108 protein-coding genes and 3 pseudogenes (1 of these 111 cut by a window edge) are annotated in these 113,179 nt (G+C 61.4%); 60 read left to right on the top strand and 51 right to left on the bottom strand.

What is annotated here, in order from left to right; genetic code table 11:
- The 8 genes from JI59_RS25000 to JI59_RS25875 form a co-directional block, all read right to left on the bottom strand.
- Positions 1-734 carry the 5' portion of an IS1380 family transposase gene (locus JI59_RS25000; RefSeq protein WP_007015846.1) on the bottom strand. Its footprint begins 637 nt before the window's first position, so 734 of the gene's 1,371 nt are visible here — the first part of the coding sequence; the start codon lies at positions 732-734; the stop codon falls past the left edge of the window.
- A 443-nt stretch (positions 735-1,177) separates the two neighbouring features.
- Complete coding sequence (gene rfbA / locus JI59_RS24995) at positions 1,178-2,047, bottom strand: glucose-1-phosphate thymidylyltransferase RfbA (RefSeq protein ID WP_007015725.1); 870 nt, start codon at positions 2,045-2,047, stop codon at positions 1,178-1,180.
- 43 nt (positions 2,048-2,090) lie between these two features.
- Positions 2,091-2,981 carry a dTDP-4-dehydrorhamnose reductase gene (gene rfbD / locus JI59_RS24990; protein ID WP_007015726.1) on the bottom strand — a complete coding sequence of 297 codons (891 nt, stop codon included), beginning with the start codon at positions 2,979-2,981 and terminating at the stop codon, positions 2,091-2,093.
- Positions 2,978-4,039: a dTDP-glucose 4,6-dehydratase gene (gene rfbB, locus JI59_RS24985; protein ID WP_007015727.1), complete on the bottom strand. Its 1,062-nt coding sequence runs from the start codon at positions 4,037-4,039 to the stop codon at positions 2,978-2,980. The genes rfbD and rfbB overlap by 4 nt, the downstream gene beginning before the upstream one ends.
- A gap of 2 nt (positions 4,040-4,041) precedes the next feature.
- On the bottom strand, positions 4,042-4,605 hold the full coding sequence (gene rfbC, locus JI59_RS24980; RefSeq protein WP_039858825.1) for a dTDP-4-dehydrorhamnose 3,5-epimerase: 564 nt from the start codon (positions 4,603-4,605) through the stop codon (positions 4,042-4,044).
- A 53-nt stretch (positions 4,606-4,658) separates the two neighbouring features.
- Positions 4,659-5,639 carry a polysaccharide biosynthesis/export family protein gene (locus JI59_RS24975; protein WP_337999263.1) on the bottom strand — a complete coding sequence of 327 codons (981 nt, stop codon included), beginning with the start codon at positions 5,637-5,639 and terminating at the stop codon, positions 4,659-4,661.
- 277 nt (positions 5,640-5,916) lie between these two features.
- A complete protein-coding gene (locus JI59_RS24970) occupies positions 5,917-7,170 on the bottom strand; it encodes a rhamnan synthesis F family protein (RefSeq protein ID WP_007015730.1) in 1,254 nt (417 codons plus the stop codon).
- An 11-nt stretch (positions 7,171-7,181) separates the two neighbouring features.
- The gene (locus tag JI59_RS25875) at positions 7,182-8,861 is read right to left on the bottom strand and encodes a methyltransferase domain-containing protein (RefSeq protein WP_007015731.1); all 1,680 of its coding nucleotides are present in this window, start codon (positions 8,859-8,861) and stop codon (positions 7,182-7,184) included.
- A gap of 444 nt (positions 8,862-9,305) precedes the next feature.
- Between JI59_RS25875 and JI59_RS24960 the strand changes: the two genes are divergently transcribed.
- Together JI59_RS24960 and JI59_RS25870 are read left to right on the top strand one after the other, a co-directional pair.
- A complete protein-coding gene (locus JI59_RS24960; protein ID WP_007015732.1) occupies positions 9,306-10,949 on the top strand; it encodes a glycosyltransferase in 1,644 nt (547 codons plus the stop codon).
- Positions 10,946-11,608, top strand: a complete 663-nt coding sequence (locus JI59_RS25870; RefSeq protein ID WP_052118060.1) for an NAD-dependent epimerase/dehydratase family protein — start codon at positions 10,946-10,948, stop codon at positions 11,606-11,608. Before JI59_RS24960 ends, JI59_RS25870 begins: the two co-directional genes overlap by 4 nt.
- Positions 11,609-11,639: 31 nt before the next feature.
- Here JI59_RS25870 and JI59_RS24950 read toward each other — a convergent pair whose 3' ends face one another.
- Complete coding sequence (locus JI59_RS24950; protein WP_007015734.1) at positions 11,640-14,609, bottom strand: Tn3 family transposase; 2,970 nt, start codon at positions 14,607-14,609, stop codon at positions 11,640-11,642.
- A 140-nt stretch (positions 14,610-14,749) separates the two neighbouring features.
- Here JI59_RS24950 and JI59_RS24945 point away from each other — a divergent pair, with 140 nt between their 5' ends.
- The 27 genes from JI59_RS24945 to JI59_RS24815 all read left to right on the top strand — a co-directional run bounded on the left by JI59_RS24945 (position 14,750) and on the right by JI59_RS24815 (position 38,688).
- Entirely contained in the window at positions 14,750-15,319 is a 570-nt protein-coding gene (locus JI59_RS24945; RefSeq protein ID WP_007015735.1) for a recombinase family protein, read from the top strand.
- Positions 15,320-16,693 (top strand): DUF7986 domain-containing protein, encoded by a 1,374-nt coding sequence (locus JI59_RS24940; protein WP_007015736.1) that lies wholly within the window; start codon positions 15,320-15,322, stop codon positions 16,691-16,693. It abuts the gene before it with no gap.
- A 43-nt stretch (positions 16,694-16,736) separates the two neighbouring features.
- Complete coding sequence (locus JI59_RS24935; RefSeq protein WP_007015737.1) at positions 16,737-17,405, top strand: hypothetical protein; 669 nt, start codon at positions 16,737-16,739, stop codon at positions 17,403-17,405.
- A 60-nt stretch (positions 17,406-17,465) separates the two neighbouring features.
- Positions 17,466-18,095 carry a hypothetical protein gene (locus tag JI59_RS24930; protein ID WP_007015738.1) on the top strand — a complete coding sequence of 210 codons (630 nt, stop codon included), beginning with the start codon at positions 17,466-17,468 and terminating at the stop codon, positions 18,093-18,095.
- A 154-nt stretch (positions 18,096-18,249) separates the two neighbouring features.
- A complete protein-coding gene (locus JI59_RS24925) occupies positions 18,250-18,747 on the top strand; it encodes a hypothetical protein (protein ID WP_039330979.1) in 498 nt (165 codons plus the stop codon).
- Between the two features lie 177 nt (positions 18,748-18,924).
- Positions 18,925-20,190, top strand: coding sequence for a DUF3422 family protein (locus JI59_RS24920; RefSeq protein WP_007015740.1), 1,266 nt, complete (start codon positions 18,925-18,927; stop codon positions 20,188-20,190).
- A gap of 149 nt (positions 20,191-20,339) precedes the next feature.
- On the top strand, positions 20,340-21,788 hold the full coding sequence (locus JI59_RS24915) for a sigma-54 dependent transcriptional regulator (protein ID WP_039330884.1): 1,449 nt from the start codon (positions 20,340-20,342) through the stop codon (positions 21,786-21,788).
- Positions 21,789-22,279: 491 nt separating this feature from the next.
- Entirely contained in the window at positions 22,280-23,242 is a 963-nt protein-coding gene (locus JI59_RS24910; protein WP_011536524.1) for an NADH-quinone oxidoreductase subunit B family protein, read from the top strand.
- Between the two features lie 61 nt (positions 23,243-23,303).
- Positions 23,304-24,899, top strand: a complete 1,596-nt coding sequence (locus JI59_RS24905; protein ID WP_039330883.1) for a nickel-dependent hydrogenase large subunit — start codon at positions 23,304-23,306, stop codon at positions 24,897-24,899.
- A gap of 89 nt (positions 24,900-24,988) precedes the next feature.
- On the top strand, positions 24,989-25,369 hold the full coding sequence (locus tag JI59_RS24900; protein ID WP_007015745.1) for a hypothetical protein: 381 nt from the start codon (positions 24,989-24,991) through the stop codon (positions 25,367-25,369).
- Between the two features lie 11 nt (positions 25,370-25,380).
- A complete protein-coding gene (locus tag JI59_RS24895; protein ID WP_039330882.1) occupies positions 25,381-25,698 on the top strand; it encodes a hypothetical protein in 318 nt (105 codons plus the stop codon).
- Positions 25,686-26,171: a hydrogenase maturation protease gene (locus JI59_RS24890; protein WP_007015747.1), complete on the top strand. Its 486-nt coding sequence runs from the start codon at positions 25,686-25,688 to the stop codon at positions 26,169-26,171. Before JI59_RS24895 ends, JI59_RS24890 begins: the two co-directional genes overlap by 13 nt.
- A 3-nt stretch (positions 26,172-26,174) precedes the next feature.
- The gene (locus tag JI59_RS24885) at positions 26,175-26,486 is read left to right on the top strand and encodes a hypothetical protein (RefSeq protein WP_007015748.1); all 312 of its coding nucleotides are present in this window, start codon (positions 26,175-26,177) and stop codon (positions 26,484-26,486) included.
- Positions 26,487-26,582: 96 nt separating this feature from the next.
- Entirely contained in the window at positions 26,583-27,581 is a 999-nt protein-coding gene (locus JI59_RS24880) for a tetratricopeptide repeat protein (RefSeq protein WP_007015749.1), read from the top strand.
- 12 nt (positions 27,582-27,593) lie between these two features.
- Positions 27,594-27,800: a hypothetical protein gene (locus tag JI59_RS24875; RefSeq protein WP_196490157.1), complete on the top strand. Its 207-nt coding sequence runs from the start codon at positions 27,594-27,596 to the stop codon at positions 27,798-27,800.
- A gap of 11 nt (positions 27,801-27,811) precedes the next feature.
- On the top strand, positions 27,812-28,033 hold the full coding sequence (locus JI59_RS27220) for a hypothetical protein (protein WP_007015751.1): 222 nt from the start codon (positions 27,812-27,814) through the stop codon (positions 28,031-28,033).
- Between the two features lie 4 nt (positions 28,034-28,037).
- A complete protein-coding gene (locus tag JI59_RS24865) occupies positions 28,038-28,904 on the top strand; it encodes a NifU family protein (RefSeq protein ID WP_007015752.1) in 867 nt (288 codons plus the stop codon).
- Positions 28,901-30,079 carry an NHL repeat-containing protein gene (locus JI59_RS24860; RefSeq protein WP_007015753.1) on the top strand — a complete coding sequence of 393 codons (1,179 nt, stop codon included), beginning with the start codon at positions 28,901-28,903 and terminating at the stop codon, positions 30,077-30,079. Before JI59_RS24865 ends, JI59_RS24860 begins: the two co-directional genes overlap by 4 nt.
- Entirely contained in the window at positions 30,061-32,442 is a 2,382-nt protein-coding gene (hypF, locus tag JI59_RS24855) for a carbamoyltransferase HypF (RefSeq protein WP_007015754.1), read from the top strand. Before JI59_RS24860 ends, hypF begins: the two co-directional genes overlap by 19 nt.
- Positions 32,433-32,729, top strand: coding sequence for a HypC/HybG/HupF family hydrogenase formation chaperone (locus JI59_RS24850; RefSeq protein WP_011536535.1), 297 nt, complete (start codon positions 32,433-32,435; stop codon positions 32,727-32,729). Before hypF ends, JI59_RS24850 begins: the two co-directional genes overlap by 10 nt.
- Positions 32,726-33,409: a D-sedoheptulose-7-phosphate isomerase gene (locus tag JI59_RS24845; RefSeq protein WP_039330976.1), complete on the top strand. Its 684-nt coding sequence runs from the start codon at positions 32,726-32,728 to the stop codon at positions 33,407-33,409. Before JI59_RS24850 ends, JI59_RS24845 begins: the two co-directional genes overlap by 4 nt.
- Entirely contained in the window at positions 33,406-34,539 is a 1,134-nt protein-coding gene (gene hypD / locus JI59_RS24840) for a hydrogenase formation protein HypD (RefSeq protein WP_007015757.1), read from the top strand. Before JI59_RS24845 ends, hypD begins: the two co-directional genes overlap by 4 nt.
- Positions 34,536-35,585 (top strand): hydrogenase expression/formation protein HypE, encoded by a 1,050-nt coding sequence (hypE, locus tag JI59_RS24835; RefSeq protein ID WP_007015758.1) that lies wholly within the window; start codon positions 34,536-34,538, stop codon positions 35,583-35,585. The genes hypD and hypE overlap by 4 nt, the downstream gene beginning before the upstream one ends.
- 27 nt (positions 35,586-35,612) lie before the next feature.
- Positions 35,613-36,320: a HoxN/HupN/NixA family nickel/cobalt transporter gene (locus JI59_RS24830; RefSeq protein ID WP_238532663.1), complete on the top strand. Its 708-nt coding sequence runs from the start codon at positions 35,613-35,615 to the stop codon at positions 36,318-36,320.
- Positions 36,320-36,562 (top strand): hydrogenase maturation nickel metallochaperone HypA/HybF, encoded by a 243-nt coding sequence (locus tag JI59_RS24825; RefSeq protein WP_011536540.1) that lies wholly within the window; start codon positions 36,320-36,322, stop codon positions 36,560-36,562. The genes JI59_RS24830 and JI59_RS24825 overlap by 1 nt, the downstream gene beginning before the upstream one ends.
- A complete protein-coding gene (gene hypB, locus JI59_RS24820) occupies positions 36,562-37,455 on the top strand; it encodes a hydrogenase nickel incorporation protein HypB (protein WP_007015761.1) in 894 nt (297 codons plus the stop codon). The genes JI59_RS24825 and hypB overlap by 1 nt, the downstream gene beginning before the upstream one ends.
- Before the next feature lie 396 nt (positions 37,456-37,851).
- Positions 37,852-38,688 (top strand): alpha/beta hydrolase, encoded by an 837-nt coding sequence (locus tag JI59_RS24815; RefSeq protein ID WP_062780548.1) that lies wholly within the window; start codon positions 37,852-37,854, stop codon positions 38,686-38,688.
- 303 nt (positions 38,689-38,991) lie between these two features.
- Here the strand turns inward: JI59_RS24815 and JI59_RS24810 are convergent, their stop codons facing one another.
- From JI59_RS24810 to JI59_RS24790, 5 genes are all read right to left on the bottom strand, one after another.
- Positions 38,992-39,294 carry a HigA family addiction module antitoxin gene (locus tag JI59_RS24810; RefSeq protein ID WP_039330864.1) on the bottom strand — a complete coding sequence of 101 codons (303 nt, stop codon included), beginning with the start codon at positions 39,292-39,294 and terminating at the stop codon, positions 38,992-38,994.
- Positions 39,284-39,574, bottom strand: a complete 291-nt coding sequence (locus tag JI59_RS24805) for a type II toxin-antitoxin system RelE/ParE family toxin (protein ID WP_039858854.1) — start codon at positions 39,572-39,574, stop codon at positions 39,284-39,286. The genes JI59_RS24810 and JI59_RS24805 overlap by 11 nt, the downstream gene beginning before the upstream one ends.
- 250 nt (positions 39,575-39,824) lie before the next feature.
- Complete coding sequence (locus tag JI59_RS24800; protein ID WP_007015765.1) at positions 39,825-41,483, bottom strand: ATP-dependent DNA helicase; 1,659 nt, start codon at positions 41,481-41,483, stop codon at positions 39,825-39,827.
- 69 nt (positions 41,484-41,552) lie between these two features.
- A complete protein-coding gene (locus tag JI59_RS24795) occupies positions 41,553-42,911 on the bottom strand; it encodes a DUF7986 domain-containing protein (protein ID WP_007015766.1) in 1,359 nt (452 codons plus the stop codon).
- Entirely contained in the window at positions 42,908-43,513 is a 606-nt protein-coding gene (locus JI59_RS24790; RefSeq protein ID WP_026109404.1) for a recombinase family protein, read from the bottom strand. Before JI59_RS24790 ends, JI59_RS24795 begins: the two co-directional genes overlap by 4 nt.
- Positions 43,514-43,642: 129 nt before the next feature.
- Between JI59_RS24790 and JI59_RS24785 the strand changes: the two genes are divergently transcribed.
- Together JI59_RS24785 and JI59_RS24780 are read left to right on the top strand one after the other, a co-directional pair.
- Positions 43,643-46,594 carry a Tn3 family transposase gene (locus tag JI59_RS24785; protein ID WP_228168062.1) on the top strand — a complete coding sequence of 984 codons (2,952 nt, stop codon included), beginning with the start codon at positions 43,643-43,645 and terminating at the stop codon, positions 46,592-46,594.
- A 122-nt stretch (positions 46,595-46,716) separates the two neighbouring features.
- Positions 46,717-46,989 carry a Rossmann-fold NAD(P)-binding domain-containing protein gene (locus JI59_RS24780; protein WP_007015822.1) on the top strand — a complete coding sequence of 91 codons (273 nt, stop codon included), beginning with the start codon at positions 46,717-46,719 and terminating at the stop codon, positions 46,987-46,989.
- Here the strand turns inward: JI59_RS24780 and JI59_RS24775 are convergent.
- The 3 genes from JI59_RS24775 to JI59_RS24765 are packed head-to-tail and all read right to left on the bottom strand — an operon-like array spanning position 46,986 to position 49,568.
- Positions 46,986-47,621, bottom strand: coding sequence for an ABC transporter ATP-binding protein (locus JI59_RS24775; protein ID WP_007015821.1), 636 nt, complete (start codon positions 47,619-47,621; stop codon positions 46,986-46,988). The two genes, JI59_RS24780 and JI59_RS24775, sit on opposite strands and share 4 nt — an antisense overlap.
- A complete protein-coding gene (locus JI59_RS24770; protein WP_007015820.1) occupies positions 47,618-48,400 on the bottom strand; it encodes an ABC transporter permease in 783 nt (260 codons plus the stop codon). Before JI59_RS24770 ends, JI59_RS24775 begins: the two co-directional genes overlap by 4 nt.
- Before the next feature lie 7 nt (positions 48,401-48,407).
- Positions 48,408-49,568 carry a KpsE/RkpR family capsule polysaccharide export protein gene (locus tag JI59_RS24765; protein WP_007015819.1) on the bottom strand — a complete coding sequence of 387 codons (1,161 nt, stop codon included), beginning with the start codon at positions 49,566-49,568 and terminating at the stop codon, positions 48,408-48,410.
- 142 nt (positions 49,569-49,710) lie between these two features.
- Between JI59_RS24765 and JI59_RS24760 the strand changes: the two genes are divergently transcribed.
- A complete protein-coding gene (locus JI59_RS24760; protein ID WP_007015818.1) occupies positions 49,711-50,709 on the top strand; it encodes a hypothetical protein in 999 nt (332 codons plus the stop codon).
- Positions 50,710-50,718: 9 nt separating this feature from the next.
- On the opposite strand, the gene JI59_RS24755 is transcribed toward JI59_RS24760, so the two are convergent.
- The 4 genes and pseudogenes from JI59_RS24755 to JI59_RS24740 form a co-directional block, all read right to left on the bottom strand.
- Positions 50,719-51,663, bottom strand: a complete 945-nt coding sequence (locus JI59_RS24755; protein ID WP_007015817.1) for a phytanoyl-CoA dioxygenase family protein — start codon at positions 51,661-51,663, stop codon at positions 50,719-50,721.
- Between the two features lie 89 nt (positions 51,664-51,752).
- Positions 51,753-52,538 carry a DUF5672 family protein gene (locus JI59_RS24750; protein ID WP_052118059.1) on the bottom strand — a complete coding sequence of 262 codons (786 nt, stop codon included), beginning with the start codon at positions 52,536-52,538 and terminating at the stop codon, positions 51,753-51,755.
- 4 nt (positions 52,539-52,542) lie between these two features.
- Positions 52,543-54,132 carry a glycosyltransferase family 2 protein gene (locus JI59_RS24745; RefSeq protein WP_007015815.1) on the bottom strand — a complete coding sequence of 530 codons (1,590 nt, stop codon included), beginning with the start codon at positions 54,130-54,132 and terminating at the stop codon, positions 52,543-52,545.
- Between the two features lie 221 nt (positions 54,133-54,353).
- Positions 54,354-54,596 (bottom strand): annotated as a pseudogene (locus tag JI59_RS24740) (IS481 family transposase); the annotation flags it as partial.
- 332 nt (positions 54,597-54,928) lie between these two features.
- On the opposite strand from JI59_RS24740, the pseudogene JI59_RS24735 reads away from it, so the two are divergent.
- Positions 54,929-55,228, top strand: a pseudogene (locus tag JI59_RS24735) (integrase core domain-containing protein); the annotation flags it as partial.
- 39 nt (positions 55,229-55,267) lie between these two features.
- Positions 55,268-56,251: pseudogene (locus JI59_RS26530) on the top strand (recombinase family protein); the annotation flags it as partial.
- On the opposite strand, the gene JI59_RS24725 reads toward JI59_RS26530, so the two are convergent.
- Complete coding sequence (locus JI59_RS24725) at positions 56,211-57,197, bottom strand: KpsF/GutQ family sugar-phosphate isomerase (protein ID WP_041565080.1); 987 nt, start codon at positions 57,195-57,197, stop codon at positions 56,211-56,213. The pseudogene JI59_RS26530 and the gene JI59_RS24725 sit on opposite strands and share 41 nt — an antisense overlap.
- A gap of 554 nt (positions 57,198-57,751) precedes the next feature.
- On the opposite strand from JI59_RS24725, the gene JI59_RS24715 reads away from it, so the two are divergent.
- Complete coding sequence (locus JI59_RS24715) at positions 57,752-58,369, top strand: sterol desaturase family protein (protein ID WP_007015811.1); 618 nt, start codon at positions 57,752-57,754, stop codon at positions 58,367-58,369.
- Between the two features lie 362 nt (positions 58,370-58,731).
- On the opposite strand, the gene JI59_RS25865 is transcribed toward JI59_RS24715, so the two are convergent.
- Entirely contained in the window at positions 58,732-59,139 is a 408-nt protein-coding gene (locus JI59_RS25865; RefSeq protein ID WP_052118057.1) for a DUF2442 domain-containing protein, read from the bottom strand.
- A gap of 301 nt (positions 59,140-59,440) precedes the next feature.
- Here JI59_RS25865 and JI59_RS24705 point away from each other — a divergent pair, with 301 nt between their 5' ends.
- From JI59_RS24705 to JI59_RS24675, 7 genes are all read left to right on the top strand, one after another.
- The gene (locus JI59_RS24705) at positions 59,441-61,483 is read left to right on the top strand and encodes a coiled-coil domain-containing protein (RefSeq protein ID WP_007015810.1); all 2,043 of its coding nucleotides are present in this window, start codon (positions 59,441-59,443) and stop codon (positions 61,481-61,483) included.
- A gap of 132 nt (positions 61,484-61,615) precedes the next feature.
- Positions 61,616-63,784 (top strand): TonB-dependent receptor, encoded by a 2,169-nt coding sequence (locus JI59_RS24700; protein WP_007015809.1) that lies wholly within the window; start codon positions 61,616-61,618, stop codon positions 63,782-63,784.
- A gap of 13 nt (positions 63,785-63,797) precedes the next feature.
- Positions 63,798-64,886, top strand: coding sequence for a PepSY-associated TM helix domain-containing protein (locus JI59_RS24695; protein ID WP_007015808.1), 1,089 nt, complete (start codon positions 63,798-63,800; stop codon positions 64,884-64,886).
- 626 nt (positions 64,887-65,512) lie between these two features.
- Positions 65,513-66,067 carry a hypothetical protein gene (locus JI59_RS24690; RefSeq protein WP_007015807.1) on the top strand — a complete coding sequence of 185 codons (555 nt, stop codon included), beginning with the start codon at positions 65,513-65,515 and terminating at the stop codon, positions 66,065-66,067.
- 156 nt (positions 66,068-66,223) lie between these two features.
- Positions 66,224-67,009: a fimbrial biogenesis chaperone gene (locus JI59_RS24685; RefSeq protein WP_007015806.1), complete on the top strand. Its 786-nt coding sequence runs from the start codon at positions 66,224-66,226 to the stop codon at positions 67,007-67,009.
- Between the two features lie 7 nt (positions 67,010-67,016).
- Entirely contained in the window at positions 67,017-69,530 is a 2,514-nt protein-coding gene (locus JI59_RS24680; protein WP_007015805.1) for a fimbria/pilus outer membrane usher protein, read from the top strand.
- Positions 69,531-69,539: 9 nt separating this feature from the next.
- The gene (locus JI59_RS24675; protein ID WP_007015804.1) at positions 69,540-70,454 is read left to right on the top strand and encodes a hypothetical protein; all 915 of its coding nucleotides are present in this window, start codon (positions 69,540-69,542) and stop codon (positions 70,452-70,454) included.
- A 10-nt stretch (positions 70,455-70,464) separates the two neighbouring features.
- Here the strand turns inward: JI59_RS24675 and JI59_RS24670 are convergent, their stop codons facing one another.
- The gene (locus JI59_RS24670) at positions 70,465-70,896 is read right to left on the bottom strand and encodes a hypothetical protein (RefSeq protein ID WP_007015803.1); all 432 of its coding nucleotides are present in this window, start codon (positions 70,894-70,896) and stop codon (positions 70,465-70,467) included.
- A gap of 135 nt (positions 70,897-71,031) precedes the next feature.
- Positions 71,032-71,160, bottom strand: a complete 129-nt coding sequence (locus tag JI59_RS28085) for a hypothetical protein (RefSeq protein WP_007015802.1) — start codon at positions 71,158-71,160, stop codon at positions 71,032-71,034.
- A gap of 489 nt (positions 71,161-71,649) precedes the next feature.
- On the opposite strand from JI59_RS28085, the gene JI59_RS26970 reads away from it, so the two are divergent.
- Entirely contained in the window at positions 71,650-72,285 is a 636-nt protein-coding gene (locus tag JI59_RS26970; RefSeq protein ID WP_138921572.1) for a hypothetical protein, read from the top strand.
- Positions 72,286-72,636: 351 nt separating this feature from the next.
- Here JI59_RS26970 and JI59_RS24665 read toward each other — a convergent pair whose 3' ends face one another.
- Positions 72,637-73,851, bottom strand: coding sequence for a type II toxin-antitoxin system HipA family toxin (locus tag JI59_RS24665; protein WP_007015801.1), 1,215 nt, complete (start codon positions 73,849-73,851; stop codon positions 72,637-72,639).
- A complete protein-coding gene (locus JI59_RS24660) occupies positions 73,848-74,450 on the bottom strand; it encodes a helix-turn-helix domain-containing protein (protein ID WP_007015800.1) in 603 nt (200 codons plus the stop codon). The genes JI59_RS24665 and JI59_RS24660 overlap by 4 nt, the downstream gene beginning before the upstream one ends.
- Positions 74,451-74,721: 271 nt before the next feature.
- Here JI59_RS24660 and JI59_RS24655 point away from each other — a divergent pair, with 271 nt between their 5' ends.
- Positions 74,722-75,105 (top strand): hypothetical protein, encoded by a 384-nt coding sequence (locus JI59_RS24655; RefSeq protein ID WP_007015799.1) that lies wholly within the window; start codon positions 74,722-74,724, stop codon positions 75,103-75,105.
- A gap of 6 nt (positions 75,106-75,111) precedes the next feature.
- On the opposite strand, the gene JI59_RS24650 is transcribed toward JI59_RS24655, so the two are convergent.
- From JI59_RS24650 to JI59_RS24630, 5 genes are read right to left on the bottom strand one after another with little or no spacing between them, the layout of a single operon-like run.
- Positions 75,112-76,329 carry a glycosyltransferase family 4 protein gene (locus JI59_RS24650; RefSeq protein ID WP_007015798.1) on the bottom strand — a complete coding sequence of 406 codons (1,218 nt, stop codon included), beginning with the start codon at positions 76,327-76,329 and terminating at the stop codon, positions 75,112-75,114.
- A 12-nt stretch (positions 76,330-76,341) separates the two neighbouring features.
- Positions 76,342-78,015: a capsular polysaccharide export protein, LipB/KpsS family gene (locus tag JI59_RS24645; protein WP_041565078.1), complete on the bottom strand. Its 1,674-nt coding sequence runs from the start codon at positions 78,013-78,015 to the stop codon at positions 76,342-76,344.
- Positions 78,012-78,620: a histidine phosphatase family protein gene (locus JI59_RS24640; protein WP_007015796.1), complete on the bottom strand. Its 609-nt coding sequence runs from the start codon at positions 78,618-78,620 to the stop codon at positions 78,012-78,014. The genes JI59_RS24645 and JI59_RS24640 overlap by 4 nt, the downstream gene beginning before the upstream one ends.
- 44 nt (positions 78,621-78,664) lie before the next feature.
- Positions 78,665-79,516, bottom strand: coding sequence for a 3-deoxy-manno-octulosonate cytidylyltransferase (locus JI59_RS24635; RefSeq protein WP_007015795.1), 852 nt, complete (start codon positions 79,514-79,516; stop codon positions 78,665-78,667).
- A gap of 31 nt (positions 79,517-79,547) precedes the next feature.
- Positions 79,548-80,534: a KpsF/GutQ family sugar-phosphate isomerase gene (locus tag JI59_RS24630; RefSeq protein WP_041565077.1), complete on the bottom strand. Its 987-nt coding sequence runs from the start codon at positions 80,532-80,534 to the stop codon at positions 79,548-79,550.
- A gap of 229 nt (positions 80,535-80,763) precedes the next feature.
- Between JI59_RS24630 and kdsA the strand changes: the two genes are divergently transcribed.
- Positions 80,764-81,594, top strand: a complete 831-nt coding sequence (kdsA, locus tag JI59_RS24625; RefSeq protein WP_039858886.1) for a 3-deoxy-8-phosphooctulonate synthase — start codon at positions 80,764-80,766, stop codon at positions 81,592-81,594.
- A 75-nt stretch (positions 81,595-81,669) separates the two neighbouring features.
- Here the strand turns inward: kdsA and JI59_RS24620 are convergent, their stop codons facing one another.
- Positions 81,670-82,440: an aspartyl/asparaginyl beta-hydroxylase domain-containing protein gene (locus JI59_RS24620; protein ID WP_007015793.1), complete on the bottom strand. Its 771-nt coding sequence runs from the start codon at positions 82,438-82,440 to the stop codon at positions 81,670-81,672.
- 183 nt (positions 82,441-82,623) lie between these two features.
- Here JI59_RS24620 and JI59_RS24615 point away from each other — a divergent pair, with 183 nt between their 5' ends.
- Positions 82,624-83,661 carry a phytanoyl-CoA dioxygenase family protein gene (locus JI59_RS24615; protein ID WP_007015792.1) on the top strand — a complete coding sequence of 346 codons (1,038 nt, stop codon included), beginning with the start codon at positions 82,624-82,626 and terminating at the stop codon, positions 83,659-83,661.
- 85 nt (positions 83,662-83,746) lie between these two features.
- Here JI59_RS24615 and JI59_RS24610 read toward each other — a convergent pair whose 3' ends face one another.
- The 5 genes from JI59_RS24610 to JI59_RS24590 form a co-directional block, all read right to left on the bottom strand.
- Positions 83,747-84,499 carry a DUF799 domain-containing protein gene (locus JI59_RS24610; protein WP_007015791.1) on the bottom strand — a complete coding sequence of 251 codons (753 nt, stop codon included), beginning with the start codon at positions 84,497-84,499 and terminating at the stop codon, positions 83,747-83,749.
- Complete coding sequence (locus JI59_RS24605; RefSeq protein ID WP_239000662.1) at positions 84,496-84,873, bottom strand: DUF4810 domain-containing protein; 378 nt, start codon at positions 84,871-84,873, stop codon at positions 84,496-84,498. Before JI59_RS24605 ends, JI59_RS24610 begins: the two co-directional genes overlap by 4 nt.
- Positions 84,874-85,119 (bottom strand): hypothetical protein, encoded by a 246-nt coding sequence (locus tag JI59_RS26965; protein WP_203226107.1) that lies wholly within the window; start codon positions 85,117-85,119, stop codon positions 84,874-84,876. It lies immediately after the preceding gene.
- 83 nt (positions 85,120-85,202) lie between these two features.
- Positions 85,203-86,156 carry a CsgG/HfaB family protein gene (locus JI59_RS24595; protein ID WP_007015788.1) on the bottom strand — a complete coding sequence of 318 codons (954 nt, stop codon included), beginning with the start codon at positions 86,154-86,156 and terminating at the stop codon, positions 85,203-85,205.
- Between the two features lie 95 nt (positions 86,157-86,251).
- Positions 86,252-86,554 (bottom strand): hypothetical protein, encoded by a 303-nt coding sequence (locus JI59_RS24590; RefSeq protein WP_007015787.1) that lies wholly within the window; start codon positions 86,552-86,554, stop codon positions 86,252-86,254.
- Between the two features lie 160 nt (positions 86,555-86,714).
- Between JI59_RS24590 and JI59_RS24585 the strand changes: the two genes are divergently transcribed.
- Positions 86,715-87,344: an outer membrane protein gene (locus JI59_RS24585; RefSeq protein WP_007015786.1), complete on the top strand. Its 630-nt coding sequence runs from the start codon at positions 86,715-86,717 to the stop codon at positions 87,342-87,344.
- Positions 87,345-87,707: 363 nt separating this feature from the next.
- On the opposite strand, the gene JI59_RS27505 is transcribed toward JI59_RS24585, so the two are convergent.
- Positions 87,708-87,890, bottom strand: coding sequence for a hypothetical protein (locus JI59_RS27505; RefSeq protein ID WP_203226106.1), 183 nt, complete (start codon positions 87,888-87,890; stop codon positions 87,708-87,710).
- A gap of 48 nt (positions 87,891-87,938) precedes the next feature.
- Between JI59_RS27505 and JI59_RS24580 the strand changes: the two genes are divergently transcribed.
- The 8 genes from JI59_RS24580 (at position 87,939) to JI59_RS24545 (ending at position 95,506) form a co-directional block, all read left to right on the top strand.
- A complete protein-coding gene (locus JI59_RS24580) occupies positions 87,939-88,883 on the top strand; it encodes a glycosyltransferase family 2 protein (protein WP_007015785.1) in 945 nt (314 codons plus the stop codon).
- Positions 88,884-88,909: 26 nt separating this feature from the next.
- On the top strand, positions 88,910-90,244 hold the full coding sequence (locus JI59_RS24575; RefSeq protein WP_007015784.1) for a glycosyltransferase: 1,335 nt from the start codon (positions 88,910-88,912) through the stop codon (positions 90,242-90,244).
- 67 nt (positions 90,245-90,311) lie between these two features.
- Positions 90,312-91,811 (top strand): lipopolysaccharide biosynthesis protein, encoded by a 1,500-nt coding sequence (locus tag JI59_RS24570; RefSeq protein WP_007015783.1) that lies wholly within the window; start codon positions 90,312-90,314, stop codon positions 91,809-91,811.
- Positions 91,812-91,823: 12 nt separating this feature from the next.
- Positions 91,824-93,512 carry an ArnT family glycosyltransferase gene (locus JI59_RS24565; protein WP_041565076.1) on the top strand — a complete coding sequence of 563 codons (1,689 nt, stop codon included), beginning with the start codon at positions 91,824-91,826 and terminating at the stop codon, positions 93,510-93,512.
- A 133-nt stretch (positions 93,513-93,645) separates the two neighbouring features.
- Positions 93,646-94,101, top strand: a complete 456-nt coding sequence (locus tag JI59_RS24560) for a hypothetical protein (RefSeq protein WP_203226105.1) — start codon at positions 93,646-93,648, stop codon at positions 94,099-94,101.
- Entirely contained in the window at positions 94,098-94,322 is a 225-nt protein-coding gene (locus JI59_RS24555; protein ID WP_041565075.1) for a hypothetical protein, read from the top strand. Before JI59_RS24560 ends, JI59_RS24555 begins: the two co-directional genes overlap by 4 nt.
- A gap of 123 nt (positions 94,323-94,445) precedes the next feature.
- Positions 94,446-95,069, top strand: a complete 624-nt coding sequence (locus JI59_RS24550; RefSeq protein WP_007015779.1) for a hypothetical protein — start codon at positions 94,446-94,448, stop codon at positions 95,067-95,069.
- Entirely contained in the window at positions 95,066-95,506 is a 441-nt protein-coding gene (locus JI59_RS24545; protein ID WP_007015778.1) for a DCC1-like thiol-disulfide oxidoreductase family protein, read from the top strand. Before JI59_RS24550 ends, JI59_RS24545 begins: the two co-directional genes overlap by 4 nt.
- A gap of 30 nt (positions 95,507-95,536) precedes the next feature.
- Here JI59_RS24545 and JI59_RS24540 read toward each other — a convergent pair whose 3' ends face one another.
- The gene (locus tag JI59_RS24540; protein ID WP_052118064.1) at positions 95,537-96,718 is read right to left on the bottom strand and encodes a capsule biosynthesis protein; all 1,182 of its coding nucleotides are present in this window, start codon (positions 96,716-96,718) and stop codon (positions 95,537-95,539) included.
- Between the two features lie 358 nt (positions 96,719-97,076).
- Here JI59_RS24540 and JI59_RS24535 point away from each other — a divergent pair, with 358 nt between their 5' ends.
- Positions 97,077-98,570, top strand: a complete 1,494-nt coding sequence (locus tag JI59_RS24535) for an LTA synthase family protein (RefSeq protein ID WP_007015775.1) — start codon at positions 97,077-97,079, stop codon at positions 98,568-98,570.
- Here the strand turns inward: JI59_RS24535 and JI59_RS24530 are convergent.
- Positions 98,551-99,312 (bottom strand): SDR family NAD(P)-dependent oxidoreductase, encoded by a 762-nt coding sequence (locus JI59_RS24530; RefSeq protein ID WP_007015773.1) that lies wholly within the window; start codon positions 99,310-99,312, stop codon positions 98,551-98,553. The genes JI59_RS24535 and JI59_RS24530 overlap by 20 nt on opposite strands.
- A gap of 201 nt (positions 99,313-99,513) precedes the next feature.
- Here JI59_RS24530 and JI59_RS24525 point away from each other — a divergent pair, with 201 nt between their 5' ends.
- Both JI59_RS24525 and JI59_RS24520 read left to right on the top strand, forming a co-directional pair.
- Positions 99,514-100,131, top strand: a complete 618-nt coding sequence (locus JI59_RS24525) for a sterol desaturase family protein (protein WP_007015774.1) — start codon at positions 99,514-99,516, stop codon at positions 100,129-100,131.
- A gap of 139 nt (positions 100,132-100,270) precedes the next feature.
- A complete protein-coding gene (locus JI59_RS24520; protein ID WP_007015772.1) occupies positions 100,271-100,684 on the top strand; it encodes a recombinase family protein in 414 nt (137 codons plus the stop codon).
- A 138-nt stretch (positions 100,685-100,822) separates the two neighbouring features.
- On the opposite strand, the gene JI59_RS24515 is transcribed toward JI59_RS24520, so the two are convergent.
- The 7 genes from JI59_RS24515 to JI59_RS24485 form a co-directional block, all read right to left on the bottom strand.
- Positions 100,823-101,947, bottom strand: coding sequence for a Fic family protein (locus JI59_RS24515; RefSeq protein ID WP_039858870.1), 1,125 nt, complete (start codon positions 101,945-101,947; stop codon positions 100,823-100,825).
- Between the two features lie 680 nt (positions 101,948-102,627).
- Positions 102,628-103,116: a hypothetical protein gene (locus JI59_RS24510; protein ID WP_007015770.1), complete on the bottom strand. Its 489-nt coding sequence runs from the start codon at positions 103,114-103,116 to the stop codon at positions 102,628-102,630.
- Between the two features lie 236 nt (positions 103,117-103,352).
- A complete protein-coding gene (locus JI59_RS24505; protein WP_239000661.1) occupies positions 103,353-104,585 on the bottom strand; it encodes a tyrosine-type recombinase/integrase in 1,233 nt (410 codons plus the stop codon).
- A 112-nt stretch (positions 104,586-104,697) separates the two neighbouring features.
- Positions 104,698-105,216, bottom strand: coding sequence for an antitoxin Xre/MbcA/ParS toxin-binding domain-containing protein (locus JI59_RS24500; RefSeq protein ID WP_007015700.1), 519 nt, complete (start codon positions 105,214-105,216; stop codon positions 104,698-104,700).
- Between the two features lie 93 nt (positions 105,217-105,309).
- Entirely contained in the window at positions 105,310-105,798 is a 489-nt protein-coding gene (locus JI59_RS24495) for a hypothetical protein (protein ID WP_007015701.1), read from the bottom strand.
- A complete protein-coding gene (locus JI59_RS24490; RefSeq protein ID WP_007015702.1) occupies positions 105,795-106,421 on the bottom strand; it encodes a hypothetical protein in 627 nt (208 codons plus the stop codon). The genes JI59_RS24495 and JI59_RS24490 overlap by 4 nt, the downstream gene beginning before the upstream one ends.
- Positions 106,422-106,423: 2 nt before the next feature.
- A complete protein-coding gene (locus JI59_RS24485) occupies positions 106,424-106,903 on the bottom strand; it encodes a hypothetical protein (protein ID WP_007015703.1) in 480 nt (159 codons plus the stop codon).
- Positions 106,904-107,234: 331 nt separating this feature from the next.
- Between JI59_RS24485 and JI59_RS24480 the strand changes: the two genes are divergently transcribed.
- Together JI59_RS24480 and JI59_RS24475 are read left to right on the top strand one after the other, a co-directional pair.
- The gene (locus JI59_RS24480; protein ID WP_007015704.1) at positions 107,235-107,471 is read left to right on the top strand and encodes a type II toxin-antitoxin system Y4mF family antitoxin; all 237 of its coding nucleotides are present in this window, start codon (positions 107,235-107,237) and stop codon (positions 107,469-107,471) included.
- Positions 107,461-108,726 (top strand): type II toxin-antitoxin system HipA family toxin, encoded by a 1,266-nt coding sequence (locus JI59_RS24475; protein WP_007015705.1) that lies wholly within the window; start codon positions 107,461-107,463, stop codon positions 108,724-108,726. The genes JI59_RS24480 and JI59_RS24475 overlap by 11 nt, the downstream gene beginning before the upstream one ends.
- A 692-nt stretch (positions 108,727-109,418) precedes the next feature.
- Here JI59_RS24475 and JI59_RS24470 read toward each other — a convergent pair.
- The 3 genes from JI59_RS24470 to JI59_RS24460 form a co-directional block, all read right to left on the bottom strand.
- Positions 109,419-110,696, bottom strand: coding sequence for a replication initiator protein A (locus JI59_RS24470; RefSeq protein WP_007015706.1), 1,278 nt, complete (start codon positions 110,694-110,696; stop codon positions 109,419-109,421).
- 106 nt (positions 110,697-110,802) lie between these two features.
- Positions 110,803-111,876, bottom strand: coding sequence for a ParB/RepB/Spo0J family partition protein (locus tag JI59_RS24465; RefSeq protein ID WP_007015707.1), 1,074 nt, complete (start codon positions 111,874-111,876; stop codon positions 110,803-110,805).
- A gap of 109 nt (positions 111,877-111,985) precedes the next feature.
- Entirely contained in the window at positions 111,986-113,128 is a 1,143-nt protein-coding gene (locus tag JI59_RS24460; RefSeq protein ID WP_081474100.1) for an AAA family ATPase, read from the bottom strand.
- Positions 113,129-113,179 lie beyond the last annotated feature (51 nt).

The following is a 113,179-nucleotide window of genomic DNA, read 5'->3' as shown; positions in this document are numbered from 1 at the left end:
CCATAGTGCCCATCGCCGCGGATGGTGATGTGCGTTTCCGGCCAGTGTCGACGGATATGCCGGACGAGGCGGCGAATATGCCCTGCGGCCTCCGCGCCCGAAGGTGTCTTGCCGGTGCGCAGCAGCATCGCGACCGGCCGGCCGGTCGCAGTGTCGTAGACATGGATCGGCAGGAAGCAGCGCTCGCCGTGATGACCATTCCAGAACGACAGCTGCTGGTAGCCATGAACGACATCGCAGGTGTCATCAACATCCAACGTCACCGCCTTGGGCGGCTTGGGATAGCTGGCGCAGTAGATGCCAATCATGACCTGCATCATGTGCGCCAGTTCGCGCGTGGACGGCGCGTTTTCCCAGCGGCTCATGGTCGGTTGGCTGGCAAGGCCCGCGCCCGCCCCCGGCAGCTTGCCCAGCGCCAGGCGGAAGCCGGGATCATCGCGCAGAGCATCAAGGTCGTCGGCATCTTCGTAGCCGCAGCAGATCGCCAGGACCCGTGCCCGCAGGATGTCGTCCAGTGCATGGATCACCCGAGAGGGGGCGCGCGGATCGGCAATGCAGCCGGCGAGCTGTGCGCAAATCCGCATCTCGCGCTCCGCCTGCGCCAGTAGCAGAACTCCGCCGTCCGAGGTCAATCGGCCTCCGTCGAACGCCGCGCTCACTTTCTTGCGCCCGATGGCTGGAAACGAAAATCGGCGCGCGCTAACCTCGCTGCTGGCGGGTGTGGCTTGTGGCATTTTCTGTCCTGATTAGGAATGGTGTCGACAACCAATTTCCTACTTCAGAACAGTGCTTTACGCCACTTCCGCCAACCTCATATCGCGCTCCGGTGAATAACAACGGCTAGTTTCTTTGATCTTTCGGACCGGTACTAATCGTTGAGCCTCTGGCTGACAAAGGCGCTTACCAAGCTTGCTAACGGGTATCCAGACAAACGTGTCGGCGAACTCATGCCTTGGATCGACGTGGCCTGAGAACACCACTTACGTTAATTGGATATGGGACGATCATGGAGCGACACGCCTATTGGTACTGGTGAACTTTCAACAAACTACCGCATCCGGCTCGGCCGTAGTGGAACTGCGACGCCCTGTTGTAATACGAGAGCTGCGCTTTAAGACGTTTAGAAAGGATGCCAGATGGATATCTATCTGGCATCCTTTATCGCGAACGCTTAGATTTAAGTTTCAGCCAAGATCCCGCGCAGATATCGACCGTAATCAGACTTACCCAGCTTGCCAATCGCGCGATCCATTCCGGCTGCGTCGATGAAGCCCTGGCGAAAGGCGATTTCCTCGGGGCTGGCGATCTTGAAGCCCTGGCGCTTTTCCAGTACGCGGACGAACTCGGCTGCGTCGAGCAGGCTGTCGGGGGTGCCGGTATCAAGCCATGCGTAACCGCGGCCCATGATCTCCACCGACAGTTCACCGCGCTCCAGATAGACGCGGTTGACGTCGGTGATCTCGAGCTCTCCGCGCGGGGAGGGCTCGAGGTTCGCAGCAATTTCCACCACCTGCGCATCGTAGAAATACAGGCCCGTGACCGCCCAGTTGGACTGTGGCTGTTCTGGCTTTTCCTCGATCGAGACGGCCTTCATCGTCTCGTCGAAGGCGACCACGCCATAACGCTCGGGATCGTGGACGTGATAGGCGAACACGCTGGCGCCGGTCTTGCGCGAGGATGCGCTGGACAGCAGTTCGGGCAGGCCATGGCCGTGATAGATGTTGTCGCCCAGGATCAGCGCCGAGGGTTCTCCGCCGATAAAATCGGCACCGATCACATAGGCCTGCGCCAGCCCGTCCGGGCTGGGCTGCTCGGCATATTCGAACGTCATCCCCCACTGCGAGCCATCACCCAGCAGACTTTGGAACGCGGGCAGGTCACGCGGGGTGGAGATGATCAGCACTTCGCGGATACCCGCCAGCATCAGCGTGCTGAGGGGGTAATAGATCATCGGCTTGTCGTAGACCGGCATAAGCTGCTTCGAGGTCGACAGCGTCATGGGATAAAGCCGCGTGCCGCTGCCACCGGCCAGAATGATGCCCTTCACGTCTCGGTTCCTTGTTTACTTGCTTTCAGGGGATTCTCGTCAATCAGGCGGAGCCTTCGTTTAGGCGTGTGACGACGGTGGTAAGTGCGCCTTGCCAGTCGGGCAAAGACACGCCGTGGACAGCGGCGATCCGCGTGCCGTCGAGGCGCGAATTCGCGGGCCGCGTGGCGGGCGTGGGATAGTCGGCGGTGGTGATCCGCCGCACCGTTGCGAACGGTCCACCGATGGAGGCAGAGGCTGCGAAGATAGCCTCCGCGAAGTCCGCCCAGCTCGCCTCTCCACGCGCGGTCATGTGGAACATGCCACGCAGGGCCGGATCGTCACTGGCGACGAGGTTTGCGGCTACCAAAAGAATACCATCGGCAATGTCGAGTGCGCTGGTGGGATTACCCACTTGGTCTGCCACCACCGACACCTCATCCCGGTCCCCTGCGAGGCGCAGCATCGTCTTGACGAAGTTGGTCCCGAATGGGCTGTATACCCACGCCACGCGAAGAATCGCGGCATTGCCGCCATGCTCCTTTAGCACCGCCTGCTCACCAGCCAGCTTGGAAGCGCCATAGACGCCGGTGGGGCCGGTCGGGTCGCTTTCCCGGTAAGGCCGGTCCAGCTTACCATCGAATACATAGTCGGTGGAAAGATGGATTACCGGCACGCCCAGCGCCTTGGCCGAGCGTGCCACCGCGCATGCGCCCGCACCGTTGACGGCATGCGCTAGGTCCGCCTCGCTCTCCGCCTTGTCGACCGCTGTATAGGCAGCGGCCGAAACCACCACGTCGGGCGCTGTCGATTCCAGAGCACGGGCGACCGATGCGGGGTCGGCCAGGTCAATCTCCGGCCGCCCCAGTGCGACGACATCGTGCCCAGCGGCGCTACCGCGCTCGATCAGCGCGGTGACCACCTGGCCCAACTTGCCGGTGACGGCGATCCTCACGCAGGCGCCTTCGCGAAGGAAAGGCCGAGCCTCTGCCCGTCATAGCGCTCACGCAGCGGGCCCCACCACCATTCGTTTTCCAGATACCAGCGCACCGTCTTCTCGATGCCCGTGTCGAAATTCTCGGCAGCGCGCCAGCCCAGTTCGTTTTCCAACTTGGTCGCGTCTATGGCGTAGCGCGCGTCGTGCCCCGGGCGGTCGGTGACGAACTCGATCAGGTTCTCGCGCGGGGCGTCGCCCGGCAACAGTTCGTCAAGCACGGCGCAGATGCGGCGTACCACGTCGATGTTCCGGCGCTCGTTGCGACCGCCCACGTTGTAGGTTTCGCCCACACGGCCCTTCTCGATGATGATGTCGAGCGCGCGGGCATGGTCGTCCACATACAGCCAGTCGCGCACGTTGTCGCCCTTGCCGTAAACGGGCAGTGGCTTGCCGGCGAGCGCGTTGAGAATAGTGAGCGGGATAAGCTTTTCGGGGAAGTGGTAGGGACCGTAATTGTTCGAGCAGTTCGACACCACGATGGGCATCCCGTACGTGCGTTCCCATGCCTTAGCCAGATGGTCCGACGCTGCCTTGGAGGCCGAATAAGGGGAGCTGGGATCGTAGGGAGTCGTTTCCTCGAACAGCCCTTCATCGCCAAGCGATCCGTAGACCTCGTCGGTCGAGACGTGGAGGAAACGGAAGGCCGCCTTGGCATCGGCATCAAGCCCGTTCCAGTATCCGCGCGCGGCCTCCAGCAGGGTGAAGGTGCCCACCACGTTGGTCTGGATGAAGTCGGCAGCGCCCGTGATCGAGCGGTCGACGTGGCTTTCGGCGGCCAGGTGCATGATGCGGTCGGGGCGGAAGTCCGCGATCGCCATTTCCATCGCCGCGCGATCGCAGATGTTGGCTTGCAGGAAGCGATGATTGTTACGTCCCTCGACAACCTTTAGCGAGGCCTCGCAGCCAGCATACGTGAGGGCATCGATAGTCAGGACGTCATAGCCCTTGTCCAGTATCAGATAGCGTACGAGGGCCGAGCCGATGAAGCCGGCCCCGCCGGTCACGATTACGCGCATTATTATTCGCTCCAGCTGAAGTAGGCGGGAAGTTCGGAAAGGCGCGGCTGCTGCCGGTCCTTGGAGGAAAGCGTGTCGGGATGCGCGACGTCGGGCCACACGATGCCAATGGCGGGATCGTCCCACGCCAAGCCCTTGTCGCACTCGGCGCTGTAGTAGCCCGTCACCTTGTAGGCGATTACGGTGTTCGGTTCGAGCGAGCAGAACCCGTGGGCGAACCCGGCCGGAATCCAGAGCTGCCTGCCGTTTTCCGGCGTCAGTGTTTTTGCCACCCACTGTCCGTAGGTGGGCGAACCGGCGCGGATGTCCACTGCCACGTCGAACAGCGCGCCCGCAGTGCAGCGCACCAGCTTGCCCTGCGCGTACGGCTCGGTCTGGAAATGCAGGCCGCGGACGGTGCCGGCTCGTGCGCTGAGGGATTCGTTGTCCTGCACGAAAGTCCAATCACCGCATTCCCGCGCGAAGACATCGGTCCGGAACGTCTCAGCGAAATACCCGCGCTCATCCCCTATGTGTCGGGGAATGATCAGCTTCAAGCCAAGAAGGTCTAGGGGTTGAACTTCCATGGTCTCGCTTCGTTAGCTTGGCACAGCGGCTTCTCCGCTATTTCCCGGTTGAGTTAGTTTTTGCTGTTCTGCAGCACCTGAACAGTGCTCGTCACGGTAAGGATGGGCGAGAACAGCTGACTGATCAGCTGGATGAGCTTGCTCGGCTGATTGGCTCGCGCGTTTCCGAAATAGATCACATCGCGATCTTGCAGGGCAAAGCGCTGCGCGAGAAAGAACGAGCCTGCCTGCATCATGTTGATGTGATAGACGACAGGCTTTGTCTGCCCATTGGCATCAGGGACGTAGCGGAATACGAAGATGGCCTTTGGATCGCCAAGGTTGGGGTTCGGTCCACCTGCCGATGCGATGGCTTGTGCCAGCGTCATATTAGAATGGGTTAAGGCGATCTGGTCAATCCGCCCCGCCGCCCCTAAAATTGTGAACGTCCGAGGATCGCTGATGAGGGCGATACGATCGCCTGGATAAGCGCGCACGTCCAAGGCCGGGTTGTCGAGCAGTTCGCTTAAGGGCAGTTCGGTGGAATGCTGGCCGCGCATGACTCTGACATCGAGATCTGCCGCCCGTCCTCGGTAACCGCCAGCCAAGGCAACGATATCGGACAGCGTTTCGCGGTTTGTCTGCAGCACGAGGCGGCCTGGCCGCGCTACTTCACCACTGACTATGACGGAATTGGTGATCACGTCGCGCGCGGTTACCAGAACTTGCGGATTTTGAGTCAACCCGCGGAGAGACCTGCGGATCTGGTCCTGGATTTCGTCGATCGTCTTGCCGACCACATGGATACGTCCGGCATAGGGAATTACGATGTCACCATCGTCATTTACCCGGCTTGGGGGAAGCGTATGCACTTTCGCGGAAGGATCGAAGGCGGGAGCCGCAAGCGTCGACTGCGTTCCTCCGAAAAGTGAAACACCAGCTTCGTAAATGGATACTTCCAGCACGTCCCCCGGACCGACCATGTCAGTCGGAGGCGGAGCCAATTCGGGTAGCGGTGTGGCTGTCCGGTGGGGCACTTTGGGCACTGCGTCCATGCTCGTGACCTCGACAAGGCCGATCCCGCCTTGTGATTGCTCCAAATCTCTGGTGATCTGCGACCCCGTAGGTCCACTGGAGGGAAGGGTCGCACAGGCGCTCAGTTGGCCGGCAACCAAAACCACTACAAGTGCTCTAAACCACATCATCTAAGTGCCTGGCACCTTCAATAAAGTAAATGCAGGCCCTTAGATGAGCCTTTGGAAGCTTGCAATGGCGGTCGACCCAGCCATTGGAAATTAGCGGCCGATTTTGCAGGAGCCGCCCGCAGGCCCGTCAAGAGATCGACCGTGCATGGATCGCGGACCAGCTCAGGCCCGCACGCTCGCACACCAAGGGCCACATGCGTTCGATGGCGTGAAGCACCGACCCATCGTAAGGCACAGGCTCGCGCGGCCATTGCATGCCCTGCGTCGCCCCTCGCATCATTCTGGCGACCTCGACACGGGCGATGAACATGTTACCAACGGGTATAGGGCCGGGATGCGCCCTGAGCTGCATGTCTAGCTTTTCTGCCATGGCCTCGCAGAACGCGCGGTTCTTCCCCCATCCGACGCTACGAGAAAAGTCGGGGAACAGCAGACCCAGATTTCTGTCCTGGAAGGCATCCATCGCGGTCTGCGTCAACAAAGTTCCATACAGGCTCTTGCGCCACTTTTCACCGTAGCTGCCGCCCACGTCCGGGCTCTTCTTGGTGTGAACATGGCAGATCACGTCGCCGTCGCCGGCATGGTCGATCACGTGGTCGAGAAATGGGCCGACATCGCGGCCGTTGTTCTCGGTCCGGATGACCCGCGCTCTAGAGAATGCCTGCTCCTCCACAATGCGGCTCACCGCTTCATGGTTCTTTTGCGTCGTCGTCGTGATGAGGAAACGAGCTTGATGCGCCGGACCGACGAAGCGGCCGAGCATTTCTTCCAGGATGTCGGGGTAGAACGCATGGATATGGATCAGCATCGAGGGGGGAACTTGTTCCACCATGTCGCCCTCGGCCGCGATGCTGGGATAGCGGATGAAATCTCCATTTTTCTCCCGGGCCGCATGGACACCGGGCCTAGGATTAACGGCGACGATGCCGAGCTGCAACATTTTGACCGTCTGGCGAACGCTAATTTCGCGCTCTCGCGCCGAGGTAAAGGAATCGAACGGCGTCAAATGTGCCGGACCTGTATAGTTGGTATCGATCTCTACATCGATGGGAAGCTTTTCCCGGCGGGACAGGGCGTCCAGCTTGGCGAAGATGTCTGCCTCATATTGCTTGTACGGATTGGTGTCGTCGCTCTCCGGAAGTGGTGGCCAGACCGGCGCTGCAGTTCTCGCTGCAGTTGCGGGCCCATTTGCCTCCGGCTGCTGCCAAGAACGCTCTTCCCGGCCATTGGGCTTGCGCCCGATGCACTGACCTATCCTGACGTAATGTTCTATCGGCGTCATGCCGCTGTCCAAAACGTCGGGATACCGTTTAATATACCAGGCTGAGTCGAATGTACCGTTACTGGTCAACCGCTCGATATCATCTGTGAATTTGGTCATGGAGCCGATCTTTAGTCGAACCGCCGGTTCTCGGTGATCCCGTGGTGTATGAAATGCCGCAGAGGATCCTGCCCGGAAGCGGCGACATCCGGATTCCTAGCCAGATAGGCATCGCTGTCGAACAGGTCTCTTCGCAAGAGCCGCCTATCACGCATATGCCGCTGCCAGTTGAGCGGCATGTAGCGCCACCACCACTTTCCCTGCTCTAACAGGAAGCTCGCTGCTGCTTGCAGCCATGCGTTGCGTCTTTCCAGCTCGACTGCATTATCCTGCTCCTGCGCCACCATGCGGCTCAGTGCGGCGATTTCCTCGCGGTGTTCCTTCAATTGGGCTTCAGCCTGCCGCGCCGCTCGGCCACTTCGTTCGAGTAGCTCCTGCGCCTCCGGCAGGTCGTTCGTACCGTTCGGTTTCACTGGCAAGGAAGAGACCAAAACCTGTTTCGAACTTGCGGACAGCGTGTCCAAACGCCTTTGCAGATCGACATTGCGGCTTTCCAGCAGACTGACCTGATCGCTTAGGGCGCGCCCCTGCTCCATTGCCACCTCATGTTCGCGAGCCAGCGCGTTGTGGCGCCTTGCAAGATCGCGTGAATTGGCGGTCAGCGCTCGCTCGAGCCGGGCAATCTGCCTTTCATTCTGCGTCCGATTGAGGGCAAGCTTGCAAACCCACTGGTTTGCATCGGCCAGATCTTGCCGTACTTTCTCTACTTCGGTTGCAAGGCGATCCCGCTCTTCCTTTCGCTCTTGAGCAGTAGCCCAAGCCTGCACTGCCTCCTCCTCGCGCTGCGCGAGGCGGCTTTGCAACTCGCTCGTCGCATTGGCTTGGGCTTGCAGGCTCCGTTCATGGTCCTGGGTTTCCGCATTCATCTGTTCAAGTTCGCGCGTCAGCTCTTCAGAGCGCTGGCGCAAGGCGACCAGTTCTCTGTCCTTGACGGCGGCCTTCTCGTCCAGCAATGCGAGACTTCCCCGATGGCGCCCGATCTCCTCGTTCAGGCGCGTGATTTCCTGAACCTGGTGTTCGAGTTCGTCCTTGTGCCTGGCCTCCAAATGCTGGCTATGGAGGACCCACCTGTGCTTTTCTTCATGGGCCGCCGTCAGAAGGCGCGTGTCTTCACTGTCGTCGGTGGGATTGAAGATTTCTGACGATCTCCATGTCAGGATGTTGGTGGCCGCGACCTTTTTGAACACGAAGTCGCGGTTCAGGTCCGCATCGCTTGGGCCGCGACGGAACACGGCGCAAAAGTCGTTCCATACGTCGGCTTTGCGCTCAGCAACGAAGCTTTCGACCAGCATCACGTCGAAACCTTCGTTTCGCGCCCAATCCTCCAGCGCTAGTCCTGCGTCCGGGTAGAAACGCCAGTAGTCTTGGGGATAGCGGTGCACCGTCCCATTGGAAGGTGCGCTGATATAGATGTGTCCCCCTGGACTGGTCTTCGCGCACATCATGAGGAAAGTGCGCCAGAAAGCCTTGTCATGTTCGAAAACCGACGATGCCATGACCATGTCGAAATGGTCATCGGGTACGCTCCAGTCGTCAAGGCCGGTGACCACGATATCGACCCCGTCACCGGCCTCGAAATCCAGCCCTATGTATTCGGCGTTTCGCGGCGCATGATCCCGCAACGTGCCATTCACGTTCTGGGCACCGATCTCCAGAATCTTGGAGGAAGTGGACGGCAGGTAGGTGTCCATGACAAGCCCTCCGATCCGATATGCCGTATCATGCATGGGAAGTCCCACTCCTTTGAAATCCGATCTCGTTCTGCACTGCAGAAGAAAAGGCAATCCTGGCTTCGCGCATGCCACTTCGCCAAGAGGGTGAGCACATCAAGATGGTCGGCCTTTCTGCAAGGGAAGGAGAGTGTTGCGCCTTCCATAGTGCAGCGTGCTTCGAAAAGTCCATCGTCCAATGCAGTCATTCACGACCCTTTGTAAGCCATGCTTAAAGCTCCGACCGTGAGGGTCACAGAATTTGCTGCATCTGCACAGAGGCACGCTTGCACATGCAAGGTGACGCTGCCATTAAAGCATCGCCAAAATGTCAGGGAATGCTCGGAGCTAGATACGCGAAGCCGGGTGCTACCCGCTTAATGTATTAAAATATTTTCTTACATTTGAGAAATTAGGATTATTTGAGTGGAGAAAAAAAATATTCTTCTGGCGCAGCAAATGCTTGATGAAGGGATTATTCATAAATCCTTTTACTTGAAGCAAGCTCCCGAACTCGTAATATCCTCTGATATTGACATGGCCCTTCACTATTTGAATGAAGGGGAGCGCCAAGGTCTTGCGCCTAGTGGATTTTTTGATCCGGTGTTCTATCGCCGAATGAATCCCGACCTTGAAGACGTAGACGAATTGTTGCGCCACTATTTGACATTCGGACGCGAGGAAGAGCGTTGGGCCAGCTTGGCCGCTCAGTTGATAGCCGCCGGGCTCGATACGTCTGCAGTCCAGGAGGGGCTTGTTCCCGCTCCCGATTTACCGACGACAGATCCGCACTATGTCCATGCTTTCGCCACATCCCTGACTGTCATCGACAATGACCCACGGTATTTTTCCAGCGAGTTCTACCTGGCGCGCCACCCGGACATCGAGGGGACTGAGCCGATCGTCCATTATCTGAATTATGGGCGTCACGAAGGCCGTATAACGAATATATCGTTGATGAAGGGCATATTCATCGACGAACAGAAGATCGACCCAAGCTTGCCGTTCGTCCTAATCGGCGTTCACGAAGCCTCCAAGACTGGCGCGCCTATCGTTGGAATGGATCTGGCACGACAGATGGCCAGCACCCACAATATTATCTTTGTGAGTTTGCGAGACGGGCCTTTACTCGAAACGGCCAAAGCACTGTTTCCCGTTGTCGTAGTTGCAAGCCAAATCTACGAAGAAAATCAATTTTACGTAGATATTATTTTAAGTTCATATCCCGTAGATGATGCGATTTTCTCAAGCACATGCTGCTTGACATTCATTATGGCGCTTTCTTTGCGCGAATGCCGTACAACATGCCTAGTTCATGAATTTCTGGAGTATATGATTCCCTTCAGGGATATCATTTACCACACTGACCTGCTGGTTTTTTCCTCGCGAGAGCTTCTCAAGTCGTGGCAATACATGCTCGACAATTACAATAGAGACCCGGCCTCGGTGATGGTCCTGCCTCAGCCAGCATCGGGTGCGAGTTCACGCAGAATGACTAAGGCGGAAGCGCGTGCCAAAATATCCGCCGCCACCGGCCTCGATCTCGACGGGGCGACAATAGTGTTAGCCGCCGGGCAGATCCAGATCCGCAAAGGTACCGATATCTTCCTGCAGATCGGCAGTCAGCTAAAGCGCACACCGGGCAAGTTCGTAAGCATCTGGATCGGCGAGCAGGTTAGCGAGTTCGAAATGAGCTTTGGCATCTGGCTTCATGCCCAGATGGAACGCAGCCGGGATGCTCAAGGCAGGCTGCCCGTCCACTTTGAGCCGGCGGGTCCGCTCTATACCGTTCTGATGGACGCTGCCGATGTGTTTCTCGTGACTTCCCGCCTCGACCCCCTGCCCAACGTGGCGCTTGATGCTGCCGCGCGCGATATACCGGTCATCGCCTTTGCTGGTGCTACGGGGCTTGCCGATCTGGCCGATCAGGGCAAAATGAATCTTGTCGAAGTCGAAATTGGGGCGATAGATCAAGTCATCGCTGCGATAAAATCGCATGCAATGGGAAGGAGCGCATCGGCGCCTCGCACCCAGAGCCAAGCAGCAAATGCAGAATTGAGGGCAGTATGATTACATCAGGCTCGTGCGCGATTATAGGCGGAGGTCTTATCGCGACAGCAGGCGCGCTGGCACTGGGGAACCTTGGCACGCCGGTTACGGTAGTGACACGAGCGCCCCCTCCCTTGAACGGGAAGAATATCGCCTGGAACTACGGGGATGTGTCAAGCTCAACTGCCTACCAAGCGGTAGCAGAGGCGCAGAGCGTGGTTTACGCGGCAGGTACCCTGGGCCCTGCAACACAACTCGAATCAGTACATGGAGCGATCGCAGAAGAGATAGTTCCGGTACTGAAGCTGGCAGAAGAGGCGGCCCTTAAGGGTGTTCGCACTTTTGTATTCATATCTTCGGGCGGGACCGTTTATGGACCCAATGCCCCGCTTCCCACAAAGGAAAGCGTGCGAGCGGCCCCCATCAACATGTACGGCACCGTCAAGGCGCTGACCGAGCAGGCCCTTTTCGAGGTGGGTCGCAAATACGGTATCACTATCGTAGTTCTTCGGGTGGCCAATCCCTATGGCCCCGGGCAGAGCGGAACCCGGCGACAGGGTTTTGTCGCGGCGGCCGTGAAGACCGCGCTCGCCGGCGAGCCCATAGTGATCTGGGGAGACGGCAGCACGACCCGCGACTTCGTTTATCTAGACGAGGGCATAGCGTGGATGGTACGCTAAACAACGCTAAGGGCGAACAATCAGCGAACGCTTATGCGACGCGGCTATCCGGCGGGAGATTGAGGGCCTTGCGGCCAGCGGAAGCGGCTGCGCGATCCCAGAGGAAATCGCCGGAGAAGGCAATATGCTCCCAACCCACGGGGGACGTATGGGCGAGCAGATAATCAGGCACCGCGACCGAGGTTGATCGTAGATGCTGGGCGGCAGCATCCATGTAGATCGTGTTCCAGTAGACGATCGCGGCGATGACTAGATTGAGGCCGGATGCCCGATATTGTTGCGCCTCATGGCTGCGGTCGATGATCCGGCCTTGGCGGAAGGTGTAGATTGCCTGCGTCAGGGCATGGCGTTGTTCGCTGTTGTTGAGACCAGCATGGCATCGCTGGCGCAGATCGGGATTTTCCAGCCAGTCCAGCATGAACAGGGTTCGCTCGATCTTGCCGATTTCCTGTAGCGCGACGTCGAGTTGGTTCTGCCGTTCGTACGCGGCGAGCTTTCGCAGCATGACCGATGGCGCGACATGGCCGGCCTTGATCGAGCCGACGAGGCGCAGCACGTCATCCCATTGTTCAGCGATGATGTCGGTGCGGATACGCTTGCCCATTAGCGGGGCGATGGCCGGATAGGCCTTAACCGGCGCGATCGGCGCGAGGCGCCGGTCTGGAAAGTCGCGCAGGCGCGGGCAGAAGCGAAATCCCAGCATCGCGCACAGGGCGAAGACATGATCGGTCGCCCCGCCAGTGTCGGTGTAATGCTCGACGATTTTCAGATCGGTGCCGTGGCTGGTGAGGCCGTCGAGAACATAGGGTGCCTCATGCGTCGCGGCAGAGATCACGTTGACGTGGTAAGGCGCACGCTGGTCGGAAACATGAGTGTAGAAGCTGAAGCCATGATCGACGCCATAGCGGGCGTTGATATCGCCGCCCGATGCACCGCGCTTCGCGCCCCTGAAGAACTGGCCATCGGAACTGGACGTTGTGCCGTCGCCCCATACGCGCGAGAATGGCAGGCGGTGATGCGCGTTGATGAGCACGGCCAGCGCCGCGCAGTAGCTGTCGTCGCGGATATAGGCGTCATGGGTCCACAGGAGCTGGTCGCGCGTCACGCCCTGGCTCGCGGCAGCCATGCGCGACAGGCCGAGATTGGTGGCATCCGCAAGGATGGTGGCGAGCAGCGCGTTTTCGTTGGGGCACGCTTCGCCGGTGCGCAGGTTCGTGAATGCAGCAAGAAAGCCGGTTTCCTGCGCCACTTCATGCAGCAGCTCGGTGATGCGGATGCGGGGCATCATCGCATCGAGCCGGTCAGCCAGCGCTTCGGCATCGGGCATCGCGATCGTGCGAACCGGGGATATCTGGAGGCGGCCGTCGCGGAACCGCACACCCTCCAGAGCGTCGCGCTTCAGGCGCTGGGCAAATTTCTTCAGTCGCCAGTCCAGTTCGCGGCCCCGTTGTTCGAGCCATTCGCTGGCTGTGGGTGGCAGACCAAGAGCCGACACGATTGGCTTCGCCTTCGGTTCGCTGAGCAGGTAGCTGTCGAACTGGCGGTATCCCGCCGATCGCTCCACCCAGACATCCCCCGAACGCAACTTGTTGCGCAGATGCGCGATCGTTGCGATTTCCCAGAGCCGCCGGTTGATCTTGCCGTTATCGCCAACGACGATTTTTCGCCATTCTTTACGGAAGGGCATCGGAGCGTCGGTAGGAAGATCGCGTTTGCCCGACCTGTTGAGGTCGCGCAGCATTTCGATGGCAGCGATCGTTTTCGCACTGCCCTTTCCGGCCCTGAACTGGAGCGTCTCAAGCAGGTCGGGGGCGAACTTGCGTAACGTCGCATAGCGGTCGGCCGCGACCGTCAGCGGATCGAGGTTGGCGGTTTCCGCGATGCTCGCCACTTCCGGCCTCGCCTTCATCAGGGTGTTCCACCCGACCGATGCGTCCAGGACCTCAATTGGATCTTCGCCAGTATCGACCGCATCGGTCAGCGCATCGATCGTTCTGCGAAAGATCAGCATCAGCCGCGCCACGTTCTTCGATGTGGCGGCATAGCTACGCGCCTGGGCATTCTTCGCGCGGGTGAAGATGCTGCCGATCAGCTTGTCCGCCATCTCCAGAGCGCTGTCGGTCAGCTGCTCTTCAAGATCGAGCAGGAAGGCAACCAGCGTGGCGCGCCGCCGGGAGGGAACGTATCGCTCGATCATATAGGCAGGCGATGCACGGCCTTCCCGGACATATTGCCGGAAGCGGTCCGCGTGGATGCGGCCAGCCACGTCCGGGGAGATGCCGATCTTCCGCACTTGCCGCAGGCGGTCGAGAATCTGGCGGATATGATCGGGCCTTGCCGCGATGGGAATGGTCTTGAGCGAAGCGAGCTGGCTCATGCCCCCGGCGTCGTCAAAGAGCTGGTCGAGGGCGTGGACCTGTTCAGCGCTGAGATCGTCGATCAGGGCATAGGCGGCTTGCTTGCGGGCACGCGCGCGCCCCGCGCTGCTGGCACGCTCGATGGTGGAGATGGACGGCAGCAGAATCCGGGCCTCACGAAGGGCGGTGACAACACCGGTCGCTATCGTCATCCCCTTGTCGGTCGCCCATGCCGTTTTCGTGGCCGCTTCGATCATGAACGGAATATCGGCACGCGTCGGCCCTCGCAGTCCCAAGCGCGCGGCTAGCTCGCGAGCATGGTCCGTCATGGTCTGGTCCCTCGCCGCATAGTCAGCCAGATCCGTGACGCGCAGGCCAAGCTGTTCTGCGACGAAGGCGGCGAGATCATGGGGCATCGCTCCCCTGTTCTGTATCAACTGCGCCAGTGTGATGCCCGGGTGGCGCAAGAGCGCGAGTTGCAGCGCGACGCCCAACTGGTTCCGTCGTTCCCGTCGCGCGCCGATGATCTCGATGTCCGCAGGCTCGAAGGTGTAGAGCCGAGCCAAGTGGTCGCGATCGGTCGGGATGGCAAGGATCTGATTGCGCTCGCTCTCGGTCAGGAGTTGATGCTTGCGCTTCGTCATGCCGATTCCCGTCCACAAAAGGTCAACTGCGCCTATGGACAGCCATGAGTAAAGAGACATAGTATGTGGACGGCTATGGGCGGGGTGAAGCGGTCGCCCTTCAGAGCGTCCACAGAACGACCGTTTGGGAGACACGATAGATGGGCGGCATTCTGGGCTACGCCCGCGTCAGCACCGGCGATCAGGATGTGGCGGGCCAGACCATGCGACTGGAGAATGCCGGCGCCATCAAGGTGTTCACCGATGTAATATCGGGAAAAAGCATGGAGCGGCCTGGACTGGCCGAACTGATCGCCTATGCCCGCAAGGGTGACACGCTCGCCGTGGTCCGCCTCGATCGGCTTGGGCGTTCGCTGACTGAACTGCTCGCCACAGTCGAAACTTTGCGCAGCCAAGGCATCGCCCTCCTGAGTCTTGAGGAAAAAATCGACACCTCGTCGGCCGCCGGCGAACTCATCTTCCATGTGTTCGGAGCTATCGCCCATTTCGAGCGGCGGCTAATCTCTGAGCGGACCCGCGATGGGATCGCCGCTGCACGCGCCAAGGGCAAGCAGCCTGGCCGTCAGCCGCTCGACATGTCCAAGGTGGATGCGGCCATCAAACTGGTCGAAGCCCGTATCTCGCCGACAGAGGCAGCACGGCAACTCGGCATCGGCAGATCCACCATCTATCGCGAAATGCGCCGCCTTGGCGTGGAAAGGCCTGCCTGAATGTCCAGATTGAAATCTGCTCACGATCTGTCCGGGCTGATGAAATATGCGGATCGTGCTCCGTGGGACGAGGCGATGGATGAAATGCTGTCCGCGCATCTCGGTCCGGCATGTGAAGCGACCGGCCTCGAACCCGACGCCATATTCGAGATCATCGGTGATCATTGGCAAGGGCCGCTATGGGGCTGCGCCTTTGAAGATCTGCTGACACAGGAACTGGAACCTGACGGTCGCAATCTGGTCGATGACTATCTCAAGCGCCGAGGCTGGAACGAGAAGGCGCCGAACAAGGCCTATATGCGCGCGCTGCGGGATACGATGATGTCGCTCTATGAGGTTAGCGAGGTCGTCCCCGGTCAGTCGATGACCTTGCGTGATCTGTTGCGGGATGTTGCGCCAGTCACGGTCCGCGAACACGGCGCGACACAGACCCTCGTCAACTGGGACAAGATCGCTGCACGGGTTGTCGATGTGAACGGTCGCCATGGCATCTCGGGCGCGCTGTTGCCGTTCAGCGCTGATGGCGCCCTACAACTGATCGACGCGTTTGGCCGGCTTGCGGACGATGCAAAGGACACCTCCGAACTAAACCAGACCGACCGGGATGCTATTTTACGGGCATCAGGCCCGATGTTCACGAACATGTGGCTGCTCGATTGTCTGGGCAAAGCCATGCCTGGCACCATGCCGGATATGGTCAACGCCGATGGCGATGATCTTGTGTTCCACCGCATCGTCTTCCCCCTGGCCAAGGGCGTGATCGGCAAGAGCGTGGTTCGCAGGCTGAACGCGGCACAATGGCTGGAGCCTGCCAGCGACACATTCTGGAACTGGCTGGTGCCGGTGACGAAGGAGAGAAAACCACGAACGGCCAAAGGCGGGCAGGCTTTTGTGACGACCATGGAGGACGGCACACCCGTCTTCGCCAATGTCGAGTTGGCGGGACGCAAACTGATCGTTGAGGTCAATAGTGCCGCCCGTGCGGAGAAAGCGATTGCGCAAATGGGCGAATGGCTTGGTGATTGCGTGAGCACACCTATGACCGAAATCCGGACTCTGGCCCAGTTCATGGCTGATGACGCCGCCCGCGCTCCGCAGGAAGAGCCGCTCGATATCCCGCCGGACGAAATGGAGCGCATCGTTCATGATATGCTGACACGCGAATATACCAAAACGCTTGATGAAGCGGTGCCTGCCCTTGGCAACAAGACGCCGCGCGCTCTGGCCCGCACGAAGGCTGGCCGGGCGAAAGTGGCCGACTGGCTCAAATATATAGAGAATGGCGCAGCAAAATCCGGGGTCGGCGAGCCAATGGCTACCTATGATTTTACGTGGATGTGGCAAGAGCTGGGCATCATCGGCCTCCGCAGGTGATGCCCTTGCACGCCGTTCCGGTATTGTTCGTCCTTAGCGTTGCTTGGCGTACCTCCCACGCTATGCCCTCTTCAAGGAGCGCGGCAATACCGACGCCATGATTGTCACGCGCCGTAGCCAGCAGGTCTTCTCAGAAAGTTGCGAGGCTCACGGTGGCACCATCGTCCCGGCCGATGACCTGCGGACCGGGATGTTCCGCAACCGCGTCATTGCCCACCTGACCCGACCCACCGGGTATCGTCATCAATGGCGCGGTGAAGTGGCGATCTGCGACGGCAGCGGAGGCGAGCCGCTGGTGGGGTTCGTGTCTCTCCTGATGGATAATTCGGAGATTTCACGGTCCGGCGATATCGGGAGCCAGGTGATGGGGCGTTTGTTCGGCGGCCTGTCCAACACCACGGCGATTTACCTGTTTCACCCGGATCGACTGCCGACCGTTGCCGATGCCGCTGCGGTCGTCGACGAGGAAGAGCGCCGGATTGCCGCGGTCGAAGAGCGGTTCGAGGCAGCGAGCGAGCGGATCGCGGAGTTCCAGCGGAACCTGGCGATCGGCGACGAAAGCAACTGCGGCACGGTGATCGAGGTTCGCGGCCCCATGGCAGAGATTGCGGTGCCGACCAACCGGCGTGCGCCCAATGGGGAAAGCACCTTCTGGTCGCGGATCGAGCGCCTCGCGCCGCCCGGCTACGCGATCTGCACTTTCGGCCTCTGACGCCCACAGACCCACAATTACACATCCCCACAAGTCCACATTCACGAGGAGGATCAACAAATGCGCATAATCTCAGTCCAGAGCATTGCCGGCGGCACCGGTGTTACCAGCGTTGCCACCGAAATCATCGCCGACAAGCTGCGTGCAAAGGAGGCAATTCTGGCCATCGATCTGGGCAACACCCAAATGCTCGGCCGCAAGAATCTCGGTCGTGGTTTCGAGACGCTGGGTGACGCATCGCTGATCTTCGGCGCATGGCCCGCTGGAGTATGGCTACGGCAGGAAGCCCTTCCGCGACTCTGCCTGTTGGACCTGCGGGAACAGCGGCACCCCTATGATGCATGCGAAGAAGAGGTGCTGCTGGCGCTCACCTGCTATGACAGCGTCGGCGATATTCTCGACAGGTTGCGCGACCAGATGGCCAGTTTCGCCACCCGCTTCGACAGCTGCGTGGTGGACCTGTCCCAGGCGCCCGACCTGCTCAGGCGCCTGTTCATCGCCGTCAGCGACGAGGTGCATTTCTGCGAACGCCTGATGTCAGAATCGCAGACCTGGGAGGCCTTCCGCGAGAAATTCCTCGATGGCGAGGAGTACAAGCCCGACCAGATCTGGATCAAGCACCCCGATCGCGGCGAATGGCGGCCGCAGGTGATCGAGGACTGCCCGGGAATGCGGCTTGTCGATGCCTGATCCTTCATCGGCGTGCGCTGCGGCGGGAGGTCGAGCAAACGGTGTCCACCAAAGGGCCGCCCTCCCCTCGCTTCGGACTGCATCGAAGACCCCTTCGATCGCTCATTGACCTTGGTCCGGCACATACGCAGTCGGAGTGTCGAAGGAGAAAGCGATGCGTACCTCATTCGATCTTGGCAAATTCGATCCCGAGGTCACCTTGATGGATGCCGCCGTCGAAGAGGAGATCTTGCCGACCATGCGAATGGTGGCAAATGCCAGCCTGGGCGTCGAGCCCTTCGACGCCTACTACGCGGCGCAGGAACTGCTCGAGGTGCTGGAGGCGGTCCAGAGAAAGACACCCGGGGCAAAGGTAAGGCTGGCAGGCATTCTTTCGGCGGACTGCGACGATTACCAGCGTTGCCTCTATTACTGCCTCGCTGGGCGAGGAGCTGGCGTTATGCTCCTGTCCCTGTCGTGGCTGGTCCGCATTCTCCGCGGAAGGGCGGGTGCAATGGGCGAAGTCCTGCGAACGAAGGCAGAGGTGGAGCCGCCCTGCCCTCCTTATGTCGCCTCCCAACCTGATGGCCCGGTACCGTCGGCAAGCGAAGATTTCCACCTCGGTCCATCCTGGACCAGGGACCCGTTGACATATGGGCCGATCAAAGATTGAAGCGGCAACTTTGTTGGACGGTCCGGAACGGCAGGTTTTGGGGAGTGAACGAGGGATAGCTGCCCATTGTTGCGGCCATGTCCGATGGCAGCTAGCCGAGATCGATTTTACCGGCATTGCGGCTTCGCGCTTGTTTGAATAGGTCTGGCCCGGAATCCACTGGCGGGGAATGAGGCTATGCGAGAACATGAGTTGCGGCGGCAAGTTGTCAGCGAAATGCATTTGCGTCGCTGGCCGCTGTTGCAACTGCCGGTCGCAGTGTTCCAGTGGGTGCTTGAGGTTGGGCCTGGCGAGCGTGAGGCGGAGCGCTCAGTCTTGTCCGCTCTGTGCGGAAGCCAATCGGATGAAGAGAATCCGCGCCACCTGTCAGGTGCACTCTTTGGCGACGTCTCCTTTACATGGGAGCGACAGAGCGAAGGTTCGACGCTGACAGTGTTTTGTCCGGAACGCGCCATCGAAGTTTTGCTCGACCCCGGACTGGACTCTTCGGTGGGCGAGGCCATTGACTGGGCGGAAACCCTGCCGGGCGCAATCATTCGCGCGACATCGATCTGGGTTGGTGGCGACGAAGCCGAAGTCGAGAGGGCATTGCCGGCGGTTGATTTCAATCGCAGCGAGCTTGTGTCATGCGGCCTCTCCGGGGGAGTGCGTATCTGGTCGGATTTTCGCATTCACCCCGATGGCCGGGGGCGCCTTGTGGTGTCAGCCGGGGAAGTCGACCGGAGTGATCTCACCCGGCAACTGCAGCAATTGCAGGAGCTTGGGAATTACCGCAACAAGGCGCTCTTGGGGCTGCCGGTGGCACAAGAGGCCTGGCCAAGGCTGGACGCGGCCGAACGCGAATTGGCCGCACTTGCCAAGGCCGTAACGTCCTCGGTGGCCTCTGACGATGATTTGCTGGCGCAATTGTCTGACCTCAGCCTGGAACTTTCGACCATTGCCACGTCAATCGGCTATCGCATGAACGCTACCGCAGCCTATTCGCGTCTGGTGGAAGAGAGGCTCGCACAACTTGCTCCGGAACCGATCCGTGGGTTCGCTTCGCTCGTCGACTTCACTGAACGCCGCTTCCTGCCAGCAGCGCGCACCTGCGCCGCCTTGACTGAGCGCGAACGCCAGCTGACACGGCGTGCGCGCCAAATCTCCGAACTGCTGCGCGCCCGCATCGAGACGCGAATCGAGAACCAGAACGCGAAGCTGCTTCGATCGATGGAGCGCAGCACGACGATGCAAGTGCGCTTGCAGCAGATCGTCGAGGGCCTCTCAGTAGTGGCCGTGAGTTATTATGCCATCGGCCTGCTAGGGTATGCCATAAAGGGTGCGTCCCATCACTTTGACTGGGTTGATCCGGAAGTTGCGATCGCTTTGCTGGTGCTGCCGGTCCTGGGATCCGTGTGGTTTGCGCTCCATTCGCTCAAGAAGCGGGTTCTGGGCGGCCATTAACTGCATCCACGCGGAAATTGCGCAAGCGACAGCGCCTGTTACCAGCCTCCAAGCACATTTCATTGTTAAGTTAGCAGGCGAAATGCAAACTTTCCTTGCACATCGGTCGCGACTGGCAGTAGCAGTTGCGGTCCGCTGCATGTTGGGAGGTGCATTTGGCCGGGGAATTGACGATCCTTGTTGTTTCGCGCGACGATGCGCTGATCAGCGCGGCGCGAGCTGGGCTGAAGGAGCGAGCAGATTACCGGCTGGTCATAGCTGAGGACGGCAAGGCCGCGCAGGAGCGGCTCAACGACATCGAAGTACACCTCTTGCTTTGCGATCTCGACACGGTGGACGATGCCCAGGACAACATACTGACACGCGCGCGCGTGTCACATCCGGGGGTTTGTCGAATTGCGGTCTCTTCGCAGAATCGCGACGAAGCTGACAGCGAGGCAGTCCGTCGCTCTGCCGCCTATCTCTATCTGTTCAAGCCGCTAACACCTCATCAGATTGCGCTCATGGTAAAGCGCAGCCTGGAAATGAACGAACTTTCGCGACGCCATCGCCTTCTTTCGCGTGAACTGAAGATTTCGGTCGATGACCAGATCTTCGAGGAACGCGTGGATATGTCAGTCAAGGGCGGTTACTCGCAATTCGAGAAGCTCGTTTATGCCAGCGCCAAGATGGCTGATTTGATCGTTGAAGCGCGCAAGGCGGCGGTTACCGATCTGCCAGTCCTCATCGAGGGCGACACCGGGACGGGCAAGGAACTGCTGGCGCGAGCGATCCATTTCAACTCTACACGTGTCGATTCTCCGATCCATGTACAGAATTGCGGCGGTATGCTGGATTCCACGCTCCATTCCGAATTGTTCGGACATGTGCGGGGGGCTTACACCGGAGCCACCGCAGACCGGCTTGGGCTGTTCCGTGCCGCAGATGGCGGAACGGTGTTCCTTGACGAAATTTCAGATGTTTCGCCGAGTTTCCAGGTCAGCCTGCTGCGCTTCCTTCAGAATGGCGAGGTTAAACCGCTAGGGTCGGACAAGTTGTTGCATGCCAATGTCCGGATCATTGCGGCGTCGAACCGGCCGCTTCTGGAAATGGTCGAAAAAGGCGAATTTCGGCGTGACCTGTATTATCGTCTCAAAGGCTTTTCGCTGAGCATCCCGGCGCTGCGAGACAGGCGGGAGGATATTCCTGTTCTTACAGATTTCTTCATCGAGAAATATGCCGGAGTAGTCGGCCGCAGGGTAATTGGCATTACGCAGAGTGCGCTCGACAGGCTGCAGGCTCATCAATATCCAGGCAATGTCCGGGAACTGGAAAGCGAGATCAGGCGCGCGGTGGCGCTGGCTGAAAATGGTGGTTACATTACAGAGCGTAACCTTTCGGCCGTGTTTGATAATCTCGTTGTTGCCCCGGATGTCGGCCAGCAGGCGGAAATGGAAGGCGGCACACTCAAGGAGATGGTCGAGCGTCTGGAGCAACGGGTCGTGGTAGGTGCACTCACCCGTTTTCGCTGGAACCAGAGCAAGACTGCCGACGCGCTGGGGCTATCCCGCGTGGGCCTGGCCAACAAGATCAAGCGCTACGGTCTGCATGATGGCTGACGTTGGTCTCATGCAGGAGCAGGAGCAGGAACGGGAGTGGCAGTGAAATGGCAGACCGGGACAATGTTGTTCGCTTGCGTTTTTCCCGCATGCCCTATCCGGGGCAAGAGGCGCCACAAGACCTCGGCTCGACAAAACTGACGCGAACAGCGGGTGCAGGACTTTCTGGTGCGCATGGCCATTGGTGCGGGCGCTGCAAAGGCATCTGGTATTCGGCGTTCGGCGAAGTTGAATGCCCGGTCTGCGGCAACCGGCACGGCTAGCCTGAACGGTTGGCATACGCACCTCCTGCGGCTCCGACTGCAAAGAATGTTTCAAGGAGTGCGTGCAAAGTTTCTTTGCATTTTCTTCGCCGAAAATATGAGCTTCATCATAAAATACTGAAAATGCTTTATTATTTTTCTGGCACGAATCATGCTTAATGTCCTCCCATAGCCCGCAGGGGCATTTGGCCGGTCGGGCACTCCGCCGGGAAGTTGGGAGACTGAGAAATGGCGAATCTGTTGTGGCTTCAAGGCGGTGCGTGCTCTGGCAACACCATGTCCTTCCTTAATGCCGAGGAGCCCAGCGCATGCGATCTGGTGACGGATTTTGGCATCAATGTCCTTTGGCATCCCTCGCTTGGCCTCGAGCTGGGTGAGAATGTCAAAGTCATGATGGAAAAGTGCCTTTCCGGCGAAATCCCGCTCGACATTTTCGTGTTCGAAGGCAGCGTCATCAATGCGCCCAACGGTACCGGCGAATGGAATCGCTTCTGTGGCCGCCCGATGAAAGACTGGGTGGCAGATCTTTCTGCCAAGGCGCAATTTGTTGTGGCAATCGGCGATTGCGCCACCTGGGGCGGCATCCCGGCAACGGCGCCGAACCCGTCTGAAAGCGAAGGCTTGCAGTTCCTCAAGCGGGCCAAGGGTGGAGCGCTGGGCGAAGGCTTCACGTCTCAGGCTGGCCTTCCGGTCATCAATATTCCCGGCTGCCCCGCTCACCCTGACTGGGTAACGCAGATCCTTGTCGCCGTTGCCACGGGCCGCGCGGGCGACCTGACGCTGGACGAATTCCATCGGCCAAAGACCTTCTTCTCCAGCTTCACGCAGACGGGCTGCACCCGCAACATGCACTTCGCCTACAAGGTCTCGACCACGGCCTTCGGTCAGCGCAAGGGCTGCCTCTATTACGATCTGGGGTGCCGCGGCCCGATGACTCACAGCCCCTGCAACCGCATTCTGTGGAACCGCGTTTCGTCCAAGACCCGTGCTGGCATGCCCTGCCTTGGCTGTACGGAACCGGAATTCCCCTTCTTCGATCTCGCCCCAGGAACTGTCTTCAAGACCCAGACTGTGATGGGCGTGCCGAAGGATCTGCCGCTAGGGGTTGATCGTACCGGCTACGTCAAGCTCACAGCTGCCGCCAAGGGTGCGGCTCCGGCGTGGGCCGAAGAGGATATCTTCGTCGTCTGATTCATGAGGGTTCATGGCGCGCAGCGAAGCGCGCCGCACACAGAATTTCGGGAGAATTACAATGGCAGCTACACAAACCCTCGACATTTCGCCCGTTGGCCGGGTGGAGGGCGACCTTGATGTCCGCGTCGACATCGAGAACGGGATCGTCACCAATGCATGGACGCAAGCGGAAATGTTCCGCGGCTTCGAAGTCATCCTCAAGAACAAGGATCCACAGGCCGGGCTTGTCGTTACGCCTCGTGCTTGCGGCATCTGCGGTGCCTCGCACCTGTCCTGTGCTGCCTGGGCACTCGATTCCGCCTGGGGTACCACCGTTCCGCGTAACGCGATCCTTGCCCGCAATCTCGGGCAAATCGTCGAAACACTCCAGTCAATCCCGCGACATCACTATGGTCTGTTCATGATCGACTACACCAACCAGAACTATGCGAAGTCCAAGTTCTACGAAGAAGCGGTGAAGCGCTATGCGCCCTTCACAGGGACCTCCTATGAAGCGGGTGTGACCATTTCGGGCCGCCCGGTAGAAATCTATGCCCTGCTTGGCGGGCAGTGGCCGCATTCTTCCTTCATGGTTCCTGGCGGCGTGATGTGCGCCCCGACCCTGACCGACGTGACCCGCGCCTGGTCGATCCTGGAGCACTTCCGCCGCAACTGGATCGAACCGTTGTTCCTTGGTTGCTCGATGGAGCGCTATGAGGAAATCACCACGTACGATCAACTGATGGCGTGGCTTGATGAGCGGCCGGAACACGCGAATTCCGATCTCGGCATGTTTATCCGCATGTCGCTCGACATCGGACTGGAGAAATATGGCACTGGCCACGGCAAGTTCATCTCGTGGGGCTATCTCCCGCATGAAGACCGTTACAACAACCCCACGATTGAAGGCCGCAACAGCGCCGTGATCATGAAATCGGGGACGTTCGACGGTGCCAGCGGCGCGTTCAAGCTGATGGATCAGGGCAATGTCCGCGAGGACATGCAGCGCGCGTGGTACAACGAAGGGGACGATATCCACCCATTCGACCGGACGACGATGCCAATCGCGAAAAACGACATCGATACTGATGGCAAATACAGCTGGTCGACTGCCGTTCGCCACGCCGAACATGGTCGTCTTGAGGCCGGCCCGCTCGCGCGGCAGCTGATCGCTGGTGGCGATCATGGCGAGGCCTGGCAACACAGTGATGGACTGGTGCTCGACATGTATCGCAAGCTTGGCGGCGCTTCGACCTACCTGCGCCACTTCGCCCGCCTGCATGAGCTGTGCAAGCTATACCGCGAAGCCGAACGCATCCTGCGCGAGTTCCGTCTCAACGATGAATGGTACATCAAGCCTACTGAGCGCGATGGCCAGGGATGGGGCGCGACCGAGGCTGCGCGTGGCGCCTTGTGCCACTGGATCGACGTGCGCGATGGCAAGATCCACAATTACCAGATCATCGCTCCGACCACATGGAATGTCGGCCCGCGTGCGAGCAATGGCGAGTTGGGACCGATCGAGGAGGCACTCATCGGCACCCCGATTACAAATACTGCCGATCCGGTTGAAGTCGGACATGTCTGCCGTTCCTACGACAGCTGCCTGGTTTGTACGGTCCACGCACACGATGCGAAAACGGGCGAGGAACTGGCGCGCTTCCGCACAGCTTGATATCGGGCCGCCGGGTGGGAGGACGCTGTGAGGTGTCTCCCACCCGAGGCTGCGAATAGAATAACAACCCGTTGGGAGAATGCGCCGGAATGACTGGCGACAACACCGAATTGCAGCGCCAGCGCGAATGGCTCCTGTCCCGGTATGGCGTGGTGCCTTCAGAGGCCGATCATGCGACACTTCTGCGCATGATCGAGGATTATCTCAACGAAGGGCTGGAAACGCAGGTTGAGCCATTTCCCGAAACCGACCGCGAGTTTTCAGGCATTCTTGACGAGTTAAGGGCGCTCGACCCGGATGATCTAAGGGCCAAGCTCGACATTTCCGGCTGGTTGCTTCGCCCGTACGGGGCAGACGAGATGCGCTGTCAGGAATGCATGTATTATCTGGTCCACAGGCGCTGGTGTGACCTGCCGGAGCTAAGCTTGCCCGCCGAGCCCGAATGGTGGTGTCGCCTCTGGCGCATTTGAAGGAGTTGCGCATGGCCACTGATGCAGACGAAACCCTACGGCGGGAGATCGCGGGTCTTCTGGCTGGCGGCCTTGAAACCGAAGTCTTCCCCAGAGCCGAAGACTCCGCGCAGGTCAACGCGATCGTGTCCCGCCTGCAATCGGAAGGCAAGGACCTTGCTTCCAAACTTGTGATTGCCGGGTTTACAGATCACACCATCACGGCTGATGAACTGGAACAGCCCTGCGAAACCTGCATGTATTACCTTATCAAGCGCCGTTTCTGTGATCTGCCTGAACTTATGCTGCCGGTTGAACCCGAGTGGTCGTGCCGCCTGTGGCGAATTTAGACGCACCTGCCACTGCGATCATTGGCTGCGGCAATATCAATCGCGGTGATGACGGGGCTGGTCCGGCCGTCATCGCCCGGCTTGCTGCTGAAGATTTGCCGTCTGATGTAGCGCTGCTGGATGCCGGCACTGATGGGATGGCAGTGATGTACCGTGCGCGCGGGGCGCAGCAGCTTATCGTGATCGATGCAAGGGAGCCCGAAGGCAAGCCGGGGGCTATCTACGAGGTTCCCGGCGATGTGCTGGCGGCAGAACCGGTCCATGGCGTGGGTCTTCACGCGTTCCGTTGGGACAACGCCCTGTTTGTGGGACGCAAGATCTTTGGCGATGACTTCCCTTCTGATGTGCAAGTCTATCTGATCGAAGCGCAGACGCTGGACTATGCCACCGAGCTTTCCGGGCCGGTAGTTGCAGCGGTCGAGAAGGTGGCGGCCAAGATCGCGGCGCGGCTCGTCATCGCCCCCGAGGCTTAAGTCATGGAGCAGACCATCTCGGTCGCGCGCGGGACGATCCGGTTTCCCGCAGGCCTGGTCGCTACCTATTTCTCGGGCATCGATGCAGTTGCGGTGCTGATCGATGGCGCGACCTTGCGGATTTTGCCGGTGTTTCACGCGGCGGCCGGAGGAGCGCTGTTGAAACAACGCAATGCTCAGGGTGATCGGGTAGTTGGCGCTTTCGATGTGTTCGAGGCGCACGGCCTGGCCGACTTCGAGGCGCAGGACGTCCCCGTAAGGTGGTCAAGCGGAGATGCGGCGCTTCTTGCGGACCTCCCCGTAACTGATAACTAAGTTTACATAACGAAAAACTGGTAGACAATTTACCCGGCGCTCGTTTTAAGGGCTGCAGGCCCGAATCCGATCAAGGGGAGGCCGGGGAGAGTCGGGATGGTTGCGCTCAGTCGCACAGAGGATCAGCTGGCGGCCGCCTTGAAGGTGGTGGAGGAAAGTGACGCTTCGGTTATCGAGAAAGCCGAAATGCTCATGGAAATTGCCATGGGTCTGCAACAGCGGCCGAAGGAAGCCGACGACCTGCTGGCAGCCATCGAACTCTATGAACAGGCAATCCATCAGTGCGGAGACCAGGATGCACTGCTGACTGCCCGGATTCGTGCGCGAATGGCCACGGCGCTCATGGCAATTCCTTCCGAAATTGCCGCACCGATCGAACAGGCTCGTGACTTGCTGAAACAGGCAACACCGGTCCTGGCGGAGGGAGGCAGCGGCGAAGAGGTGGCTGAAGCGGAAATGAACCTTGGCCTCGCCCTGCAGACTCTTGCAGGCGCAGGCATGGCACGAATTACAGATGCAATATCCGCCTATCAGCGATCGCTGCGGACGTTCAACAAGCTGCGTCATCCACGCGAATATGCCATTCTGAACAACAATCTGGCGACCGCCTTCCTCTCCGTTCCGATTACGAGCGAAAGCGGCAAGATCAGCGAAGCGCTGGCGGTGCAATCATTTGAAGAAGGACTTTCGGCGGTCAATCTGATCGATCAGCCGATGGAATATGCAATGCTGCAGAACAATCTGGGCAATGCGCTGCAATATGCATCATCGAGCCACCGGGTCGAGAACGGTTTCCGTGCGCTGGAGGCCTATGACGAGGCGTTGAAGGTGCGCCAGCGGGACAACACTCCGCTTGAATATGCCAACACCATAGCGAACAAGGCCAATTGCCTTTGCAACCTCCCTGACGATCCGGAAGACGGAGAAGCAGGCAATCCACGCAACATCGCGCAGGCGATCAAGCTGCTGCGCGAAGCGCGCGAAATATTTGCCGCTTCCGGAGCGCAGGACCGGGCCGAGAGCGCGGCGCAAACGATCATCGAACTTGAAATGGCAGTGCGCGGCGAACCCTCGCGCGCCAACGGCGGATTTTAGAGAACAATGGAGGTGAATTTGCTCGTAATTTTACTGCTGGCCCTAGTGGCCGGAATAGCAGGGGCTCTTGTCGGCGGCGCGCTCTCGGGCCTGAAGATTGGCGGGGCTGCGCTGGGCAAGCAACTGGCAGCCCAACTGGGCGGGCTATACGGCCTGCTCGCCGGAGTTCCCGGTGTAGTCATGGGACTCGCCGTGCTGTTTTTCATGCAATCGGCCTGAGGGAGACTACCATGTTTGATATGGTTTTCAGTTCAACCAAGTTGTTTTTTCAGGGCAAGCTGTTCCAGGATACGGCCCTCGCCATCCGTCTACTTGTGACCGGGGCTGCCGCAGCTACCGTTGCAACTGTATTGGTTGGCATGGTTGCACCACTATGGGGAGCGGCGATTGCCGGGGGCCTGGTGGGCGGCTTGCTTCAGCCTTACCTCTACCGGAACATCAAGTACGCCTGATCCGATGTCAGAGGCGGATCCCCAGCGGCCCGAGCCAACGCTTTCCCGCCTGCTGGGGGATCTGACCGCGCTGGAAGCGCTGGCAGAGAACTGGGAAGAAGGTGCACGCAATGGTGCGCAGGCACGGGCAGCGGCGCTTGACGCGCTCAATGCCGAAGCCTTCCGTCGCCTGATCCGGTCGCTGCGTGAGCTGCCCGGCGCAGCCGAGGCTTTGCGTCAGGCGGCGGCGGACGAGGTGGTCTATTGCGTGCTCCGCCGCCATGGCATCCTCAAGGCCAGCCTGTTCGAGCGGGTCGATGCCGCGCTTGCCACGGTGCGCCCGACGCTGGCCGGCCATGGCGGCGATGCCGAACTGGTCGAAGTATCTGGCGACAAGGCAGTGGTCCGTTTTCTGGGGGCCTGTGATGGATGTCCCGCTTCGGCGCTGACTTTCTATGCCGGGGTAAAGAAAGCGATCACTGAGCAAGTGCCCGAAATCCGCGAAGTCAAACAGGCCAAGGGGCTGGGTGGCGGCGGCGGTGACACGGTGCATTTCACCTCTCCCTTCGCCGCGCATGAGCATGAAGGCTGGCTCCACGCGCTGCAACTGACTGAATTGCCCGACGGGACGACTTCTGTCCTGGAGCTGGAAGGGCGTTCGCTGCTTCTTTCGCGCTTCGGGGACAAGGTTACCTGTTTCGAGAACGCCTGTGCGCATCTTGGCATGCCGATGGACCAGGCGGAAATTACCGATGGCTTCATCACCTGTCCGCACCATGGTTTCCGTTATGCGCTCGAAAGCGGTGAATGCCTGACGGCACCGGAAGTGCAATTGCAACCTCATGCCGTACGCGTCCGAGGGGACGCCATCGAACTGAGGCTGACGCGATGAAAGTATCGCTCGCGCCCTCCTTCCGTCCGGTCAAAGCCGAAGGGACGCAAATCGCGGGGGCACCGCTGCTGGAAGAAGGCGGGCCGCGCGTTGTGCTCGGGTGGTCGCCCGGCGACATTGCAACGCCGCTGTCTCCCGCCGCTGCAAGCCTGTTCGGGCCGCGCGGTGTCTGCCTGCATCCTGATGGAACATTGTGGGTCGCGGATACCGGGCATCATCGGCTGCTGGGATGGCGAAAAATTCCACAATCGGACAATGAGCCTGCCGACATTCTGATCGGCCAGCCGAGTTTCTCACGCGAAGGCCGCAACGCCAAGGGGCCTCCCGGTCCTGCTACGCTCAATGTGCCAACTGGCCTGTGCTCATGGCGCGGCGGATTAGCCGTGGCTGATGCCTGGAACCACCGCGTGCTGATCTGGCGCGAAGTGCCAACAGGCAATGGCCAGCCAGCCGATCTGGTGCTGGGTCAGGAGGATAGTGAATCCGTTCTGGCCAATCGCGGCGCTGACCGTCCAACCTCGGCCAGCCTGCACTGGCCCTATGGCGTGGCCGAAGTGGCCGGCAGACTGGTCGTATGCGACAGCGGCAACCGCCGCCTGCTGGTTTGGAGCGATCCTTCAGAAACCGGCCAGCCAGCCGATCTGGTGCTGGGCCAGCACGACTTCTCTACGCGCGACGAGAACGCGGGCGGCGAAGTCACGGCGATGTCGATGCGGTGGCCGCATGGAGCCTGCTGGTGGAATGGCCATCTCGCGCTGGCAGATAGCGGCAACAATCGTGTAATGCTGTGGCGCGGATTTCCAGAGCACAATGGCGCGCCTTGCGACGCAATCCTGGGACAGCGGGACGCCGCGCATTGCGATCACAATATGTCCTCCTACTATCCCAGCGCGGCCAGTGTGAACATGCCCTATGCGACGGTTGAAGCCGGTGGCCAGCTGATTGTGGCCGATACCGCGAACTCGCGTCTGCTCGGCTGGGCAGACAGCGCCACCGGCATTGCGGCGAACCGGCTTTGTGGTCAGCCGGACTTCGCCAGCAAAGGCGACAATCGCTGGGGCATGCCCGAACGAGACAGCCTGTGCTGGCCCTATGGCCTGTCAGCGCTGGGTGATCTGGTGGCGGTTGCCGATAGCGGCAACAATCGCGTCCTTTTGTGGAATCTGGCGCGGTGACCGGCGAACGCCTTCTGGTACGCGGCCAGGTGCAGGGCGTAGGCTTCCGGCCCACTGTATGGCGGGTTGCACGCGAGCTTGAGCTAACCGGTGATGTGCGCAACACCAGCAGCGGGGTTGAAATTCGCCTTTGGGGCGAAGCGGTGTCGCGCTTTGAAAGCGAACTGCGCGCGGCTCTGCCTGCATTGGCGCGGATTGATGCGATAGAACGCGTGGCAATTGATGCTGTGCGGCCCGAGAGCTTCGTTATCGGTGCATCGGAAGGTGATGGCATGCGCGGGGCTGTAACGCCCGATGCGGCAATCTGCTCCGCCTGCCTTGAAGAAGTGCGCGACCCTTTCGAGCGTCGCTATCGCTACCCCTTTACCAATTGTACCGAATGCGGGCCGCGTTTCTCGATTATCGAGACCGGCCCCTATGATCGTGCCCGCACGACCATGAGGGGTTTCGCGATGTGCCCGGAATGCGGAGAGCAATATTCCGATCCGACAGACCGGCGCTTCCATGCCCAACCTATCGCGTGCCATGTTTGCGGACCACGCGCATGGATCGAGCGCCTTGGCCCCGGTACTGTTAATCACGAAGCCTTTTCGATGATGGACGACGTGGATGCCGCAGGCGGCATGCTGATGAACGGGCATATCGTCGCCATCAAGGGGCTTGGCGGCTTTCATCTCGCCTGTGATGCCACCCGCGCGGAGGTGGTGGCCGATCTGCGTATGCGCAAACGGCGCAGGGGCAAGGCCTTTGCCCTGATGGCGCGCGATCTGGACGTTATCTGCCGTTATGCCGAATTCTCGGAACAGGAAGCCGAACTGCTGGCATCGCCTGAAGCGCCGATCGTGTTGCTGCGCGCATCGGGGGAACCGCTGCCCGAAGCGGTTGCGCCGGGGCTGGACCGTATCGGCTTCATGCTGCCGCACACCCCGCTACATCACCTGCTGTTGCGGCGGATGAAGCGCCCGGTGGTGATGACTTCAGGCAATCTCTCAGGCCGCCCGCAATGCACGACTAACGAGCAGGCCCGCGCCGAACTGGAAGGCATTGCCGAATTCGCGCTGATGCACGACCGGCACATTGCCAACCGGATCGACGACAGCGTTGCGCGGGTCGATCTGGGCCGGGTCCGGCTGCTGCGCCGCGCACGCGGCTATGCCCCCAGAGCTATCGACCTGCCCACCGGCTTTCCGCGTGACATTTCAATACTGGCCATGGGCGCGGAGCTCAAGAACAGCTTCTGTCTGGTGCGCGATGGCGAAGCTGTGCTGAGCCAGCACATGGGCGATCTGGAAGATGCGGCCACCGAAGATGATGTGCGCCGCAACCTCGATCTTTATACCCAGCTCTACGACCATCAGCCAGCGGCAATCGCGGTGGACGCGCATCCTGAATATCTTTCGACCAAGCATGGGCGCGAAATCGCGGATGGACGACCGGTGATCGCGGTACAGCATCACCACGCCCATATCGCCGCCTGTCTGGCAGAAAACGGCCGCTCGCTCGATGCCGCCCCTGTACTGGGAATCGCGCTTGACGGTCTGGGTCTGGGTGATGACGGCACGATCTGGGGCGGTGAGTTCCTGATCTGCGATTATCGCGGATACCGTCGTGCCGGGATGCTCAAGCCGGTCGCACTACCGGGTGGGACTGCGGCGATCCGCGAACCCTGGCGCAATGCCTATGCCCATTTGATGGCGCAGATGGGCTGGGCCGAATTCGCGATGAATTTCGCTGACCTGCCATTGTTTGCCCGCCTTTCCGCCATGCCGCGATCCACGATCGATGCGATGATCGCCAGCGGCACCAATAGCCCACTTTCTTCCTCATGCGGGCGGTTGTTCGATGCCGCTGCGGCGATCTGCGGTCTCGCCTGGGATCGGCAGGAATATGAAGGGCAGGCAGCCATGTTGCTGGAAGCAGCAATCGATCCGGCGGCGCTGAATGAGCCGGACGATCTGGCCTATCCTTTTTCCATTCCGTTGCTGGGCGGGCGTGGGCTTCCCTATGTTGAACCGCTCGCCGTGTGGCGGGCGATGCTGGGTGACCTGCTGCTGAATACGCCTGTTGGGGTGATGTCCGCGCGGTTCCATCGCGGCCTCGCACGGTCTGTTGTGGCCATGGCGCAGCGCCTGACCGCAGACGATGGCCCTGATACTGTGGCCCTGTCTGGCGGCTGTTTCCAGAACGCCACGCTGTTCCGCCTGGTCCATGAAGGATTGGAACAACTGGGGCTCAACGTCCTCAGCCACTCGAGAGTGCCCGCCAATGATGGCGGTCTGGCTTTGGGGCAGGCCGCTGTGGCCATGGCCCATTTGCACGAAGCGACCGCGGAAACCGAAAATGGGAGAGAAGTATGTGCTTAGGTATTCCGGGACAGATCGTGGAGATCACCGATGCCGGGCGCAAGCTGGGCGTGGCCAATGTCTCGGGCGTGCGGCGCCCGGTCAACCTCGCCTGCGTTATTGGCGAAGGCAGTGTCGAAGACCTGATCGGCACATGGGTGCTGATCCATGTCGGATTTGCCATGAGCAAGATTGACGAGGATCAGGCGGCCGAAACACTGCGCATCCTGACCGAGCTGGGAGAGGCGCAGCAGGAACTTGCAGCCATGCGCGACGGCGATCGCGCGTTGGGAGACGCGCAGTGGTGACCACTGGCCCTGCCTTGAATGCGCTTTATCCGCATATGCGCAGACGTGGCGAACAGCTCCGTGCCTCGGCGCAAAGCCTGCGCCATTCGGTTGAGAGCAAGGCTCGGGACCACACTGAGGTGTTCGGCAAGTTTTTTGCAGAACAGGCAGACGAGCTGGTCGCCGCCGCGACCACGCTGGCCGCAAGCTATCGCCAGGGCGGGCGCCTGCTGGCCATGGGCAATGGCGGATCGAGCTGTGATGCCGCGCATGTCGCGGTGGAGTTTCTCCATCCAGTGACCGCCGGAAGGCCGGCGCTGGGTGCGATCAACCTCGCGGCCGATGTCGCGATGCTGACGGCAGTCGGTAATGATGTCGGACAGGACCATGTGTTCGTGCGTCCGCTGATTGCCCACGGGCGGCACGGTGATTGCCTGATCGGCTTTTCGACCAGCGGCAATTCCGCAAACCTCATCCGGGCTTTTGCCAAGGCACGGGAGATGGGCATTGCCACGATCGGCCTGGCGGGTGGTGACGGGGGCGAGATGGCCCGCGCCGGACTGGATCATCTGCTGGTGGTCCCAACAGGCTCGATCCACCGGGTGCAGGAATGCCACCTCGCGGCCTATCACATCCTCTGGGACCTGACCCACACGCTGCTAGCCAATGACCGGGCCGCACCGCTGGAGGCAGGCGCATGAAGTATGTCGACGAATTCCGCGATCCGGTTCGCGCCGGTGTCCTGCTCAAGGAAATCGAGGCCCTGACTGCACAGATCATGGCCGGGCGCGATCGCCCAGTCGTCATCATGGAAGTGTGCGGCGGCCACACGCATTCGATCTTCCGATACGGCATCGAGAAGATGCTTCCGCCGGAAATCGAGTTTGCCCATGGGCCGGGCTGTCCGGTTTGCGTGTTGCCGATGGGCCGGGTCGATGATTGCGTGGAACTGGCTATGAAGCCGGAGGTGATCTTCACTACGTTTGGCGATGCCATGCGCGTGCCGGGATCGCGGCTCAGCCTGCTAGGCGCAAAGGCCGAAGGGGCCGATGTGCGGATGGTCTATTCACCACTCGATGCCCTCGCGCTGGCCCGTGCGAACCCGGACCGCGAAGTGGTTTTCTTCGGCCTCGGCTTCGAGACGACGATGCCCTCCACAGCCCTGACAATCCTGCAGGCCCAGGCAGAAGGGATCGGCAATTTCTCGCTGTTCTGCAACCACATCACCATCATCCCCACGATCAAGGCGATCCTCGATTCACCCGATATGGGGATCGATGGCTTTCTCGGGCCGGGCCATGTCTCGATGGTCATCGGCACTGATCCCTATGACTTCATCGCACGCGACTATCACCGTCCGCTGGTGGTCGCCGGCTTCGAACCGCTCGACGTATTGCATTCGGTTTGGATGGTGCTTCGGCAAATGGCCGAAGGCCGGGCGGAGATCGAAAACCAGTATGCCCGGATTGTGCCACGCTATGGCAATGAAGCTTCGCTGGCTGCGGTTACGGAAGTATTCGAACTGCGGGAATTCTTCGAATGGCGCGGGCTGGGCTCGATCGACCATTCTGGCGTCCAGATTCGCGAGGCCTATGCGGCCTGGGATGCTGAGCGAAAATTTGCCGTTGCATCGCCTAGCATTCCGGATCCCAAGGCTTGCCAGTGCGGCGAAGTGCTGAAAGGCGCGATCAAGCCATGGCAGTGCAAGCTGTTCGGTCGGTCGTGCACACCGGAAACACCGATGGGTGCCCTGATGGTTTCGTCTGAAGGAGCATGTGCCGCCTATTATCAGTATGGCGGGATCGATGCGGTGCCGGAGCCAGCGCAATGAACGCTGTAACTCCCACTGGCAACGGACGGCTGCGAGCGGAGCGGGTCACGCTGGCGCATGGCGGTGGCGGCAAGGCCATGCGGGATCTGATCGAGGATGTGTTTACCTCGGTTTTCGAACCCGACGGGTTGGAAGACCAGGCGCGGTTGAGCCACGAAATGTTGGCCGTGGAGGGTGCCCGGCTGGCCTTCACCACGGACAGTTTCGTAGTGCAGCCGCTCGAGTTCCCCGGTGGCGATATCGGCAAGATTGCGGTTTGCGGCACAGTTAACGACCTTACCGTCGGCGGCGCGCAACCGCTGTGGCTGTCGGCGGCCTTTATCATTGAGGAAGGCACCGAAGTCGCCTTGCTACGCCGCGTGGCAGCGGCCATGCGTAGGGCGGCCGACCAGGCCGGTGTGCGGATCGTGACCGGCGATACCAAGGTGGTTGAGCGCGGTGCCGCCGATACGCTGTTCGTCACCACTTCCGGAGTGGGAGTCATCCCTGCGGGACGCGAACTTGCCGCGGAGAAAGTTCGCGCGGGCGATGTCGCGCTGGTCAACGGCGTACTGGGTGATCATGGCGCCGCCATTCTGGCCGCGCGCGGAGACATGGTTTTCGAGGCGGATATTCGTTCGGATTGCCGCCCGCTCAATCACCTGATGGAAGCGGTGATCGAAGCCGCACCGGGTGTGCGCTGTGCGCGGGATGCCACCAGAGGAGGCCTGGCCAGCGCACTCAACGAAATATCGCAAGCCTCGGCCATCGGGATCGAGATCGACGAGGCCAGATTGCCAATGAGGGCCGAGGTCAAGGGCGTGTGCGAACTGCTCGGGCTTGATCCACTCTATCTCGCCAATGAAGGGGCGCTGGTGCTGTTCGTTCCAGAGGAGCAGGCGGAAGCTGCGCTGGCAGCCATGCGCTCAACCGAGGCAGGGCGCGATGCAGCCATTATCGGGCGCGCGGCAGAGATGCGCAGCCCGCGCGTGGTCATGCATAGCCTGTTCGGCGGAAGCCGGATCGTCGACATGCTGGTCGGCGAGCAACTGCCGCGTATCTGCTGAGGGAGAAGACCTGCCATGCAACTCTCGTTGATCGCCCTGGGTTTCCTTGCCGGAATGGGCCATGCGCTCGAACCCGATCACCTCGCCGCAGTCGGTGCCATGGCCACGGGACGGAATTCGCGCCGGTCGATGGTGCTGCGGGGTGCTGCGTGGGGGCTAGGGCATACGCTCACCCTGCTCGCGATCTGTTCTGCAGTGATCCTGCTGGGCATGGCATTGACAGGCCGTACGGCAGCCCTTCTGGAGAGCGCCGTTGGCTTCATGCTGATTCTGCTGGGGGGCGATGTACTTTGGCGGATGCGCAAGGCACGGGTGCATTTCCATCTGCACGATCATTCCGATGGCGAACGTCATTTTCATGCTCACAGCCATCTTGGCGAACGGGCGCCCCATGATGCGAGCCGCCACGAACACTCTCACCCCCACAAATTTCCCTTGAAAGCGCTGGCTGTCGGGCTGGTGCATGGCGCGGCAGGATCGGCTGCCCTGCTTACCCTGGCAGTCGCTTCGGTTGGTGATCCTCTGCTGGCGGTTATCTATGTCCTGCTGTTCGGAGTTGGCTCAATTGCAGGAATGGCTGCGCTCAGCTTTGTCGCCTCCTGGCCGCTTGGCTATGCAGAGCGTGTTGCCTTGCGACTTCATCGAGCGCTGAATCTGTCGTTGGCTGTGCTGGCACTTGGCCTGGGATTGCACACGATCTACGCCAACCTGCCTGGCGTGTTGGGGGCGGCCTGATGCACGAGCTGTCTCTTGCCCGGAATATTGTCGCCATTGTTGGTGATCACGCGCAGGGTCGGCGGGTGTCGCGTGTTCGCCTGGCAGTCGGCCCCTATGCCTGCGTAGAGCGCGAGGCGATCCGATTTTCATTCGAGGTGGCGAGCGAAGGTACGCTGCTCGAGAAGGCTGCACTCGAATTTCTGGAAGGCGAGACCGACCAGTTCATCATCAAGGATTTCGATATGGAGGAAATGGCCTGATGTGCGGCACCTGCGGATGCACCGATCCTGACAACGAGATCGCGATGATCGACCCGGAAACCGGAAAGCGAGTGCTGCTTCGCGGCGGCGATGACCATTCCCACGATCATGACCACACCCACGATCACAATCATTCACACGATCATGATCATTCACACGGGCACCATCATCACCATCATCATGATCACGGGCATGACCATCACCACCACGGTGAACAAGCGGCGCGTGTATCGCTGGAAACCGCCGTGCTTGACCGGAATGATCGCCAGGCGGCTCGCAACCGGGGCTGGTTCGAAGGGCGCGGTGTTGTCGCGCTCAATCTCGTCAGTTCGCCTGGGGCTGGCAAGACGACCTTGCTCGAAACCACGATCCGGGCGCTGGAAGGAAGTCTGCCGATTGCCGTTATCGAAGGTGATCAACAGACGGCCAATGATGCCACGCGCATTCGCGAAGCGGGGGCCCGTGCAATCCAGATCAACACAGGGGCCGGCTGTCACCTCGAAGCCGATATGGTTGCCCGCGCTGTTGAAGAACTCGCACCGAAATCCGGCTCGTTGCTGCTGATCGAGAATGTCGGCAATCTTGTTTGTCCGGCGATGTTCGATCTGGGTGAGCGGATGAAGGTCGCCGTTATCTCCACCCCGGAGGGCGAGGACAAGCCACTCAAATATCCGCACATGTTCCGCGCAGCAGAGGTGGTGCTGATCAACAAGATCGACCTCGCCCCGCATGTTGGATTCGACGAGGCCGCATGCCGCTCAAACATCTCCTCAGTAAACCCCAATGCGCGCGTCTTGCTGGTTTCCGCCCGCACCGGTGAAGGGATGGACGCGTGGTACGATTTTCTGCGAGCAATGGCGTCAGCAGCCGCGGATGGCGGGTGCCTCATTTAGGCGGGACTGCCCACGGGACTAAGATCGTCATCTTGCCCTATCGAGGAATGGCGGCTTTCTTTAGTTTTAGAGCCCAGACCGGACGGTCCGAAACCGGCCCTGTTTCACCCATGATCCGCCGCGTGAATCTATGTCCGGTTTCAACGGTTGGTTCTGAGACCGGGAACGACGGCTCTGTTGGCGGCAGCAGCCTGCCAAACCCTAACCGCAGCTATTGCAATTGGCATCCCGGAACCGGATTTTCCGGACACAAGCCAAAAGCGGTCACATTAACATAGCTTTGAATTATATTGTGATAGACCCTCGAAAATTCCAGCCTTGGCGAAGGTTGAAATGTCCTCAAAGGCAAGAAGGCGATCATTCCTAACGTGGCGAACACGATTGGGCTGTATGGGGATGCTGGCTTTGATTGCCGGACTTACCGGCATCTGGGTTGTTGGTTCGGCAATGACTGGCGCGACCAACGCGTCGGTTGAACCTGCCCCCGCGCCCGCCACCGAAATCCGGTTGACGACATCGGATCAGGTCGAGATCGCTGCGAGTTACTGGAAGGCTGACGATTCCACCGCCCCGGCCATTCTCTTGTTGCACGGCAACGGCGGCAATCGGCGAGATATGCTCGATATGGCAACGTGGTTGGCAGGCGAAGGCTATTCCGTGCTGTCCATCGATATGCGCGGACATGGCCAATCCAGTCCACAAAGCAAAAGTTTCGGCTATCTTGAAGCCCGTGATGCCCATGCCGCACTCGCGTGGCTCAGGCAGCAGCACCCCGCGAGCAAGCTGGGGGCAATCGGTTTCTCTCTGGGCGGTGCGGCCAGCGTTCTTGGCGACAGAGGCCCTCTCGACGTCGACGCTCTTGTGATGATGTCGGTCTACCCTGACATTCGCACGGCCATTTTCAATCGCATCGAAGCCGCCGTCGGGACCCTGCCGGCAGTGGCAATCGAACCGATGCTGAGCTATCAGTCCATTCCACGCTATGGAGTTGGACCGGATAAATTGTCTCCCCTCGCAGCCATGAACAAGGTTCGCGTTCCGGTCATGGTGGTTGGGGGAGAGCTCGACGCATACACTCCTCCCGCTGAGATTGAAGCCATGTACCGGGCAGCACCGCCAGGAAGCGAGTGGTGGATACTGGAGGGCTTGGGACACGATGAAGTGGTTCGCGCTAATGACCCTGCGTTTCGTAAGAAGCTCGAGACCTATCTTGTTCGCAGTCTAGCACGATGAAGCGCGAGATGGTTGGGCTGGGTCCGCCCCTAGGGCGAAGGCACTGGGCATTGCGTAAGTCCTGATGACTCGTCCTCGCCGCGGGATGCACTGCATCACCTACGTACGGCCATGCCAATCGACGAGGTTGGCCCGGTGCGCGTAAGTCGGCTCTTGTCGAAAACCGACGTTTTGGCGATGCGGGGAGGAATAACGGCTTCGTCCCCAAGATCGGTTGTTGGTGCCGATGTTGTAGTTTGATGAACGAACGGAGGGTTTCAGGGGGCAGGTAATTGCCATTGAATGTCGGTTATGTTGGCGATGTCAGGCAGCTGTTGCGAGTTTCTCGACCTTTATATCCTGCTCGTGCTTGCGAGCCTGGGCCAGTTCATAGGTCGTCTGCATCCGCAACAGCGTGTCGGCCTTGATGCCAAAGGCCTTCTCAAACCGGATAGCCATATCGGCAGACAGGTTCGAATTGCCATTCAGCAAGGTGCTCAATGCCTGCCTCGATACACCAAAATGCTCGGCCAAAGCCGTCACGCTGACCTGCGCGGGCTCCACGATTTCCGTCTTCAGCCAGTCCCCCACGTGGACCGCGAGCGACGGGTGCATCTTAAGCGCCATGATAATCCTCCAGATCCATATCGATCAGCGCGCCTTCGTCATTCAAACCGAAGGTCATCCGCCAGTTTCTCGTAACCGTCATCGACCAGATCCCCTTCCGATCGCCTGTCAGCTCATGCAATCCGAAGTTCGGAGGCACCGACAGCTCCTCGAAGCTTTCCGCAGCGTCGATGAAGGCGAGCATCTTGCGCAGTCGCCCCGCATCTCCAACCAGGCCTTTGGCGTTACCCGTCTCGAAGAAGCGGCGCAGGCCCTTGTGCCTGATGCTCTCTATTTCCATCATGCGGGCTTAGCCCGGTGCCGCAGGACTGTCAAGTGTCGCGCGACACATGTCAAAGGTGAGAGGCGATGGGTCTATACTCGCGCTGGCCATTCCGGCCATCGGAGAACCATCATGGGACATTCAGACCTCGACCCCGCTATTCATGATCGGAGCCCCTGGAACGCTGGGGAAAAAGTTGGTCCGAACATGCCTGTCTTGTCGACGAGTGATGTTCCCGCTGGTCAACGCATAGAGCAAGGCTGCACTTTCACATCTCCATCTCGAAGTCGTCGCCGATGTCGGGCTCCTCGCGTTCCACCTCATTCTCCCGCTGGGGCTCACGTTCCTTTTCAGGAGCGGGAAATTCCCTCGCCATCGCCTTTTCGAACAGTTCGGCCGGGCTTGGCGCATCGCGGACCGGGTTCTCCAGCAACTCGCCTGTTTTAGGGTCGAACGCCTCCCCGTCAGCGTCACTCAGTTCGGGCGCGAGATCCATCGCGTGCGGGACACTGCCGCGGTGGCCCTCGATGCTGTCTCGAAGCGCGGCCTTGTCGTCGGTCACAAGAGTAAGCTCCTCTCGCGCCCGCGTCTCCAGAACATAGTGGAGGCTTTCGCTGTTGAGGAGCCGGTCACCGCTCGACATCACCGCGATAGCGCGATCGACCGTGATCCCCTGAGCACGGTGCATGTTGAGCACCGCCGCATGACCAATGTGCTCCCGCGCCGGATCGTCCGGGCCAAGAGCATATTGCCGCTCGCCATTCGCCAGGTGAAGCGTCTCTCCTTCGATCGCAGTCACCACTGCCCGCGTCCCGTTGACGACACCGAGATCCTTGTCGGGCGTGGTGAACATCAGCCGGTCCCCTTCCCTCACCTCCGTCCGCCCGGGTACAGCCAGGCTGACACCTGAGCCAGATGGAGGAAGCCCGCGCGGATCGAGCCAATATTCTTCGCCTCCCGACGTCAGCTGCACAAGATTGTCTTCAGGCGAGACGATGCCGATCTTGTACGAACCGCGATTGAGGCCCGCCTGATCCCGATACACCTCCAGCCTCATGCCTTCGGCCCAACTGCGGATGTTGCGCAATTCCTCCCGCGTGAGGTTCAGCCGGTCCAGCGTTTCGATGGAAAGCACCTGCGAGCCGAGTTCGCCGCGCGCTAGCAAGCCGTCGCGGACATGGTCGAGCACGGCTTCCCGCAGCACATGCCCCGATGTCAGCAACGCCGTCCGGTCCCGTTCATGTGGCGACAGGGACAGGTACAAGGCGGCCGCCGCTGCAGCCGGGTCTGCCCGTTCGATAACGCGCTCGCCCAGCACATCGAAGGTCTTGCCGAGATCCCCTTTCCGCGCATGTTCTACTGCTTCGCGTAGCGCAGGATCGAGCTGACGGCGATTTTCGGTCAAGGTCTCGGTCGGCACGCCGTGCTGTTGCATCAGGCTGAATGCGCGTCCTGCCTGGACCGGGTCGATCTGCCTTTCGTCCCCTACAAAGGCAAGCTTCAGCGCGCCTGCCTTGTCGGCCAGCTCGATCAACAGTGCTGCCTCGCGGGTCGAGACCATGGACGCCTCCTCGACGATGACGAGGCGGTCCTCAAAAAGCGCCCTTCCCCGCTCGCCTGGCGACATGCGCCCCGCCCTGTCGGCATGCGCGACCAGCACCGAGGCAAGCGTATGCGCATCGAGGCCGCTTTCGCGCATTTCGGCGACGAGCGAGGCCTGCGACGTAAGGAACAAGGGCGCGCGACCAACTTGTGCCGTGATCGCGGCCGCAAAGCTGAACAGGGTCGACTTGCCGGTACCTGCATCGCCCTGAATGACCTGAATAGCATTATTACCGGATACCAGAGCCAGGATCGCGCCCTTCTGCTCGTCACTAAGCGCGAAACCGCGCTGCTGTTCCAGTGCGACAATCGCCTCTGTTGCCATGGTCCTATCGGCCTCTGTGCATTGTAGGGACACGGATTCACGGTAGGCATCGACGTCAGGGGTAGCGAACTATTTGCGCAGGTTCTCGATGCCAAGTTCGCGCCATATCCAAGTGAAGTCGTAGGTGGCCATCGGGTCGTTCGCGTCGAGTTGGCTGCTGCTGCGGTTTTCGAGATGCTTGAGCCACCCGGCTACTCGGTGCCGGCCTGCGGCAGTTTGAACGGCTGCGCGCGGGGTGATGTCGCCGAGCATGCCGACGGGTTCATCGAGCGTCGCGCGGTACTGACGGTCGAGCATGGCATGGATGAGCGGGGTTGCAACCTCTGGCGCAATGGCGGGTGCCGGTTCGGATGATGTCAGCCCCTCGGCCCGCGCCGCCATGGCCTGTTCGACCGTCTCAATCGTGGTCAGCGGCGAGCCGACCAACCCGGCGAGCGCATCGTTGATAAGCGCGGTGCCGCGTTTCGCTCGCTCGGCCGAGGTGACGGCGAGCATCAGGGCGCGGCCTTTCAATTCGACATTGCCGAGCACCGGGGTGCCGTCCGCCATCGTCACACCCCACGCCATGCGCCCGGTGCTTTTCGCTTTTCCGTTCGGTTTCTCGCCCAGCCAGTTCCAAAAGTGCGTGGTTTCCCGCTGAAGCGCAGGGACAGTATCAAGCCGCTCGCCGACCAGCGCCTGGGTCACGCCGCGTGCGAAGGGAAAGCGCACGCGGTGGAACATCACCTCCTCGCCATCAATGTTGTGCAGCGTGGGGATGGGCGCCGGTCCCATGGTCTTGGGAACGACATCGAACAGCCATGCCGTGCTGATGAGGGCCGGAAGTGCAGCCAGATCGTCGGCGTCTAGGTTCAACGCGGTGCGCGGGCTGCGCTTGCCCTTCGAGCGCCGTAGATCGGCGACGAGCGCCTCGGCCGCCTCCATCGTGAACGACAGCACGCCGCCCGACAGGAGGTGCTTGCCTCCGACCTGCACGACGCGGGCACCGATCCTGTCCCATTGCTTCAGCGTCTGCGAGGCGCTGCGCTCGGATACTCGAAGCGGCTCGCCGCCCCGGATCAGGTCGCGCACGAGGAAGCCGCTGCCGGGCTCGACCTCGCTGACCTCGTGGAGGCTCATCACTGACGATCGAAGGGCACGCAGGTAGATTTTGGTCGGGCCGCTCTCATTCCAGCCCCGGCGCCGAATATAGTCATCGACGATGTTCCGGTCGGGTTGGATGGTGCGCGTCAGCAGATCCTCGAACGCGCATCCCCACAACACGCCGGCCCAATGATCGCCGACGATGTCCGCCAGCTCGTCCGCTTCGAAGTCGAACTCCTCCATCGCCAGCCCGAGATGATCGCCGAGCGCCTCGCCCAGATGCTCGCCCCAGGCCGGCGAGGTGGCGAACTTCATGACGCCGGACAGATCGTGACCACGCTTCATGCCTGTTCCCTCTGCTGCTGACTGAATTGCTGGCGGTGCGCGGCGACGATGCGCGAGACGGTGGGTTCACTGACGCCGTAGAGCCGCGCCATCTCGGCACCGGACTTGCGGCCGGACGTGACGGACTCGGCGATTTCGCGGCGCTGCTTGTCGCCGAGCTTGGGCCGACGCCCGCCGATCCGTCCTTCTGCGCGAGCCTGGGCAAGGCCGGCGCTGGTACGCTCGCGGATCATGGCCCGCTCGAACTCGGCGAAGCTTCCCACCATCTGCATCATCATCCGCCCTGCCGCGGTGGTGGTGTCGATCGCCTCGGTCAGTGAGCGGAAGCCCGCGCCTGCCAGCTCGATCCGCTCCATGATGTGCAGCATATCCTTTAGGCTGCGCGACAGCCGGTCAAGCTTCCAGACGACGACGACGTCTCCGTCGCGCAACTGGCCGATCATCTCCAGAAGCTTGGGTCGGTCCCACCGCCCACCGCTGGCGGTCTCCTCGAACACCCGCTTGCAGCCGGCCGCATCGAGCGCGCGCCGCTGCGCGGCGTTCGACTGGTCGTCGCCCTTCGACACGCGGGCATAACCGATCAGATAGGGTTCGCGCGTCATCTGCGTCTCTTTCACAAACGGCCGTATCTGGAGGCGGAAACAGCATGCACCAATTTCCGCAGCCTTGGGTCTTTCACAATCCTCTTTCACTAAGCCAACAAAAGGCAAGAGGTTTTTGGAGGATGAAACATGCCCGCACGTATTCCGATGACCCAGCGGCAGCGCGCCGCGTTGCTTGCTTTGCCCGACAGCGAGGCGGCGGTGGTGCGACATCATGGCCTCGATGCCGAGGACCTTGCTGCGATCGGCTTCGCACGCACTCCGGCGACCCGCTTGAGCTATGCCCTGCAACTCTGCTGCCTGCGCTATCCGGGGCGACATCTGCGCACAGGCGAGCTGTTGCCTGCAATCATGCTCGACCACATCGCCGAACAGGTCGGAGTGGATGCAGGCGTCGTCGCCGACTTCGCGCGGCGAGCGCCGACCCGCTACGATCAGCTTGCCGCCATCAAGGCGCGCTTCGGATTCACCGATCTGAGCCGGCCAGCGCGCGGCATCATGATGACTTGGCTGGAAACCGAAGCCATGGCTATCGTGGACGGGCGCATTTTGCTTGATCGATTGCTGGACGAGCTGCGCACGCGACGCATCGTCATCCCTGGCATCAGCGTCGTTGAGCGGATGGCGGCCGAGGCGATGCTTCGGACGGAAACCGATCTGGTCGCCGCGGTCGATGCTAAACTCGATGCGGATATGCGTCAGCGTCTCGATATGCTGATCGATGAGAAGGTACATGACCGGCAGAGCCGCTTGTCCTGGCTGCGCGAACCAGAGCCCCGCGTCGCGTCAGCCTCGCTTGCCGAAATCCTCGAGAAGGTCGCGATAATCCATAGGACCGGTATTTCCAGCATTCCGGTCGATCCCCTGCACGAGCCCCGCCTGACGCAGTTCGCCCGCGAAGGCGTGCGATATACAGCCCAGGCTTTCCAACAGATGCGCGTCTCCCGCAGGCGGGTCATCCTGCTTGCAACGCTGCGCGAGATGGAGGCCACGCTTACCGACGCGGCGATCGCCATGTTCAGCGCCTTGATGGGACGCGCTCACCTTCGTGCTCGCAAACGCCTGGAGCAGAGGGTCGCGATTTCGGGACGCGAAGGCCGCGATCGGCTGATGCGGATCGCCACTGTGCTGGAAACAGTTAGCCAGGCAGCACGCGCCGGCGGAGATATCGGTGCGGCCCTCAGGGATATCGTGCCTCTCGACATGCTCGATGCTGATGCCGCAATCATCCGTCGTACCGCGGCACCTCACAGGGACGATGTGCTGAGCGAGATCGCAGCCGAATACCGGACCTTCAAGCGAACAGGGCCTCTATTCCTGCAAGCGCTCGATTTCCACGGTCGGGCCGGCACCGCGGCATTGCGCGACGCGATGGCGATCCTGTCGAATCTTGATGGCGACTGGCGCAAGCCCCTCCCTGCCGACGTTCCGCTCGGTCATGTCGAGCGGCGCTGGCACCGCCATGTCGTGGTCGCCGGCAAGATCGACCGGACGCACTGGGAGATGGCGACTTACGGCGCGCTCACCAATGCACTGGCCTCGGGTGATATCTGGGTGCCGAGGTCAAGGCTGCACAGGTCGCTGGACGTGCTGCTCGCGCCGTTATCCGGCGCAGCGCTGCAACCGCCGTTCTCGCTCGGTAATCCACACGCATGGCTCGATCAGCGCGCCGCGCAGCTCGACAGCGCCTTGCGCGACGTCGCCCACAATCTGGCCGGACGCGATGCTGCCCTGTTCGCTGGCGAGCGATTGCGATTTCCCAAGGAACTGAAGGACGATGATGCCAGGCACGACGAAGGACGGCGCCTGACGCTTGCCTGCTACGACATGCTGCCTGCCACGCGTATCACCGACGTGTTGTCGCAAGTCGAACGCTGGACCGGCTTCACCCGGCACTTCGGGCACGTCTCGACCGGGTTGCCGCCTGGCGATGAGCAGGCCTTCCTCGCCACTCTGATTGCCGAAGCGACCAATCTTGGGCTGTCGCGCATGGCCGAGGTATGCGGCGCAGGGTCACGCCGCGCGCTGCTGCGCATGCAGACATGGCACATGCGCGAGGAAACCTTTCGGGCGGCGCTCGCCTGTCTGACCGACGCCATCCACGCCGAGCCGATCGCCGCCTGGTTTGGGCAAGGACACCGGGCTTCCGCGGATGGCCAGGCCTTCTACCTGGGCGGGCCGGGCGAAGCCGGCGGAGCGGTCAACGCCCATTATGGTCGCGACCCAGTGGTCAAGATCTACACCACCATCACCGACCGCTACGCGCCGCTGCACCAGACGGTGATCGCCGGCACGGCAGGAGAAGCCATCCATGCGCTCGATGGGCTCCTCGGCCATGACAGCAACGCCGATCTGACCGCGCTGCACGTCGATGGAGGCGGCGTTTCCGACATCGTATTCGCGACGATGCATCTCCTCGGGCTCGATTTCGAGCCGCGCATTCCTCGCCTGTCCGACCGGCGCCTCTACGCTTTCGAACCCTCGAAGCGCTATGGCAGGCTTGCGCCACTGTTCGGTCACAGGCTCAACCGGGACCTGATCGTCAGCCACTGGCCCGATATTGAACGTGTCATTGGCGCGATCCGTCACCGCACCGTCACGCCATCGTTGATCCTGAAGAAGCTGTCCGCCTACCGCCAGCAGAACAGCCTCGCTGCGGCGCTGCGGGAGATCGGGCGGATCGAGCGCACGCTGTTCACGCTCCGCTGGTTCGAGGATCCGGCTCTGCGCCGTACCGTCACTGCCGAGTTGAACAAGGGCGAGGCCCGCAACAGCCTTGCCCGGGCGGTCGCCTTCCATCGGCTCGGCCGTTTTCGCGACCGTGGCCTGGAGAACCAGCAGACCCGAGCGGCCGCGCTCAACCTCGTCACCGCAGCGATTATCCTGTTCAACTGTCGCTATCTGGGGCGCGCCGTCGACGAAATGCGTCGTCGAGGAAGCCCCATCGATCCAGCTATGCTGTCCCGGCTCTCGCCGTTGGGTTGGGATCGCATCAATCTCACCGGCGATTATGTCTGGTCCGATCACCTCGATCTCGACGCCAACGGCCTCATGCCGCTGCTCATCAAACCGCTACCGTGAATCCGTGTCCTGATAATGCACAGGGGCCGTGATGCCCTTGCACGCCGTTCCGGTATTGTTCGTCCTTAGCGTTGCTTGGCGTACCTCCCACGCTATGCCCTCTAGACGATGTCGGATCAGCCGTGGCCGCGGCGTCCGGCTATCGCGGACCAAGCGTTACGCTCAACATCGGATCGGGTCAGGAGCATTCCCTGCTGGATGTGTGCAACATCGTGTCGCGCTACAGCCTCGAGGCGCTCAAGGTCCATTTCGATCAAGGCCGCTCCTTCGACGTTCCGCGCAGCTGCCTCGACATCTCGCAAGCGGCCTTGGTTCTGGGCTGGTCGCCGACCGTGTCGCTGGAGGAGGGAATTGCAAAAACGATGAGCATCGCCGGCGCCCACCAGTCGACTTAAAGATCCTGGTAGATCTCAAGGCCCCTTTCCAGGTCATCGAATTGGGACATTTGTCCGCCGTGAAGGACCACGGCACGGTTGCAGAATTCCCGGATAGAATCAGGGCTGTGTGACGCCAGGAGAATGGCGCGGTCCTTGCGCCTTTCGAATAGTTCGTAATGGCACTTGTCCTGAAAGTTCTTGTCTCCCACAAGGATGACTTCGTCAATCAGGTAGCAGTCGAATTCGATGGCCAGGGACAGCGCGAATGCAAGCCTTGCCCGCATACCCGAGGAATAGGTTTTGACCGGCATCCGCAGCTGCCCGCCAAGTTCGGTGAAATCTTCTACGAACTGCCGCATCGTGGCATAGTCCTGCCCATAGATGCGGGCAATGAAGCGTGCATTGTCATAGCCGGTCAGGCTGCCCTGGAAGCCGCCATTGAAGCCGAGAGGCCACGAGCATGACATGTTGCGCTGGATGCTTCCGGAAGTGGGCAATTCGACACCGCCAATCAACTTGATCAGCGTGGACTTGCCTGCACCGTTTCGTCCGAGAAGACCAATGCGGTCTCCAGGCGCAATTTCAAGATCAATACCTTTGAGAACCTGCTTTTGGGCATAGTTCTTGCGAAGATTGATACACGAGATCATTCAACCACCAACGTCCGGCGCACACGACGGCACATCGCAAGGCCTATGATTGCTACGACCGCCGAGGCGCCCAACGGGATCCATATGTTATAATACGGCCGTACGGCATCGCCGAACAAGCCATAGCGCATCATCTCCATGCCGTTAACGAAAGGAGAACAAAGCAACACCTGCCGCGCTTCGGGCGAGAGCCACGATGCCATGTTAAACGTGCCGGAGAACGGGATTGCAATGTAAACAGTCACAGGAAGCAGCTTTTCGAGCGCCTCCGAGGTTTCAGAAACCGGGGCAATGACCAGACAGACCGAAAAGACGAACAGCATGTAGAGCGACCATCCGGCAATCACAAAGCCAAGGTTCGCGGGAACAGGAAACAGGCCTAGTGCCATCAGCAAAATGCCGATTAGCGCGTAAGCCATCATTCCGCCGATCACCTCGATCATGAAACGTACGATCACGAAGTCGAGGACCTTGACCTGTCGGTGATACAGCAGCGCGCTGTTGGCGACGAAAATGTTGACACAGCGCCCAAACGAATTTCGCATCACCGTCAGTGGGATATAGCCGCTGGCGATGAAAGCAACGACGCCTACGCCATGCTCCTGATCGCCAATCATGTAGCTGTACAGCATGCCGACCAGGCCTGCGAACAGCAACGGTTCGGCCATGACCCAGAGAAAGCCAATGTTTTCGCGGCCGAACCGCGTCGTCAACTCACGGATCATCAGGGCGACGATCACTCGCTGCTGGACCTGCCAGGCTTTCAGGAATTTATCCATAAAGCGATCAGTCAGGGGAATGCTCGAGAATGCCGACAATCAACATCCACCCGATGAGATAAAGCGCAAGAGCCGCACCAATGACTGTCAGGATGTTCTGAAGCCGCTTGGGATACAGGGCGACGTCAGGTTGATCAGGCTCGACGATACGTTCCAGATAGTACTGCTGCTTGAGCGCCTCGGTCCTGGCCTGCTCCAGCGTTGCACTTGCCATAGTCAGCATCTGCGTGGCGAATTCCTGATCGACCTTTAGGCTTTCGTATTGCGTAAGCTTGGACGCCAAGCCGTTGTCGGTGCCGACCGCCCTGCCCGTTTGTGCCGCGATCTGCGCACCTATGGCGTTGATGCGTGCCCGCAGAGCCGCAATTCCGGGATTGCGCGGTGCTGCACGCTCCATCGCCTGAAGCTGGGCCATCATAGCGGCTTGTTGTGCGATAAGTTCGTTCGACACCTTGAAGACACCGGTCGCCTCTTCCGTAGGGTCCAGGACATCGTGAGAATTGCGATACGCGCGCAGGGCCATCCGGGCATTGCGAACCTTTGCCTGCGCGTCGCGAACACGTTGCTCTGCCTCGGCGATGGCCTTGGTCTGGAAGCGTGAATTTAGGCGATTGACTACCTGTTCACCTAGTTCGAGCAGGCGCAGGTTGAGTTTCTGGGCATCTTCGGATGTGAATGCCTTCACCCTTAGAACCGCAGAATTGGTGTCATGGTCGATGCTGACATCGATCATCTTACGATAATACTTATAAAGGTTTTCGAATCGCTCGTCCTTGAAAGGACCCGGATATCTGCTTATTACGTCAGCACTCCTATTCGAAAAAATAGCCTTCACGTTGGCATCTTTTTCAAGAGCCTTTAGCGCATCACGCGAGTGAATATAATCGATGACTTCGTTTGTTTGATCATGTCCGGAAGAAATTCCGGTGGATTGTATAAAGCTTGCGAGACCGGTCGCTTGTGCTTGCTTTTGCGCTGGGTTTTTTATGACGAACCGGGACTCAGACTCATACATGTCGGCTGCGATCAGCCCATAATACACCGTTGCAAGCAGGGCTGGCAGTATGACAAACAGGATAAACCATCGGCGGCGGTGCAGCAGCCTGACAAGCGAATCGCCACGAGAAGGCATGGCTTCCGCTGCGCGGATCTCTCTAGAAAGCTCCATATTCTCCAACAGATTGAAATTCCGTAGCCTGATTGGCGGCCTGTTTATGAGCAATGGGCAGGCCATACAAGCGAATGTACAGGTTAGGAAGCGCCCCACGCTAAGTCTTGCATCCGCTGCGTCATAGGCGAACAAAGCGCATATGAAGAAATTTGCCTACTCGGTCGCTCTGATCGCCGCCGCCGCCACAACCACACTCTTCGCGCAGACCACAACGGACCATCTGGATGAACCCAACGCCAAAGCTTCGGAAACGTCTTGCCTGCAAGGCGTTGTCGATGGACAACGCGCCGGAGGCCTGATCAACATCGCACCGGACGGTACAGGATCGACGACCAGGGAACGAAACTGTGTGGTCCTGTCTGGAACCCGGAGAGCCGCCCAGATCGCCCATACGATCGAAGTGAGCGACAGGGCCAATGGTCCTTCTTCTGGCCCAGGCATTTCAACCGCGGACAGTGCCAGTTACGCTCTATCGCTGGTCAACGTGCGCCCGGACTGGCCGACCTCAACGATTGCGGGAGAGACCGACGGATTGAGCGTGTTCGTGCGTCAGGCCAAGGGGGATGCGGCGGCGATCTTATCGAATGTCGGCGTCCGCGCCGGCTTTGCTGCGACACTGGAGTCCTATACGTTCGCGGCGGATGCGACGGGCCAGCCCAAGCGAGCCGTGCGAACCCAGCTGGGTGTAGTCAATCCACGGGATGGCGGCGAGTTTGGGCTTATTCTTCAGGCTGCAGATGGTGATCGCCTGTCAGCCGGCTTGCGAATAGCAAGCCTAGGCAACGCTACTTGGAATAATTATCTAGAAGCAATTGATTCTAAAGGTAAAGCTGTTGCTGTCATCCGCGGAAACGACGGCGCCATTGTTGCTGGCGATTTGTTGCCCACCGAAGATTTGCGCAGCACCCTCGGTTCAGCGCGTGCCCGCTACACTGTGACTTACACCCAGGTGCTTCAACTTGCAGAGGCACCTTTTGCCGACCTGCCGAAATGCGGTGGCGGTGTAGGAGGAGGTACACTTGCCTATATGTCCGATGCGGAAAAGGCGCCCACTGCCTGGGGTCAGCAGATAAAGGCGGGCGGAGGGAAGCTCCGCGTCTTCGTGAAATGCGACGGAACAAGCTGGACGGCGATGTGAAGCTCGCGTCTAAGGCCGCAAGCGCAACAAGGTTCTCATCGGCTTTGCCGAAAACCCTTTTTTTCCGGGGCCCTCCACTTTCTCACCTAGGTAAGTATTAGGCCGGGGTTGGCCATCGGCGATTGACTTGAGGTTGCGTAAGTCGAGCCGGCCCAGCGCTTCGTCGGAAAAGGCGGGGGTGTAATAGATGCAATCATCGAAATAATAGTGAGTCACCTGCGACCAGCGCGTCAGGCGTGTGTCGTTCTGGCGGCTGCCGCCGTGCAGCAGGTTCGCCGTCCAGATCAGCGCTTGTCCCTTGCGGGCGAGGAATGTTTCCTCGGTGGCGCCATAGGCATCGCACAACGACCGCCAACCCTGGGCGAAGGGGGCCTGCGCGGAATGCAGCTCGCTGCCGTAGCCGCGCCGGCCAATCATGCTGTTAGTCAGGAGTGGCCAGCGGTGGGAACCGGGTAGATAGAACAGTGGCCCCGCATCCGGCCCGATATCTTCCATCGCCAGCCATACGCCGCACATGAACCGTTCGGGCAGGCTGGAGAAATGCACCGCGTCGGTGTGTGCTTCCTGCTGAGTGCCTACTGGGAAATTCAGCGTCTGGAAAGGGAAAGCTCCGCGTCCATACAGCTTGCCCAGAAGGTCGAGGATGGCTTGGTTCGCAGCAATCATGCGCACATCCTCGTCGAATTTCCAAGCATCCTGAATGCGGCGTTCACCTTGTGTCTTGTCGCTTTGCGGATCGGCGAAGTCGATGCCTGAATAGCGCGGGCCGAGGTTTGCCTTGATCCGATTAATCCGTGCGTCGATCTGCGGATCAGGAAAGTCGAGGACTGCGTAGCCGCGTTCGTTAAGGTCGATGGCGATCCTTTCCTCGTCGGCTGTCAAACCCATCGAGCCGCGCTGCCCATGAAAAAGCGGGGATTCGATCAACGGAATGCCGGGGAACGGATTGGTCACGAGTAGCCTTCGTCCTTGTTGCAAGCGATGCAGGCCCACCTCGCACAGTGCCGGTGCGCGCAATTGAAGCCCGTACTCGGATACGGATGCTATTTCAAATATCTGTCGGCAATCATTCGGGCCGCGCGTGACATTCCGCGCGGCCCGTTTGCGACATCGCGCAGCAGGCTGCGGAAATCCCGCTTCAGGGTGCCCCGTTCGTCGAGCTGACAGTATATCTGCCAGAACGCCTCCAGGCCGATTGCGCAGGGCATATTCCACACGCCGTGAAAGCCGAAAGTTCGGTGCGGTTCACCACTGCGTTCGGCCGCGAAGGCGTCCGCCAGATCCCGGGGGGCAAAGCGCATGCCCTGCGCTTCCAGCCAAGCACGGTTGGTGCGACCAATCGCTACGTCCTCCGGGTGAACCACCACGAAGGCCGGATCGCGGCATAGTTCCATCAAACGTCGGCTGCGCAGAGAAAATCCGCCGTTACCGACGTCGTGCCCGTCGTCGAACTGCGGCCAGCTCGCGCCAATGTAATCATAAGCAAGGAACTCGGCCTGCCAGCGGCCGGCGTCGATCAGGTGCCCATCCCATTGCACGACAAGGCAATGCGTGGTCGCCACATAGTCGGGAAGGCGGGTCAGAAGGAAATCGGAATAGGCAGCCGAGGATCGCAGCGGCGCGATCGCCACGATTTCCATCTCCGGGTGCGCGGGGCTGACTTCGGCATCGGTCAGCAGCCTGCACGCTCCGAAGCGAATCTGGCGCAGCGATGCTTCTAGCGCGCGCATGGTGGCAGCGACGTTCACCGAAGTCGCTGCGCACAGCGTCACCTGCGGCAAGTGAAGACGCTTGTCATCGGGGGGTGCGGGAGGAGTGTCCGTCGCCATAGCTTTAGCTGTTCAGGCGGATCGCAAAACGTTCGCTGTACCGGCTGAGCTGCGGGTGATGGAAGGGATCGACCTGCCGGTCCATGTCCCCTGTCCCCCAGCGCACCTTAAGCGCGGCCAGTTCGCTCGCAAGCCTTGCTGCACCAATCGGATCGCGGTCAAACCCGCGCGATACCGATTCGTGGTGGACCAGCGTCGCGCGTGGTTCGTACAGCGACTGCCAGCCTCGCTGGTTGAGGCGCATACATAGGTCGACGTCGTTGAAGGCCACGGCAAAGTTCTCCTCATCCAGTCCGCCGACCGCCACGAAGCTCTCGCGCCGCACTACAAGGCAGGCCGCAGTGACGGCAGAAACGAACTGCGGCAGAGCGTGGCGACGAAAATAACCCTCAGCCTCCGGGCGCAGCAGTCGGTGCGCATGCGCCGCCCCACCGCAGATGCCTAGCACCACGCCAGCATGCTGGATCCGGCCGTCAGGGTAGAGCAGACACGCTCCCACCGCGCCTACTTCGGGCCGCAGCGCCTGACGCACCATGATCTCAAGCCAGTCGCGCGCAAAAACTTCAATGTCGTTATTGAGCAAGCACAGCACCTCGCCCGTCGCCAGTCTGGCGGCGCGGTTATTCAGCCGGGAAAAGTTGAACGGCCCGTCGTCGCGCAGGACTTCGAAGCGTGCCCGACCCAGCGCGGCGAGATATTCCAGCGCCGCCGGATCGTCACTGCCGTTGTCGACGACGATCACTTCCATGGAGGGGTAATTAGTACGCATGAGGCCATCGATGCACGTGCGCAGCAGGTCAAGCCGGTTGCGCGTGGGCACGATGACGCTGACTTTGGGCGCACTGGTTCCGGGTTGCTGCCACTCCCTTAGTGTGGGTACGGCGGGAACCCGAGGCGCGGGGCGGATGCGGCGATGATGCAGGACACGGGGCAACCGCACCACCTCTTGTGGCTCGCAACAGGTTGCCGCTTTCGCCGCAAGGCTTGCAGCCGTGCAGTGCGTTAGCACCGCCCGAAGCGCTGCCGCATCGACCCGCACGATGGCAGCGCCCGTCACGTAATCGTGATGACGCAGCAGTTCGGGATTCCATTCGGGTTTGAAGTGTGGCTGAGTACGTCGACCACGAGTGTCAATGACATCGTCGTCGGCATAGATCACGCGTGCATGGCCATTGGCGGCAATCGCGGCGCGATAAGCGTCCCCTGCGCCTGTTGCCAAAGCATCTCCGGCTTCAAGCCACATCAGCCACAGGGGCGCGTAGCGCCCTTGGTATGCAAAATCAGCCCCAGGTGCATCGCATAAAACGGCGATGCCTTCGGCCCCTACGCTGCGAACAGTTTCGTCTCTGCCCTGCCCTTCTCCAACCACGGCCACGATCGCCGGGTCGGCCTCTCGGTGCGTCATATCCAGTGCAGCTTCATCCTGAAGCCACAGCCGGTAGGCGCGCGGCGATGCACCCAGCAAGGGGCCGAACTGTGCACGCGACCGCACCCGCTTGCCCAGTATACGCCACCACAGCGCGGTCAGCCAGAGTCGCGGCGAAAGGCGCGCGGCATCCAAATAGACCACCAGCCTGAGCAGCCTCTTCTTCACAACGTCATACCCCGGGCTGGGGCACGGCCTATTAGACCTGGTTCGTTCGCTTGCATCACACCAGCTCCGATAGCGGGTTATCTGCCTGCAACAATAGGGCATCCCCTCAATGAACCCACGCCCCTCAAATCAGGTCCATGCAACGGTCAAGTCATCAAAGGCAAGATATCTGGTAGCTATCACCGTTGTCATAGGGGAACCTCGAAAAATAAGGATTGCATTTAAGTGTTTAGTCCCAGCATGTGGTGGCTTGGTTTGATAATAAGGACGTCCGGCTTTGATTTCCAGAGTTGCTCGATAGCTTCGTAGGGTGTTCTGAGCTTGAGAGCCTTGAGCTGCTTGGCAAAGTTGTAGGCAATCAGCCAATCACAGTCGTGTCGTCGCAATTCGTTGATCGAGGCATAGTGGAAGGATATGACGGTCGCCTCCTTGATGGTTCGGATCATGCGTTCGGCCTGACCGTTATCCGGCATGAAGGTCACGGCGCTTCGAGACTCGCTGATCTTCGGATCGGCGCTATGGTGAGACCATCCGGGTTTTGGGGCGCTGGAAGCACGTAAATTGCGGGCAGGCCGACCTAAGACCATGGGCTGAGAGCCCGAGCCGTCATTTGACCGCCACTGCGGTCCGCCCGGATGCGCTGCGAGCGCGAATCTCCTATCGACCGGGTGGCAGAGCTGATGGAGAAAACGCCGCTGGCGAATGAAAAGATGATCGCGGCCTGATCCCACCGGTCAGGTCCATGCTGACCACTCACAGGCACCAACTGTCCGATCAAGTGTCAGCTTCTAAAGTTCAATACCTTGCCATGAACTACACCCAGCGCCTTGCCGAGGCCAACCTTGTTCCTTCAGTCGGCAGTGTCGGGGACTCTTATGACAACGCCTTGGCCGAAACGATCAATGGCCTCTACAAGGCAGAGGTAATCTGGCGCCAGCGGTCCTGGCCGAGCGCTTCGGTCGTCGAAATGGCCACCTTGCGCTGGGTCCACTGGTACAACGAGCATCGCCTCTTCGGCCCCATCGGCTACATTCCGCCCGCCGAGGCAGAGGCAAATTGCTATGCAGCCATCGAGACCCTCGATATGGTTGCCTGAGTCAAACCGGATAGCCTCCGGAAAACCCGGGGCGCTTCAATCCTGTATGTCAGGCAGTCATCTACCCACCAGGTTCTTCACAACCGGGAGAGCAGTGCTCTGCAATATGCCATGCGGAATCGCCTGACGTCACTTGGTTGGTCCAGCGTCGAAATCATCGATGACGATCTCGGTCGCTCAGCCGCCGGGACCGTCACACGCGCCGGCCTTGAACGGATGGTCGCCGAGGTTCGCCTTGGCAAGATTGGCGCTGTGGCTGCAAGGGAGGTGTCCCGATTTGCCCGCAACAGCCGGGACTGGCAGCAGCTCATCGAGATGTGCCGCGTCGTCGATACTGTTCTGATTGACCAGGAGACCGTCTATGCGCCGCGATAGGGCAATGACCGCCTCCTGCTCGGCCTGAAGGCCAGTCTCAACGAATATGAACTGGACCTGCTGCGCCAACGCTCGCTCTCGGCCCGTCACGAGAAAGCCCAGCGCGGCGAACTTGTGGTTGCTGCCCCTGTCGGCATTGTGAAGGTCGCAGATCGGCTCGAGAAGGATCCTGACCGCCGTGTGCAGGAAGCCATCACGCTGGTATTCGAGAAAGTCGTTGAACTTGGCAGCGCCCGTCAGGCTCTCATGTGGTTTCTGGAGCACGAACTGGATTTGCCCGCCAAACGCAACAACGGCGATACGATCTGGCGCAGGCCAACCTATGCGACGATCCACCGAATGATCGAGAACCCGGTTTACGGCGGTGCCTATGCTTATGGTAAGACAAGCGCAACGCCCGGATTTGGCCAATCCGCCACGATCCGGCGCAATGCGCGTGAGGAATGGTTGGCACTCATTCCCGGCGTGCACGAAGGCTATGTCAGTTGGGAGCGGGCCGAGGCTATTCGCAAGATGGTAAGCGACAATGCAGTCACGAGCCGTCATCACGGCGTCCGGATCTGCGCTATTGGCCATGGAATGAAAATCGCGGGGCGTCGGCCCGGCTTCAGGCAATGCCGACACCCACGATGTCATGCATGTGGACGACCCCGACGAGCTTGCCGGCATCGACAACGAACAGCACCGAGACGGAATTGTCATTCATGATGCGCAGCGCTTCGGGCAGCAGGACATTGCCGGGGATGGTTACCGGATCGGTGGACATGTGATCGCCGACGGTATCCGACAGGTTGTTGACGACGATGCAGCGGCGCAGGTCGCCATCGGTAAAGACGCCGACCAGCATGTCGTTCTCGTCGACCACCGCGGTGCAGCCGTAGCGCTTGCGGCTCATTTCCAGCGTCGCGTTGACCAGCGTCGCATTGCGATGAACGCGGGGAATGGCATCGCCGATGCCCATGATTTCCGTCACGGTGGCAAGCTGTGCGCCAAGACGGCCCCCGGGATGGAAGACGCGGAAATCCGAAGGCGTGAAACCGCGCGCCTCGATCAGGGCCACGGCCAGGGCGTCGCCCAGGACAAGCTGCAGCGTGGTCGATGACGTGGGCGCCAGTTCGTTCGGGCAGGCTTCGCGCACGACAGGCAGTTGCAGGCAGATATCGGCGGCGCGGCCCGCGGTGCTGTCGGGGTGTGCGGTCGCGACGATCAGTTCCACGCCGTAGTGCCGGCAATAGTGGAAGATGTCGTTCAGCTCCTTGGTCTCGCCCGACCAGGTGATGGCCAACACAACGTCGTCGCGGCCGATGACGCCGAGGTCGCCGTGGCTGGCTTCACCGGGGTGAAGGAACAGGGCGGAGGTTCCCGTGGAGCGCATGGTCGCGGCGATCTTGCGCGCGATGTGACCGCTCTTGCCCATGCCCGTAACGACGATGCGGCCGCGGGTATTGGCAAAGGCATTGATCGCCTTTTCAACGGCATCGCTGAGGCCCGGACTTTGCAGCGCAGCACGCAAGGTCGTGAGCGCCTGCATCTCGATATCCAGAGTCTTGAGCGCAGATGCAGCATGGCGGGTCCGCAAAGTTTCGATTTTCATAGGCCCCCAGAAAACGCAACTTTTACATGTAGATAGCAAATGGTGCTCAATGCAAAGTCAATTTATTTGGCGCCCCTGTTGAAGAGGGACCCATATTTGAAGCCGCTGGGGATTGCCAGTGATTTCAAGTCAAGCCAAGTGTGGCTTACACAGCTTATGGCGCGATGCAGCATACACGTGAATATTGCTGCGTTCCAGATGTTTCAGCAATTTAGGGTTTAACCAATTGATCCTGTGCAGGCCGGAGATTGGGACGAGCCGCCCTCTATTCACGACAGCCATACCTGGCGTCATCGAAAGCGAATCGTTGGCTCTTTGGGTCGGGCGAGCCGGCCAACATCAAGAAAGCCGAATTCATAGCCTTGAGGCCATTTCGGCAGTATGACGGGGAATGCCACGGTCATCTCTCTTGTTCGGCAAGCACAGGAATTTAGGGGTTCTTTTCCGAGTTATGCCAGCCTCATTTTTTACATTGCAGATTAATCAAGAATTATGCTGCGATGCAGCATATAGTGTTGACAACGCAGCCCCATTGCTGTCGAGAAAGTCGTCTGATGCGTGATCCTCGAACCAGTCCCCAGCGCGTTCAGCTGTTCGAGAACCGGCAGCTCGAGAAGCTCACTCTCATCTCGCCGCGCGGGTTCGTCCTGGTCTGGAGCATCGCGCTCCCCTTCATTGCATGGACGGGTTGGGGCACCGCAGGCGCAGCCTACGGGGCGTTCCTCTTCGCGCTCGGCCTGCTGGTCTGGTCGCTGTTCGAGTATGCGATGCACCGGTTCCTGTTCCACTGGGATTCCGACGTCGCGCCGATCAAATGGCTGGTCTTTGCGGTCCACGGCAATCACCACACCACCCCGAACGATCCGCTGCGCAACCTGATGCCGCCGCTCGTCAGCCTGCCCATCAGCGCTGCCGTGTGGGCGACTTGCGTGGCCCTGATCGGCATGGCGGGCACCTGGCTCTTCCTGGGCTTCATCATCGGCTATGTCGGATACGACGTGGTCCACTACGCCTGCCATCAGTGGCCCATGCGCGGCCGCATCGGCATGGCGATCAAGCGCCACCATATGCGTCACCACCACGTCGACGAAGAAGGCAACTACGCGATCACGGCGATCTTCTGGGACCGCATGTTCGGAAGCAGCGTGCGCGAGATAAAGAAGGCGCAGTAAGTTTCATGCTTCCCGGATTTGCCGGTATGGCTTGCCAGGGTCCGCTTTTGCCGAAGCGCGGACGGCACTGGCACGTCGCTTGAGCGCTGGGGGAACGCCAGGTCGATTCCGCTCCCTGTGCGAAGCAATCGATGTCACAGTGGCCGAGGGCGCGCGTTTTTCCAAACCATCTTGGCTTTCACAGAGTTCGGCCAAGACGTTCGGCGCGGAGGCGAATGCGAGTGAAGGCTGAGCGTCATTCACACATTTTCCCATTGAATGATCGCAATACCAGCGCGTGACGTAAGCAGTCGACAAGACGAAAAGCGAGATCCAGCGGTCTTCGGCCCCTCCTTTGCTCGCCCCTTTGCCGACCGAGTAGCTCATTCCGCCTTCGTAGTCCGCTTCCTTCTCGAGCCAGCTTTGGTCCGAGGACGTCCTCCCTTCCGACCGTTCTTGCGAGCCGCAGCAGCCTTGGCATCAGAGCGCACACTACCGCCTCGCCTACCGTAATCACTTGCAACCGTCGAACGGAGCATATTCTCGAAGCGTTCGGGGCCGACGGCAATCTTAACCATCTCGAGATTGGTCAAAGCAAAGGAAAGTTCCGGCCACGAAATCGACGTGCGATCATCCGAGATTTCAACCCGCGAAAGCACATCCTTTGTCTGCCGCTCGAGCCCTTCGATGATCCCGACATTAAGACTGAGGCTATGACCTGAATCCAGCTGCACCCACAAGCGGAGGCCGTCACCGGGTGTGGAACGGATGGCAGTCTCTATGATCTTCATTGAGTGTCCAAAAGCCAATCGTTTAGGTTATTGGAGGCCTACGTAAGAACCTAATCTATTCGGTTCCACCATAACCTAAGCAGTTTGTTTTCGCCCGGCAAGCCAATTAACCAAACTGCTTTGATTTCTCATAACCCAACCGCATTGATATGCCCGAAAAGCGATTAAACCCAATCTGTTGGTACTCTCCGTGTCTGGAAAAAAGATAGCGTGTCTATCTATTTTCTGCCTCGGCCGTCCTCTACACTCGTCATTGCGTAAACATCAGCTTGCGCAATGACGAGTGTAGAGGACGAAGACCTTGATCTACGTGAGCGAAGCCGGTGCGGTGCGGACCATGAAGCTTTCAATGGCCGAACTGGGCCAAGCTGAGACCCATGGGAAACGGCAAGATCCATCTTCTCAGCGTCGTGCAATTCACCCCGGGCGGCAACCGAAAACCAGCACGGGCCTGAACCTGCGAAGCTTGTATAATGCCCACATAAGAGGGGCCTTTGTCGGGAAGACCGGAACCAAAGCGATCCACATGATCGTACAGTTCCCAAAGGCCCTGGTACCTGCCGAAAACGACGATGAGATGCTGCGAGAGGCCCGGGCATTTGCATGTTCGGTTTTCGGCGAAGATGCAATTTTTGCGGACCGGCTCGACCGTGACGAAAAAAGCCAGCACGTCGTCGACCTGTTCATCGCTCCGCGTTACCAAAAAGTGACCAAGCACACCTGCAAGACCGCGATCTCGACAAGCAAGCATCTCCAGGAATTGGCTGTGGCGAAAGGTCACTGGCGACCAGATTCAAAGTCGACCGCCTCACTTCGGGCACAGGGGCAAGCGCTACAAACGGCGTGGCACCATCATCTAACAGAAGTGATGGGCCTGCCCGCCGTGCGCGGAAAGAAGAAGATGACCTTCGGATCTGACTGGAAAACGCCTGAGCAGTTGGCGCTTGAGGAGGCACATAGAGATATCGGGAAGGTTGCCGAAATCTATCGGCGGAACGGGTTTGAGTTCGCCGAAGACGATCGGACCAAGCCGGTAGGGGTTAAGGCCGAGTTCGAGAATGAGTTCCGCAGACTGTCAATGAGCGGCGACCATCTGTTCGAAGTGGTCCGCGCCTTTGCTATCCGAAATGCAGAACTTGCAAAGGAGAACGAAAAGAAGCTGCGCCGGGCGCAGAGCTTGGAGGATGCAGCTCAGCTCCTGAAGCGAAACTTTGATTTGAAGGTCAAGGAAGTCGAGCAGCAGAGCGCGCAGCTCCGCGAGCGCATAGTGGAGTTGAATGCAAGTCTGCAGGAGACCGTAAAGATCCGGCGAGAAGCCGAAGCGCGCCTGTTACTCGTTGCCGATCGCGAGAACGCCGCACGTGACAAACACGCAGATCTCGACGGGCGTGAAATTCGTGTCTTCGCAAGAGAAGTCAATTTGGAAGAGAGCGAGCGAAAGCTCAAGTGTGACCGGGAGGTTGTAACGTCAACGCTGACCGACGCATTCAACATACGCGACGCCGTTTTGGAGAGAGAGAAGGAGGTCAAGAAAAAGGCCGACCTTCAACAGGCTCGATTTGATCTGGTTGCCGAAGCGATCGATCCTCACAGCAAGGTAAGGATGGTCATCGTTGGCGACGGCATTGCATTCGAGGGTGCCTCGCAAGAGCAGGAGAACCTTGCGCGCTGGAAGGAATGGACCCCGGTACCACCTGGCGTTTACGCCATGGCGCGGCAAGTTAGCGTCATGCGGGAAGCAATGCGGGAATTGGATTCAAGAGAAGAACAGTTGCGAAACGATAGTCAACTTCTCAGCAACAATCAGCACCAATACGCAGATTCCAAAGCAGCGCTTGAGGCGCGAAACATCGAACTGGCGAAGCGCGAGACTGAAGTTCGTGAGGAAAGTCAGCACCTGAGGAAGATGATAGCACAAGCCGAATTGAGAGAAGGCGAGGCGATCTCATCTATTCAGAAATCGAATGATTTTATTAGAGTTGCGACAGCACAATTCAACCTGGTTGCTAAGGCGCTCGACCCTGAATCAAATTTAACGCTCCATCTAACTGAGAATGGATCCATTAACTTCGACGGCATCAAGGACGAGCGAGAACGACAAACAATACGCAGTAACTGGTCTTCACTTTTTAAGGGTCTCCAATCAATTGCAGCAAATTTTCAGACACTCAATCGCGCCGTCGCGCGCGCAATAAGCTTCGAAGAGGCTTGGAAAGATATACCGGACACTGAGCAATCAGCTGCAGTCAAAAAAGCTCTGAAGGCGCGTCAGGAGATGAGCGAGGAAGATAGTTGGGCTCAGACAATGGCTTATTATCAGAAAGGTATGGGTCGAAGCCGCTGACGGATGTTTAACGGCCCGAAACCAGGTATCGGCAAGAAAATGGAGCAAGCCACTTCCGGGCTGCTCCACTATTGATAATGACTTGCAAGATCATGGGCAGTTCCCTAATCGCTCGGCCGAAAGGGAGATCACATGTCCGTCAAGTTTCGCCGCGCCCTGCTCGTTTTGCCGATGACCATCGGTTCAGCTTCGACCCTCGCCCAGACTCCGGTCAACTTTGATGCGAATGCAGATGCTCCCATTATCGTAACCGCGGCACGCACCGAGTTGCCCGCCAATGCCTTGCCGATGACGATCGATGTTCTCGACAATGCGACGCTTACACAGCAAGTGGCGATCGGCGGTTCCGTTGTCGACGCGGTGTCTGCCCTCACGCCGTCCTTCTCGCCGACCCGCCAGAAACTCTCTGGAGCGGGGGAAACGCTTCGTGGCCGATCACCGCTTTATGCTATCAACGGCATTCCTCAGTCAGCCCCGCTGCGCGACGGGGCACGCGACGGCTTCACCATCGATCCCTTCTTCGTCGACCGGGTCGAGGTGATCTACGGTTCGAACGCGCTCCAGGGCATCGGCGGCACCGGGGGCATCGTCAACCAGGTGACGGTGGGGCCTGCGCAACATGACGGAATTTCCGGCCGCGTCATGGTGCAGGGGAATGCGGACAGCGGCTTCAGCAGCGACGGGATCGGCGGCAAGGTCGCGGGCCTGATTGGCTGGCGTGGCGGACGCTTCGATGCGACCGTTGGCGCCGCCTTCCACAAGCGCGGCGTCTACTACGATGGCAAGGGTCGCCGTATCGGCGCCGACCTGACCCAGGGCGAAACGCAGGATAGCCGTTCCTGGTCCGTCTTCGGCCGTTTCGGCTACGCGCTTTCGGATACGGCACGGCTCGACCTGATGCTGAGTCGTTTCGAACTGGAAGGCGAAGGCGACTACGTCCCCGAGAATGGGGACTACACCATCGATCTGCCGACGACATCGGTGCGAGGGACGCCGCCGGGCAAGTCGGCGACGAACCGAACGGAAAGCGCGGCACTGACGCTGACCGACAGCGACCTGTGGGGCGGCAGTCTCATGGCCCAGCTGTTCTGGAACCGCTCGCGCGACACATACGGCGGCGAACCGGTCATCGCCGGCGAGCAATTCATCGCCACTTTCCAGGACGCATCCATCGCGCCCTTCGGCTCGCTGTTCGACCAGTCGCAAAACCGCAGCCGCAAGTATGGCGGCAAGCTCTCCTACGAGCGCAAGGTGCCCGGTCTGGAAGCACTGACGGCAACGCTTGGCCTCGATGTGCTGTATGACGCGACCGAACAGCGTCTGATCGCTACCGACCGCAGCTGGGTTCCGCCTACGGATTATCGCAGCATCGCGCCCTTCGCGCAGTTCAACCTGGCGCTGCTGAACGACAAGCTGCGCCTTGCCGGCGGCCTACGCTACGAAGACGTGAAGATCTCCATCGACGATTACACGACCCTGGCCAGCTATGGCGGCTTCGATGTTTCGGGAGGCACGCCCAGGTTCAGCGACACGCTGTTCAACGGCGGCGTCATCCTTGAGCCGGTCGCCGGCCTGCGCGCCTATGCCAGCTATGCGGAAGGCTATACCGTCCCCGACGTTGGCCGCATTGCACGCGCCGTCAACTCGGCAGGGGTGGACATCGACGACTATGTGAACATCAATCCGATCGTCTCGAACAACCGCGAAATCGGCATAGAAGCGAAACGCGGACCGCTCGATGCGAGCGCCGCCTATTTCTGGTCCACCAGCAAAAACGGTTCGCTTCTGGTGCGGACCGGCGGCGTCTTCGAAGTCCAGCGGCAGCGGGTGGAAATCGAGGGGTTGGAGATCAACCTGTCGGCCAAGACACCGCTCCCCGGTCTCTTGCTCTCAGCCGGATACGCCCACCTTATCGGCCGTACCGACGGGTCAGGTGATGGCATCGACACCGTGGACCGGGATCTCGACGGCGCCAACATCTCACCCGACCGCCTGAACCTGGCCGCCAGCTACCGCAGCGGCCCATTCTCAGCGCGGGTCCAGACGCTGTTTTTCCTGTCCCGCAAATTCGAGCGCACACCCGGTAACTTCAGCGACACGTACGCTTTCGATGGCTACGACGTCACAGACGTGGGCCTGCGCTACGAAACCGGCTTCGGCGCCCTGACACTGGCGGCCCAGAACATCTTCGATACGTTCTACATCGACTACTATACCCAGACCGTGCGCCCCACCGACAATGCCCACTTCTTCGCAGGGCGCGGCCGCAACTTCACCTTCGGTTGGGACTATCGCTTCTGACGTGCCGGCAGTCATGAAGCTGCTCGACACCCTGCACCGCTGGACAGGAGGCCTCATCGGCCTCCTGCTGGCACTGCTTGGCCTGACGGGAACGATCCTGCTGCACAAGGATGCCTGGATCGCGCTTCCCCATAGCACCGACCCGCAAGTGCAGGAGACGGCCCTGCTGGCCGAAACGGCGCAGCGCCTCATGATAGGTGCTGCCAACAGGCCGCAATCGATCACTTTCGCGACTGCCGATTTCGGCCTCGATCGCCTCGCCTTCGCCGATGGCGCGGGCGCCTACGTCACACAGACGGGCGATCGGGTAACTACCTGGTCCAGTCAGTGGCAGCGGCCCGAGCTCTGGATCTTCGATTTCCACCATCACCTGTTCGCTGGCGAGCGCGGCGAGTTCGTGATCGGCATTGCTGCTCTGTGCGGGCTGTTCTTCGTGATCAGCGGTCTCATCCTCTGGTGGCGCACACGCAAGACTTTCCGGTTCCGGCTTGTACCGCCACGCCTCACCCGCCCTGCAATCTTGCGACATCACCGCGATCTCGGCGCCGTCATCGCCCCCTTGCTCGCAGTTTCGCTTGTGACCGGCGCCGTGCTCGTATTTCGTCCAATGGCGGCCGTCCTGTTCGGGCCCGGCGCACCGGAAGAAATCAGCCATGCTCTCGCCGCACCGAGCTACCGGCCCGTAGCCGTCGCCAGGGATCTCGATTGGGCGGCAATGATAGTAAGCGCACGCCGGCGCTTCCCCGATGCAGAAGTCCGCAGCTTATCTCTGCCCCGCAATGACAGCGGGCTGATCACCCTGCGCATGCGGGGGCAACAGGAATGGCTGCCCAATGGGCGCACGACGGTCTGGTTCGCGGCGGATACGGGCAAACTCGTTGCTGCGCGCGATGCCGCTGACCTGTCCTGGACCGTCCTGGGCTACAACGCGCTCTATCCACTTCATGCAGCCAAAGTCGGTGGGCTGGCCTTTCGCATCGTGATGACGCTCTCTGGACTGACCCTCACCATGCTGGGATCGCTCGCTGTCTGGAGCTTCTGGTTGGCAAGGCCCCAGCGCAAGGTGATACAGCCGCGTGCACCAGCGGCACGCAGCTCCTGAGCCGAAAGCCATTTCGTGCCAATGTGCGAAGCGCGGGCAAGAACGTCAGCCCTCGAAGTTGGCCGCATGACAAGCCAAGCCAACAATTACGCACCAGCATTGGCGTAGAGTTGACGACCGACACCGCCCATGACGGCCCCAAGTTTCAGTCGAGGTCACTCGCGTCAGATCGAACGATTAGTTTCTGCTAAAGATAAGTGCAAAGCCGGCACGTGGATCGAGCGACACGAGCCGAATTTGAGCTTCGATCGCTCGCCCGGCGGGGGAATGCCTCGGAACACCGACGAACCCCATCGATAGTTACCTAACAGATTTATGTGATGACCCGCTTTACCCCTTGTTGTTGAATGCATTAAGAGCGCCAATCGCGACATACCAGGCCCTTCACCTGTCTCAGTTGGGGACAGGCAGCTCTTTTATCGCTACGTAATTTCACGGAATCCTGCGGTTTCCCGGTAGGGCTGTGGAGCAAACCACAACCACAATGCTCTCCCATCCTTTTTTAAATTACTTCCATAGGTTAGCTAACCTTCGTCACGGGGCCGATTGATTCGCAGTCGGTGAATAACAGGGTCGCAGTTCCCGGGCGCATACACATGGAAGTGCAATTTGAAGGGGTATAACAAGTGAAGAAGCTTTTTCTTGCCACCGCGGCTCTCGCCGTCATCGCGACTCCTGCCTTTGCCGCGGATTCTGACTCGAAGGACTTCCGCATCCGCGCGAACGTGAAGCCGGAATGCAGCATCGAGGATCCCGAGAACGTCAACTTCGGCAACCTCTCGATCAACCGTGCGCCCGGCACTGATGCCCTGACGCTGACCACCGATTACGACAACAATTACCAGAACGTCTGGGCGAGCTGCAACTATGCGGCCGGCATCACCCTGAAGACCGAGAATGGCGGCCTCACCACCGATGAAGTCAACGACGGCCCCGATGCCGCAGACTTCACCGACATCATCTACTACCACGCTTCGCTGCGTCCCTCGGATGGTTCGGCCTTCTCGCCGGTCTTCCTCAACACCGAGAGCACCCCGGGCAAGACCCGCACCCGCACGCAGACCGACGCCTTCCATGATGACGCGATCCTGCGTATCGTGATCCCGTCGGGCGTTAACACCAAGCGCCCCCTCGCTGGCCAGTACAGCGACGTCGCGACCGTTTCGCTCGGCCCCGTCTGAGCATAGCGCACAGGGGGAGGGTCTTAGCCTTCCCCCTGATTTGCCCGGCACCGTCCCTTTGACAAGGTTGATGACTGCGCGGGCTTCAACGGCCTTACGAATAGAACCAGACTTTCCTATGGGGGGCGCCGGGCAGCAAGCCTGGCGAGCGGATCAATGCTTTCCAGAATTCTGACGGCCTTTGTCGCCGCGTTTCTTGTCCTTGTCCCGCTTACTGCAGAAGCAGCGCGGGTATCGCCCATGATCGTCGATCTGGAACCGGCCGGCCGTAACTCGATCGCGCGCGTCGAACTGACAAACGACAGCACGCGCAACATCCCCTATGAAGTGCAGATGATGCGGGGCGATATCAGCCCCGACGGCGAGCTGAGCCTCACCCCGGCGGACGACCAGTTCATGGTCTTTCCCGCGCAGGCCATCGTGGAGAGCCGCTCGCAGCAGGTCTTCCGCATCCAGTACGTCGGCGAGCAGGCAATGGCAGCCTCGCAGATCTACTATATGTCGATCCGACAGGTCCCGGTCGAGATGCCGGACCAGGCGACCCAGGTCCAGGTCGTGATCAATTACAATGTCCTGGTCAACGTGGTGCCCGATGGCACGCAGCCGCTTCCCGTGGTCAGCAGCGTCGCATTGTCAGAGAGAACGACCGAGGTCGATCCCGATGCGCCCCAGGATTCTCCAGCAAGCAAACCACGCACTCTCAAGGGCATTGCCGTCGATGTCGGCAACGATGGCAACCGCTTTTTTCTCGCGGGGACTTCCGATTGGCTGATCAGGGCCACCACGACCACCGGCGAACCCTTCGAGAAGAGCTTCACCGGCGAACAGATCTCCAAGATCATCGGCGTGGGCGTCGTAGCCCCGGGTAAGCACAGGCGCTTCTTCGTGCCTGTCGACAAGGACCTTGCCAAGGGTTCTGTGTCAGTCGAGCTGAAGCTCTGATCCGATCATGAGGGGCCGCAAAATCGCCCTTGGGCTGCTGGTCAGCAGCTATGCCATGGCGGTGTCCGGGGCCGCGCTCGCGCAAGACGGCACAACGAGCGCGAAAGCCCCGGAAAGGCCACAGGATGCGCGGGCCGCGGACATTCCGGCACCCCGCCCCGCTTCGCGCGCGATGGCCTTTACCGTGCCGTTGGTTTCCGGAACCAAGGTCCTTGGCGACGTCCTAATCGAGGTCGCAAAGGATGGCGGGGTCAGGATCGATAGCCAAACTTTGCGCAGCGAACTCGACAAGTTGCTAAACGATACCGGCCATGTACGGCTTGATGAAGCGATTGCCGGACGGCCCTATGTCGCAGCGACCGACCTGAAATCGATGGGCGTCGACCTTGCGTTCGACAGCAGTCGCCTTGAACTTCAGGTCTCCTCGATCGAAGGTTCTATCCGCAGGGTCGAAACATTGGGTGAAGCAGGCGAGAACCGCGCCCGCATCGATCTGCCGGTCATCGCCCCAGCGGGTTTCAGCTCCTACCTCAATCTCGTCTCCAACGTCGACTATCTTTCAGACACCGGGTTCGCCAATCCGGACGTATTTCTGACCGGCGCGACAAGGGTCGCAGACCTGGTTCTGGAGTACGACGGTGCCTTCACCGACCAGTTTGGCGAAGGTTACAGCTTTTATCGCAGGTCTACTCGTGCAGTGTACGATCAGCCGGACAAGTACCGTCGCTTCTCGGCGGGCGATCTCCGGCTCAACACGATGACGTTGTTGCGCACACCTTTCCTGGGCGGCATCGCAGTTGAAAAGAGCCGCCAGATCTTCGATCCATTCCTGCCTGCCGCAAGGCTGGGTGGCCGCGAGATTTTCCTCGACAACTCCTCGACCGTCGACGTGATCATCAACGGCCAGAAGTATCAGTCATTCCAGCTCCAGTCCGGAACTTACGACCTCGCCAGCCTGCCGGTCCAGCTCGGCTCGAACGACGTTCAGCTGCAGATCCGCGATTCCTTCGGTCGACAGCAGACGGTCAATCTCGACTATTTCTTCGAACCACTCGACCTTGCGCCCGGCGATGAGGAATATTCCTTTGCACTCGGCATGATCGCCAGCAACCTCACCTTCGAGCCGGACTACGGCAAGGACCCTGCCTTCACCGGCTTCTACCGCAAGGCCCTGTCGCGCAACGTCATCCTCGGCGGCGCTGTGCAAGCTTCCGAGCGCGTACAACTGTTGGGCGGGACCGCCTCGTTCGTGCCGCAGGTCATACCTGGGGCATTCGACATTGAAGCGGCGGTCAGCCGCGGCAACAACGGGACCGGCTATGCCTTGCGCGCCAATTACCGTTATCGCTCGGGCTCAAGCCTGACCCATTCCAGCCAACTTAGCGTCAATGTCGACTTCGAAAGCCGCAATTTCGATACGATCGGCGATATCGTGCCCAACGATTTCAATCTTTTGAACGTCGGCGTGAATTACACCCAGGGCTTCACCGATCGCACTTATGCCAGCATTGGCGTGATCCATACGCGCCGGGGTGGTGGTCTCAGCAACCGCACAACCGTTTTCGGCGATGTGATCCATCGCTTGACGGATCGGATCCGCCTGACGGCAGGCGTCGAGTATGGCGACAGCGAATTCTATTCAAGCAACTTCGGGGTCCGTCTTGCTCTTTCCTTCGCCTTGGGTGGCGGGGTACGCGCCAATGCCGATTATCGCAGCCGGACGGAAACTTTCCGCTCAACGGTATCAAAGGGCAACGACAGCACGGTTGGCTCGATCGGTTACGATCTCGGCTTCACCGATACGCGCGGCGAAACATCCGCGGACGGGAGCTTGGATTACATCGGCAATCGCTTCGACGCACGCGCGTCACTTTTCACGCAAGGGTCCGACATCGGCCATCTCGCAGATCAGCAACGCGCGCGCCTGCAAGTCGGCACATCAATCGCTTATGCGGGCGGAAGCTTCGGAGTTGGTCGCCCGATCGGGGACTCCTTTGCCCTGGTGAAGCCGCATGAGACGCTGAAAGACAATGCCGTGATCACCTCGCGCAGCCTGACTGGGGCGGAATACTATGCGCGTAGTGGCATTCTGGGAGCGGCGTTGCAGGGAGACCTCTCCTCTTACAATGGCCAGGACATCCAGTACGACGTGGACAGCCTGCAACCGGGCTATGACATCGGCGATGGCACGGTGCGGGTCGATCCACCCTATCGCAGCGGCTATCGCATCACCGTTGGCAACGATCACTTCGTCAGCGCGGTAGGCACGCTGGTTTCGAACGGTGAACCGGTCTCGCTGATTTCGGGGACCGTGCGCGCCGACGATCCGGATGAAGACTTCCAGCCATTGCCTTTCTTTACCAATTCGGCCGGTCGCTTCGGGCTGATCGGGCTCGCCCCGGGTAAGTCATATACGGTGACATTGAACGGCAAGCAGGGTCCATTCGTGATCAACGTGCCGAAAGACAATTCGGGGCTCTACCGTCTCGATATGGTAGATCTGCGCCAGGCAGGCGAATAGGAGACAGGCATGCGCATTCTATCATCCCTCCTCGCTATCGGAACGGCCATCGGCTTGAGCGCTGCGACAGCCACACCGGCCTTGGCCGGTCAGGGACAAGGCCAGGGGCAAACCTGTTCGCCGGAATTCGTGCAGTCCTCGCAGACCGTTACGGTCACGGGCCTCGAGATCGGCACTAACGCGCCGACTTCCGAAAATTTTCAGGTTCGCCTTCGCAATGATGGGAACGGGCAGTGCGGCGCGGCCTTGCGTGTCGCCCGATTGAGCACCTCGCCCTCGTCGGACCTCGCCTTCATTCTGCGCTCGGGCGGTTCGGTCTTCGACATTCTGCCTACGGAAACCAGCCCAGGCACGACCAGCAGCGACGTATATGTACCCGGCATTTCCGGCGGCACAAACGGGCGGGCCCTGCCCTTCGTACTGACAGTCCCCGGAGAATGGGGCATGGCCGCCGGCACCCGCCAGGAGCAATTGCTGCTCTCGTTGATCGGTACGGACGGAACCGTCTTCGATACCATGATCCTCAACATCGTGATCGACGTGCCGCCTTCGGTCGAGCTGCGCATCGTCGGCGTTACCGGCAACAACGAGATCGCCGGGATCAATCTGGGCACGCTCGATCCCCAGGCCGTGAACGTTTCCGATCCATTTGGCGTTCGCATCTGGAGCACCTCGCCCTATTCCGTGACTTTCCAGTCAGACCATATGGGCAAGTTGGCGCACGACAGTCTTGGCGACACCATTCCATACAAGCTGCGCATGAATGGCAGTCTGGTCGACCTGAAAGGCGGTCAGGCCACCCAATTCGGCACCCGCACAGACTCGCTGGGCGACCTGCACCCACTCGAAGTAACGGTCGATCCGTTTACCGCGCGCGCAGGCGATTACTCGGACAGGGTGTTGGTGACGGTGACGGCCAGCTAGGCCGACCAGCTCAAATGGCCGTAAGCCCGAATTCGAGCGCGATCGGCGCGCGCAGGTTCGTGGCTTCGATAGAGACCGGTACATAGCCGAAACGGGCGCCGGACCGAAACGCCACCGGCGACATGCCCGTCAGATCAAGAGTGCTGCGGCTACCGCCATAGTCCACCGATACGCGTTCGTCGTCTTCCAGCATGCGGTGACTGGCGAAGACCTGGAAGCCGCGGTTCGAATTGCAGAATTCCTGCACTTGCCCAACGAAGTGCTGCCCGCTGGCGTCCAGTTCGAAGGGCTGGGCATCGAGGTCGCAGACTACGGGAACATTGAGCGAGATCCTGAACCCGCTCGATGCGCTCTCCCCCGCGATTGCAGGTGTTGCGAAGATCGCAGATGCTGCCAGCAAAATGCCGCAAGCGCGCGCCGGGATGTTCTCTCGCCAAGCCATGGAATCGGCTTAAACACAATACCTTAACAATCAGTCAAATGGCCGCCCGCACTCTCGCGTCCGCACGACAGAGCCATGTCCGCAGGCGAAATTTCGGGCAAATCTTAAAGATCGGTCTCGCCGCCAAAGCTGGCTTTAAAGAACGCTGGTTGAGCGCAGTCTAGCGATGGGCATATCGCCATAGACGACGCCGATCGCGCCCAAGGTCAGGGCAGCGGTGGATGCATGGGGCAAAGGAGAATTTTCGCGCATCTTGGTTTCCATTCATTCGTGGAAAGCAAGATCGCTCGCCAGGGCATTAAGGCGCCATGGGAAAGCCGCCGACGCGCCATTAGGAATGCATAAAAGCCGCCACCTATGTCTGCCCCCGGTCGTGACCACGCGGGCCTGCGCAGTTGAAGCCTACCGGAAGGTCGCAGGATGCAGAGAGACAGCTTAGGGCAGAGGTCCGGGAAGATCAGGCATTCATATTATCGGGAAGAGAAGCGGTTCCCAGGGCTGCATTGGGGGGCTTTGAATCCCATTCGCTCCTAATCGCGCATTCCACCAATTCGAGATGAATTACGGCTGATAAGGCAGAACTAAGATAGAAGGTCTCTTGAAGAAATCTTCCCATAGGAGAGTGGGTTAGTGATAAATTTATCTGCCTTGCGGGGAAGACAATCATCATGCGCCGTATCTCAAAAGTATATAGCCATTTTATAGACTCGAAGCCTGTGTTATCCATTTATAAGATTGATAGGGAGCCGGGCAATGAAAGGGATGTGGTATTTCGTTTTCATAATTTTTGCAGCACTTTCGCCGACAGGCACTGCAATAGCTCAACAAACAACTATCGGCATTATGAACCAGCTAGCTTCAGGCCGAGTTGTCAGCATTACCCCTCAGTCAACTTTGATCATGGGCGGCATTACCGATGTTTTGGCTCAGCGATGTGGTCCCAAAATTGGGGTCACAGATTCCGATCGTGTCGTGCTGGCTGATTTTCTTAACGTGGCTCAATTACGGATGCAGGGCGGCGGACGATATAGCGATCCGTCGATTGCGGGGCAGGTCAACAATCAGATCCAAGGAGGATTGCTATATCTGAGGGCTGGGCAGATGGCACACTCAAGATATGGATGTAGCCGAAAAAGTGAAGACATCCTTCACTATATTGCAGAGAGCGTTCGATCTTCCAGATCTAAAAGTGTGTCTAAGCCATTTATGCGTACATGCTCAGTAAATCATTCGAGCGCACAATGTCGTTGTCTTTTATCATTAGGGAAGTCGGTCAGGCCTGGAGTGGAAAATATTCCATATAGCGCCAATCTTATGCGTTCTATTATTAAATCAAATCCGCTCATAGGGCTGTCAGTGATCAGCAAGTGCGGCCTCACACGCTATTAGGAGCGACACTCAATCACAGTCCGAACACCATGACCCCGGCGAGGTTTGTGGTCGTGAGAAATTTCTGAGTGAGTTTGTCGCAACGGGTTGCGACGGAAGTTCTTGGGGCGAGGAGAATATGACCTCGCTCCGCCGACTGAAGCGCTCCGGGTTTTCCAGAGGCTGTGACGTGACCCCGAGCTTCCCCCAGCTGGTATGAGAGCCAAGCGGTTGTTTTGCGCATGAGTGCGGTTGAAGCAATCGGCTGAGTAGCGGAGGCCTACCCACCGCCGGGCCCAATCCGTGCAAAGCGCAATATCGGTACGCCGATGATGAAAATGACCATCGTTCTGTCCGCCAGGGAGCGACTACCTAGACCGCAAGGCGCTTTCGATGCCTGTCGATTGCCGCCGCGACTTCTCCCGAAAAGGGTAGATGCGCCTTTTCTTGGTCCCAAAGCGCGTCAAATTGCTCGACGGTCTCTTTTGCCGTCGAGATGACGAGGTGCGAGGGCAGCCGCGCCTTGTCCGCGATCGTTTCCAGTTCGCGGTAGGTGAACGACTCCCATTCGCGCGAGCGATGGAATTTGAGAGCGGAATCCTCCCCGGGGATATAAGCGACCGTTGAGACGAGGTCGTAGGCGGGGGCGAGGATTGGTCGGCGCCGGTCGGGATAGATCAGCGACCAGTTCTTCAAATGCATGTCGCCATTGCCGATCAGCACGGAATAGGTGAGGCGGCGGACAAACTCGACGGCGCTGGCTTCGTCTGCCTCGATCGCGAGCACCGACAGGATTTGGCGGTAGCTGGCGTTCTCGTACTTGTCGTCGGCGTACACGCCAAAGACCTGGGCAAAGTCCTCGACGTGGATTGCGCCTTCCTCGCTTCGATCGAAGCGGCGTATGGCGTAGGCCGACGCCCCGTATCGGGTGATCCCGTCGGGCAATCCTTCAATCGTATCCAGCGGCACGAGATCGATGTCAGGGACATCGATCCCGAGTTTGGAAGCCAGACTCATGGCCGCGAATTCGTTCTCGGGAACGTCGGGATGTCTGGCTGAGGGCAGTTTGACGATCCAGTCGCCGCCTGTGCCGCTTACCGTAATGGTGAGGCCGGCATTCTTGCCCTTGTTCTTCAATGCCGAGAACTTGAGTTGGACGCCCGCGAGTGAGAAGCGAAGGGCATGCCTGGCTTGCCCTGCAATGCTACCATCCTCAACATCGTCGGACAGCCCATCTAGTGCATCGACGGGAATGGCCTGGACCGCTCCCGGCAAGTCCCCGCCAAGTTGAGTGAGTAGCGGGTACTCGCGCACCGCTTTGACGCCAGCGCGGCGCGCAAGATAGTCGCGCAACATGCCTTCGGGCAGAAGGTTGGAGAAGAATGGCTCGATCCGGGTCTGATAGGCACGCGGCGTATTGACGATGCCGCCATAGGGGTCACGGTAGGCGAGCGAGAGCACTGGGCGATCCTCGTCTGCGAGGTAGGCATCGTCGAAGGTGAAGATGCTGCGATCTCCATCGAGACGCGCGAGCGTTCCGATCCGGCGGTCATGCAAGAGTATGTCGAGAGCGGCTGCGTCGATCATTCGTCATCCTCCTCCAGTCGGTATGCGGGAAGCTGACGCTGCGTCTCTATGAATGGGGTACGCACTTGAATCTGGCGGAAGTGCCTGAGTGACGAAGTTGCTTCCTCAAGCTGCTTTGCCAGTCTGGCTGCACTTCCCGGCGCATCGATCAGGGATTTGAGACGTTTTGCAGGTTGCAAGGCTTCGTCCAGAGCCTTCAGTTGGGCAGCATCGAATTGCAGCCTGGGAATGTTCCGGATCGCGTTCTGATATCCTTCAACCTGCGAGAGCTCGGGAAAGCTACCCTTGATGCGCTCGGCAAGCTGCGCTTGCTCATTGAGCAGGTTCAGAGCGCGACTGGTTTCGACAGTCGAACCGTGGACGCGAACAGCGCCCTCCACGGCGGGCAGGGCCCTGCGGGGGATAAGCTTGACCTCAAGGTCGAGTGCGCGCGCGATTTCGACAAGGCTTGAAAGTTGGAGATCTACTGCGCCTTTCTCTATCTTGGAGATATGGCTTTGAGGCAGGCCAACACGCTGCCCCAATGCCTTCTGGGTCATTGCCTTTGTCTTCCGTGCCGCGCGAATGCTGGCGGCTATCTCGTCAATTCCAGCGCTCATCTATCTATTTTTACATATACTGAGTAAAAAATATATGCCATTGCATATCATAAGTCAGACTCTCTGAGTAAATGAAATATGCTTTGGCATATATGCTATGATGAATATATGTAGTAGCATATCTCTGTTGACATATCCGCAGGGGCACTGCCGTCAGTCAGCAGGCTGGAAGCCCTGTCTGATGACCGTCAGGGCCAGCAGGCCGCGGAAGGCGATTGATGCCGCATTGACTTTCCTATGCCAAAGCGCACTCTCTGGATGGAGGTGTGTTATGAAGAGCACGCAAATCTGGGATGTCGACCGCCTTGTCGCTGCAAAGATCCTGACGGATCTTGGCATCAAGGCGTCCAAGGATAAGATCGAGGCCGTCGCTCGGCACGCGGCAAAGCATCGCGAAGAATCCGCCTACTGGGCGGCAAAACGCGTTCAGACTGCCAGTCTCGAGCGATTGGCTGAGCAACTCCGCGGCGATTACCGGGAACACCAATCGGTCTGGTACGATGGCTTCCGCGCAGCGGAGGCTTGCATTGCAACGACGACCGCGGACGACGCTTTGCAGATCGCCCCTCCGCCTCCGCAGTCGATCGCAGGGATTATCCGATCACGGATCAGACTGTCCAAGGCCGAGAATCAGCGGGGCGGCTCGCCTACCTGATCAGTTTCAGGCCCTCGGGCTGTTCCGCAGGTCGCCGACAGCCCCCGCCACGATGGCCATGTGCGCGTCCCAGGACGGATTGTGCCAATGCGGCAAGCGCTCCATCTGCGCGCCGTAACGCGGTCCCTCCTGCGCATAATCCATAACCGCTGCCCCCCACCCCGGTCCGTCCAGCGGGTCTAGGAACTCCGGGATCTCACCACCCACTTCGCGCAGCGCTGCCAGATCGCTGCAGATTGCGGGCGTGCCTACGGAAAGCGCCTCGGCCACCGGCATGCCGTAGCCTTCCGCGAAGGAGGGCATGACCAGCGCCCGGGCGCCGCGCAGGAGGGCTGAGAGGCGTGTATCGGGGCAGTTGTTGATCTCTTCGACGTGGCCTTTCAGCGCGGGGCAGCGTTCCAGCAGGTCCACCACCTGTTCGTTCTCCCAGCCCCGGCGACCGACGATGACGAGGCGCGGCACTTGGGCTGCCGGCAGCGTCTCGGCGAGGTGGCGCCAGAGGTGCAGGAGGAGAAGGTGGTTCTTGCGCGGTTCGATCGTGCCCAGGCACAGGAAGTAGGGCATCCCGTCCGGAAACGACGCCGGCGCGGCAGGGGCGAGGCGTTCGGTTCCGAGCAGGGCTACGTGAATCGGCGGCGGGGCCATGCCGTTCCCCTCGGCTTCGATCCAGCGGGTCAGCGATGCGCCCGTGGCCGCCGAGTTGACGATGACCGCGTCGGCCAGCTCCGCGACCGTCCGCATGCGGCGGCGATGCTGCTCTGCGCCTGCGGGGCGCGCATATTCGGGAAACTCGATCGGGATCAGGTCATGCACCATGACCATGAAGCGGGTCTGCTCGCGCCGGAGGATCGCGCGTACCTTGCCGGTATTGATCAGGTGGTGCGGCGAAACCTGCAGGTACACGGCGCCGGGGGCACTGCCCACGCCTTTGCCCGTCGGCAGCAGCCGGGCCAGCCACGGCAGCACCGATGGCAGCGAGCGCTGGCGCGGATTGTCGTCCTGGTGCGACCAGCGCTGTTCCAGCTCGTCGAGATAGGCGAGTGCGGCCGAGCGCCGGAGGCGGCCGTAGATGCCAGTGGGATGAACTGCGGCAAAGGCAAGGTCCTCGCCGTATAGCCCGAGCAACCCGCGGGCGTAGGCCATCTCCACGCGGTCGACGCCCGAGGGCGTGGAGTAGCGCACGCGCGAGATCAGGCGCGATATATCGAGAATTACCTGCGTCACGGCTCCTCCACCCTACCGAATGGCGGCCATGAGCCGCCCTTGCAGGCGGCGCAAGGGCTCGATCCACCCCTGGCGGTTCGGCGCGTGCTTGTGCACGATGCGATCGACCAGCACTTCGGGCGGGCACGGCAGGCCGGTGACCGGATCGAGGTAGCGCGGGTAGAGCAGCAGGACGCCGGCCACCAGTGCATCGAGCGACAGCGGCCGGCCGCGGCGTGCGGGGACTGCGCCCAGGTCGCGGGTCAGGCCCCATCCGGAGTAGAAAGGCGTGCCGTGGCAGGTCACTTCGCGCCCGCGCATCAACGCCTCGAAGCCGGTCAGCGACGTGAGGACGTGGACCGCGTCGACCGCGTCAAGAAGCGGGGCCATGCCGCCTTCGCGCACGATGCGGTCGGCATGGCGCAAGGCCTCGGCATCGGCGACGGCGCCCACCCGGTGCCCGGCATCGACATCCGGATGCGGGCGCCACCAGATCTCGGCCTCGGGCTCCAGTGCGCGCACGCGGCGCAGCAGTTCGAGGTTGGAATGCAGCCCCCCGCCGCCTGCGAGCACCGACATGTCGTCTTCCACCTGGCCGGGCACCAGGACTACGCGGCGGCCCGTCTCACGCGGGGGCAATGCGCTTTCCGATCCGGCGGCGTACTTGCTGATACCGGCCGAGACGATGGTCTCGCGCAGGGTCCTCGCCCGGTCGATCAGGTCAGGCGGGAACGCGCTTGTGGCAAGGATTGCCTCGAGGTCGCTGGGGGCGGACGGGTCGAAGTGGATCCCGCGCCGGTCGACCACCACCGAAAGCGGCGGGACCAGATTGCTGCCCAATCCGACCGACCGCACGAAGCCGTCCTCCACGCGCACCAGCGGCACCTTGTCCTTGCGGGCCTGCGCGAGCAGCCCGGGGGAGATGCGCGAAGGCCAGATCGCTACTGCACCGCTTTGCCTGCGGGCAATGGCGAGCGCCCGGCGCGAGCGTGAGACGAGCTTGAGCTTCTGGCCCGGGGCCCAGAGGAACCGGCGTATTTCCTTGCGCTTCCACCAGGCCATGCCGCAGGCCGCGACAATGCCGCGGTTGCCTTCGAGCACCCGCCGCCATTCGGCGAGAAGATCGATGGTCGCACCGAGGGTGGCCGCGGTGTCGTGGAAGGGATCGCGGTAGTGCGCGGCTGCGATGGCCTTGGCCGCGCGGCGCCGCAGCGTCGCGGCATCCTCGCCGGGAGCGCCGAACGGGCCCGGCGACAACACCTGCACCGGGACACCGGCAATGGCCGCGAGCGCGGTCCATTCATCGTCGCCATGCGCCTTGAGCAGGCCGGCGCCATCGAGCGCGGACCAGGGGTCGACTTCGGCCCGGAAGCTGCCGCCTTCGCGGCGGGTCAGGGCCGCAAGCGCATGGTCCAGCGCTTTCATCCCGTTGCCGAGCCAAAGCGCGGACCTGCGCTGCTCCGGATCGAGAGCCGCCAGCAATTCGCCAATCTCGGCCGGGTCCCTCGGGCGCAGGACCATGCTCGCCGGGTCGGCGATCTCGGCAGGTGGCGACCAGAAGCTGCCGCCGACGCGTGCTGCGCGAATGCGCGCGAGGAGAGCATCGGCCTCGGCCTCGGGAAGCGCCTGCACCGCGCCGACTTGCGAGACAGAGGCGTCTGCGTCCGGGAATGGCGGGGCGCGCAACAGCGGCAGCGAAGGTGTCACGGGCGCAGGCCCCAGGATTCGAGCATCAGCCCGCCCCCGTCACTGCGCCGGATCACTCCGTAGCCGCCAGTAGGCAGTTTCAGACTGTCGAGCCGGTCCATGGCCGCAGCCAGAGCCGGATCGGCCATCAATGCAAAACGGGCCGCGCCATTGCTGGTGACGAGCAGCGCCGGGCCTTGCGCATCCCGCTTCGCGAAGAGATCGCGCCAGCCCTGCAGCCGCATTTCGGCGTCGACCTGCCAGTCGGGCGGCGGCGCGGCATGGCGTTCCCAGGCGGTGAGCGCCTCGGCGCCGATGCGCGCCAGCACGGCGTCTTCGCTCCGGTCTTCATCGGGGCCGTGATCGATCTCGCGCAGCCATGCACAGGGCTCGGCCTTCGCCGCGCCATGCTGCGCAGCGAGGATGATCTGCGCCGTTTCGCGTGTGCGCAGGAGCGGCGAGGCCAAGGCGCGCGCAAACACCCATCCCTGCGCTGCAAAATGCGCGGCCAGCGCCCGGGCCTGCTCGCGCCCCTTCTCGGTCAACGGCATGTCAGTGCGCGCACCGATCCGGCGCGGGGTCTCCCCGGCAGCGAAAGTGTTGCCATGGCGGACGATCACGAACATCACGCAAGGCGCCTACCCGACGCGGCGGCGGGCGCAAAGAGCGATCATTCGCAAAGGGTTGGTTCCTGGGGATAGGGATCGCCGAGCCGGGCTATCGCCGCTTCGGCCTGGGCCAGGTCTTCAGGGGTATCGATACCGGAAAGGGCGTGCTGCGGCATCTCCACTTCGACCGTCGCGATTGTCCGCCCCCCTTCGAGGAAGCGCAATTGCTCAAGGCCCTCAAGTTGCTCGCAAGGCGTCGGCCCGCTGCGGGCGAACCATTCGAGCGCGGCCATGCGATAGCCGTAAAGTCCCAGATGCTGCCAGACCGGGGAGTGCGGCCCTGCCTCGCGCAGCTTCGCTTCGTTGCGGATTGCGGGAATGATGGTCTTCGAAAACCACAGCGCATTGCCGCTGGCATCGCGCACGCAAGTCGTGCCGCTGAACGGGGCCGTCTGCTTGTGCGCGCGCAACCGGTCCAGGCGATCCCAGTCCAGACGATAGACGGGCGTGGCAACATCGGCGCTGCCCGCGCGCAAGGTCTCGATCAGGCCGGCCAAGACGCCCGGCGGAATGAACGGCGCATCGCCCTGCAGATTGACGACGAGGCCGGGCGCCCGGTCCATCGCGCTGGCCGCGGCAAAGGCGCGCGCGGAACCGGAATCGAGCGAAGCGGGCGTCATGATGGCACGAACTGCAAGGTCGCGTGCGTGTTCGGCGATGCGCTGGTCATCGGTCGCAACCACGACTGTGCAATTCCCGGCCTGCGCCGCTGCGCCGCGAGCGACCGCGACGACCCGTTCAAGCAGGGTGCGGCCGGCTATCGGGAGCAGCGGCTTGCCCGGCAGCCGGGTGGAGCCATAACGCGCCGGAATGACGATGAGATCGGCAGCGTCCGGATCTGCGCTATCGGCCATGGAATGAAAATTGCGGGGCGTCGGCCCGGCTTCAGGCAATGCCGACACCCACGATGTCATGCATGTGGACGACCCCGACGAGCTTGCCGGCATCGACAACGAACAGCACCGAGACGGAATTGTCGTTCATGATGCGCAGCGCTTCGGGCAGCAGGACATTGCCGGGGACGGTTACCGGATCGGTGGACATGTGATTGCCGATGGTATCCGCCAGATTGTTGACGACGATGCAGCGGCGCAGGTCGCCATCGGTAAAGACGCCGACCAGCATGTCGTTCTCGTCGACCACTGCCGTGCAGCCGTAGCGCTTGCGGCTCATTTCCAGTGTTGCGTTGACCAGCGTCGCATTGCGATGAACGCGCGGGATGGCATCGCCGATGCCCATGATTTCCGTCACGGTGGCAAGCTGTGCGCCAAGACGCCCACCGGGATGGAAGACGCGGAAATCCGAAGGCGTGAAACCGCGCGCCTCGATCAGGGCCACGGCCAGGGCGTCGCCCAGGACAAGCTGCAGCGTGGTCGATGACGTGGGCGCCAGTTCGTTCGGGCAGGCTTCGCGCACGACAGGCAGCTGCAGGCAGATATCGGCGGCGCGGCCCGCGGTGCTGTCGGGGTGCGCGGTCGCGACGATCAGTTCCACGCCGTAGTGCCGGCAATAGTGGAAGATGTCGTTCAGCTCCTTGGTCTCGCCCGACCAGGTAATGGCCAGCACAACGTCGTCGCGGCCGATGACGCCGAGGTCGCCGTGGCTGGCTTCACCGGGGTGAAGGAACAGGGCGGAGGTTCCCGTGGAGCGCATGGTCGCGGCGATCTTGCGCGCGATGTGACCGCTCTTGCCCATGCCCGTAATGACGATGCGGCCACGGGTATTGGCAAAGGCATTGATCGCCAGTTCGACGGAATCGCTGAGGCCCGGGCTTTGCAGCGCAGCACGCAAGGTTGCGAGCGCCTGCATCTCGATATCCAGAGTCTTGAGCGCAGATGCAGCATGGCGCGTCTGCAAAGCTTCGATTTTCATAATACCCCTAAAAAACCGCCGCTTTTGAATATAGCTACCGCAGCAAACTTTACTTAAAGTTAATCATGCACACGACGCCAATTCGAAGTCGCAGCATATTTGAAGCCACTGGGGATTGCCAGCGGTTTCAAACAGGGCCAAGGGTCATGGGCGTGACTAACACCGCAATGCAGCATAGCTGCCCAGATAACTCCGATCCAGACGTTTCAAATATTTAAGGTGCGATGTGATGCTTTTGTGCAACCGTGAAGTTGGGACGAACCGCCCTTTATTCGCGATAGCCGGACCCTGCGTTATCGAGAGCGAGACGCTCGCCCTTTCCGTGGCCGAGCATCTTGCTGAAGTGGCACGCAAACTCGGCCTGCTGCTCATTTTCAAAAGCTCGTTCGACAAGGCCAATCGCAGTTCCGACCGCTCCTTCCGCGGGCTTGGCATGGACGAGGGCCTGCGCATCCTGGAAAAAGTGCGCAGCGAAACCGGCCTTCCCGTGCTGACCGACGTGCATGAACCGGCGCAGGTCGCGCCTGTCGCCGAAGTGGTCGACGTGTTGCAGACCCCCGCGTTCCTTGCGCGCCAGACCGATTTCATCGTGGCCGTTGCCCGGTCGGGCAAGCCGGTCAACATCAAGAAGGCGCAGTTCATGGCGCCCGCCGACATGCAGCAGGTCGTCGCCAAGGCGCGCAATGCCGCTGCCGCCGCCGATCTCGAGCCGGACAACTTCATGCTTTGCGAACGCGGCACCTCGTTCGGTTACAACACTCTCGTCAGCGACATGCGCGGGCTGTCGATCATGGCCGACACCGGTTGCCCGGTAGTGTTCGACGCGACGCATTCGGTGCAGCAGCCGGGCGGCTTGGGCGAACGCTCGGGCGGGCAGCGCGAATTCGTGCCCCTGCTGGCCCGCGCCGCCGTTGCTGCGGGTGTCGCGGGCCTGTTCATGGAAACCCATCCGGACCCGGACAAGGCGCTTTCGGACGGCCCCAATGCCCTGCCCCTCGCCGACTTTGCCCCCCTGCTGCAAAAGCTCCAGGCCATCGATTCGGTGACCAAGGACCTTTGACCGGGTAAGCAGCCGGCGGCGAAGCAGTGCTAAGTCACGCGGCTAACAGCGGACCGGGCCGGAAGGCGCGGGGGCTCAACCCGCGACGCGCCCGCCGGCCTTCTCGATCGCCTTGCGGATATCCTGCACGAAGCGGGAATGACGCACGCCGAACAGGAAAAGGTTCTGTATCAGGTTGCCGCGCCAGCGACAGGGGCGCTTGATCTGGATGAGCAGGACATAGCGGTCTTCCCCGGTCTCGTTCCAGACTTCGTGGTTGAACATGTCGTCGAACAGGAAGGACTGCCCGTCCTGCCAGTTGAGGACATGGACGGCTTCGCCTTCCTCCAGGTGCATGCGGCACTTGTCCCATTCCTGCGGGGCACGCAGCGTCAGGTGGTAGGTCAGCATGCCCTTGGTCATGCCCCAGTGCCGGGGGATGTGGCCTCCCGCTTCCAGCACCGAGAAGTTCGCCGTGACGAGGCCGGGCACCTTGTCGAGCAAGGCCGCGGTGACCGGCGCACGGGCCGCATTGGCCTCCATGCGGTAGCCATAGCCCTTGAGGAAGAATGCGCGCCAGCGCTTGTCGGCGGCAATGCGGCCGTGATCGAACGAGATGTCGCCCAGGGAGGGAATATCCTCTGCCCGGATCCGCAATGCCTCGTCGCGAATGTCCTGCCAGCGCGCCTCGAGCCGCGGAATCCAGGCAAAGAAGCTCTTGTCCTGAACTGCACTGTCGGGGATCCGGGAATCGCGCATGATCACACCGTCGATCTTGGGCCGCAGTTCTTTGCCGATCTGGAACAGCGACTTGTTGATGAAGGGGACTTTCCACCCGCGTGACTTGAGTGTTTCGTTCCAGTTCAAGAACCGGCTCCATTTTCATGATCATGTTTCAATAGTGAGCCTATACCCGTCCGCGCGGAATTTTCCATGGCCGCAATCCCCTTGTCCAGAGCGATCGGGCCGCAGGACCGTCCGGATGGGCTTGCCATCACCCCTCGCTTGGCGGCAAGGGGGAGCGATGCGCAGCAATGAGATGGACCGGGCATGACGGTCCGGGCCAAGGCAAAGACGATCCTGCTCTCCCCGGTATGGGCGCTGCAGTTGCTGACGTCCGCCAAGAGCTTCCTCGACAATCCGCTGATCGGTTCGAACCGGCTGAACCGCTGGGGCCTGCACCGCTCCCGGGTGCGCCTTGCCGATGCGCTGTGCCGCTGGCGCCGCCGCCGCCTTGCCGGAAAGCTGCGTCCCGACTGGCGCGAGGCGTTTGAGCGCGACGGCTTCGTCGTCGTGCACGATGTCGTCCCGCCTGCCGAATTCCCTGCCCTGCGCGCGGCCCTTCTCGCCTATGAAGGCCCCGCGCGCGAAATGCGCCAGGGCGATGCGATCACCCGCCGCATGGCGATCGACCCGCAGATGCTGTCAGCCATTCCGGCCTTGCGGGCCTTGCTGGCGCGCAAGGATCTGCTTGCGCTCTTCCACTACGTGGCCGGTTTCCGCACGACACCGCTGCACTACATCCAGACGATCGTCAGCCATTGCGGCGGCAACGAACCCGATCCGCAGGAGTCCGTCCACGCGGACAGCTTCCACGCATCGATGAAGGCGTGGCTGTTCCTCAATCCCGTTTCGGTCGAGGAAGGCCCCTTCACTTACGTGCGCGGCTCGCACCGCTTCGACGAGGCGCGGCTTGCCTGGGAAAAGCGGCGCAGCCTGCGCGACCCCAAGGCGATCGACCGACTTTCGGCGCGCGGCTCGCCGCGCGTGACGCCGCAGGACCTCGAAGACATGGGCCTGGGTCAGGCCGAACCGCTCGCCCTGCCCGCCAATACGCTGGTAGTGGCCGATACCGGCGGCTTCCACGCCCGCGGGAAAGCGGAAAGCAGCGGCGAACGCGTGGAGATCTGGTCCTACGCCCGCCGCAATCCCTTCCTGCCCTGGCTCGGCGGCGACCTGCTCAGCCTGCCCGGCATCGCGGAACGGCGCATTGGCTGGCTATGGTCCTTCCGGGACCGCTTCGAAGCCCGCATCGGCCAGCCCTGGAAACCCGCCGGTCATCGCCGCCCGACTGATGCGGAAACGTAAGGCGACCGCCTCCGAAACTGCCTCACGTTTCCAGATAGCTCGCTACCGCCACCCGCTTGACAGCGGTGAACTCCAGAACCCTGCTTCAGTGCTCATCGACAGCATCGTGCAAGGCAGTCAACCCGGGCGCGGCAACGGCCTCTTGCTCTGCATCGGTGAGCCGTCCAGTCCCGGTCGCTGGAAACAGCTTGGCATTTTGATCTGAAAGCGAATTGCGACTGCCAAAGGGCAATCCTTGCCCGGGCGCTGAAAGAGCGGCCATGTTGGCCTGCATCGCCATCGGGGTGAAATCCGATTTCGTGTTGTTGATCAGCGAGGTCACTGCAGTCGCCAGCAGATCCGCGAAGATGTTCCCAGTGCTCGATTGGGGCGAGTAGACGTAGCGTTCCTGATCCTGCCAGAGGACCTCACCGGTTCTGCCAGATTTCAAGGTATATAGGAACTCGGTTTCAATCGTGGCGCTCACGACCTTGTACTTCGAATCCCAGTCGAGCACTTCGACATAGAGAATGGCATCGGCACCGAACAGGCGGGCAAGGTCCTGCGGCTGAGCCTGGTGTACGAAGCCGGGATCCCCAAGCCCTTCTGCCTGCATCAGGGCCTTTGTCGCATTGGTCGGGAAGGCATAGTACCCGCGTTCGGCCAAGGGAGCGGCCATTGTCGCAAGAAACAGATCTGCCGCATCCACTTCGTTCGAATGATTGATAACGGGCACGACCAGAATTGAGCGAGGTTTTTGCGCGTAATAGGCAGTATAGTCCTTGCTTTCCGGAGCAGTGGCGCAGCCGGCCAGAGCTGGGGCGCAGGCCAGCATGACGGTGGTAATCAGTCGTTTCACTGATCGGTCTCCCCATGGTTTGGGCCGCTGCCTTCAATCAACTTGTTCATCAGCACTGCCGATTCTGGGAATCGTTCACGCTCTTTGGTGAATAACAGGGCCGCTTCGGGGCCCTTCCCCTCTTCGAGCAAAAGGTAGCCCAGTTCGGCGTAGATGCCCGGCGCTACGCGACCCTTTTCTTCACCTTTGGCGATCGTTTCACGCAGGTCCTGCTCGAAGGACGCCTTGTCAGCGTTCTTTGCATAACGGACCAGGGCAGGTTGATAATTGCCCCATTCATACATCGACTTGTTGCCCGCACAGCCGGCAAGCAGCAGCGCGGCACCGATGATCGGCACCCATTTCATGTAAAACACCCCTTGTTTGAGAGCCACCTAGGGAATCAGGTCAATGACCTTGCGGCTACCGTCCTGCAGAAAGATCCGTTGATGATGGATCTGCTTCTGACCGGAAAAGACGTAAAGATCGTGCCAGCCATCGGCGAGCGCCAGTTGCGCCCTGCCCTTATCGTCGGCCCGAACCGCGGTATCGCCAACTTGCACCGTGGCACCTGCTGGCGCGTCGCGCACTTCGACGGAAGACACTGCAGCACTTCGTTCAACGCGATGCCGCGCGCTCATTCCGCAGCCAGCGAGCGAGGCTGCAGCAACTCCAAGCCATGCGCCAATCAGCCAAGGCCGAAACGAATTTCCAAGCTGCATCGTCATTTCGCCACCACGTAAAGTTCAGCGTCATCGAGGCTTTCGAGCGAACCGGACGTAATCCGCGCAATCGAACCTTCGCCCAATTCTCCGCTGCCAAAGTGCGAGACGACTTCGAGCCCTGCCACGGCCGTGGCAGGAAGTTGAAGGCTCAAGCCTGTCTGCCGGCTTTTCACCGATCGTCCGGCCTTCATTACCGCAAGTCTCGCTCCGGCTTTGAGCCCCTGGCTTGGGCCACCCGAGACGAAGACCTGCCCATTCTCCACCGCCAGGATGTCCGTACGCCATTCGCGGGCCTGGATCGTATTGGACAGTTCTTCCAGTACATCCTCGATAGCGACCGAAAGTGCCTTGTCGGTAAGCGAACCGTCAAAGCGCGCGGTGCTGCCCATGCCCAGCGTAGTCTTGGTTTCTGTCGTAGCCTCGCCAGAGCCGGTCGCTGAGTGAAATGCCAAGCCCGTGCGCACGTCGACAAGGCGAATTGCCACCTTGGCATGGGCGCGTTGCGTACGTTCGCGATTGAAAAGGCCGCGCTTGCCGTCCTCGCTGCGACCGAATTCGACGATCGAGCCGATAATAAGCGTATCGACGCCGACCATGTCCTCATCTGCACCGCCGAGACGTTCCTGCTCGCTGGCGATCTGCGTCATGTCCCCGCGTTCGAAAACCAGGAAATCGCCCGACTGTACAAGGTAGGCCGCAAGAATATCAGCAGCCTGCTTGCCAAGCGGATCGAGATTGGAATCGCGGAGCAATGTCTGCCCATATCGCGTCTCGTTGGTGAAACGTCCAATTGCTATCTTGCGCTTGAGCGACAGGGGCTCATCCTGCTTGACCTGAACCGGTTCTGCGTATTCCTGCCGAGTGGACTGGGCATCGGCCTGGCTTGAACTGGTCCCGACCACAATTATGGCTGCAGCCAATGCAAGGCCGCGCGTCAAATTCCGATAGTGCATGCACCCCCCTTGAAGGCAGCATTCATTTCCGGAGAAACGTAGGACCGTCAATTAGTTGCAGAAATTTAATGAATTGCATGATTGCTGCGAACGCCTCAGTCGCACTTCCGCCTTCGCCTCATCACCAGCGCCAGCGAACAGGTCGAGACGATCGGCCCGATCCAGTCGGCGAACTGGTCTGCCTTGGGCCAGACGCGGCCATCGAAGGCGCCCCACCAGGGCATGTTGGCGCGCAGGCCGTGGCCGAACTGCTCGATCCAGCGATACTCTGCCTGGGCCATTTCGCGGCCGAGGAAATAGCCGCAGGCGAGAGCCGCGCCGGCCCACCAGTTGCGCGTGAAAAGGCCAACCACGGTCTGGATCGCCAGGGCCCAGAAGGCATGTTCGATGAGGTTCATTCGATCTCCGCAATCTGTCGGATTCATGGGCATTTGGCGTGCACGGCTTATTCCCGTTAAGCATGAACTGCGACAAAGTTTCCGAGATTATCGGGAACTTTCAATGCGCTTGCCTGTTAAGCCCGGTGTTTATGACAGAAATGACATCAGGGAAAACTACATGATCAAGACATTCACTTCCACGCTCGCTGCTGCTGCCGTGATGGTCCTGGCCCAGCCAGCCCTTGCGCAGTCGGCCGAGGCGGATTCGGCGGCAACCGGCGGCGGCACGACCTTCCGCGGCATTCGCGTGGAGGGCAACGTCGGCGGCGACCGGTTCCAGTCCGAAGGCAACCATGACACCAATTTCGGCTACGGCGCCACGGTCGGCTTCGACGGCACCATGGGCGAGCGTTTCGTGATCGGTGCCGAGGGCAGCTACTGGCGCGCCAATAACTGGGCCGAGAACTGCACCGACCTGCCCGACACCAACAGCATCTGCCACAAGGCTTTCGAGGAATGGGGCGCCGCAGTGCGCGCCGGCTATCTCGCCACGCCTGACCTGCTGATCTTCGGCAAGGCCGGTTACGTCAACGGCGAACAGCGCCGCCGCATCGACGATGCCGACGGCAACCAGCTCGTCTACGACCACTACCGCGCAGACGGCTATCAGGTCGGCGGCGGCGTCGAGTACGATTTCGTCAAGGGATCGACCCCGATCTACGCCAACGTCCAGTACGTCTTCTCGGACTACCACGGCCACTCGTCCCGCCACCGCGTGATGGGCGGCATCGGCGTGCGCTTCAAGTAAGCCTTTCCAGGGATACTCCAGCGATGGCGGCGCGGGCACAGGCTCGCGTCGCCATTTGCGTTTTCGGCCGCTGCGGACCTTGTGCTTCAGGCGTGGGTCCGAAGGCCAGACGTCCCCCTACAGCCGCAAGGCCCGGACAACGACGCGCCGGCAGTCCACGCTTTAGACGCGCGCCTTGCCCCATAACCGCGCAAAGGCGGTGCATTTCAGTTGGCGACGGCGAAGGGCTGCCAGTCCCGCCCCGGCCTGTACGGCCAGCGCCGCCACGGGGCATAGTGGTCATACCTATTTAGGGTGATTTACTGCACGTTCTCAGGCATATAGCATCTTTCGATATATGTAATTTCATTGTTATGCGCGATGTTATGCGATATGTTCTTGCATGAATAGGTTCATGCAATGCTGCGATAATTCAAGTTGACCTGAATATTGAATGGCATGGTTCGGCAAATGGCATTCCGTTTCATGCGCCGCCGTCAAATCATCGCAATGATGTACTAGTGCTAATCTGCGGTCGCCCACCACATCAGCCAGACGATTCGTCATGGAAGACGCAACACTTGCATGAAACGCTGTCTATCAGGGGGCATTTGAATGATCGACGATGCACAGCTGGAACAGGCCGCGCCAATGGGGGAAACTGTCATCCAGCCAACGGGCCACGCGCCAGTTCCGCGCATCAGCGTCATCGTTCCCGTCTGGAACCGGCCGGCGGACATAGAGCGATGCATCAGGTCGCTTCAGAAGCAGACTTTGCCGCAAAGCGACTATGAAATCATCATCGTCGACAATGGCTCGACCGATTCGACGCCGGCCGTTGCGCGCAAGAGCGGCGTCCACGTCCTGGTCGAGCCCCGGCCCAGTTCCTATGCCGCGCGAAACCTGGGACTGAGCGCAGCCAGAGGTGACTATGTCGCATTTACGGACTCGGACTGTACCGTTGACGAGAATTGGCTGGCAAAGGGGCTGGAAGCGCTCGACCGTCATCCAGATAACGCAGTCGTGGCTGGCCCGATCGAACTCTTCTCGGAGAACATGCCGACATCGTCCTCAGTGTGCGAAGCCTATGAGCGGATCTTTGCCTTCAGGCAGGAAAGGAACGTAGCGCGCGGCGCGGCCTGCACTGCCAACTGGTTCTGCCGCACTGCGGTCGTCCGCCAGGCCGGCGGCTTCAGGAGCGACCTGAAATCGGGAGGCGACTTCGATCTCACGCGGCGCCTGCAGGCAGCCGGCTATCCGGTGGTCTATGCCCCGGACGCGCTGGTCTTCCATCCTGCCCGCGCCACCGTGTCGGAGCTGTGTTCAAAGGCCCGCCGGGTGATCGGCGGTCGCATGATGATGCGGCGAAACCGCCGCAATCCCCTGCACTGGTGGGCCGGGCTGACGATAGACACCCTGCGCCGGTTCCAGACCCTCTTCACCGAACGATGCCCCCTCGTGATGCGGGCCCGGTTGTCGATCCTGCTTGTCACCCTCTGGCTGGCGGCATGCTGGGAAGTGCTGCTGATCACCCTGGGCGGCGAGCCCCGCCGCGCCTGATGAGAGCCGACCGGGACGACTTCTCCATGGCTGTCCGCACGGCTGCGCCTGATGGCTCGCAGCTGCGAAAAACGAGTGCGAGCGTCGAACGCCCCCCCGCGGCAGGCGCGGGCACCGAACCGAAAGTGGTGTACCTGGTCCGGCGTTTCCCGGTGCGATCGCAAACCTTTGTCACGAACGAGATCATCGATCACATAAGGTCGGGCGCCGATGTCCGCGTGATGGTCTTCGAAACGCCGGACACGGCGGACTTCCCGCTCGAGGACCTCGACCCCCTCGTCCGGCCGCGGGTCACCTACCTCGACGTTCCCCGCGCAAACACGGCACGCATCGGCGAAGCCCTGCGGCTGCTCCTGCGCAAGCCGGGCCATCTGCCCCTGGCGCTGCGGGCGCTCGCCCGGGCGCGGCAGGAAGGAAAGCATGCGACTGTCGGGACGCTGCTGTTTGCGCTGAAACTGGCCGGGACGCTGGAATCGGCCGACATCGTCCATTGCCACTTCGGCAATGTGGGGCGCATGGCCGCGATGATCCTGCGCCTGGGCCGCTGGCAGGCCAGACTGGTGACAACCTTTCACGGCTATGACGTCAGCAAGCAGGCTTACCAGCCTCTCGGCGAGTACTATGCCCCCCTGATCGAGCGCGGGGACCTGTTGCTGACCGTCAATTCCATCTGGGCCGAGCGGCTGCAGGCCGCAGGAGCAGACCCCGCGCGGATCCGCATCCACCACATGGGCATCAACCCGGCTGCCATCGAAGGCATCTCGCCGGGCAGGCCGGAAGCGGAGACGGTCCGCTTCTGCATGGTCGGCCGCATGGTCGCGAAGAAGGGCCACGAGGTGGCGCTGCAGGCGCTGGCACTGCTGCGCAGGCGCCGTCCGGAACTGGCAGTATCGCTGGTCATGGTCGGCGAAGGGCCGCTCCTCGAAAGCCTCAAGGCGCAGGCACGGGCCGATGCGCTGGAGGACGCGGCGGCCTTTCGCGGTGCGCTGAACCATGCAAGCGCACTGGCCGAGATAGGACAGGCGGACGCCTTCGTCCTGCCGTCGCGAACAGCGCCCGATGGCGACATGGAAGGCATTCCCGTCGTGCTCATGGAAGCGATGGCCATGGGCAAGCCGGTCATCTCAACGCGCCACAGCGGCATTCCCGAACTTGTCGCGGACGGCGTCAACGGGCTGCTGGCCGATGAAAACGACCCGGCCGGAATTGCCGACGCGATGGAGCGCCTTGCCGAGGATGCCGGGTTGCGGCAGCGCCTTGGCACTTCGGCGCGCGAGGCGGTCCTCGCAGAATTCAACGAAGTCACGCAAGGAGAGCGGCTACGCAGGATATATGTCGAGCTGGCAGGGTCGAAGCCGTGATCGTGTCATGGAGCGGAGGCTAACTTGGGCGGTCCGGTCATCGGATCCGGCGAATTGAAGGATGCCAATGGACATCGTGTCTAAGAGCGACGACGCCCCGGCCCAGGCAGGCACGCCCAAGGGCGAAAAGCGGCAGTTCAGGAAAGTTGCCGCCCGCGGCGCGGCCTATTCGGGGCTCGCGCAAGGGCTGAAGATCCTCCTGTCCATGGCCTCCGTGATCGTCGTGGCCCGGCTCCTCGCCCCGACAGACTTCGGCGTCATCGCCATGACCACCCCGATCACCGGTTTCATCCTGATCTTCCAGAATCTCGGTCTCAACCAGGCGGTGGTGCAGGCCCGCACGATCAGCGAGGAACAGACCAACGCGCTGTTTTTCTACAATCTCGCGGCCTCGGCGGCGATCGCCCTGATCTTCCTCGCCATTTCGCCGCTGGTAGGCCTGTTCTACGGCGACCCGCGACCGGCGTACATTACCGCCGCGAGCGCGCTGACCGTCCTGCTCACCGGCACCACGCTGCAGCACACGGCCCTGCTGAACCGCGCCATGCGGTTTCGCGCGCTCAGCTTCGTGGACATAACGACGGCGGCGGCCTCGCTGCTGTTCACGATCGGGTTCGCGCTCTGGCTGCGCAATTTCTGGGCCCTGTGGCTTGGCGCATTCTGCGGCACCGTCGTCAACGCCCTGCTCGTGTGGCGCATCGACCGCTGGCGCCCGTCTCGCAGGATCGTCTGGGGCAGCGCCCGCAACATGGTGAAGTTCGGCGCCAACCTCACCGGCTTCAACTTCATGAATTTCATCAGGAAGAATATCGACAACGTCCTGATCGCAAAGATGTGGGGCTCTTCCGCGCTGGGCCTCTACGACCGCAGCTACAAGCTGATGATGTTCCCGCTGGAGAAGGTCAATTCTCCCCTTGCGCGAGTCATGCTGCCGGCGCTCGCCCGGGTGCAGGACGAACCGGGCCGTTACCGGCGCATGTTCCTGCTGGCGATCCAGACCCTCTCCATTTTCTCGGTGCCCGGCATCATGGCCGTGGCCATGTGCAGCGACCTGGTCATTCCCCTGCTGTTCGGCGCGCGCTGGACCGATGCCAGCCCCATCTTCTTCTGGCTCAGCCTGGCCGCCGTGACGCAGCCGGTCTCCAACGCGACCGGATGGCTGTTCATCAGTTCGGGCCGGACCAAGGAGATGTTCCACTGGGGCCTCTACTCGACCCCGGTCACCATCGCCGCGTTCCTGATCGGCCTGCCCTGGGGCCCTGTGGGCGTCGCCAAGGCCTATTTCCTGAGTCAGGCCGTGACGGTCCCGGTCCTCTACTACTGGTGCACCCGCGACACTCCGGTCTCGGCCCGCGATCTCTATGCAGCCATAGTGCCGACCCTGCTCGGGGGCATCCTCGCCTGGGGCGTGGTCAACCTTGCGCGCGGCGAGCTTTCCACGATCCCCTTGCTCGCAACCGCCTTTGCCTGCTCGTACGGCTTCAGCATCGCGGTTCAGGGGGCAACGAAGAAGGGCCGCGCCGCACTTGTCGAGATGACCCGGCTTCTTTCCGCAGCGCGACCATAGGACCCGCCGCTTATGCAAACCGCCATCCCGCCACAGACCAGATCGCGCCGGTTGGACGGCGTGTACTTCCCGGCCCTGGCGCTTTTCCTTGCCGCCCTGGCGATCCGCCTGGTGTGCAGCCCGATCGTGCCGCTTCATCCGGATGAGATCTTCCACATCCTGACTGCGACATCCTGGTCTGACGACGGCAGTTACAGGCTCGGTGACGGCAGCTACACCCGGGGCTGGATCTACACGGTCATGGCCGGCGAGAGTTTCCACGCGTTCGGACATGTGAGCGTCTTCCTGGCGCGCCTTCCCGCGATCCTGGCCGGGGCGCTGGTGGTTCCGGTGATCTTCGTATGGATCAGCCGGTCGGCCGACAGGACCGCGGGCTGGATCAGCGCGCTTCTCGTTTGCTGCACGGAACTGATGATCCGCACATCGGACTTCGCGCGCTTCTATTCGCTTCAGGCCCTTCTCGTCACGGCGGCTGCGGCGATGATATATGCGTACCTGCTCCATCCCTCGCGAAGACGTGCCTGGGTCCCGGTCCTCGCGCTTGCCTGCCTCGCTCTCGCCGCGCAGTTGCAGATCACGACGATCGTGGCGGCGGGCGCCATCGGCATTTTCGTCGTTCTGTTCCTCGCCACGCGGCCGCAGACGCGGGCCCTGCTGGCCGATGCGAAGATGCGGCGCCTGGCCTTCGCTCTCCTCGTCCTGGCAGCGGCCGCCGGCGCAGTCGTCGTCTATCTGGGATTGCCGCGCCTGCTGGAAGCAGAGCCCTGGGCCGAAAAGCACAAGTACAACTACCTTTTCTATCACGTGCTGCTCAGCCGCGATTATCGCCTGTTCTGGTACCTCATGCCGCTGGCGGCCTTTGCGGCACTGGCGCGATACCCGCGCCTGACCGCCTATTGCCTTGCCCTCTGGTTGATCCCGCTTTTCGTCCACTCGTTCGGCGGCATGAAGGCGGACCGCTACATCTCCTATGCCTTCACCTTCTTCCTGACCTTCTGGGGCATTGCCCTCGCCTGCGCCCTGCCCTGGCTGAAAACTGCAGTCGTTCGCACTCTGGATTGCCTGCAAGAGGCCTGCGCGGTGCCGTTGGGAGAGCGGATCCGCGCGGTTCTGGTCCCGGCCATTCTGGTCTTTTGCGCTCTGTCGGTAATCGCGGTTAACAAGTTGCTGGTCGACAGCCCGAAACTGATCGCGAAGGGCATGGTCCATTTTGTCCACGCGCCTGCCGGTATCTTCAGGAATCCACCCGATCCGGAGTGGGACCGGGGCCTCGCGGCGATCCGCCGCGACCTGGACGGCGGAGCGGTTCTGGTCGGCGTCGATGAGCTGCGCACGACGCTCTACCTGCAAACGCCGAACTTCGGCATGTACCTGCCGCCCGCTCCCGTCACGTTCGAGCGGAACGGATTCACGATCGACAAGCGCAACGGCCGCCCCGTGATCGAGAACGTGGAAGATCTGGAAAGGGTCTTCTCATGCCTCCCGCGCGGCGTGCTGCTGATACCCGCCCGGCGATGGGAGCAATACGGCTTCCTCGACGAGCCCATGGCGCGCTTCATCACTGCCCGGACGAAGCCGGGGCCACCGCGGATCCCCGGCTTCTACATCTACCGCTGGCAGCATCCCGTGAACCGGCAGGGATGTGAAGCCGTTCGAAAGGAAGCCCGGCTGCACAGCCGCAGCGCGCCTTTGGAGAACTGAACTGACAGGGCAGGTCCCTGCGCCGCCATGAATTTCGCTGAAAGCGAACCGCCTCTCTACGATGCAATATGTTTGAAATGATGAATTGGATCAGTATCGACAGCACTTGAACGCGAAGGTAACGGCTATGCGCTTGCAACTCGAGCTATATCGCTTCAGATTACTTTCTCTCGTCATAATCCTGGTACTTGGCGCGCAGCTGATCGCGTCGTTCGGACACGCGAACCGGTTCTTCCCGTTCATGTGGTATCCCATGTATGCGACAGCCCATTTCGATGGCGAGCGGATCAATGTCGAACATCGCATTTACGCGGTCGCGCCGGATGGAAGCCGGCATTACGTCGACCCGGCCAGGGACCTCAGGATCGACTTCTGGCGGTATGAGCGGCGCTTTGCGCGCCCGCTGCGGGACAACAAGCTGGACCGGATCACGCCGATCCTGCGAATGGTCGTCGAGCGCTACCCCGCCTTCACCGAGTTGCAGGTGGAAGATTATCCGATGATCATCACGAAGAATGGACCGCAAGGCGCAAGCAGGCAGGTCATAGCCGTCATTCCGCGATCCGCGGTTGAGGAGGCCCTGAAATGAGCGGGCAGACCCTGACACAAAGGTGGGACCGATACTGGTTCCCCCAGGCCCCCTTGCTGGACCTTGCCATCCTGCGCGTGATCGCCGTGGGTACGCAACTGGCGCTGATGCTGTTCGATAGCCGCTACGGGCTCGCAAGCTTGCGTGCGATCAACGAATTGCCGGATTCGTTCTATCGCCCCCTGCCTTTCTTCAGGCCCGTCATCGCGCTGCTGGGCTGACATAGCTTCACGATTTCGGAAATCGAGACCATCCACATTGCCACGATTGCAATTGGATTTGCCGCACTGGTCGGCCTCTGGAGCAGGGTCAGTCTTTTCCTGTTCGCCGCGGGCGTTGTCCTTGTGCAGCTCTGGGCTCTCTCGCACGGCGACATCCACCATCCCGAAGCGGCGATGATGATCGCGCTGGGCGTCCTCGCATTGTCGCCCGCCGGAGCCGTGCTGTCGCTCGACGCGTATCTGAAACGAGGCTCCGGGCGCGTCAGCTTCCAGCAGCAGTTGACCAGTTCGAGCAGGGAAGCGAAATGGCCGATCCTGGTCGTTCAATGGCTGTTTGGCCTGATGTACCTGTCCGCATCCTATTCCAAGCTGTCGATTGGAGGCCTCGATTGGCCGAACGGGTTCACGCTTCAGTATTATCTGGCGATGGACGGCTTGCGGTGGAATTCGCTTCTCGGCGTCTGGCTCAGCCAGTATCATGAGCTTTGCGTCATCGGGCAATGGGCCGTGCTCATCTTCCAGAGTACGTTTTTCCTCTCGCTCATCTTCCCGAAGCTCAAATGGCTTTACGTGCCCATAGGGATGGTCATGCACATCGGGATCTATCTGATGCTCAAGGCGCCATTCTGGCAGTGGACCGCGCTGTACCTCGTGTTCATTCCATGGTCGGCAGCGCTGATCTACTTGAAGTGGATGCCCGCGCGCCCGACGATCGACCCGGAACTCGGCGAAGCGAGCGCGGGATGATCGAGGATCCAGCGCCCCCCCGGACCCATGACCCGAAGACCGCAGGCGCAGGCGCAGGCGCAGGGGACACTTATCTCATCTACGATGGGGAGTGTCCTTTCTGCTCGTCCTATGTGAAATTCATGCGCCTGCGCGATACGGTTGGGCCTGTTCGCCTGATAGATGCGCGCGAGGGAGGCGCTGAAGTCCTGACCGTTCGCGGCAAGGGCATGGATCTCAACGAAGGAATGGTCTTCCACTATTCCGGCACCTACTATCACGGCGCGGATGCACTCAACGTGATGGCCCTGCTGAGCGACGGTCAATCGTGGTTCAACAAGCTGAACGGGGTGCTTTTTCGATCCAGAATGGTCGCGCGGATCACATATCCGTTCATGCGCGCGGGACGAAACTGCGCGCTGCGGCTTCTCGGGCGCTCGAAACTTCCCGGCGCGTGACAAGACTACGGCCAGCCTGAACGCCTGGCCTCACTCCGGCAGCAGCGGCCGCCCCTCGATCCGGGCGATGGCGTGGCGCACCACTTTTTCCAGCGCTTCTTCGGAAAAGAACCCGCCGGGGATCAGGCAGCGCTCGATCAGTACCCGGCGGAAGGCCTCGAAGGTCTCGGCGTCGGGAGCGACGGGGTCCTGCCAAAACGCGTCCAGGCCACCTTGGTACGTGACCTCGGGGATGTCGTAGACGGCATGACCCAGCGCCACCACCGGCACGCCCATCGCCAGCCCCAGCGTGCCGCTGGTGCTGTTGATCGTGACCATCCCTCGCGCATCGCGGGCGACCGGGACGATATCGCCCCAGCCCAGGTAGTCGACCCGCTCGGCAATGCCGAAGCGGGCGGCCATGTCGGCAGTTTCCTGCTGCCAGTTGCGCACGCCGTTGTCGAGCGGGTGCTCCTTGACGACGAGACGCGTGCCCGCCGGCGCATGGGCAGCGAAGGATCCCAGCACCAGCTTGAGGGCATCGGCGATGCCCGCAAAGGGTGAATGCAGGCGGATCTGCGCATCGGAATCGAGCTGCAGCGGGAACAGGAAATAGGGATCGGCGGAGGTCTTCATCCGCTCCAGCAGCGCGGCGGCCTGCGCCTCGCGCTCCTTGCGGCGGCGCAGCTTGCGCCACCAGCCCATGCCTTCGACCGCGGGATGCCAGGGGCGATGGTTGTTCCAGTGCGGGTAATGCCAGCGCGTGAAGACGTCCGCGGCGTTATAGAGCAGGCCCTCGGTCGCACGGCGGCGAAACGAGGACGGCACTTGCGCATGCGGGGGAACGGGAGGCAGCTTTGCCGCGGTCTCGCGGTACCAGGCCGGGTCGCGCGGCAGGCTGGAGTGGCCGTTGACCCCGCCCAGTTCCAGCGTCACCCAGTCGGGGCGGACATAGCCTTCCTCGAAGACGTGAACCGGGATGCCCAGTTCGCGGCAGACGCGCGTGGCGCCCATGTGATGGTCGCGGCAATCGCCGAAAAGCATGACGTCGGTGATCGCCAGTTCGCCGAGCAGGCGCTCGAACTCGGCCGGCCAGTCCTCCAGCGATCCGCGATAGTCGATCCCGCCGGGCAGGCGCCAGAACAGGCGGTCGCCGCCGTTGAAGTTGACCTTGTGCACCCCGTGCCCGGCAGCGATCAGCCCTTGGCCGAGGCGGCGGAAAAGCGGTCCCATCAGTCCCTGCAGCAGCAGGACGTTGCGCCGGCGCGATCCCTTGCCGGTCACAAAGACGACGCCGGAATCGCCTTGCGCCCGAGTCACCGCCTCCAGTTTCAAAATCCGCACTCCGCCCTTGATTTTTCAGGAGATCTGATCGTCTGGCCTTGCATCTACCTAAGCATATTGCCCAATGAGTTGATCCATCCGTTAGTCTGCCAAATCTTTCTCGACAACCTTTCGATTCAAAGTCATCGATTGTATCGACGCCTAATAATGACAGGAACAAGACCCCGCGCTATGAGGCCGCTCCCTGCAGTGGAGCCGAAATGGAAATGACCCGACCTGCTTTGCGGCAAGGTGCCAGGTAGATCGCATGCTGACTGTTGCCGTTCTGCTGACCGGCTCCCTCCTCCTTGACGCTGCAGTCCGCCCGCGCCCCGCAAATGCGGGAGGCATTCCCCTGCGCTGCCTGCCCGGCCTCGTCCTGCAATCGCTCATGGCGATGGCCCTGTTCGGCCTGTTCCTCGCCCTGTGCGGGAATGCCGCTGTCTCCGTGGCCATGGCGCTGGCCATCGTGGCCTTGCTGGCGGTCGCCTCCAACGCCAAGAACGCCATGCTGGGCGAACCGTTGCTGTTCTCCGACCTCGCCCTGATCGGTGCGATCTTTCGCCATCCGCAGTTCTATCTCTCGGCCGTCAGCCTGTGGCAGCGGGTCCTGGCGAGCCTTGGCGGGATTGTCCTGCTTGCCGTCCTTGCGCTGCTGTTCGTGCCCGACCCGTGGATCCACCTGTCAGGACTGGGCATTGCGCTAGGCAGTCTTGCCGCCCTGGCCCTGTTCCTGCGGATCAAGGCGCCTTGCGCGCTCACGCCGCATCCCGATGCACACCTCGACGTGCAGCGCTTCGGGTTGCTGCCAGCGCTGCTGCTCTATTGGCTGCGCTGGCGCGAAAGCAGCGATCCATTGCCGCATCCGCATCCGCATGGGGACACGCCCGGCGCTGCCCTGCGCAAACCGCACGAGACGGAAGTGGCGATCATCGTCCAGTGCGAATCCTTCGCCGATCCCGCCGAACTCTTCGGCGATCCGGAACTGGCCCTGCCCGCTCTCGATGCGGCACGCGCCATCGCCTGGCAATCGGGGCGCCTGCACGTAAGCGGGTTTGGCGCCTATACGATGCGCACCGAATATGGCGTGCTGTTCGGCCGCGACGAAGCGGATCTCGGCTTCAGGCGCTACGATCCCTTCCTCACGGCGCTGGGCGAACACAGCTACGCGCTGCCCAACAGGCTGAAGACCGCGGGTTGGCAAAGCCTGTTCCTGCACCCGCACGACATGCGCTTCTACGGGCGCGACCGGATCATGCCCGCGGGGGGCTTTTCCGAGCTGGTCGGCCAGGATCGCTTCGCACCGCCACGTGCGCACGAAGGTCGCTACGTTACCGACGCCGCGATGGCAGACGTTATTGCAGATCTTGCCCGCGACCTCGCGGCGCCCACCCTGCTCTACGCTGTCACCATCGAGAACCACGGCCCCTGGGCGCCCGAGCAGGCCACCGGCCCGGATGCGCTGACCGAAAGCTACTTGCGTCTCGTGCGCAACAGCGATGCCATGCTGCAGCGTTTGCTGCACGACCTGGCAGCGCTGGGCCGGCCGGCCACGCTCGTCTTCTTCGGCGATCACCGCCCCAGCATTCCCGGGGTCACAGCCCCGGGCAGCGCGCGGCACACCCCTTACGTGATCGTCCGCATGGACGCGCAGGGCCAGTTGCTGCGCGGCGCTGCAGAGCCGGTCGACCTGACCCCGGCCGAACTGCATCATACCGTGCTGGCGGCCCTGACCGCCCCCGCTATCGTCCAGGAGGCGTGAGCGAGGACAGCAGCCTGTCACGCAGGAACGCGGGGAGCAGGCGGTCGAACCAGCGCAGAAGGGCGAAGATACCCGGCGCGACGACATGCGCCTGCTTGCGCTCCGCCGCGCGAGCGACGATCGCGGCGGCCTTCTCGGGCGTCAGGATCATCGGCTTGGGACCGGGCACCTTGCGCCCCGATGCGGTATCGATGAAGCCGGGCGAGACCAGCGTCACGCCCACGCCATAAGGGCGCACCGCCAGGCGCAGGGCATCCGCGAAGCGGGCAAGACCGGCCTTCGTCCCGGCGTAGGCCGCCGCAAAGGGCAGCGCGTGGAACGCCGCCGCCGATCCGATCAGGACGATGCGCCCTTCCCCGCGCCGCGCCATGGCATCGGCCAGCGCCGCGGCCATCGCAGCGGGCGCCACGAAATTGACCTTGCCCAGTCGGATGACAAGCGCGGGGTCCTCCACAAGGGCCCCTTCCGCCCGAATGTCGCCAAGGCCCGAGGCGAAAATGGCGATGTCGATCGCCCCTGCCGCGTCCTCGGCCATCAGCGCGGCCACGGCGGCGTCTTCGGCGCTCAGGTCCAGCGAACGGATGCTCGCCTGCGCTCCCGCCGCGCGGCAAGCCGCCGCCACCGCATCGAGCCGTTCCTTGTCGCGCCCCCACAAGAGCAGCTCGGCGCCCGGCCGCGCATAGTGGGCGGCAATCGCACGCCCCAATCCACCGGATGCACCTGTGACAAGAATGCGTCGCATTGGGCGACCGGACGCCCTTTCGGCAGTTTGCGGGGGAAAAGCCACGATCATCTCTCTTGTTCGGCAAGCACAGGAATTTACAGATTCTTTTCCAACTTGCGCCAGCCTCATTTTTTGCATTGCAGATTAATCAAGAATTATGCTGCATGGCAGCATATAGTGTTGACAACGCAGCCCCATTGCTGTCGAGAAAGTCGTCTGATGCGTGATCCTCGAACCAGTCCCCAGCGCGTTCAGCTGTTCGAGAACCGGCAGCTCGAGAAGCTGACTCTCATCTCGCCGCGCGGATTCATCCTGGTCTGGAGCATCGCGCTCCCCCTCATTGCATGGACGGGTTGGGGCACGGCAGGCGCAGCCTACGGGGCGCTCCTTTTCGCGCTCGGCCTGCTGGTCTGGTCGCTGTTCGAGTATGCGATGCACCGGTTCCTGTTCCACTGGGATTCCGATGCCGCGCCGATCAAATGGCTGGTCTTTGCGGTCCACGGCAATCACCACACCACCCCGAACGATCCGCTGCGCAACCTGATGCCGCCGCTCGTCAGCCTGCCCATCAGCGCTGCCGTGTGGGCGACCTGCGTGGCCCTGCTCGGCATGGCGGGCACCTGGCTCTTCCTGGGCTTCATCATCGGCTACGTCGGATACGACGTGGTCCACTACGCCTGCCACCAGTGGACCATGCGCGGCCGCATCGGCATGGCGATCAAGCGCCACCATATGCGTCACCACCACGTCGACGAAGAAGGCAACTACGCGATCACGGCGATCTTCTGGGACCGCATGTTCGGCAGCGACGTTCGCGCGATCAAGAAGGCGCAGTAAGCTCCCCGTTTCCCGGTTTTGCCGGTATGGCTTGCCGGTATAGCTTGCCGGGGTCCGCTTTCTCCGGAGCGCGGACAGCACCGGCACGTCGCTTGAGCGCCGGGCGAGGACAAACACGATTTCCCGGGAGTTCGACGCCATGAAATTGGGCTACGTGCGCACAAGCACAGGGGAGGCAAGCCTGGCGGCCCAGCTCCAGGCCATTCGTGCAGCCGGCGCCGTAAGGATCTGGGAGGATCACGGAATATCGGGTTCCGCCGTCCTCAAGCCCGCCTACATGGAAATGTGCGAGTACGCCCGCCCTGGCGACGAGATCATAGTCTGGCGTCTCGACCGCCTGTCCCGCTCGCTCATCACCCTGATCTGCGAACTACAGGCGCTGGGGGAACGCCAGGTCGAATTCCGTTCCCTTTGCGAAGGAATCGATACCACCGCGCCCGAAGGCCGCGCGTTCTTCCGGACCGTCTCGGCCTTCACAACCTTCGGCCAGGACGTCCAGCGCGAACGCGCGGAGGCCGAGATGGGCATGGGAGCAGCCAGGCTGGAAGAGTAGCTACCCACCGCCGGGCTCAATCCGTGCAAAGCCCAATATCGGTACGCCAATGATGAAAATGACGATCGTTTTGTCCGGCTGCCCATGCAAGCTGCCGGCCGACCAGACTTCGCTTGTGTGAGCCGAACTCGCTCAAATTCAGACGCCACGGTCAGGCATCTTGACCTCTTCTACGAGCGAATAACCAGTGCTGCGTCCCCCGGCAGAATCTTTCTCCAGAATGCCCTTGCGAACGAGGTCATTGATGTCGCGAAGGGCCGTGTCGGACGACGTCCTGGTCATCGCTGCCCACTTGGCGTTGGTCAGCTTGCCCTCGAAGCCATCCAGAAGACGGTTGATCACCTTGCGCTGCCGTTCATTGAGCGACTGCCCTGCCATCGAGTCCCACAGTCTCGCCTTGCGCATGACCCCGGTGAGGATCGTCTCAGCCCTGTCGAATGCACGATCGAGGCAGCCAATGAACCAAAGCAGCCAGGTCGTAATGTCCAGCCCGCCGCCTTGCGTCGTTTCCAGCATGTCATAGTAAGCCTTCCGCTCGGCACGGATCTGAGCTGACATGCTATAGAAGCGCTGTGCTGTGCCCTCTGCACGCGCCAACGCAAGATCGGCAATCGCACGCGCTATGCGCCCGTTCCCGTCATCGAATGGATGGATCGTTACGAACCACAAGTGCGCAACGCCGGCCTTCAGGACAGGGTCGAGCGTCGCCGTCTCGAACCACGCAAGGAAACGGGACATTTCCCGATCCAGCAGGCTTGACGCTGGGGCCTGGTAGTGAACCCGCTCATGACCGATCGGCCCGGAGACGACCTGCATGGGGCCACCTTCGATGCCCCGCCAAGCACCCACAGTAATCCGGCTCATCCCGCTTCGCCCCATCGGGAACAAGGCCGCATGCCAATCAAACAGGCGCTCAGCAGTCAGAGGCCGAGCGTAATTCTGAGTCGCATCCAGCATCATTTCCACGACGCCTTCGACATCGCGATCGGCTTCGACCAATCCACTGATCTCCATCCCGAGCCGGCGAGCAATGGATGAGCGCACTTGCTCCCTATCAAGCACCTCCCCTTCAATCTCGCTGGATTTCAGGACATCCTCGGTCAGCGCCTGAAGCACCGCTTCTTCGCGCAAAGGAAATCCCAATGCTTCCATATGCCCGATCAATCGCCCTTGCCTGTGGCGGACAGCTGCGAGCGGCTGAAAGAGCTGCGACTCTTTCCAGATCAGGTTGGGCCAGTCTGTCAGTTCGTGGATATAGGGCACAATCACCGCTCCTTATGCGGTAAATATACCCGCCATTCACCGCACAGTGCAATGATTATTCACCGCATTGGATCCGGCGAATAAGGGCGCCAATCACCGCATTCCAGCGCGCGATTTCATGGCTGAGGTTCGCTTCGAACCTTTGCCCCACCGACTCTTCCCGGACGCTCTGCCTCCAATTTTGCAATCCCGGGTGCGGTCGGTCCGGCTTTCTATCATGCCCGAAAATGAAGTAATCGCGGAGGGTGCCGAGCGAGGCACAATGTCAGAATTACTCAAAGGCTGGTTGCACTCCGTCAGTATGAAGACCCGTTTCGCGAGAGGGTCTCCGGGTTGCAACTTCGCGTCATAATCATAGGCTTTGGGCAAAGGAAAACCCCACGTCCGCAGCAGGCCCGATCATCAAATTTGCTTCAGCGATCCCCCAGATCGGGCAGAAAAACAATCAACATTCAATGATTTCTGTCCGCTTTCTGCCTCGCCGTCCTGAGATAGCCGCCAAGTGCAGCCCAACGCAACAGCGCCTGCCACAGCATGGGCCCAAGAGGCGGCAGCGCAGGTCCAGGAGCTCCAGGCGGCTGCCCGGTTCACATCGAACCCCAACAGGTGGGGAACAAGAACCAACCAGATGGCAATCGCAACGAGAACCCACCGCATCGCCCGCACGAGGCTCAGTCGATTCACATCTGCGGGCGGCAGGGCTTCCCGTCGTACTGATGCCGGTTCAGGACGTAGGCCTTGCCGTTCCAGCGCTCTACCGGGAAGCAGAAGCCGGGACCGCCGATTTCGATATCCGGCCAGCCACCCACGCCCCTGGTGGCGAGGAATGTCGGGATGCCGGTCCCGCCGGTGATGTTCTTCCAGCTGCCGTCGGCCTGCTTGCTGACGATCGTGTAGCCGGTTCCCGTCATGCCGAAGCAATAGGTGCCGCCTTCGGTGATCACCGCTTCGGGTCGTCCATCGCCATTGAGATCGCGCACGGTGTCGATCTGTCCGGGCGAATAGCTGGCCGTGCCAGGATCGCCGCAAGCGGACCATTTCCCGCCCTGGAAAGTAAAACCGGCAGCGCGAAAAGCGGCGGCGCGGTCCTTCGCCGTCAAATTCGCCTGGGCCAGCACCGGGGATGCAAGCAAGGCCAGGAACCCAGCAAGAGCAAGACGAATCCGCATGTCATCCTCCGCAAAAGCAGCGCTGCGTCCATAGCACGCCGACCCACGCAGGCAGAAGCGCTCCTCTATGGGTAGCGACCGGCGCGACCCGCTCAGCCGGAGAGCATCGTAAGGCCCCGGTGCCGTCCGAATGATAGTCGAGGTGCCGGCCCTGAGCGTGACCGCGATACCTTGCGACGCTGCATAGCTTTCGGGATCGAGAGCCTCGAGGATGAGGCCGAACGGATAATCGCGCCCTACCCTGCTTTCACCGCGCCGCGCATCCTGCCGAGCACGCGGGCTGCGGCGTTGCTGCCGACCGCGAGTTCGCGCGCGTAGTGCAGCGCGGTGCCGGGCGAGGACCAGCGCAGCGCGAGCGCGATGCCGGCGCCGTCCTCGCCAGCGGCGAACAGGTCCTGGGTCAGGCCGACGCGGAACGAGTGTGCGCTCAAGGCACGGATCGCCGCTTCGGCGCGGTCGGGATCGATCGCCGCATGCCCCTGCGCGATGGCGGCGCGCGCGCGGCGGCGCAGGATCGCGACCACGCCCTGCCGGGTGAGCGGCTTGTCGCCGATCGTGTGCCGCGCGCCCCGCTCCTCCGCATCGCCGGGCCGCTCGGGGAGCAGGTGGACGCGGCGCAGCACCGCGCCGCCCGCGATGTCTGCGGCGCAGAGCCAGGCGGCAAGGCGGCGCATCGTCTCGGGCGAGATCCAGGCAAGCGCCCCCTCCCCCTCCTGGTCGGTCTTCGAGCGGGGAATGACGAGGCGGCCGCTGCCATCCTCGTGCGCGGTCAGATCGCCGACCTGCACGGCGACGAGTTCGGAGACGCGCAGCCCGGCATCGTAGGCGAGGCTGATCAGCGCGGCATCGCGCAAGTCAAGGATATCGCTGCCGCAGGCCGCCAGCAGCGCCTCGACTGTCACCCCCTCGGGCGCGGCCTGCCCTTCGGCCATGGCGGCCCCGAGCCGCAGCGGGGCGGCCTGGCGCTGGCGCTCCTGGCTCTGGCGGCGAATGGCCTTGAGGGTGTCGCGCACCATCCCGGCCTGCGTGGGCAGCGGTTCGCTTTCGCCGAAGCCGAGCACGCGGTGGATCCGGGCGATCGAGGCGATCCGCCGCGCCAGCGTCGCCGGCCGCGCCGGGGAGCGGCCCGGCGAACCGGATGCCAGCCAGCGCAAGTAGTGGACGAGCGTCTCGGGCGCGGCGGGCACGGCCTGCACCGGCGGGTGGCGGCGCGCGCACCACGCAAGGAAGCACTTGAGGTCGGCGGTAATCGCCGCGCGGGTCGCCGGCGCCATCGCCGCGGTCGCCGCCTCGAGCGCGAGCGCGCTGGCCCCGCGCGTATCGATCAGCGCGCGATGCGCGCCCAGCACCAGTTCCACTGCGGTAGGAGAAGCGCGGGCGGGGATCACACGGAGCAGGCGGTTTGCGGCGGGGTCATCGGCAGCGATTCTGGCGAAAAACCCGCATTTCGGCAATAAGGATTTTACCATAATGTCCGATTATGGAAAATACGCAAAAAGCAACCATACCAGAAGGTGTATAGTGAAATGGAGTTGGCTATATGTCGGCTGCCGAGGGACCGGTCCCTGCGTGCTGCCAAGGTCAGCAATAAACGCCGCGCTCGATCCGGGCGATCAGCGTCAGAACCTCTTCCAGCCCCTGAGACGAGAGGGCTGCGCGACTGGCGGGCGTTTCTCCCAACGCGACGGCAAAGGCAGCCATCCAATCGCCTGCAGCGGACATCTCGCCATCGAAGAGGCGCTGCGCGGCGGCCTGCTCGGCCTGAGCCACCCGGTAGTGGCGGGCGCACAGGCACCTCACCGCATCTGCCAGTTCGCAGCGGGTCGCCTCGGCCCCGCAATCCTCGCAAGTGGCGGCGGCTTCCTGCCTCGCTGCCGCAAGCAGGGGTGCGCAAGGTCCAGTCGCAACCTCACAGGGAGCCAAGGCAATCTGCAGTTCCCCGCCTTGCGCTCCGGCGAAAGTGACCAACTCCATGCAATCGCTTTGGAAAAGCCCGACGATGAGACGGTCATAGATTTCGCGCCACCCCGGCGGCACGCCATCGCGCATTGCGATGTTCTTGACGAGACAATCCGCGGGTTCCTTGATCTGGCCGGTCATGCTTGAATTCCTCTCTGGTGCGTCCTGGCAGGCGCTCACGCTGCGACCTTCAAGAGATCGTATAGCGCGCTCGCCTGCCCAGCTTCATGTGCTTCAGGAACGGTTCTCCGCATATCTGGCGAAGAATACCATGGACGCTGGGGGATTTTCCCCGCGGCCGAATTGCTCCAGTGTCGATCGCATGACCGGAGAGAGGAAGAAGTCCGCGAAGGGAACCTGGACGCTTCCCTTTGCCAATCGCGCCCGGTGGGCCAGTTCGCGGCCGAACTCCAAAGCGATCCTGCGGCGAAATTCGTCCTCGTCGCGAGCAAAGCCGGCGGCAAAGTAGGCGCCCTGCCCAGCTCCGGTGGCATAGTCCTCGGCGCCTGCGCACCAGACATGGCGCGGGGCTTCCAGGCAGCTCTCGGTCAATTCCCATGGATAGGCCGGTTCCGCCGCCGCTGGCTCGGCAACCGCCTCTCCTGTTGCCAGCAACTCACCTGCCCGCGCGATCGTAGCGGCCCATTGATCGAGCGTTTCCTGTCCTTTCCCGGCAAGCAGGCGTGCCATGGTCTCGGAAACCAGAGGGGTTTCGCGGCTCATGCTGCAGCCTCCCCGACATTCGTATGCTGGCGCCACGCGCTCAAGGCAGCTGCATAGCCTCGATCCGAACAGAGCAGGTGACAGGCCCCGCGAAGCCCGTTCACGCTCAGAAAGCGCGACAGGACGATGCAATGGACGTGGCTGCCATTGCCTTCCAGACCTGCCGTCCCCGGTATGTGCGCGACGAGAATAACGGGAAATCGGTCGGCGAAATGATCCCGCGCAAAGGCCCGGACGCGTTCGTAACCCGAGTGCCACGGCTCGCTTTCGTCGAGCGCCAGCTTCACCTGCACCATGGCGTGGTTTTCGAACGGAGGCAAAGTCTCGTCGAAGCGCTGCAACAGGAAATCGATGTTGGCATAGTCGCCCGGCGCGCAGGGCGGCAGCAGCACCTCGCTGCGCGCTGCGTGACCGAAGATCGGGTCGTCGCCGGGCCTCAGTTTCTTGCGAACCCAAGGCGCAATTCCATCGCGGGGGCCCTCCCCCTGCCACCAGTAGCGTGTGAAGGAGAAGCCGGGATGCTCCCCCTCGCCCTTGGAAAACGATCTGAGAACGGCGCGTTCCTGGGAATGGGCCCCCTCGGAAAGCGAGGCGGCGAGCTTCAGCATGTGCTTCCTGGTCATGATCAGAACCCCGCCTCGAAGATGGGCTTCTCCATGGTCAGAATGATGCCGGCCTCGCGGTCTTCCCGATCGATGAAGGGCGCTTCCCGTTCGCGGGCCAAACCCGTGGGCAAGGCGCGCAGGTAGGGCCCCTTCCCCAGTGTCGGCACAAACCATAGGTCACCGCCCGCGCCGCGCCACGGCGCATATCCGCACAGGATGTGGCGACGATCCTGCAGGAGAATATCGAAGCTTACGCCCCGCGTGACATCGAAGCGCAACAGGACCACCTCGAGCCCGGTCTCCCGCGCAAGCTGGATCATTTCGGGGAACAGCCAGGGCCGCGGACAACTGGTGCCGGCAATGAGCAATTGCGCGAAGGACATCGTGATGGTTCCGGCGAGGGTTCCGGCCCGTTCGCGCGACTCTGGGTCGATCTCGGCGCCAATAGCCAATGCTAGTGCCATCATGCGGCTGCGCACCCGCTGCGTGGTCCACGGCATTACGGGCGCGCACTCGCTCGCGGTCTCAATTGCTCTTACATTCATAGATTGGGTACTTCCTGGGAGAGCCGCTCTGGCAACGCACGCGGCTCCGTCCGAAATTTCTTTCAAACTGCCTTGCCGACAGGCCTTCTTCCCTTCCTTCCTGTGATCGGGTCTGCGCACGCGCTTCAGCGGAAATGCAGACATCCTGAATGGCTCGTTTTCCCGTACGGGGTATTTCCTTGAAATGCTCCCGCCAGAGCCGTGATATTTCCCGAACGGGTAAATATGGCTTGAAATCACCACCGAACGGGAATATTTTCCCGAACGGGTAAACTATAGGTGTGACATGGACACGGCCGGGATCGGGCAGATCATTCGCGAGGAACGCAAAGCGCTGGGCCTGCACCAAGATCAGCTGGCGGCAGCAAGCGGGGTGGGCTTGCGTTTCATCGTCGAGTTGGAGCGAGGCAAGGTCACGGCGCAGATCGGCAAGGTGATTGCGGTCTTGTCGGCGCTGGGCTGCGAAGTGCAGGTCCTGCGTCCCGGCGATCTCCGGCCGGGAGAGCGCGGCGATGGCTGCTGACACTCTCGACCGCCTCGTCGTCTGGTCCAATCGCCGCATCGCGGGCGACCTTGTGATCGACCTCGGCGGGGCGATGCATTTCGCCTATGCCGAGGACTGGCTGGCGGATCGCGGGGCCCCTGCCCTGTCCCACGCCCTGCCCAAGCAGGCGGGAGCCTTCGGCGATGCCTTGTGCAAGGCCGTGTTCGGCGGGCTGCTTCCCGAGGAAGGGCAGCGCACGGCGATTGCCCGTGCGCTGGGCGTTTCACCCGACAACCCGTTCCTGCTGCTGGCGGCGCTGGGCGGCGATGTTGCAGGCGACCTTGCCTTCCTGCCCCCGGGGGAGCAACCGCCTCCGGCCCCGACCGAAAGGCCCGCAGAGGCGCTCGATGACGCGGCGCTCGCCGATCTTCTCCAGCGCCTGCCCCGGGTTCCCATGCTGGCGGGCGAAGGGGGGGCACGCCTCAGCCTTGCCGGGGCGCAGGGCAAGCTCCCCGTGGTCCTGGCAAACGGGAGGATCGCCGTACCGCGCATCGGCGAGCCTTCGACCCACCTGATCAAGCCGGAGCCCGAACGCTTTCCCGGTCTGGCCGCCAATGAGGCCTTCTGTCTTGCGCTTGCGCGCGCTGCCGGGCTCGATGCAGCGACCGGGCAGTGGCAGGCAGTTGCCGGGAAGCCCTACCTGCTCGTCGCGCGCTACGACCGGGTTGAAAGGAACGGGCAGATCCAGCGGCTGCATCAGGAAGATTTCGCGCAGGCGCTGGGCGTGCCGTCCAACCGGAAATACGCCAGCGAGGGCGGACCCGCCTTCCGCGATTGCTTTGCGCTCGTGCGGCAGGCCACCACGCGCCCGGCGCGGGAGGTTCTCAAGCTGGCCGATGCAGCGATCTTCAACCTGATCATCGGCAATGCCGACGCCCATGCCAAGAATTTCAGCCTGCTGCGCCGGGAGGATGGGGAAGTCGTCCTTGCCCCGCTCTACGATCTGGTGGCGACGTTCATCTGGCCGGAACTTTCCGCAAGGCTCGCCATGCGCTTCGGCCCAGCTGCCAGCCTCGAGGAAGTGGATGGCGACAGCCTGATAGGGTTCGCGCAGGACAGCGGCCTCACCCTGCCCTTCCTGCGCCGGCGCGCCGCAGCTCTGGCTGGACAAGTCGAAGCGGCGATTGCCCGGGGTATCGAGGTGCCCGGTCTGGCAGCTACGGCACTCCCCGGCGAACTCTCTCAGGCCATCTCGGACCGGGCGGGTCGACTGGCACTCAAGGCACGCGGATAGGCATTTCGCTTCGGTAAAGGGAGCGGCCTTCGCCTTTTGCCTTCATCACCTTTTTCAAACCTGAACCCAGGCATCCTGACGGTTAGAATGGTATTTAGTGAATCTGTTACAAGGTTAGAGGACCGCGCTTGCCTTCGAGTCCGGCGCAATCCGCTGAGTCGCGTGCCGGGTGCCGTTCCCGTTGGATCGTCGATCCGTTCCTGAAGTGTCGGCGCATGCGTTCCCGAAAGGTCGTTGACCTGTTCCCGAAGGGTCGAAGAACCGGTTCCAAGCGTTCTCGGAGTGTCGAAGACCGCAAGAGGCAGGCGTTTTTTGAATCTCTTTTTGCGGCTTGTTGGAAATCGACGTTCAATCGGTGCGTGTCACCGCATGAAGACCCGACTCGGCCCATAACGGCGAGGTCCCGACGCGACACTTCGGGAACGGCAAGGCGGATTCGTCTCTGGATCGGGGTGGGTTGCTCTCCATGATCGCCATGGTGCGCACCACGGGCGCGAGGCGATGGGGCGGTCTGCAGGGGCCTTTGGGAGGCAGTTGCCGGCCCATCGCAGCGGGCTTGGGCCGGCCCGGCCCCTGCGTAACGGCTTGAGAGAAGATGGGTGGATGGGAGGCGGCACGCGCACCGTACTGGTTCGAAAGGGAGGGCGTCGCGGTGCTCGTGCAAGCAGCCCTCCCCTCTCCCCCCGCGCGTTTTACCCGCGCAGGGTGTGCCGGTGCTTTTCGTGATGGCGCTTGACCCAACCGATGAAGGCGCGTTGCCAGTCGGCCGGGGTGCGCTCGGGTGAGGCAGAGACCCAGCGTTCGAATTCGGCGTGAAGGGCGTGGAGATCCCAGCCCGGGCAATTCTGGCGCAAGTAGTCAATCGTCTCGTCGGTCATGAAACCGCGCGTCGCGGCATCGGAAAGACCGGCGAGGGTCGAGCGGATCAGCTTGCGGGCATCGATGACGTCTGCCTGGGCTTCGGTGGCCTGAGCTGCGGGTGCAGCAGACTGCTTGCCCCCCTGCCCTCGCCTGTCTCCGGTCTTGGCGGGTGCGCTCTCGGCAGGCGCCTTTTCCGGAATCGTCCCGGCGTGTTTCCCCGGGGAAACATGAGGCTCTGCAGGATTGGCCGGCAGGTTCGACTCCGCCCCGCCCTTCCCGTCGACGCGGCGCATGCGCAGCATCGGCTCGCCGTCCTTCGCCGTTTCGACGCAGAGGCTGTAACCGGGCAGTTCGTTCTTCTCGGCGAGCTTGAGCATCTCGAACTTGAAGCGCCGATATTGCCCTTCGGCGCCGGACTTCTCGAACAGCACCGGCATGGAAATCGCGAAGCCGGCTTCGCCCGCGCCGCCGGCATGCTTGCGCGCGACGCGGTAGAGCCAGCGCTCGCGCCCGCCGGTAATGTCGAAATAGGCGCGGTCGATGGACAGCACCCCGCCCTTCATCATCACGCCTTCCCAGAACCAGTTCGACAGCTCCAGCGTCATCCCGCGCGAACGCTCGGTGCGCTCATCGACGAGCTGGGTCCAGCCATCGAGCCAGGAGAAAGTCGCCTCGCGGCGGTTCTCGGCGCGGATGTTGGTCTTGATCGTGGTCGAGACGAGACGGTCGAGTGCCTGGCCCAGCAGTTCATAGGCGCGCCCGGTGGTCGGCCGCCCGATCGCGCGCAAGAGGTCGTAGGGCATGATATGCAGCTTGCGCGGCACATCGTTCGCGCCGCGCCGCGCCATGTCGGCCAGCACGCTGGCGCAGTAGATCAGGATGTCGGCATCCCAGATCGTGGCCATGCCGTAATCCGGGTTGGCGGAGACATGGACCCAGAGCTTGCCGTCGGGGCTGGTGTAATCGATCGCCTTCACGCGCTTGGATTTGGCCAGGCTGAAGAAGGGCCGCTCCATCATCTCGCGCTGGTCGCGCAGGGGCAGGTCGGCAATGTAGGGCAGGAAGAGATCGAACTGCTCGGCAATGGCAGCTTTGCGTGCGCGGCTCATTCCGGATGTTTCCCCGGGGAAACACGATTCCCTGACATCGCTCGATACCGAGCGGGCAGGGGGGGCGGAGGAGAACCGACCCCCGCCGTTGCAATGGCGCAGGAGGTCACCGCTGCAGCCCCCGGCCTTCGCTATCGAGCCGGTCGAGGGCATCGCGCACGGCGGCGAGGACTTCGTCGGCATCGGCACCGGACCCCGCGTGGAGGCGCAAGGTCACGCCCTGCCGGTTCGAGGTCTGGACGCTTACCAGCGGGCGGCCGTGAGAAGATGTGACGACGAGGGGCGCGGCCCTGGTCTGCTCGGCCTCCGGAGCGGCAAGCAGCGCCTTGAGCACGTCGGCAGCGGGCAGGGCGGGGCGGCCCGACGCGCGCCGCGCCTCCTGTTCCCTCGCCAGGCGCGCGGCCTCCTTGCGGATCGCCGGAGCCTTGTCCTTGTCGTCGAGCATCTGCGCCAGCGGGTAAGCCGGCTTCAGCTGGACGTCGGCGGGAGAGGCGAAGGCGGCCAGGACCGCATCGGGAATGGCGGCGACCTTGAGCATCTTCGAAAGCCATCCCTTGGACAGCTTGAGACGCTCGGCCATGCGGGTCATGTGGTTGCCGTAGTGATCTTTCAGCGCTGCGGCATAATTGCGCGCGCGTTCCAGATCCGAGACGTCCTTGCGGGCGCGGTTCTCAAGATCGGCAAGGCGGAACGCGGCCTCGTCGTCAAGCTGCGCCACTTGCGCCACGAACTGCATGTCCGGGTAGGAATGGGCGCGCAGCCAGGAGATCGACCAATGCCGCCGGGTTCCCGCGATCACCTCGTAATCGTGATCGGGGTCGCCATCGATGCGCCGCACCACGGCCGGCACTTTCTGCCCGCCTTCGGCGATGATGGAATCGATCAGTTCGCGGCAGGAGTCTTCCGAAAGGTGGGCATAGCTGCGGGCATTGCCTTCCCAGACGCGCACGCGCGCGGGATCGAGCAGCAATTGCGTAACCTGGCGCACTTCCCCGGTCGCCACGCGGGCCAGCGCGCTTTCGCGGCCGAGCAGGGTCGTCCCGCGGGCGCGCTCGGATCGCGGCGCTCGCTCAGTCGGGGCAGGGGAGGTCGCTGCCTCTTGCGAAGTTTCGGCCGCCGGAGCGACCTCATCTTCGTCAGAGAGCAGGGCGGCGAGATAGTCTGATTGCTTGCGGGCCATGGCTTACCTCGGGCGACACGCGGAAAAAGGGCTTGGCAGGGAGGAGGTTTGGAACATATGGTGAACATTCCTTGTAGGAAAGTCCTTTTGTTCCATTCCGGACAAAGGCTTAGCCATTGACCAACAGCTCCTCGTCGACGCGCTGCGAACGGCCCCAACCGGTCCGCACGAGCTGCTCGATCTGGCCGAGTGCCTCGTCCAGGTTGGCGCGGCAGCGCTTGTGCGTGCGCGGCGTGCCGATCGGCTTCTCCAGCTCGTAAACCGTCATCATGCGCAGTGCGGCATGGCTGATTTCTGCGCTTTCGAGGATCGGGACCGGGAGCAAGGCCGGGCCGAAAGCCTGCTCCATGATGGTGCGCACCATTTCGTGGCTGGGATCGCCCTGGTCGAACTTGGAGCAGATCAGCCGCACGAAGCTGTAATCGACGGCGATCCCCACACTGGTCAGCTGCTCGAGGACCTGGTCCATCATCGAGAGGAACTGCACCGTCGAACAGAAGTCCGGCGTCGTTGCCGCCAGCGGCACGAGCAGCGCATTGGCCGCCTGCATCACGGCAAGGCTGATCGTGCCCAGGGCAGGGGGGGGATCGAGGATGACGACGTCATAGTCGCGCGCCAGGTCCATCAGCCCCTGCTTGAGCTTGCGAAAACGCGCGGCCAGCACCGATTGCCCGTCCGCTCCGGCCGCGGCCAGTTCGTACTCGACGTCGAACAGCTCGAGGTTGGAGGGGATGAGATCGACATTGGGCCAGGGCGTGTGCTTGACCGCATAGAGCAAGTCGGCCTGGGTCGGGTCGATCGAGAGGTAGGGGTAAAGCGTTTCCTCGCGGGTGATGTTGAAATGCGGGTTGAAACCGAACAGCGTCGTCGTGGTCGCCTGGCTGTCGCAGTCGACGACGAGGACGCGGTAACCCTGCACCGCGAAATAGTGGGCGAGGTGGGTGGTGACAGTCGACTTGCCGACGCCGCCCTTGAAATTCTGCACCGCGATCATGGCCGGAACGTCGAGCGGCGCGCGGGCAGGGGAGGCGCCCAGCACCTCGCGCATGTGCAGCATTTCCTCGACCGTGTAGCCGACCCGGCGCCCGTTCTCGCTGGCCGGGGGAGGGGGCAGGCGCCCGTCGTCCTCGGCCATGCGGATGCGATTGGTCGAACAGCCGAGCAACTGCGCCGCCTCGGCAATGCCGAAACGCACGTTGAGCCCCTTGCGGCTTTCAGGCAGAAACGCCTTGCGCCGGAGACGCTCGATCATCTTCTCACCAGCTTGAGCAAGATCGCCGATCTGGGAACCGATTGAACTCAC

It is taken from the genome of Novosphingobium pentaromativorans US6-1 (assembly GCF_000767465.1).
Classification (GTDB): domain Bacteria; phylum Pseudomonadota; class Alphaproteobacteria; order Sphingomonadales; family Sphingomonadaceae; genus Novosphingobium; species Novosphingobium pentaromativorans.
Note: the sequence above shows the minus strand (reverse complement) of the source record. Positions and strands in the feature narration are given on the sequence as shown.

Excerpts from the sequence above, each read along its gene's own strand:
- rfbB (WP_007015727.1), bottom strand. The coding sequence starts at position 4,039 with ATGCGCGTAATCGTGACCGGCGGGGCCGGCTTCATCGGCTCGGCCCTC.
- rfbC (WP_039858825.1), bottom strand. The coding sequence starts at position 4,605 with ATGGAAGTTCAACCCCTAGACCTTCTTGGCTTGAAGCTGATCATTCCC.
- JI59_RS24975 (WP_337999263.1), bottom strand. The coding sequence starts at position 5,639 with ATGGACGCAGTGCCCAAAGTGCCCCACCGGACAGCCACACCGCTACCC.
- JI59_RS24970 (WP_007015730.1), bottom strand. The coding sequence starts at position 7,170 with ATGACCAAATTCACAGATGATATCGAGCGGTTGACCAGTAACGGTACA.
- JI59_RS25875 (WP_007015731.1), bottom strand. The coding sequence starts at position 8,861 with ATGGACACCTACCTGCCGTCCACTTCCTCCAAGATTCTGGAGATCGGT.
- JI59_RS25870 (WP_052118060.1), top strand. The coding sequence starts at position 10,946 with ATGATTACATCAGGCTCGTGCGCGATTATAGGCGGAGGTCTTATCGCG.
- JI59_RS24950 (WP_007015734.1), bottom strand. The coding sequence starts at position 14,609 with ATGACGAAGCGCAAGCATCAACTCCTGACCGAGAGCGAGCGCAATCAG.
- JI59_RS24945 (WP_007015735.1), top strand. The coding sequence starts at position 14,750 with ATGGGCGGCATTCTGGGCTACGCCCGCGTCAGCACCGGCGATCAGGAT.
- JI59_RS24940 (WP_007015736.1), top strand. The coding sequence starts at position 15,320 with ATGTCCAGATTGAAATCTGCTCACGATCTGTCCGGGCTGATGAAATAT.
- JI59_RS24930 (WP_007015738.1), top strand. The coding sequence starts at position 17,466 with ATGCGCATAATCTCAGTCCAGAGCATTGCCGGCGGCACCGGTGTTACC.
- JI59_RS24925 (WP_039330979.1), top strand. The coding sequence starts at position 18,250 with ATGCGTACCTCATTCGATCTTGGCAAATTCGATCCCGAGGTCACCTTG.
- JI59_RS24920 (WP_007015740.1), top strand. The coding sequence starts at position 18,925 with ATGCGAGAACATGAGTTGCGGCGGCAAGTTGTCAGCGAAATGCATTTG.
- JI59_RS24910 (WP_011536524.1), top strand. The coding sequence starts at position 22,280 with ATGGCGAATCTGTTGTGGCTTCAAGGCGGTGCGTGCTCTGGCAACACC.
- JI59_RS24905 (WP_039330883.1), top strand. The coding sequence starts at position 23,304 with ATGGCAGCTACACAAACCCTCGACATTTCGCCCGTTGGCCGGGTGGAG.
- JI59_RS24900 (WP_007015745.1), top strand. The coding sequence starts at position 24,989 with ATGACTGGCGACAACACCGAATTGCAGCGCCAGCGCGAATGGCTCCTG.
- JI59_RS24895 (WP_039330882.1), top strand. The coding sequence starts at position 25,381 with ATGGCCACTGATGCAGACGAAACCCTACGGCGGGAGATCGCGGGTCTT.
- JI59_RS24885 (WP_007015748.1), top strand. The coding sequence starts at position 26,175 with ATGGAGCAGACCATCTCGGTCGCGCGCGGGACGATCCGGTTTCCCGCA.
- JI59_RS24880 (WP_007015749.1), top strand. The coding sequence starts at position 26,583 with ATGGTTGCGCTCAGTCGCACAGAGGATCAGCTGGCGGCCGCCTTGAAG.
- JI59_RS27220 (WP_007015751.1), top strand. The coding sequence starts at position 27,812 with ATGTTTGATATGGTTTTCAGTTCAACCAAGTTGTTTTTTCAGGGCAAG.
- JI59_RS24865 (WP_007015752.1), top strand. The coding sequence starts at position 28,038 with ATGTCAGAGGCGGATCCCCAGCGGCCCGAGCCAACGCTTTCCCGCCTG.
- JI59_RS24860 (WP_007015753.1), top strand. The coding sequence starts at position 28,901 with ATGAAAGTATCGCTCGCGCCCTCCTTCCGTCCGGTCAAAGCCGAAGGG.
- JI59_RS24850 (WP_011536535.1), top strand. The coding sequence starts at position 32,433 with ATGTGCTTAGGTATTCCGGGACAGATCGTGGAGATCACCGATGCCGGG.
- hypD (WP_007015757.1), top strand. The coding sequence starts at position 33,406 with ATGAAGTATGTCGACGAATTCCGCGATCCGGTTCGCGCCGGTGTCCTG.
- hypE (WP_007015758.1), top strand. The coding sequence starts at position 34,536 with ATGAACGCTGTAACTCCCACTGGCAACGGACGGCTGCGAGCGGAGCGG.
- JI59_RS24825 (WP_011536540.1), top strand. The coding sequence starts at position 36,320 with ATGCACGAGCTGTCTCTTGCCCGGAATATTGTCGCCATTGTTGGTGAT.
- hypB (WP_007015761.1), top strand. The coding sequence starts at position 36,562 with ATGTGCGGCACCTGCGGATGCACCGATCCTGACAACGAGATCGCGATG.
- JI59_RS24815 (WP_062780548.1), top strand. The coding sequence starts at position 37,852 with ATGCTGGCTTTGATTGCCGGACTTACCGGCATCTGGGTTGTTGGTTCG.
- JI59_RS24810 (WP_039330864.1), bottom strand. The coding sequence starts at position 39,294 with ATGGCGCTTAAGATGCACCCGTCGCTCGCGGTCCACGTGGGGGACTGG.
- JI59_RS24805 (WP_039858854.1), bottom strand. The coding sequence starts at position 39,574 with ATGGAAATAGAGAGCATCAGGCACAAGGGCCTGCGCCGCTTCTTCGAG.
- JI59_RS24800 (WP_007015765.1), bottom strand. The coding sequence starts at position 41,483 with ATGGCAACAGAGGCGATTGTCGCACTGGAACAGCAGCGCGGTTTCGCG.
- JI59_RS24795 (WP_007015766.1), bottom strand. The coding sequence starts at position 42,911 with ATGAAGCGTGGTCACGATCTGTCCGGCGTCATGAAGTTCGCCACCTCG.
- JI59_RS24790 (WP_026109404.1), bottom strand. The coding sequence starts at position 43,513 with ATGACGCGCGAACCCTATCTGATCGGTTATGCCCGCGTGTCGAAGGGC.
- JI59_RS24785 (WP_228168062.1), top strand. The coding sequence starts at position 43,643 with ATGCCCGCACGTATTCCGATGACCCAGCGGCAGCGCGCCGCGTTGCTT.
- JI59_RS24775 (WP_007015821.1), bottom strand. The coding sequence starts at position 47,621 with ATGATCTCGTGTATCAATCTTCGCAAGAACTATGCCCAAAAGCAGGTT.
- JI59_RS24770 (WP_007015820.1), bottom strand. The coding sequence starts at position 48,400 with ATGGATAAATTCCTGAAAGCCTGGCAGGTCCAGCAGCGAGTGATCGTC.
- JI59_RS24765 (WP_007015819.1), bottom strand. The coding sequence starts at position 49,568 with ATGGAGCTTTCTAGAGAGATCCGCGCAGCGGAAGCCATGCCTTCTCGT.
- JI59_RS24760 (WP_007015818.1), top strand. The coding sequence starts at position 49,711 with ATGAAGAAATTTGCCTACTCGGTCGCTCTGATCGCCGCCGCCGCCACA.
- JI59_RS24750 (WP_052118059.1), bottom strand. The coding sequence starts at position 52,538 with ATGGCGACGGACACTCCTCCCGCACCCCCCGATGACAAGCGTCTTCAC.
- JI59_RS24725 (WP_041565080.1), bottom strand. The coding sequence starts at position 57,197 with ATGAAAATCGAAACTTTGCGGACCCGCCATGCTGCATCTGCGCTCAAG.
- JI59_RS24715 (WP_007015811.1), top strand. The coding sequence starts at position 57,752 with ATGCGTGATCCTCGAACCAGTCCCCAGCGCGTTCAGCTGTTCGAGAAC.
- JI59_RS25865 (WP_052118057.1), bottom strand. The coding sequence starts at position 59,139 with ATGAAGATCATAGAGACTGCCATCCGTTCCACACCCGGTGACGGCCTC.
- JI59_RS24700 (WP_007015809.1), top strand. The coding sequence starts at position 61,616 with ATGTCCGTCAAGTTTCGCCGCGCCCTGCTCGTTTTGCCGATGACCATC.
- JI59_RS24695 (WP_007015808.1), top strand. The coding sequence starts at position 63,798 with ATGAAGCTGCTCGACACCCTGCACCGCTGGACAGGAGGCCTCATCGGC.
- JI59_RS24685 (WP_007015806.1), top strand. The coding sequence starts at position 66,224 with ATGCTTTCCAGAATTCTGACGGCCTTTGTCGCCGCGTTTCTTGTCCTT.
- JI59_RS24680 (WP_007015805.1), top strand. The coding sequence starts at position 67,017 with ATGAGGGGCCGCAAAATCGCCCTTGGGCTGCTGGTCAGCAGCTATGCC.
- JI59_RS24675 (WP_007015804.1), top strand. The coding sequence starts at position 69,540 with ATGCGCATTCTATCATCCCTCCTCGCTATCGGAACGGCCATCGGCTTG.
- JI59_RS24670 (WP_007015803.1), bottom strand. The coding sequence starts at position 70,896 with ATGGCTTGGCGAGAGAACATCCCGGCGCGCGCTTGCGGCATTTTGCTG.
- JI59_RS28085 (WP_007015802.1), bottom strand. The coding sequence starts at position 71,160 with ATGGAAACCAAGATGCGCGAAAATTCTCCTTTGCCCCATGCATCCACC.
- JI59_RS26970 (WP_138921572.1), top strand. The coding sequence starts at position 71,650 with ATGAAAGGGATGTGGTATTTCGTTTTCATAATTTTTGCAGCACTTTCG.
- JI59_RS24665 (WP_007015801.1), bottom strand. The coding sequence starts at position 73,851 with ATGATCGACGCAGCCGCTCTCGACATACTCTTGCATGACCGCCGGATC.
- JI59_RS24660 (WP_007015800.1), bottom strand. The coding sequence starts at position 74,450 with ATGAGCGCTGGAATTGACGAGATAGCCGCCAGCATTCGCGCGGCACGG.
- JI59_RS24655 (WP_007015799.1), top strand. The coding sequence starts at position 74,722 with ATGAAGAGCACGCAAATCTGGGATGTCGACCGCCTTGTCGCTGCAAAG.
- JI59_RS24640 (WP_007015796.1), bottom strand. The coding sequence starts at position 78,620 with ATGTTCGTGATCGTCCGCCATGGCAACACTTTCGCTGCCGGGGAGACC.
- JI59_RS24635 (WP_007015795.1), bottom strand. The coding sequence starts at position 79,516 with ATGGCCGATAGCGCAGATCCGGACGCTGCCGATCTCATCGTCATTCCG.
- JI59_RS24630 (WP_041565077.1), bottom strand. The coding sequence starts at position 80,534 with ATGAAAATCGAAGCTTTGCAGACGCGCCATGCTGCATCTGCGCTCAAG.
- kdsA (WP_039858886.1), top strand. The coding sequence starts at position 80,764 with ATGCTTTTGTGCAACCGTGAAGTTGGGACGAACCGCCCTTTATTCGCG.
- JI59_RS24615 (WP_007015792.1), top strand. The coding sequence starts at position 82,624 with ATGACGGTCCGGGCCAAGGCAAAGACGATCCTGCTCTCCCCGGTATGG.
- JI59_RS26965 (WP_203226107.1), bottom strand. The coding sequence starts at position 85,119 with ATGAGCGCGCGGCATCGCGTTGAACGAAGTGCTGCAGTGTCTTCCGTC.
- JI59_RS24595 (WP_007015788.1), bottom strand. The coding sequence starts at position 86,156 with ATGCACTATCGGAATTTGACGCGCGGCCTTGCATTGGCTGCAGCCATA.
- JI59_RS24590 (WP_007015787.1), bottom strand. The coding sequence starts at position 86,554 with ATGAACCTCATCGAACATGCCTTCTGGGCCCTGGCGATCCAGACCGTG.
- JI59_RS24585 (WP_007015786.1), top strand. The coding sequence starts at position 86,715 with ATGATCAAGACATTCACTTCCACGCTCGCTGCTGCTGCCGTGATGGTC.
- JI59_RS27505 (WP_203226106.1), bottom strand. The coding sequence starts at position 87,890 with ATGACGAATCGTCTGGCTGATGTGGTGGGCGACCGCAGATTAGCACTA.
- JI59_RS24580 (WP_007015785.1), top strand. The coding sequence starts at position 87,939 with ATGATCGACGATGCACAGCTGGAACAGGCCGCGCCAATGGGGGAAACT.
- JI59_RS24575 (WP_007015784.1), top strand. The coding sequence starts at position 88,910 with ATGGCTGTCCGCACGGCTGCGCCTGATGGCTCGCAGCTGCGAAAAACG.
- JI59_RS24570 (WP_007015783.1), top strand. The coding sequence starts at position 90,312 with ATGGACATCGTGTCTAAGAGCGACGACGCCCCGGCCCAGGCAGGCACG.
- JI59_RS24565 (WP_041565076.1), top strand. The coding sequence starts at position 91,824 with ATGCAAACCGCCATCCCGCCACAGACCAGATCGCGCCGGTTGGACGGC.
- JI59_RS24555 (WP_041565075.1), top strand. The coding sequence starts at position 94,098 with ATGAGCGGGCAGACCCTGACACAAAGGTGGGACCGATACTGGTTCCCC.
- JI59_RS24545 (WP_007015778.1), top strand. The coding sequence starts at position 95,066 with ATGATCGAGGATCCAGCGCCCCCCCGGACCCATGACCCGAAGACCGCA.
- JI59_RS24540 (WP_052118064.1), bottom strand. The coding sequence starts at position 96,718 with ATGGGACCGCTTTTCCGCCGCCTCGGCCAAGGGCTGATCGCTGCCGGG.
- JI59_RS24535 (WP_007015775.1), top strand. The coding sequence starts at position 97,077 with ATGCTGACTGTTGCCGTTCTGCTGACCGGCTCCCTCCTCCTTGACGCT.
- JI59_RS24530 (WP_007015773.1), bottom strand. The coding sequence starts at position 99,312 with ATGCGACGCATTCTTGTCACAGGTGCATCCGGTGGATTGGGGCGTGCG.
- JI59_RS24525 (WP_007015774.1), top strand. The coding sequence starts at position 99,514 with ATGCGTGATCCTCGAACCAGTCCCCAGCGCGTTCAGCTGTTCGAGAAC.
- JI59_RS24520 (WP_007015772.1), top strand. The coding sequence starts at position 100,271 with ATGAAATTGGGCTACGTGCGCACAAGCACAGGGGAGGCAAGCCTGGCG.
- JI59_RS24510 (WP_007015770.1), bottom strand. The coding sequence starts at position 103,116 with ATGCGGATTCGTCTTGCTCTTGCTGGGTTCCTGGCCTTGCTTGCATCC.
- JI59_RS24505 (WP_239000661.1), bottom strand. The coding sequence starts at position 104,585 with ATGGTAAAATCCTTATTGCCGAAATGCGGGTTTTTCGCCAGAATCGCT.
- JI59_RS24500 (WP_007015700.1), bottom strand. The coding sequence starts at position 105,216 with ATGACCGGCCAGATCAAGGAACCCGCGGATTGTCTCGTCAAGAACATC.
- JI59_RS24495 (WP_007015701.1), bottom strand. The coding sequence starts at position 105,798 with ATGAGCCGCGAAACCCCTCTGGTTTCCGAGACCATGGCACGCCTGCTT.
- JI59_RS24490 (WP_007015702.1), bottom strand. The coding sequence starts at position 106,421 with ATGACCAGGAAGCACATGCTGAAGCTCGCCGCCTCGCTTTCCGAGGGG.
- JI59_RS24485 (WP_007015703.1), bottom strand. The coding sequence starts at position 106,903 with ATGCCGTGGACCACGCAGCGGGTGCGCAGCCGCATGATGGCACTAGCA.
- JI59_RS24480 (WP_007015704.1), top strand. The coding sequence starts at position 107,235 with ATGGACACGGCCGGGATCGGGCAGATCATTCGCGAGGAACGCAAAGCG.
- JI59_RS24475 (WP_007015705.1), top strand. The coding sequence starts at position 107,461 with ATGGCTGCTGACACTCTCGACCGCCTCGTCGTCTGGTCCAATCGCCGC.
- JI59_RS24470 (WP_007015706.1), bottom strand. The coding sequence starts at position 110,696 with ATGAGCCGCGCACGCAAAGCTGCCATTGCCGAGCAGTTCGATCTCTTC.
- JI59_RS24465 (WP_007015707.1), bottom strand. The coding sequence starts at position 111,876 with ATGGCCCGCAAGCAATCAGACTATCTCGCCGCCCTGCTCTCTGACGAA.
- JI59_RS24460 (WP_081474100.1), bottom strand. The coding sequence starts at position 113,128 with ATGATCGAGCGTCTCCGGCGCAAGGCGTTTCTGCCTGAAAGCCGCAAG.